The 113466-nt window shown below is 69.9% G+C and carries 98 protein-coding genes, 1 tRNA gene and 4 pseudogenes; 40 read left to right on the top strand and 63 right to left on the bottom strand.

All coding sequences use genetic code 11. From position 1 onward, the window contains the following. Positions 1 to 487: 487 nt before the first annotated feature. The gene (locus ACFY1E_RS20635) at positions 488 to 1717 is read left to right on the top strand and encodes a PP2C family protein-serine/threonine phosphatase (protein WP_389078601.1); all 1230 of its coding nucleotides are present in this window, start codon (positions 488 to 490) and stop codon (positions 1715 to 1717) included. Between the two features lie 110 nt (positions 1718 to 1827). Here ACFY1E_RS20635 and ACFY1E_RS20640 read toward each other — a convergent pair. Together ACFY1E_RS20640 and ACFY1E_RS20645 are read right to left on the bottom strand one after the other, a co-directional pair. Continuing rightward, a tRNA-Pro gene (locus tag ACFY1E_RS20640) sits at positions 1828 to 1901 on the bottom strand. Between the two features lie 110 nt (positions 1902 to 2011). Beyond that, the gene (locus ACFY1E_RS20645) at positions 2012 to 3460 is read right to left on the bottom strand and encodes an MFS transporter (protein ID WP_389077882.1); all 1449 of its coding nucleotides are present in this window, start codon (positions 3458 to 3460) and stop codon (positions 2012 to 2014) included. A 237-nt stretch (positions 3461 to 3697) separates the two neighbouring features. Here ACFY1E_RS20645 and ACFY1E_RS20650 point away from each other — a divergent pair, with 237 nt between their 5' ends. Further along, positions 3698 to 4270 carry a TetR/AcrR family transcriptional regulator gene (locus ACFY1E_RS20650; protein WP_389077885.1) on the top strand — a complete coding sequence of 191 codons (573 nt, stop codon included), beginning with the start codon at positions 3698 to 3700 and terminating at the stop codon, positions 4268 to 4270. Between the two features lie 137 nt (positions 4271 to 4407). Here the strand turns inward: ACFY1E_RS20650 and ACFY1E_RS20655 are convergent, their stop codons facing one another. From ACFY1E_RS20655 to ACFY1E_RS20670, 4 genes and pseudogenes are all read right to left on the bottom strand, one after another. Further along, positions 4408 to 5478, bottom strand: a complete 1071-nt coding sequence (locus ACFY1E_RS20655) for a DUF4037 domain-containing protein (protein WP_389078603.1) — start codon at positions 5476 to 5478, stop codon at positions 4408 to 4410. Positions 5479 to 5685: 207 nt separating this feature from the next. Next, a pseudogene (locus ACFY1E_RS20660) lies at positions 5686 to 5844 on the bottom strand (nitroreductase family deazaflavin-dependent oxidoreductase); the annotation flags it as partial. Positions 5845 to 5951: 107 nt separating this feature from the next. Then, positions 5952 to 6953, bottom strand: coding sequence for an ABC transporter permease (locus ACFY1E_RS20665; protein ID WP_389077887.1), 1002 nt, complete (start codon positions 6951 to 6953; stop codon positions 5952 to 5954). Between the two features lie 52 nt (positions 6954 to 7005). Beyond that, positions 7006 to 7965, bottom strand: coding sequence for a substrate-binding domain-containing protein (locus ACFY1E_RS20670; RefSeq protein WP_389078606.1), 960 nt, complete (start codon positions 7963 to 7965; stop codon positions 7006 to 7008). A gap of 345 nt (positions 7966 to 8310) precedes the next feature. Between ACFY1E_RS20670 and ACFY1E_RS20675 the strand changes: the two genes are divergently transcribed. Next, complete coding sequence (locus tag ACFY1E_RS20675; protein WP_389077889.1) at positions 8311 to 9072, top strand: ATP-binding cassette domain-containing protein; 762 nt, start codon at positions 8311 to 8313, stop codon at positions 9070 to 9072. Between the two features lie 77 nt (positions 9073 to 9149). Further along, the gene (locus ACFY1E_RS20680) at positions 9150 to 9584 is read left to right on the top strand and encodes a VOC family protein (RefSeq protein WP_389077892.1); all 435 of its coding nucleotides are present in this window, start codon (positions 9150 to 9152) and stop codon (positions 9582 to 9584) included. A 32-nt stretch (positions 9585 to 9616) separates the two neighbouring features. Here the strand turns inward: ACFY1E_RS20680 and ACFY1E_RS20685 are convergent, their stop codons facing one another. The 14 genes from ACFY1E_RS20685 to ACFY1E_RS20750 form a co-directional block, all read right to left on the bottom strand. Continuing rightward, the gene (locus ACFY1E_RS20685; RefSeq protein WP_389077893.1) at positions 9617 to 9832 is read right to left on the bottom strand and encodes a hypothetical protein; all 216 of its coding nucleotides are present in this window, start codon (positions 9830 to 9832) and stop codon (positions 9617 to 9619) included. 321 nt (positions 9833 to 10153) lie between these two features. Next, positions 10154 to 10900, bottom strand: a complete 747-nt coding sequence (locus ACFY1E_RS20690) for a PP2C family protein-serine/threonine phosphatase (protein ID WP_389077895.1) — start codon at positions 10898 to 10900, stop codon at positions 10154 to 10156. A gap of 145 nt (positions 10901 to 11045) precedes the next feature. Then, positions 11046 to 11696, bottom strand: coding sequence for a LuxR C-terminal-related transcriptional regulator (locus tag ACFY1E_RS20695; protein ID WP_389077897.1), 651 nt, complete (start codon positions 11694 to 11696; stop codon positions 11046 to 11048). A gap of 32 nt (positions 11697 to 11728) precedes the next feature. Further along, a complete protein-coding gene (locus ACFY1E_RS20700; RefSeq protein WP_389077900.1) occupies positions 11729 to 13066 on the bottom strand; it encodes a sensor histidine kinase in 1338 nt (445 codons plus the stop codon). Positions 13067 to 13186: 120 nt separating this feature from the next. After that, a complete protein-coding gene (locus ACFY1E_RS20705; RefSeq protein WP_389077901.1) occupies positions 13187 to 13972 on the bottom strand; it encodes an alpha/beta fold hydrolase in 786 nt (261 codons plus the stop codon). A 311-nt stretch (positions 13973 to 14283) separates the two neighbouring features. Then, a complete protein-coding gene (locus ACFY1E_RS20710; RefSeq protein ID WP_389077904.1) occupies positions 14284 to 15234 on the bottom strand; it encodes a catechol 2,3-dioxygenase in 951 nt (316 codons plus the stop codon). Continuing rightward, positions 15231 to 16343 (bottom strand): 4-oxalomesaconate tautomerase, encoded by a 1113-nt coding sequence (locus ACFY1E_RS20715; RefSeq protein WP_389077906.1) that lies wholly within the window; start codon positions 16341 to 16343, stop codon positions 15231 to 15233. The genes ACFY1E_RS20710 and ACFY1E_RS20715 overlap by 4 nt, the downstream gene beginning before the upstream one ends. Further along, positions 16340 to 17044, bottom strand: coding sequence for a 4-carboxy-4-hydroxy-2-oxoadipate aldolase/oxaloacetate decarboxylase (locus ACFY1E_RS20720; RefSeq protein WP_389077909.1), 705 nt, complete (start codon positions 17042 to 17044; stop codon positions 16340 to 16342). The genes ACFY1E_RS20715 and ACFY1E_RS20720 overlap by 4 nt, the downstream gene beginning before the upstream one ends. Beyond that, positions 17041 to 17790 (bottom strand): PIG-L deacetylase family protein, encoded by a 750-nt coding sequence (locus ACFY1E_RS20725; RefSeq protein ID WP_389077911.1) that lies wholly within the window; start codon positions 17788 to 17790, stop codon positions 17041 to 17043. Before ACFY1E_RS20725 ends, ACFY1E_RS20720 begins: the two co-directional genes overlap by 4 nt. A 71-nt stretch (positions 17791 to 17861) precedes the next feature. Next, positions 17862 to 18512, bottom strand: coding sequence for a GntR family transcriptional regulator (locus ACFY1E_RS20730; RefSeq protein WP_389077913.1), 651 nt, complete (start codon positions 18510 to 18512; stop codon positions 17862 to 17864). Between the two features lie 173 nt (positions 18513 to 18685). Beyond that, on the bottom strand, positions 18686 to 19768 hold the full coding sequence (locus tag ACFY1E_RS20735) for a maleylacetate reductase (RefSeq protein ID WP_389077915.1): 1083 nt from the start codon (positions 19766 to 19768) through the stop codon (positions 18686 to 18688). Next, on the bottom strand, positions 19765 to 20631 hold the full coding sequence (locus tag ACFY1E_RS20740; RefSeq protein WP_389077917.1) for a dioxygenase: 867 nt from the start codon (positions 20629 to 20631) through the stop codon (positions 19765 to 19767). The genes ACFY1E_RS20735 and ACFY1E_RS20740 overlap by 4 nt, the downstream gene beginning before the upstream one ends. Before the next feature lie 29 nt (positions 20632 to 20660). Continuing rightward, positions 20661 to 21254: a hypothetical protein gene (locus ACFY1E_RS20745; protein ID WP_389077920.1), complete on the bottom strand. Its 594-nt coding sequence runs from the start codon at positions 21252 to 21254 to the stop codon at positions 20661 to 20663. A 49-nt stretch (positions 21255 to 21303) separates the two neighbouring features. Further along, positions 21304 to 21816, bottom strand: a complete 513-nt coding sequence (locus ACFY1E_RS20750) for a hypothetical protein (protein WP_389077922.1) — start codon at positions 21814 to 21816, stop codon at positions 21304 to 21306. A 504-nt stretch (positions 21817 to 22320) separates the two neighbouring features. Between ACFY1E_RS20750 and ACFY1E_RS20755 the strand changes: the two genes are divergently transcribed. After that, entirely contained in the window at positions 22321 to 22665 is a 345-nt protein-coding gene (locus ACFY1E_RS20755) for a cupin domain-containing protein (RefSeq protein ID WP_389077926.1), read from the top strand. On the opposite strand, the gene ACFY1E_RS20760 is transcribed toward ACFY1E_RS20755, so the two are convergent. After that, positions 22655 to 23659 (bottom strand): LacI family DNA-binding transcriptional regulator, encoded by a 1005-nt coding sequence (locus tag ACFY1E_RS20760; RefSeq protein WP_389077928.1) that lies wholly within the window; start codon positions 23657 to 23659, stop codon positions 22655 to 22657. The genes ACFY1E_RS20755 and ACFY1E_RS20760 overlap by 11 nt on opposite strands. A gap of 122 nt (positions 23660 to 23781) precedes the next feature. On the opposite strand from ACFY1E_RS20760, the gene ACFY1E_RS20765 reads away from it, so the two are divergent. Next, complete coding sequence (locus tag ACFY1E_RS20765) at positions 23782 to 24939, top strand: Gfo/Idh/MocA family protein (protein ID WP_389077931.1); 1158 nt, start codon at positions 23782 to 23784, stop codon at positions 24937 to 24939. Here ACFY1E_RS20765 and ACFY1E_RS20770 read toward each other — a convergent pair. After that, on the bottom strand, positions 24923 to 25537 hold the full coding sequence (locus tag ACFY1E_RS20770) for a poly-gamma-glutamate hydrolase family protein (RefSeq protein WP_389077933.1): 615 nt from the start codon (positions 25535 to 25537) through the stop codon (positions 24923 to 24925). The genes ACFY1E_RS20765 and ACFY1E_RS20770 overlap by 17 nt on opposite strands. Next, positions 25534 to 26577 (bottom strand): LacI family DNA-binding transcriptional regulator, encoded by a 1044-nt coding sequence (locus ACFY1E_RS20775; protein ID WP_389077935.1) that lies wholly within the window; start codon positions 26575 to 26577, stop codon positions 25534 to 25536. Before ACFY1E_RS20775 ends, ACFY1E_RS20770 begins: the two co-directional genes overlap by 4 nt. 116 nt (positions 26578 to 26693) lie before the next feature. On the opposite strand from ACFY1E_RS20775, the gene ACFY1E_RS20780 reads away from it, so the two are divergent. From ACFY1E_RS20780 to ACFY1E_RS20800, 5 genes are all read left to right on the top strand, one after another. Beyond that, the gene (locus ACFY1E_RS20780; protein ID WP_389077937.1) at positions 26694 to 27860 is read left to right on the top strand and encodes a phytanoyl-CoA dioxygenase family protein; all 1167 of its coding nucleotides are present in this window, start codon (positions 26694 to 26696) and stop codon (positions 27858 to 27860) included. A 17-nt stretch (positions 27861 to 27877) separates the two neighbouring features. After that, complete coding sequence (locus tag ACFY1E_RS20785; protein ID WP_389077939.1) at positions 27878 to 28654, top strand: SDR family oxidoreductase; 777 nt, start codon at positions 27878 to 27880, stop codon at positions 28652 to 28654. Positions 28655 to 28763: 109 nt separating this feature from the next. After that, positions 28764 to 29768: a Gfo/Idh/MocA family oxidoreductase gene (locus ACFY1E_RS20790; protein WP_389077942.1), complete on the top strand. Its 1005-nt coding sequence runs from the start codon at positions 28764 to 28766 to the stop codon at positions 29766 to 29768. Positions 29769 to 29928: 160 nt separating this feature from the next. Beyond that, a complete protein-coding gene (locus ACFY1E_RS20795; protein ID WP_389077944.1) occupies positions 29929 to 31290 on the top strand; it encodes an FAD-dependent oxidoreductase in 1362 nt (453 codons plus the stop codon). Beyond that, positions 31287 to 32303 carry a Gfo/Idh/MocA family protein gene (locus ACFY1E_RS20800; protein ID WP_389077946.1) on the top strand — a complete coding sequence of 339 codons (1017 nt, stop codon included), beginning with the start codon at positions 31287 to 31289 and terminating at the stop codon, positions 32301 to 32303. Before ACFY1E_RS20795 ends, ACFY1E_RS20800 begins: the two co-directional genes overlap by 4 nt. Here ACFY1E_RS20800 and ACFY1E_RS20805 read toward each other — a convergent pair. After that, positions 32258 to 33946: a hypothetical protein gene (locus ACFY1E_RS20805; protein WP_389077949.1), complete on the bottom strand. Its 1689-nt coding sequence runs from the start codon at positions 33944 to 33946 to the stop codon at positions 32258 to 32260. The two genes, ACFY1E_RS20800 and ACFY1E_RS20805, sit on opposite strands and share 46 nt — an antisense overlap. Positions 33947 to 33975: 29 nt before the next feature. Here ACFY1E_RS20805 and ACFY1E_RS20810 point away from each other — a divergent pair, with 29 nt between their 5' ends. Continuing rightward, on the top strand, positions 33976 to 34419 hold the full coding sequence (locus ACFY1E_RS20810) for a GNAT family N-acetyltransferase (RefSeq protein WP_389077950.1): 444 nt from the start codon (positions 33976 to 33978) through the stop codon (positions 34417 to 34419). Here ACFY1E_RS20810 and ACFY1E_RS20815 read toward each other — a convergent pair. Genes ACFY1E_RS20815 through ACFY1E_RS20835 form a run of 5 tightly spaced genes read right to left on the bottom strand, consistent with a single transcriptional unit; the run spans position 34400 to position 39380 of the window. Then, the gene (locus ACFY1E_RS20815) at positions 34400 to 35437 is read right to left on the bottom strand and encodes a Gfo/Idh/MocA family protein (RefSeq protein WP_389077953.1); all 1038 of its coding nucleotides are present in this window, start codon (positions 35435 to 35437) and stop codon (positions 34400 to 34402) included. The genes ACFY1E_RS20810 and ACFY1E_RS20815 overlap by 20 nt on opposite strands. Positions 35438 to 35461: 24 nt before the next feature. After that, positions 35462 to 36364: a sugar phosphate isomerase/epimerase family protein gene (locus ACFY1E_RS20820; RefSeq protein ID WP_389077955.1), complete on the bottom strand. Its 903-nt coding sequence runs from the start codon at positions 36362 to 36364 to the stop codon at positions 35462 to 35464. A 1-nt stretch (position 36365) separates the two neighbouring features. Next, on the bottom strand, positions 36366 to 37280 hold the full coding sequence (locus ACFY1E_RS20825) for an ATP-binding cassette domain-containing protein (RefSeq protein ID WP_389077958.1): 915 nt from the start codon (positions 37278 to 37280) through the stop codon (positions 36366 to 36368). 4 nt (positions 37281 to 37284) lie between these two features. Continuing rightward, on the bottom strand, positions 37285 to 38361 hold the full coding sequence (locus tag ACFY1E_RS20830; protein WP_389078608.1) for an ABC transporter permease: 1077 nt from the start codon (positions 38359 to 38361) through the stop codon (positions 37285 to 37287). After that, a complete protein-coding gene (locus ACFY1E_RS20835) occupies positions 38361 to 39380 on the bottom strand; it encodes a sugar ABC transporter substrate-binding protein (protein ID WP_389077960.1) in 1020 nt (339 codons plus the stop codon). Before ACFY1E_RS20835 ends, ACFY1E_RS20830 begins: the two co-directional genes overlap by 1 nt. A 293-nt stretch (positions 39381 to 39673) precedes the next feature. Between ACFY1E_RS20835 and iolC the strand changes: the two genes are divergently transcribed. The 7 genes from iolC (at position 39674) to galE (ending at position 47889) form a co-directional block, all read left to right on the top strand. After that, positions 39674 to 40636, top strand: a complete 963-nt coding sequence (gene iolC / locus ACFY1E_RS20840; RefSeq protein WP_389077962.1) for a 5-dehydro-2-deoxygluconokinase — start codon at positions 39674 to 39676, stop codon at positions 40634 to 40636. Between the two features lie 14 nt (positions 40637 to 40650). After that, positions 40651 to 41541, top strand: coding sequence for a deoxyribose-phosphate aldolase (locus tag ACFY1E_RS20845; protein WP_389077964.1), 891 nt, complete (start codon positions 40651 to 40653; stop codon positions 41539 to 41541). Between the two features lie 16 nt (positions 41542 to 41557). Next, on the top strand, positions 41558 to 42448 hold the full coding sequence (gene iolB / locus ACFY1E_RS20850) for a 5-deoxy-glucuronate isomerase (RefSeq protein ID WP_389077966.1): 891 nt from the start codon (positions 41558 to 41560) through the stop codon (positions 42446 to 42448). Continuing rightward, a complete protein-coding gene (iolD, locus tag ACFY1E_RS20855; RefSeq protein ID WP_389077969.1) occupies positions 42448 to 44334 on the top strand; it encodes a 3D-(3,5/4)-trihydroxycyclohexane-1,2-dione acylhydrolase (decyclizing) in 1887 nt (628 codons plus the stop codon). The genes iolB and iolD overlap by 1 nt, the downstream gene beginning before the upstream one ends. Before the next feature lie 40 nt (positions 44335 to 44374). Then, positions 44375 to 45877, top strand: coding sequence for a CoA-acylating methylmalonate-semialdehyde dehydrogenase (locus ACFY1E_RS20860; protein WP_389077971.1), 1503 nt, complete (start codon positions 44375 to 44377; stop codon positions 45875 to 45877). 32 nt (positions 45878 to 45909) lie between these two features. Continuing rightward, the gene (locus ACFY1E_RS20865; RefSeq protein WP_389077974.1) at positions 45910 to 46692 is read left to right on the top strand and encodes a GntR family transcriptional regulator; all 783 of its coding nucleotides are present in this window, start codon (positions 45910 to 45912) and stop codon (positions 46690 to 46692) included. A 96-nt stretch (positions 46693 to 46788) separates the two neighbouring features. Then, positions 46789 to 47889, top strand: a complete 1101-nt coding sequence (gene galE, locus ACFY1E_RS20870) for a UDP-glucose 4-epimerase GalE (RefSeq protein ID WP_389077976.1) — start codon at positions 46789 to 46791, stop codon at positions 47887 to 47889. On the opposite strand, the gene ACFY1E_RS20875 is transcribed toward galE, so the two are convergent. From ACFY1E_RS20875 to ACFY1E_RS20920, 10 genes are all read right to left on the bottom strand, one after another. After that, positions 47837 to 49660 carry a glycoside hydrolase family 15 protein gene (locus tag ACFY1E_RS20875; protein ID WP_389078611.1) on the bottom strand — a complete coding sequence of 608 codons (1824 nt, stop codon included), beginning with the start codon at positions 49658 to 49660 and terminating at the stop codon, positions 47837 to 47839. The genes galE and ACFY1E_RS20875 overlap by 53 nt on opposite strands. A gap of 133 nt (positions 49661 to 49793) precedes the next feature. Further along, positions 49794 to 50861, bottom strand: a complete 1068-nt coding sequence (locus ACFY1E_RS20880) for a GNAT family N-acetyltransferase (protein WP_389077978.1) — start codon at positions 50859 to 50861, stop codon at positions 49794 to 49796. Positions 50862 to 50871: 10 nt separating this feature from the next. After that, a complete protein-coding gene (locus ACFY1E_RS20885; protein WP_389077980.1) occupies positions 50872 to 52032 on the bottom strand; it encodes a beta-galactosidase in 1161 nt (386 codons plus the stop codon). A gap of 155 nt (positions 52033 to 52187) precedes the next feature. Then, a complete protein-coding gene (locus ACFY1E_RS20890) occupies positions 52188 to 53282 on the bottom strand; it encodes a glycosyltransferase family 4 protein (RefSeq protein WP_389077982.1) in 1095 nt (364 codons plus the stop codon). Next, the gene (locus ACFY1E_RS20895) at positions 53275 to 54807 is read right to left on the bottom strand and encodes an ArnT family glycosyltransferase (protein ID WP_389077984.1); all 1533 of its coding nucleotides are present in this window, start codon (positions 54805 to 54807) and stop codon (positions 53275 to 53277) included. The genes ACFY1E_RS20890 and ACFY1E_RS20895 overlap by 8 nt, the downstream gene beginning before the upstream one ends. Beyond that, positions 54804 to 55634: a PIG-L deacetylase family protein gene (locus tag ACFY1E_RS20900; RefSeq protein WP_389077986.1), complete on the bottom strand. Its 831-nt coding sequence runs from the start codon at positions 55632 to 55634 to the stop codon at positions 54804 to 54806. The genes ACFY1E_RS20895 and ACFY1E_RS20900 overlap by 4 nt, the downstream gene beginning before the upstream one ends. Continuing rightward, entirely contained in the window at positions 55616 to 57427 is a 1812-nt protein-coding gene (locus ACFY1E_RS20905) for a glycosyltransferase (RefSeq protein ID WP_389077989.1), read from the bottom strand. Before ACFY1E_RS20905 ends, ACFY1E_RS20900 begins: the two co-directional genes overlap by 19 nt. Beyond that, the gene (locus ACFY1E_RS20910; RefSeq protein ID WP_389077991.1) at positions 57424 to 59868 is read right to left on the bottom strand and encodes a lipopolysaccharide biosynthesis protein; all 2445 of its coding nucleotides are present in this window, start codon (positions 59866 to 59868) and stop codon (positions 57424 to 57426) included. The genes ACFY1E_RS20905 and ACFY1E_RS20910 overlap by 4 nt, the downstream gene beginning before the upstream one ends. Then, positions 59865 to 61346 (bottom strand): glycosyltransferase family 4 protein, encoded by a 1482-nt coding sequence (locus ACFY1E_RS20915; RefSeq protein WP_389077994.1) that lies wholly within the window; start codon positions 61344 to 61346, stop codon positions 59865 to 59867. Before ACFY1E_RS20915 ends, ACFY1E_RS20910 begins: the two co-directional genes overlap by 4 nt. Before the next feature lie 6 nt (positions 61347 to 61352). Further along, positions 61353 to 62045, bottom strand: coding sequence for a glycosyltransferase (locus ACFY1E_RS20920; RefSeq protein ID WP_389077996.1), 693 nt, complete (start codon positions 62043 to 62045; stop codon positions 61353 to 61355). A gap of 794 nt (positions 62046 to 62839) precedes the next feature. On the opposite strand from ACFY1E_RS20920, the gene ACFY1E_RS20925 reads away from it, so the two are divergent. Then, a complete protein-coding gene (locus ACFY1E_RS20925) occupies positions 62840 to 63565 on the top strand; it encodes a TetR/AcrR family transcriptional regulator (protein ID WP_389077999.1) in 726 nt (241 codons plus the stop codon). A 45-nt stretch (positions 63566 to 63610) separates the two neighbouring features. Then, the gene (locus ACFY1E_RS20930) at positions 63611 to 64612 is read left to right on the top strand and encodes a glycoside hydrolase family 43 protein (protein ID WP_389078612.1); all 1002 of its coding nucleotides are present in this window, start codon (positions 63611 to 63613) and stop codon (positions 64610 to 64612) included. Between the two features lie 27 nt (positions 64613 to 64639). Here the strand turns inward: ACFY1E_RS20930 and ACFY1E_RS20935 are convergent, their stop codons facing one another. The 7 genes from ACFY1E_RS20935 to ACFY1E_RS20965 all read right to left on the bottom strand — a co-directional run bounded on the left by ACFY1E_RS20935 (position 64640) and on the right by ACFY1E_RS20965 (position 74194). Beyond that, positions 64640 to 65938, bottom strand: coding sequence for a phosphatidylserine/phosphatidylglycerophosphate/cardiolipin synthase family protein (locus ACFY1E_RS20935; protein ID WP_389078001.1), 1299 nt, complete (start codon positions 65936 to 65938; stop codon positions 64640 to 64642). A gap of 236 nt (positions 65939 to 66174) precedes the next feature. After that, on the bottom strand, positions 66175 to 68031 hold the full coding sequence (locus ACFY1E_RS20940) for an RICIN domain-containing protein (protein ID WP_389078005.1): 1857 nt from the start codon (positions 68029 to 68031) through the stop codon (positions 66175 to 66177). A 73-nt stretch (positions 68032 to 68104) separates the two neighbouring features. After that, positions 68105 to 69841, bottom strand: a complete 1737-nt coding sequence (locus ACFY1E_RS20945; protein ID WP_389078007.1) for an amylo-alpha-1,6-glucosidase — start codon at positions 69839 to 69841, stop codon at positions 68105 to 68107. Positions 69842 to 69919: 78 nt separating this feature from the next. Beyond that, complete coding sequence (locus ACFY1E_RS20950; RefSeq protein WP_389078010.1) at positions 69920 to 70744, bottom strand: carbohydrate ABC transporter permease; 825 nt, start codon at positions 70742 to 70744, stop codon at positions 69920 to 69922. Continuing rightward, positions 70741 to 71727, bottom strand: a complete 987-nt coding sequence (locus tag ACFY1E_RS20955) for a carbohydrate ABC transporter permease (RefSeq protein WP_389078012.1) — start codon at positions 71725 to 71727, stop codon at positions 70741 to 70743. Before ACFY1E_RS20955 ends, ACFY1E_RS20950 begins: the two co-directional genes overlap by 4 nt. Positions 71728 to 71737: 10 nt before the next feature. Beyond that, positions 71738 to 72985 (bottom strand): extracellular solute-binding protein, encoded by a 1248-nt coding sequence (locus tag ACFY1E_RS20960; RefSeq protein ID WP_389078015.1) that lies wholly within the window; start codon positions 72983 to 72985, stop codon positions 71738 to 71740. Between the two features lie 195 nt (positions 72986 to 73180). Then, on the bottom strand, positions 73181 to 74194 hold the full coding sequence (locus ACFY1E_RS20965; protein ID WP_389078017.1) for a LacI family DNA-binding transcriptional regulator: 1014 nt from the start codon (positions 74192 to 74194) through the stop codon (positions 73181 to 73183). 397 nt (positions 74195 to 74591) lie between these two features. On the opposite strand from ACFY1E_RS20965, the gene ACFY1E_RS20970 reads away from it, so the two are divergent. After that, positions 74592 to 78206 (top strand): LamG-like jellyroll fold domain-containing protein, encoded by a 3615-nt coding sequence (locus tag ACFY1E_RS20970; RefSeq protein WP_389078615.1) that lies wholly within the window; start codon positions 74592 to 74594, stop codon positions 78204 to 78206. Positions 78207 to 78376: 170 nt separating this feature from the next. Here ACFY1E_RS20970 and ACFY1E_RS20975 read toward each other — a convergent pair whose 3' ends face one another. Next, complete coding sequence (locus ACFY1E_RS20975) at positions 78377 to 79363, bottom strand: LacI family DNA-binding transcriptional regulator (RefSeq protein WP_389078020.1); 987 nt, start codon at positions 79361 to 79363, stop codon at positions 78377 to 78379. A gap of 652 nt (positions 79364 to 80015) precedes the next feature. Between ACFY1E_RS20975 and ACFY1E_RS20980 the strand changes: the two genes are divergently transcribed. Beyond that, entirely contained in the window at positions 80016 to 80354 is a 339-nt protein-coding gene (locus ACFY1E_RS20980; RefSeq protein ID WP_389078022.1) for a putative quinol monooxygenase, read from the top strand. A 7-nt stretch (positions 80355 to 80361) separates the two neighbouring features. Here the strand turns inward: ACFY1E_RS20980 and ACFY1E_RS20985 are convergent, their stop codons facing one another. Next, on the bottom strand, positions 80362 to 80979 hold the full coding sequence (locus ACFY1E_RS20985; RefSeq protein WP_389078025.1) for a TetR/AcrR family transcriptional regulator: 618 nt from the start codon (positions 80977 to 80979) through the stop codon (positions 80362 to 80364). Between the two features lie 188 nt (positions 80980 to 81167). Here ACFY1E_RS20985 and ACFY1E_RS20990 point away from each other — a divergent pair, with 188 nt between their 5' ends. Both ACFY1E_RS20990 and ACFY1E_RS20995 read left to right on the top strand, forming a co-directional pair. Next, entirely contained in the window at positions 81168 to 82823 is a 1656-nt protein-coding gene (locus tag ACFY1E_RS20990; RefSeq protein ID WP_389078027.1) for an amidohydrolase, read from the top strand. A gap of 91 nt (positions 82824 to 82914) precedes the next feature. Continuing rightward, complete coding sequence (locus ACFY1E_RS20995) at positions 82915 to 84396, top strand: APC family permease (RefSeq protein WP_389078030.1); 1482 nt, start codon at positions 82915 to 82917, stop codon at positions 84394 to 84396. Positions 84397 to 84498: 102 nt separating this feature from the next. Here the strand turns inward: ACFY1E_RS20995 and ACFY1E_RS21000 are convergent, their stop codons facing one another. The 6 genes from ACFY1E_RS21000 to ACFY1E_RS21025 form a co-directional block, all read right to left on the bottom strand. Next, the gene (locus tag ACFY1E_RS21000; protein WP_389078032.1) at positions 84499 to 84855 is read right to left on the bottom strand and encodes an amphi-Trp domain-containing protein; all 357 of its coding nucleotides are present in this window, start codon (positions 84853 to 84855) and stop codon (positions 84499 to 84501) included. 291 nt (positions 84856 to 85146) lie between these two features. Continuing rightward, positions 85147 to 85737 (bottom strand): SUKH-4 family immunity protein, encoded by a 591-nt coding sequence (locus ACFY1E_RS21005; protein ID WP_389078034.1) that lies wholly within the window; start codon positions 85735 to 85737, stop codon positions 85147 to 85149. Positions 85738 to 85783: 46 nt separating this feature from the next. Further along, positions 85784 to 86575, bottom strand: coding sequence for a nucleic acid/nucleotide deaminase domain-containing protein (locus tag ACFY1E_RS21010; protein WP_389078037.1), 792 nt, complete (start codon positions 86573 to 86575; stop codon positions 85784 to 85786). Next, the gene (locus ACFY1E_RS21015; RefSeq protein WP_389078039.1) at positions 86572 to 87300 is read right to left on the bottom strand and encodes a WXG100 family type VII secretion target; all 729 of its coding nucleotides are present in this window, start codon (positions 87298 to 87300) and stop codon (positions 86572 to 86574) included. Before ACFY1E_RS21015 ends, ACFY1E_RS21010 begins: the two co-directional genes overlap by 4 nt. Positions 87301 to 87426: 126 nt before the next feature. Beyond that, on the bottom strand, positions 87427 to 89238 hold the full coding sequence (locus tag ACFY1E_RS21020; RefSeq protein ID WP_389078042.1) for a WD40 repeat domain-containing protein: 1812 nt from the start codon (positions 89236 to 89238) through the stop codon (positions 87427 to 87429). An 11-nt stretch (positions 89239 to 89249) separates the two neighbouring features. Next, positions 89250 to 90095 carry a nucleic acid/nucleotide deaminase domain-containing protein gene (locus tag ACFY1E_RS21025; RefSeq protein WP_389078044.1) on the bottom strand — a complete coding sequence of 282 codons (846 nt, stop codon included), beginning with the start codon at positions 90093 to 90095 and terminating at the stop codon, positions 89250 to 89252. Positions 90096 to 90422: 327 nt separating this feature from the next. Between ACFY1E_RS21025 and ACFY1E_RS21030 the strand changes: the two genes are divergently transcribed. The 6 genes from ACFY1E_RS21030 to ACFY1E_RS21055 all read left to right on the top strand — a co-directional run bounded on the left by ACFY1E_RS21030 (position 90423) and on the right by ACFY1E_RS21055 (position 96694). Beyond that, the gene (locus ACFY1E_RS21030) at positions 90423 to 91301 is read left to right on the top strand and encodes a DUF1963 domain-containing protein (protein WP_389078046.1); all 879 of its coding nucleotides are present in this window, start codon (positions 90423 to 90425) and stop codon (positions 91299 to 91301) included. Positions 91302 to 91413: 112 nt separating this feature from the next. Beyond that, positions 91414 to 91908 (top strand): MarR family winged helix-turn-helix transcriptional regulator, encoded by a 495-nt coding sequence (locus tag ACFY1E_RS21035; RefSeq protein ID WP_389078617.1) that lies wholly within the window; start codon positions 91414 to 91416, stop codon positions 91906 to 91908. A gap of 133 nt (positions 91909 to 92041) precedes the next feature. After that, the gene (locus ACFY1E_RS21040; protein ID WP_389078049.1) at positions 92042 to 92659 is read left to right on the top strand and encodes a DsbA family protein; all 618 of its coding nucleotides are present in this window, start codon (positions 92042 to 92044) and stop codon (positions 92657 to 92659) included. Between the two features lie 39 nt (positions 92660 to 92698). Further along, positions 92699 to 93505 (top strand): MBL fold metallo-hydrolase, encoded by an 807-nt coding sequence (locus ACFY1E_RS21045; protein ID WP_389078051.1) that lies wholly within the window; start codon positions 92699 to 92701, stop codon positions 93503 to 93505. 2 nt (positions 93506 to 93507) lie between these two features. Further along, positions 93508 to 93918 carry a nuclear transport factor 2 family protein gene (locus tag ACFY1E_RS21050; protein WP_389078054.1) on the top strand — a complete coding sequence of 137 codons (411 nt, stop codon included), beginning with the start codon at positions 93508 to 93510 and terminating at the stop codon, positions 93916 to 93918. A gap of 466 nt (positions 93919 to 94384) precedes the next feature. After that, complete coding sequence (locus ACFY1E_RS21055; protein ID WP_389078057.1) at positions 94385 to 96694, top strand: transglycosylase domain-containing protein; 2310 nt, start codon at positions 94385 to 94387, stop codon at positions 96692 to 96694. Positions 96695 to 96704: 10 nt separating this feature from the next. Here the strand turns inward: ACFY1E_RS21055 and glpK are convergent, their stop codons facing one another. Continuing rightward, positions 96705 to 98219 (bottom strand): glycerol kinase GlpK, encoded by a 1515-nt coding sequence (gene glpK, locus ACFY1E_RS21060; RefSeq protein ID WP_389078059.1) that lies wholly within the window; start codon positions 98217 to 98219, stop codon positions 96705 to 96707. A 42-nt stretch (positions 98220 to 98261) separates the two neighbouring features. Next, positions 98262 to 99029 carry an IclR family transcriptional regulator gene (locus ACFY1E_RS21065; RefSeq protein WP_389078061.1) on the bottom strand — a complete coding sequence of 256 codons (768 nt, stop codon included), beginning with the start codon at positions 99027 to 99029 and terminating at the stop codon, positions 98262 to 98264. 141 nt (positions 99030 to 99170) lie between these two features. Between ACFY1E_RS21065 and ACFY1E_RS21070 the strand changes: the two genes are divergently transcribed. The 3 genes from ACFY1E_RS21070 (at position 99171) to ACFY1E_RS21080 (ending at position 101180) form a co-directional block, all read left to right on the top strand. Next, the gene (locus tag ACFY1E_RS21070; RefSeq protein WP_389078063.1) at positions 99171 to 99599 is read left to right on the top strand and encodes an ATP-binding protein; all 429 of its coding nucleotides are present in this window, start codon (positions 99171 to 99173) and stop codon (positions 99597 to 99599) included. Between the two features lie 160 nt (positions 99600 to 99759). After that, positions 99760 to 100956 (top strand): cytochrome P450, encoded by a 1197-nt coding sequence (locus ACFY1E_RS21075; RefSeq protein WP_389078065.1) that lies wholly within the window; start codon positions 99760 to 99762, stop codon positions 100954 to 100956. A 2-nt stretch (positions 100957 to 100958) separates the two neighbouring features. Further along, the gene (locus tag ACFY1E_RS21080) at positions 100959 to 101180 is read left to right on the top strand and encodes a ferredoxin (RefSeq protein WP_389078068.1); all 222 of its coding nucleotides are present in this window, start codon (positions 100959 to 100961) and stop codon (positions 101178 to 101180) included. A gap of 31 nt (positions 101181 to 101211) precedes the next feature. Here the strand turns inward: ACFY1E_RS21080 and ACFY1E_RS21085 are convergent, their stop codons facing one another. The 3 genes from ACFY1E_RS21085 to ACFY1E_RS21095 all read right to left on the bottom strand — a co-directional run bounded on the left by ACFY1E_RS21085 (position 101212) and on the right by ACFY1E_RS21095 (position 106922). Beyond that, the gene (locus tag ACFY1E_RS21085) at positions 101212 to 101589 is read right to left on the bottom strand and encodes a hypothetical protein (RefSeq protein WP_389078070.1); all 378 of its coding nucleotides are present in this window, start codon (positions 101587 to 101589) and stop codon (positions 101212 to 101214) included. Positions 101590 to 101598: 9 nt separating this feature from the next. Further along, positions 101599 to 103650: a family 43 glycosylhydrolase gene (locus tag ACFY1E_RS21090; RefSeq protein WP_389078073.1), complete on the bottom strand. Its 2052-nt coding sequence runs from the start codon at positions 103648 to 103650 to the stop codon at positions 101599 to 101601. 134 nt (positions 103651 to 103784) lie between these two features. Further along, positions 103785 to 106922: an RICIN domain-containing protein gene (locus tag ACFY1E_RS21095; protein ID WP_389078075.1), complete on the bottom strand. Its 3138-nt coding sequence runs from the start codon at positions 106920 to 106922 to the stop codon at positions 103785 to 103787. Positions 106923 to 107388: 466 nt separating this feature from the next. Here ACFY1E_RS21095 and ACFY1E_RS21100 point away from each other — a divergent pair, with 466 nt between their 5' ends. Further along, positions 107389 to 107784, top strand: coding sequence for a hypothetical protein (locus ACFY1E_RS21100; protein ID WP_389078078.1), 396 nt, complete (start codon positions 107389 to 107391; stop codon positions 107782 to 107784). Positions 107785 to 107997: 213 nt separating this feature from the next. On the opposite strand, the pseudogene ACFY1E_RS21105 reads toward ACFY1E_RS21100, so the two are convergent. Next, positions 107998 to 108180 (bottom strand): annotated as a pseudogene (locus ACFY1E_RS21105) (Ku protein); the annotation flags it as partial. A gap of 6 nt (positions 108181 to 108186) precedes the next feature. Further along, entirely contained in the window at positions 108187 to 109089 is a 903-nt protein-coding gene (locus ACFY1E_RS21110; RefSeq protein ID WP_389078080.1) for a hypothetical protein, read from the bottom strand. Positions 109090 to 109437: 348 nt separating this feature from the next. Between ACFY1E_RS21110 and ACFY1E_RS21115 the strand changes: the two genes are divergently transcribed. From ACFY1E_RS21115 to ACFY1E_RS21130, 4 genes are all read left to right on the top strand, one after another. Further along, positions 109438 to 109929 carry a DUF2975 domain-containing protein gene (locus ACFY1E_RS21115; RefSeq protein WP_389078083.1) on the top strand — a complete coding sequence of 164 codons (492 nt, stop codon included), beginning with the start codon at positions 109438 to 109440 and terminating at the stop codon, positions 109927 to 109929. Continuing rightward, a complete protein-coding gene (locus ACFY1E_RS21120) occupies positions 109929 to 110150 on the top strand; it encodes a helix-turn-helix domain-containing protein (protein WP_389078085.1) in 222 nt (73 codons plus the stop codon). Before ACFY1E_RS21115 ends, ACFY1E_RS21120 begins: the two co-directional genes overlap by 1 nt. Before the next feature lie 100 nt (positions 110151 to 110250). Next, positions 110251 to 110598 carry a hypothetical protein gene (locus tag ACFY1E_RS21125; RefSeq protein WP_389078087.1) on the top strand — a complete coding sequence of 116 codons (348 nt, stop codon included), beginning with the start codon at positions 110251 to 110253 and terminating at the stop codon, positions 110596 to 110598. Between the two features lie 174 nt (positions 110599 to 110772). After that, positions 110773 to 111363 carry a hypothetical protein gene (locus ACFY1E_RS21130; protein WP_389078089.1) on the top strand — a complete coding sequence of 197 codons (591 nt, stop codon included), beginning with the start codon at positions 110773 to 110775 and terminating at the stop codon, positions 111361 to 111363. On the opposite strand, the pseudogene ACFY1E_RS21135 reads toward ACFY1E_RS21130, so the two are convergent. After that, positions 111342 to 111548, bottom strand: a pseudogene (locus ACFY1E_RS21135) (transposase family protein); the annotation flags it as partial. The gene ACFY1E_RS21130 and the pseudogene ACFY1E_RS21135 sit on opposite strands and share 22 nt — an antisense overlap. Before the next feature lie 554 nt (positions 111549 to 112102). On the opposite strand from ACFY1E_RS21135, the gene ACFY1E_RS21140 reads away from it, so the two are divergent. Further along, on the top strand, positions 112103 to 112951 hold the full coding sequence (locus tag ACFY1E_RS21140; protein ID WP_389078091.1) for a hypothetical protein: 849 nt from the start codon (positions 112103 to 112105) through the stop codon (positions 112949 to 112951). A gap of 57 nt (positions 112952 to 113008) precedes the next feature. Here ACFY1E_RS21140 and ACFY1E_RS21145 read toward each other — a convergent pair. Continuing rightward, positions 113009 to 113212, bottom strand: a pseudogene (locus tag ACFY1E_RS21145) (IS5/IS1182 family transposase); the annotation flags it as partial. Positions 113213 to 113466 lie beyond the last annotated feature (254 nt).

A 113466-nucleotide genomic window follows, 5' to 3' on the forward strand; every position in this document is an offset into this window, starting at 1 on the left:
CCGGGGCGGGGGGGGGGCCCCCATACCCCCGCCCCCCCCCGCCGCGCGGCCGCGGGTGGGGGGTTGTATGGGGGGCCCGAGCCGGGGGGAGGCCACGGGCCACGGCCGCCGGGCGCGAGGAATCGCACTCCCCCCGGGTACGACATCCCCGCGCGGGACCGTCCTCGCGGCCCGGGGCGCGCGCCGGAGTGCGCCCCGGCTCGATGCCACCACGAGGACGATGACGAGTTCTGCAACGCCGGGCGGGTAGCCGGATTTCCGGTCCGAAATCCTCAGCCATGGCACCGGCAACACCGGCAGGTCGCATTTCGGCCTGCCCGTCCCGGAAGGTCGACGTCGCAGATATTCACACGCGCAACCACCGCTTCTTCAGTCGCGAGATTTCACGCGCCGCGCCCGTGGCCGGCCGTCCTCACCCGAGCGCACCGGCTCGAGGGAGCCTAGCGTGAGGGTGAGGGGGCGGCCGGAGGTGGTTGCGTTGCCGGAGATGGACTACGCGGCGTTGTTCGCCGGCACACCGAGCCCCTATCTGGTGCTGGGCCCGGACCTGGTCATCGTGGAGGTCAACCAGGCGTACCTGGACGCGACCGGCCGACTGCGTGGAGAACTGCTCGGCAAGCAGATCTTCGAGGCGTTCCCCGACAACCCCGCCGACCCCGAGGCGGACGGCGTGCGCAACCTCAGCGCCTCCCTGCACCGGGTGCTGGGCCAGCGGAAGCCGGACACCATGGCGCTGCAGAAGTACGACATCCCGGTCATGGAGGAGCCCGGAGTGTTCGAGGAGCGCTGGTGGTCCCCGATCAACACGCCGATCCTCGCCCCGGACGGGAGCGTCCAGTGGATCATCCACCGTGTGGAGGACGTCACCGCCTTCGTCCAGGCCCGCGTGGCCGGCAACCAGCCGCCCCTGCAGCAGCTGACCAAGCGTGAGGCGCTGGAGGCGGAGCTGTATGCACGCGCCCGTGAGCTGCAGCGGCTGAACGAGGAACTGCGGCGGGCCCACACCCGCGAACGCCAGGTGGCCGTCACCCTTCAGGAGGCCATGCTCCAGGTGCCCGACCTGGCCCGGCATTCGGACGTCGCGGTGCGCTATCTGCCCGCGACCGGGTCACTGAACGTGTGCGGCGACTGGTACGACATGGTCAACCTCTCCGACAGCCGGTTCGCGGTGGCGGTCGGCGACGTCGTCGGCCACGGCCTGGAGGCGGCCGCCGTGATGGGGATGCTGCGCAGTGCACTCAGTGCCGCGATCCGGGCACTGGAGTCACCGGCCCGGGCCCTGGAGGTGCTCGGCCTGTACGCACGGTCCGTCGACGGCGCCCTGAACACCACCGCCGTGAAGGCACTCGTCGACCCCCGCAGCCAGTTGATCATCTACAGCAACGCGGGACACCCGCCGCCGGTCCTGATGCACCCGGACGGCACCTGTGACCTGCTGGACAAGGCCACCGACCCGCCACTGGGAGCCCGGCCCCAGCACGTGCCCCGCCCACAGGCCGGTCAGCCCTACGAGCCCGGGGCCACCCTGGTGCTGTACACCGACGGTCTGATCGAACGGCGCGACGAGGACATCGAGAAAGGAATGGCCCGCCTGGTCGACGTCCTGCGTCTGCACCGCACCCTCGGCCCGGACCGCCTGGCCGACACCCTCCTGGCCCACCTCGGCGTAGCAGGCGGCGCCCACGACGACATCGCCCTCGTCATCGTCCGGCTGTGACCTTCCACCGCCACGTAACCCCGAACCCGGACCCCGCACAGAACAAGCCGGACCCACGCACAAAAGAAAGGGCCCTCACAGGCTCTCGCCTGCGAAGACCCTTCGCACCGTCGGGACGACAGGATTTGAACCTGCGACCCCTTGACCCCCAGTCAAGTGCGCTACCAAGCTGCGCCACGTCCCGGTGCGCTTCCCGCGGTGAACCACGGGATCGCGCAGGTCAACCTTACCGTACGTGCAGCGGTGTTCTGGCCGGGGCCGGTGGCCGACCCGGCAGTCCGGGTCGGCCCCGGGTCAGCCGCGGGTGCCGGATGCGGCCGCTTCCGGCTCGGCGGGGCTCCGGTCGGCGATCCGGGCCGGAGCGGTGAGGCGGGCCTTGCGGGCCGTCGGGACCAGCAGGGCCGCCAGCGCTGCGGCCAGGCACAACACCGCCAGCAGGGCGAAGCCGTGGGTGTAGCCGGAGGCGTACGGCAGGCCCGAGGGCTGGAGGTGGCCGGTGACCAGGACGCTGGTGACGGCGGCGCCGATGGAGCCGCCGATGGTGCGGATGTTGGCGTTCATGCCGGTCGCGGCGCCGGTCTGGGAGGCCGGGACGCTGCCGACGATCAGGTTGGCCATGGAGGCGAAGGCCAGTCCGATGCCGAGGCCGAACACGCCCGAGACGACGGCGACTTGCCACTGCGCGGAGTGCCAGAGGGCGAGCATGCCCAGGGCGAGGGCGCCGAGCGCGGCACCGGTGGTCAGGAGGGACTTCGCGCCCACCACGGGTTCCAGACGGCCGCTCAGGATGCCGGAGAGGAACATCGCCACCAGCATCGGCAGCATCAGCAGGCCGGAGGCCGTGACGCTCGCGCCGAAGCCGTAGCCCGCGACGGAGGGCGTCTGGACGAAGGCCGGCAGGAAGGACCAGAGCGCGTACATGCCCGCACCGAACAGCAGGGCGGCGGTGTTGGTGGTCCACACGGCGGGCAGCCGCATCACACGCAGGTCGATCAGCGGGGTGCGGGAGCGGGCCTCGGACAGCAACCACAGGACGAACAGGGCGACGGCCGCGGCGAACAGACCGATCACCTTCGCCGAGCCCCAGCCCCACTTGCTCGCCTGGCTCAGCGGCAGCAGCAGGGCCACCAGCCAGGCCGAGAGCAGGCCGGCGCCCAGCCAACTCACCTTGCCTTCGGCCCGGTTGGGGGACTCGGGCACATAGCGCAGCGCGATGAGCACGGTGGCCGCGACGACGGCGACCGGGATCCAGAACAGCCAGCGGTAGTCGAGTGCGGACACGATGGGTCCGGCCGCGACGATGCCGACGCCGCCGCCCGCGGCGATCACCGCTGACAGGTTGCTGATGCTGCCGCTGACCCGGGACGGGGCGAACTCGTCCCGGATGATGCCGAAGGAGAGCGGGAAGAGCGCGCCGCCGACGCCCTGGACGACCCGGGCGACGATCAGGACGCCGATGCTCGGGGCGAGCGCGGCGAGCAGACAGCCGAGCAGCACGACGAACAGGACGGCGACCAGGGTGCGCTTCTTGCCGATCAGGTCGCCGACGCGGCCGAGGATCGGGGTGAAGACCGAGGCGGACAGCAGATAGGCCGTCATCACCCAGGTCGCGGTGGACTGGGAGGTGTGCAGCGCGTGCTGGACGGTCGGCAGGGCCGGCGCGATCAGCGACTGCAGCATGGCGAACACACCGGCGCCGGTCGCGAGGACCGCGAAGGTGAGACGGGTGGACTTGCGGGGCATGAAGGGCCTCTCCGAACGAGCGGGGTGCGGCCGAGGTTCTCGGGCCACGGTCGTGCGGACCCGGAGCGCCGCTGGGCGGGTTCGGGCACGCCGACGGCCGCGGTGAGCGGTCGCGGAAAGGTGGTGGACGTACCGTCCACTGGTAAAGTGGAGGAGTACCTCCACTCTAACGGAGGCACACCTCCGGTTCAAGTACCGGAGGCATTCCTCCGTATCGATCCAGCTCTGGAGGCACCCGTGACGTTCCCCGTCGGCGAGATCGTGGCGTCCCGGCGGCCGCACCGTAAGGACGCCGCCCGCAACTACGACGCCCTGCTGGACGCGGCCCGGGAGGCGTTCGCGGAGCACGGCTCCGATGCCTCCCTGGAGGACATCGCGCGTCGTGCGGGCGTGGGCATCGGCACGCTCTACCGCAATTTCCCGACCCGCCGCGATCTGTTCGAAAGCGTCTACGCGAGCGACGTCAACGAGCTGTGCCGGGTCGCGCAGGAGGTCGCCGGGCTGGAGCCGTGGGAGGCGCTGACGGCCTGGCTGCGCCGGTTCGCGGGATACATGGTGACCAAGCGGGCCGTCCGCGAGGCCCTCAACGACGAGTCCGAGATCTTCCAGGCCTGCCGGGAGTCGATGTACGCGGCGGGCGGGCCGCTGTTCGAACGGGCGCAGGCGGCGGGCGAGGCACGCAAGGACATGGACTTCGTCGACCTGCTGCGGATGGTGGCCGGCATCACGGCCACGGCCTTCGACGACGACGGCCAGCGCGATCGCGTCCTGGCGATCGCCCTGGACGGGGTGCGCACCCCCGTCCGCTGACGCCGGTGCCGCTCCCCCGCTCTGGTGGCGACCGGCGGTGCTCGCTACGCACGGGCATGCCGGCCACAGCGGGTACGCGCGCTGCTCGCACCTCCTCCGGCGCGGCGGACGCTGCCGTTCGTCGGATCGCCCGGCGGTCAGGCGGGGAGGCCCGGTCCGGCGATGTAGCGGATACGACGGTCGGTGTGGTTCCGGTCGGTGACCTCGGTGCTGTCGACGTACTGGTCGATCGCACCGACCGGGGGCAGTGCGCGCAGGGCGGGATCGCCGATGGAGGCGATCAGGGCATCGGTGAAGCGATGGGCGTCCAGCACCAGGAACGGCCTCGTGTGGAAGTGACGGACCTTCACGTCAAGGGGTTCGGTCAGCCCGAGGCTGTTGTGCATGCCCGCGGCCAGCTCGTACGCCGGGGAGAGGTACTGCTCGCGTTCCTGCCAGCTGCGCGCCGCCAACGCGCCCGCCAGGAGCGGGGTGAGTTCCGCGGCGCAGGGCAGTGCGGAGAAGGCGCTGCCCAGCCACTTGCTGTAGGGCGGGTAGACGCGGTGCATCAGGAGGCACAGCTTCATCAGGTCGCGCACCTGCCGGGCGGCGACCACCGCGGAACCCAGGTCGTCGCCGACCTCGCCGCAGCGCCCGACGAACGGTTCTTCCTGGGACAGGCGCATCCACTGGCAGGCCAGCACATAACGCCACACGTCATCGGGATACCAGGCGAGAACGGCACGGTAGGACTCGAGCAGGCCGAGGCCGTCGTGGAAGACCGCGCCGCCGGTCAGTTCCCGTAGCAGTTGCGTCGGAATCATGAGCCACTCACGCACCGACAGTCCCTGAGCCGGGTCGGCGCCGAGCTGCTCGGTGAAGAAGGCCTGCAGATCGTTGGTGTGCACCCAGTGCCGGGGCGGTGTGCCGTCGGGAAAGGAGAACCGAACCGGGTAGCCGTGAAACGCCTCCGGCAGCCGCCGGTCGAGCTCCGCCTCCAGGTGCTGCGCCCGGGCCCGGAAGTCCTCACCGGCGAGGAACACCTCCAGGCGCGGCCCCCAGGCGTGGTCGGTGGAGCGTACGGTGTCGAAACCCTGCACCTCGGAGCCGTAGCCGATCAGCGCCGCCGAGTACGCCACGCCGTGCAGCACGTCGTCCAGGATCGGGGCGACGACCTCCCTGTGGAACAGCTCGGCCAGCTCGAGACCGGGAAGAAAGCGACGCGTCACGCCCGCCACCCTGACAGAACCACATGGTGGCCGGCCAACGGTTATCAGCGGCCTCCCCCCGGCTCGAACCGTACGGGCCCCGCAGCACTTCGTCCCGGAGTTCCGCGTCAGGCTCAGTCCTGCGGTGTGAGCAGGACGATCGGGATTTTCGCGGCCGGTCTTCCGGGCGTTCTCGTCGTACAGCGGGAAAATGCGCGCCGCCCGAGGCCACAGAAGCTCACGTTCGGCCGGGGAGGCGACGCGGGCGCGAGCGGTGAGACGGCGGCCGCCGACCTGCCTGCCGGCGCTCGGGTGCGCCTGGAGGTTCTTGAACACCCAGTCCGACTGCGAGTCGGTGGCGCGGTCGAGGTCATCGGCGACGGCCATGACGGAGGGTCCTCTCTGGAGCGGAAATCCGGCATCCCTGGGACGGAGCCGGCGCAGGGTTCTCGACACGCCCCCGAGCCCGGTCGCCGAACGGTTGCGCGTCGGCGTCAGCGGGCGGATCCCCTGCGCAGGACCTTGTCGACGGCGACCGTGACGACGACGAGCGTCCCGGTGGCGACGTCCTGGTAGAGGCTGTCGATGCCCGCCTGGGTGAGGCCGGAGCGGAGCACGGTGACGATCAGTGTTCCGATGAGCGTTCCGGCGACGCTTCCCCGGCCGCCGAAGAGGCTCGTCCCGCCGATGACGACGGCCGTGATGCTCTCCAGATTCGCCGTCTGGTAGGAGTTCGGGTCGGCGTTGGGGATACGACCGAGGGCCTGCCAGGCGGCGATGCCGTAGAGGAGACCGGCGGTGACGTATACCGACAGGACCGTGCGCTGCACGTTGATGCCGGTCAGGCGGGCGGACTCGGGGGCGTTGCCGACGGCGTAGATGTGCCGGCCCCAGGCCGTCTTGGCGAGGCCGTACCAGAAGAACGCGTACAGGCCCACGAGCAGGAACGTCCCCCAGGTGACGAGAACGCTGCCGACGTGGACGCCGTTGCCCCAGAAGACGAGCAGATCGTCGGTGACCGGATAGCTGCGGGAGTCGGAGTAGAGCCTGGCCACGGCGTAGATGACGGTCAGCGCGCCCAGCGTCACGATGAAGGGAGGCAGGCCCAGGCGGGCCACGAGCAGGCCGTTGACCAGCCCGAGGACGGTCGCCGTGAGCAGGCCGAGCAGCAGCGCGCCCGCGGAGCCGCGCCCCTCGAAGACGAGCTTGGCCATGACGAGCGTGCCGAGGACCGCGATGGCTCCGTTCGCCAGGTCGATGCCCGCGGTGAGAATGATCAGGGTCTGGCCCAGCGCCAACGTGCCGATCACGATGGACTGCTGCAGCACCAGGGCGAGGTTCTCCGGTGTCAGGAAGGTGTCCGTCGCGACCGAGAAGACCAGTACGGCGACGGCCAGGGCCGCGAGGGGGCCGACGGTCGGTGTGCGCAGGGCGTACCGCAGTGCGTCCCGCAGCGCGGTGCCCGGCTCGCCCTCGGTGGCAGCACTGGTGGTCACGGGTGATCTCATGATCCGTTACTGATCCCTTCGCCCGGTCGGCGCCCGGAGGTCACCCCCAGCAGTGCCGGAGTCCCCAGCCGGTGTCGCGGGACGCCAGCCCGTGCACCGGCTTGTCGGTGATGAGTTGTGTGCCCGTGTCCGTGAACCCGGACGGTTTCTTCCCGTGCCTGACGAAGTCGGTGACCGCGGCCACGCCCAGGTCGGCCATCCTGACCGGGAACTGCATGACGGTGGCCGCGTACTTGCCGGCCCTGACGTCGCGCACGCCCGCGCATCCGCCGTCGATGGAGCCGACGGTCACCCTGCCGCTCAGACCGCGTGCCGCGAGGGCCGTGTAGGCGCCGTCGGCCACCGGTTCGTTGATGGTGTAGACCGAGTTCACGTCGCTGGTGCGCTGCAGCAGGTTCTCCATCGCGGTCTGCCCCCGGTTGCGGTCGCCGTTGGTGATCGCCCGTCCGCGGATCGCCGGTGAGTCGTCCTTGATCCCGAAGCCGCTGAGGAAGCCGTCGTGGCGCTGCCGGCTGACCGTGGAACCCTCCGTGCCGTCGAGCATGAACAGCTTGGGGGCCCGGCGGCCGAGCACAGCCCTGACATAGGCGCCCTGAAGGCGTCCGGCCTTGAAGTTGTCGGTCGCGTACGTGGCCGCCGCCGCGTTCTCCGGGTCCGTCGCGGTGTCCAGCGCGATCACCAGGATGCCCTGCCGACGGGCCTCGGCGATGGCACCGAGGATGCCCGTCGTGTTCGACGGGGTGATCATGATGCCCCGCACATGGCGGGCGATGAGGCTCTCCACCGCGTCGACCTGGCCCTCGTTGTCGCCGTCGAACTTGCCGGACAGGGCGATGAGCTCGGCGCCCTTCTTCTTCGCCGCAGCCTGGGCCGCCTCGCGCAGAGCCACGAAGAACGGATTGGTCTCCGTCTTGGTCACCAGACCGATCGTGACCTTCCCCGTCCCCTCGCCGCCCGTGGAGGCCTGGTTTCCGCCGCAGGCCGCGGAGCCGAGCAGCATGGTTCCCACCAGGAGGAGCGTCGGCCCCGCGCGCGAACTCCGTGGCCGACCGCGCCTGCGGACGGTGCAGTGGTGTGCCATCGGTGACACCCTCCTCCGGCCGGGCCCAACGTCGTGGAAGCCCCAGCGATCTACACCGCGTGCCCAGTTTGTTCATACATATCGCACTGTGTCGCTTCAGTCTCCTCTCCAGGCGGGCGCGGCCGGCCACGCCGTTCGGACGGGTTCATGCCTTCTGCATTGCATACGTCTGGAAGGGGACGAAAGATGGTGATCGGAACAGGGCCGGGGTTCCACCGGGGCCGTGCGGCGTCAACGCGGTCGCGCGGAGAAGGCGAGGTGCGCGTGACTGGGCCGCCGCTGCTCGCGCTGCACGGGATCTCCAAGCGGTTCGGCGCCGTCCAAGCCCTCAAGGATGTCGACCTGGAGGTCCACAAGGGCCAGGTCGTCGCCCTTCTGGGTGACAACGGTGCCGGCAAGTCCACCCTGATCAGGGTCATCTCGGGGGTGGATCCCCCTGACAAGGGCGTCATCGAGTGGGAGGGACGGGCCGTCCAGATCAGGACTCCCCGGATCGCCCAGCGCCTGGGCATCGCGACCGTGTACCAGAACCTGGCACTGTGCGACGACCTCGATGTCGCCGCGAACCTCTTCCTGGGCCGGGAGCGGCGGTGCTCCGGCGCCCGGGGCCGCCTGTTCCGGTCGATGGACGACAGCGGGATGCGCAGGGAGGCACGCGGGCAGCTCGACACGCTGGGCATCCGCGTCCCCGACCTGCGTGCTCCGGTCGCTTCACTGTCCGCGGGCCAGCGGCAGACCGTCGCGATCTCCCGCGCGCTCCTCGGCCGGCCGAAGGCCGTGCTCCTGGACGAGCCCACCGCGGCGCTCGGCATCGCACAGGCCAGTCACGTCCTCGACCTCGTCGAGGAGCTCCGCGAGCAGGGCATCGGAGTGATCCTCATCAGTCACAACCTGGGAGACGTCAAGGCGGTCGCGGACGAGGCGGCGGTCCTGCGACTCGGCTGCAACAACGGCTTCTTCCATGTGCCGACCTCCCCGCAGGACCGGATCTTCTCCGCCATCGTCGGCGCCACGAGCAACTCCTGACGCCCTCTCACCCGTACTGCGCCCACCTGCGGACCCGACGGGGATCAAGCAGATGATCACCCTGCTATGGTGCGCCGATGTCATCGGTCAAGCAGTTCCAGGTCACCTTCGACTGTGCAGAACCCGAGCGCGTCGCCCGCTTCTGGTGCGAGGTTCTGGGGTACGTCGTACCGCCGCCGCCCGAGGGGTTCACCACTTGGGACGATTTCGGCCGCTCGCTGCCGCCCGAGCGTCAGGGTGCCTCGTTCGCCTGCATGGATCCCACGGGGGTCGGCCCGCGCATGTACTTCCAGCGCGTCCCCGAGGGCAAGGTCGTCAAGAATCGCGTGCACCTCTGCGTGCGAGCGGGTACCGGCCTCGTGGGCGAGGAGCGCCTCGCCACCCTCGAGGCGGAGTGCGCACGACTGGTCGCGCTCGGTGCGGCGCGCGTGCGTCTGCTGCGCGCCGACGGCGTCAACGAGTCGTGCATCGTGATGCAGGACATCGAGGGCAACGAGTTCTGTCTCGACTGAGTGGCCGCTCGGCGTCTGCCGGGCGGTGGCTGCTAGTCGGTCCCGCTCTGCAGGATGCGGCGGGCCGCTTCGGCCTCTGCTGCCGGCGGTGACAGTTCGTCGAGGGTGTCGAGTTCGTCGTCCGCTTCGAGTTCCTGTTCCCAAGCCGCCGCAAGGCGTTCTTGCTCCTGGCGCGACTTGGCGCCGACGGCCTCGCGCTGCTCGGGGCCCAGGGCTGCCAGGAATCGTCCGACCGGGTCCGTGCGCATACGGTGCTCCTTGCCGCAGGAAGAGATGCCCCCTGTCCCAGCATGACTGAACGTCGCCCCGTCGGCCGCTCGGCATTGCTCAAGCAACAGCCCATCTGTGCCCTGCCACTGGCGGACGCTGTCTGCGGACGTGGCGGCGCGGTAGACGGGGTGCACGACAGCAAGGACCGTGGCCCTCGCCACCCATGTCCGGAAGGGTTGGTCCGGCCGTACAGAGCTTGGCCGGTCCGCCCGGCGACGCCGCCATCAGAGCCGATCAAGGCGGGCGCCTGCCGGCGAGAAGTACGGCCTCAGCCGTGAGGATCACGCTCTGCAGCGGGATCATCCGTCCTCCTCGACCCGTACCACCGCCAGCGTGATGTTGTCGGGCCCGCCCGCCTCGATCGCGGCCTTCCACAGCTCGAAGGCAGCCCGGCCGTCGTCGTGGTCCCTCAGCAGTTCCTCGATGACGTCCGTCGTCAGCGGGTCGGTCAGGCCGTCCGTGCAGACGAGGTAGCGGTCGCCGGGTGAGTGGGGCGCCGTCGTCACATGGGGGCTGACGGCCCGGTAGTCGGGGCTGCCGCCCAGGCACTGGGTGACCAGGGACGTGGTGCGCCGGCCGGGGGCGAGCGGTGGGCTGTCGTCGACGCTCACCTGGCGCAGGCCGTCGCGGGAGGCGGCGAGGACCCGGCTGTCGCCCACGTTGAAGATCAGCAGCGAGCCGGGGCGTACGACGATGCCGGCCACCGTCGTCCCCATGGCGGTGAGCTCGCTGCCCTCCGCCGCGGCCTGGTACACGGCACGGTTGCAGGCGTTCAGGGCGGCGCGGACGGCGTCCTCGTCGTCCAGGGCTGGGCCGACGGAGGCGATCCGGCGGGCGACCAGGGCGCTGGCCACGTCGCCGCCGGGATGGCCGCCGAGCCCGTCGGCGACGGCGACGACCAGGGGCGTTCCGAGGGGGAAGACCAGGGTCTGCGGGCTCTCGGTCACGGTGGCGCACAGGGTCCACGGTCCGACGACGAGGCTGTCCTCGTTCCGCTCGCGCAGCAGCCCGGGATGGCTCACCGCGCTCACTGCGACGTACGGCATGGGGCGTCACCGCCTTCCCGCACCAGACGCACCGGACGCACCGGACGCACCAGGACACACAAGGACGCACCGCCGGAGGGCTCGCTTCCGCTGCAAGTCTAGAAGCGGTTCGGTGTCTCTGCTGGTCAGGAGTCCTCTCCAGGCGTCAGCCCCACGCACCCAAGTAGCGCAGCACCGCCAGGACCCGCCGGTTCGCGTCCTCCGAGGCCGTAAGGCCCAGCTTGCCGAAGACGGCGGCCACGTGTTTCTCCACCGTGCCGGCCGACACCACCAGGGTCTGCGCGATGGCGGCGTTCGACCTGCCCTGCGCCATCAGGGCCAGCACCTCGCGCTCGCGTGCCGTCAGTGTTTCGAGGTCCTCGCCCCGGCGGCCGGCACCGGCGAGCTGGGTGACGACCTCGGGGTCGAGGGCCGTCCCGCCGGCCGCCACCCGGGTCAGGGCGTCGGTGAACTCGGCCACGTTCGCGACCCGGTCCTTGAGCAGATAGCCCACGCCGGCCGAACCCTCGGCCAGCAGCCTCGTCGCGTACTTCGTCTCGATGTACTGGGAGAACAGCAACACCCCGGTCCCGGGATGCTCCCGCCGGATGTCGATGGCGGCGCGCAGGCCCTCGTCCGTGTGGGTGGGCGGCATACGGATGTCGACGACGCCGACGTCCGGCCGGTGTTCGGCGACGGCCGCCCGCAGGCCCTCGGCGTCGCCCACGGAGGCGCACACCTCGTGGCCGCGCTCGGTGAGCATCTGGGCCAGCAACTCCCGCAGTACGGCGGCGTCCTCGGCGATCACGACACGCATACCGGAATGCTCCCTCACCTCTCGGCTCCCCCTCACGCATGCAGCGGCAGTGCGACCGTCACCGCCGTCGGCCCGCCCTCCGGGCTGCTGACGTGCAAGGTGCCGTCGACCGTGCGTACCCGCTGCAGCAGACCCGTCAGACCACTGCCCGCTCCGGGCTCCGCGCCCCCGCGTCCGTCGTCGGTCACACACAGCCGCAGCAGGCCCTCCTCCTGGGAGACGCGCAGGACCGCCCGCCGGGCGCCGCTGTGCTTGATGACGTTGGTGAGCAGTTCGGCGGCGCAGAAGTAGGCGATGGTCTCGATCGCCGGGGTGGGCCGTTGCGGGACGTCGACGGCCAGTTCCACGGGTACGGTGCTGCGGGCCGCCAGCGTGGCGAGTGCGTCGGGCAGGCCGTCGTCCAGTACCGGCGGATGGATGCCACGGGCCAGGTCGCGCAGCTCGCTGAGGGCTTCTGTGGCGTTGGTGTGCGCGGTCTCGATCAGCCGGCGCAGCCGCCCGGGGTCGGCGACCGGTTCGCCCTCCGCGCCCAGCCCCTCCCTCGCCATGTCGAGGCTCATGGCCAGCGCGACGAGCCGTACCTGCGCCCCGTCGTGCAGGTCCCGCTCAAGCCGGCGCAGCAGGGCCGCGGAGTCGTCGACGGCCAGGGCGCGGGTCTCCTCCAAGGTCCTTACCCGCTGGGCGAGTTCGCTGGGTCCCAGCAGGGCACGCACCAGCCGGCGGTCCACGGCGACGATGCCGCGGGTGACCCACGGCGCCGCGAGCAGCGTCGCCGCACCGATCGCGGCGGCGACGAAGGTCCCCGCGAAGGTGGTGCTGTGCGGGGCACCTCCGCCGACCGGGGCGGGCGTGACGGTCGGCATGCCTTCCCCGCCGGGGTGCGGACGCTGCCCGAAGGCGGCCCAGCGCAGCGGAGCGGACAGATCGAGCAGGCCGGTCAGCCACCACCCCACGGCATACAACTGCAAGGCGGCGACGGGCAGTTTGACCAAGGTGTACGCCACCGAGCGCCATCCGGCGGCGTCCCGTAACCGCGCGTCGAGCCGCGCGAACGCCTTGCCCTTGGGCCGTGGCGTCGGCGGCACCGCCACCTGCTCCCCCAGCAGCCCCGCCGCCAGCCGACGATGCACGGCGGCGAAGGCACGCGCGAGCCCGGTCGAGCCGACGACGAGCAGCAGCCCCAGCACGGCACCGACGAGGGAGACGGTGAGCCCGGCCCCGAGGGCAAGCACCACGAGCACTAGTACGAACCCGACAAGGGCAATCGGAAACCCGACCAGACAGTACGCAACCTCGGCCCGGGCCCGAGCCGTGAACGGCGCCCGCAGCGCGGCCCGCAGCCGCGCCGCCCCCGTATGTGTGTCCTGCATGATCCCAGTGTCCCGTCGCCGCTGCCGACCAACAGCCGCGCGTCACGCCCGCCGAGCAGTCGACCGTCCACCCGAACACGGCAGCCACGTAGGAACACAGCAGCCCCCCGGGTCCGGGCTTCAGCGCTTGGCGGTGGCCGCGTCCAGGATGACGTCGGCGATCCGTGCGGGCTGTTCGACCAGCAGGAGGTGTCCGGCGTCGGGCACGGTGACCGTCCGGATCTGCGGGCAGGCCTCCAGCCCACGCCGCTCGACGTCCGTCAGGCCGACCTCGTCGTGGTCGCCGCGCACCACCCAGGCCGGGACGGCGGCCTCGCACAGCCGTGGGACCAGTGCCGGATACCGGTCCAGGTATTCGTAGTAGCGCCGCACGATGCGGCGGCAGGTGGCCGGGTCGTTGTGGGCCATGTCCGCCGCCAGCGCCTCGGCACGGTGTGCGGGCATTTCGCGTTTCATGGCCTTGGGCAGCATCTTCAGCATGGCGGTCCAGGCCGCGATGCCGAGCCCGGGCACCCGCCCGACGGCGTTCATCGCCGCCAGGAACTTCGCCTCGTCGCCGCGCGAGAAGGTCGGAGAGAGCAGCACCAGCGGCCCGCGGAACAGGCCCGCCGCCGCCATCTCGATCACGACGTTCGCGCCGAGGCTGTGCCCGACGGCCACGTCGCAGCCCGCTTCGGTGGCGAAGTCCGCCATCAGCCGGGCGTAGTGCTCCATGGTCACGTCCTCGGGAGCCGTGGTCCCGCCGAATCCGGGCATCGTGACGGCGACCAGCCCCAGTCCGGCCAGCGCCGGTTCGGCCATCACGTCCGCGTAGAACTCGGTCGAGCACAGCCCGCCCGGAATCATCAGCACCCGGTGCGACGCCTGCTCCGGCCCCGCACGCCGGACATCCCACTGCTCGCTCATACTCCGAGCCTGACGCCGGACGCCCGCCCCCGCATCCGCTGCGGCGGCCGGCGCCCGTCCTCCTGCCCCTACACGGGGGTACGGCCGCTGGTCAGTGGGCGGCGACCAGCTCCTGGCCGGTGCTGCTCGGGGTGCCGGACTCCGGGCTGCGCAGTGCCGCGATGCCGATGAAACCGACGGCGGTGGCGCGGGTGTCTGCCGGGCAGCAGACCGCCGAGGCCGACGCCCGCCAGGGTCCGGCCGAGACCGGAAGACCGGGACGCAGCCGGAGACCGCGTAGATCCGCGAGGCAGGCAGGGCGGCAGCACCTCTCAGGCGACCAGCGGTGTCCCGTGCGTGTGGAACGACTCGATGGTCTTGAGTCCCCAGGCCTGCCCCTTCTTGCGCTCCTCCTCGGTCCAGGTGATCAGCGGCCAGTCGGGCGCGAGCACGAGGCGGGTGAGCGGGTTGCACAGCTCGATGCGGTTGCCGCCCGGCTCGTAGACGTACAGGAAGAAGGTCTGCTGGATGGCGTGCTTGTGCGGGCCCGTCTCGATGAACACGCCGGTGTCGATGGCGAGATCGGCGGCGCGCAGGATGTCCTCGCGGGTGTCGGTGGCGAAGGCGATGTGGTGCAGCCGCCCGGTGGAGCCGGTCCAGTCCTCGGTGTAGACGACGTCGTACGACTTGTTCGTGTACGTCAGCCAACGCGCCGCGACCCGGCCGGAGTCGAGCCGGATCTGCTCGGTCGCCCGCGCCCCCAGCACGTGTTGCTGGAACTCGGCGCCGGCGAGCACGTCGGCCGCGAGGAAGTTGATGTGGTCCAGTCGCCGCACCCCGACGCCCCGGTTGGGCTTGGCCTGCGGCTGGTTCTTCAGTGCGGGCCTGAACTCCGTGGGGGCCCGGTAGTGCTCGCTCTCCCAGTACAGGGCGTGCTCGTGGCCGTCCGGGTCGGTCGTCAGGTAGAGCCTGCCGAGGCCGGGTTCGTCCTCGACCCACTTGCCGGAGCCGCCCGCCTCCTCGATCGCCTTGACACGGCGTTGGAGGGCCTCCTCGCTCGAGGTGCGCAGGGCGAGCCGGCCGAGGCCGGGCTGTTCACGGGCGGTGAGAACCAGGCTGTGATGCTCGTAGTCGTCGAAGGTCCGCAGATAGACCGTGTCGCCGTCCCGGCCGTTGACCGTGAGGCCGAGGTAGTCGGTGAAGAAGGCGACGCTGGCGTCCAGGTCCGGGGTGAAGAGCTGGGCGTGGCCGATGTGGGCGATGTCGCCGAGCGGCGGGGTCATCGGTGACCTCCTTCGGGGTGCGGGGGGACGGGTGCCGTCTCGGCGGAGCGTGGGAAGACGGTGCCGTCGAAGATCTTGCGGGCCGTGCGGACGACGGCGGTACGGCGGGCGGCGGGCAGTCCGTCGGGACCGGTGGTGAGGCTGCTTTCGATGTCCAGGAATCCGGTGGGGTGTTCGATACGGATACGGTCGCTGCCGGCATCGAGCTGTGCGAGTTCCGAGGCCACGCCGCCCTCGATGCGCAGGCCCGCGGCCACACTGGCGGCGCCGAGCACACCGATCGACGTATGGCAGCGCACCGGGATGAAGGTGCGGGTGGAGATCGCGCCGCCGTCCCGGGGCGGGGCGAGGAGGGTGAGCTTGGGCACGGTGGTGTCCGAGACATCACCGAGGCCCATCAACCGGCCTGCTTCCAGGCGGATTTCATGCAGCCGGGCGGCGAGCGCGAGGTCCTCCTCCAGGTCCTTGGGCGACTCGTGGCCGGTGACCTTGAGGGACGAGGCCGCGACGAGCACCGTCGGCATGCCGTTGTCCACGCAGGTGACGGGGGTACCGCCGATGTCGTCCCGGACCTTGCCGGTGGGCAGCAACTTCCCTGCTCCGGAGGGGAATTCGATGACCACGGGTGCAGCCGTCCCCGGCACGCCCGAGATCTCGGCGTCTCCCGTGTAGTCGACGCGACCGCCGGGGGTCGGGAAGGTCGCCGTGGCGAAGTCGCCGGTGTTGACCATGCGGATACGGACGGAGGTCTCCTCCTCCCCCGCCGCCACGAGCCCGCGCTCGACGGCGAAGGGGCCGATGCCGGCGAGGATGTTCCCGCAGTTCTGACGGGTACTCACCGTTGGCTGGTCGACGGCGACTTGGAGGAAGAGGTAGTCGACGTCGGCGCGCGGATCGGTCGAGGCGGACACCACGGCCACCTTGCTGGTGAGCGGATGTGCGCCGCCGAGCCCGTCGATCTGCCGTTCGTCGGGGCTGCCCATGATGCGCAGCAACAGCGCGTCGCGCAGTGCGGGTTCCGCGGGAAGGTCGTCGGCGAGGAAGTAGGCGCCCTTGGAGGTACCGCCCCGCATCAGCAGACAGCGGACCTCCTCGGGCCCACCGGTCACGGCCGCTCCCCCACGTACTCCTCGTACGTCCGGTACTCGACGCCGAGCCGCTCGAGGGTCCCCCTCAACCCGTAGCGGTCCAGGCCGAGTTGGCCGCCGAGGAAGGCGGCGCGGGTGGCCGCCTCCTTGGCCTCGCGGGCCTCCGCCTTCTCCGCCGTCTCGCGGGCGCGTTCACGGGGGATGACGACCACCCCGTCGTCGTCGGCGAGAATCACGTCGCCGGGGCGGATCACCTGACCGTCGATGGCGATCGGCACATTGACCGAACCGCCGGTGGCCTTGACCGTGCCCTGCGAGGAGACGGCCCGGGACCAGGCGGCGAAGCCCATCTCACGCAGCTCCTGGGTGTCACGGATGCCCGTGCTGAGGACGACACCGCGCACGCCGCGGTGGGTCAGGGCGGTCGCGAACAGCTCGCCGAACAGGCCGTCCGTACAGGGCGAGGTGGTGGTGACGACCAGGATGTCGCCCTCCCCGCACTGCTCGACGGCCGCGTGGATCATGAGGTTGTCGCCGGGCCAGCCGATCACGGTGACGGCCGTACCCGCGACTCGTACGCCCTGCTGGATCGGGCGGATCTCCGGTCCCAGGAGGCCGGTGCGGCCCATCGCCTCGCTGACCGTGGCCACGCCGAAGCCGGCCAGCGCCTCGACGTCCTTCGCAGCCGCCTTCGGCGGGTTGGTGACGATCACGCCACTCATGCCAGCTCCTTCGCGATCTGCGGGAACGGCCGCATGTACGCCTCGGCCATGGTGGCGTGCGCGAGGCCCAGGTTCGGGCCGGCGTTCCGTTTGAGCTGGACGCCGCGGCGGACGGCGAGGTCGGTGTAGTACGCCCACAGGTGCTGCTGGGCGGCCAGGCACTCCATGGCCTGGCGCTTGGTGTCCCACACCTCGGTGATGTCGAGGAGGACCTCGGGCCTGAAGCCGCTCATCTCGGGCTGGTGCGGCTCGAAGTAGAAGACGGGCGGGGCTCCGATGATGTCTCCTTCGCCCGGGTAGCCGATGGCCTGGGCGAGGATGCGGGCCTGAAGCGCCATGCGGTTGGCGACCGGGTGGTCGCCGTTGTACGGGTCCTCGACCGGGTGGGTGAGGACCACGTCCGGCTGGGTCTCGCGGTAGACGGCGACGAGTCGGTCGGTCAGCTCGGCGGTGGGGATGAGCGGGTAGTCGCCGGCGTCGAAGAAGCGGACCTCGGCGCCGAGGGTGGCGGCGGCGCGCTCGGCCTCGTCCTGGCGTATCGCCTTGATCTCGTCGAGCTTCCTGCCCTCGCGCCACGCCTTGGCGGACTCGCCGCGCTCGCCGAAGGTCAGACAGGCGATGGTGACCTTCTCCCCGCGGGCGGCGGCCAGGGCGATGGCGCCGCCCGCCCGCCACACGAAGTCCCCGGCATGCGCCGTGACGACGAGGGTGGACCGCGGGGAGGCGGGCGCGTTGGCCTGGGTCATGCTGCAATCTCCCAATGTCTTGGTGACAGATGGGCGCCCGCCCCTTCCAGCGGTTCCCGGCCGCGCGGCGGTCAGTCGCGCAGCGCCTCGATCACGCTGGTGAGGTGGGCGCGGACGGCCGTCTCGGCCGCCTGCGGGTCCCTGGACCTGATCGCCTCGATCATCGCCAGGTGCTCGCCCAGGGAGTGCTGCGGACGCCCCGGGCGCAGCGCCAACTGGAAGCGGTGGCGCACCAGTTGGGCGTTGAGCCGCTCCAGGAGGTCCACGGCGGTCCGCTGGCCGGAGAACTCGCGCACCTTGGCGTGCAGTTCCTGGTTGAGCTCGGAATAGGTCACCGGCTCCCCGTCGGCCACGGCTTTGGTCATCGCCGTGCCCAGCTCCGTCAGCTCGGCGAGCTGCTCGTCGCCGGCGGCGACGGCGGCCTTCGCCGCGCACAGCCCTTCGAGGACCATCCGGCACTCGGTGATCGCGACCGCTTCCTCCACGGTCACCACCCGCACCCGCGAGCCGCGGTTGCGGATCCGCTCGACGAGGCCCTGGGCCTCCAGATCGATGAGTGCCGCGCGGATGCTGGCCCGTGTCACACCGAACTGCTCGGCGAGCTCGTTCTCCACCAGCCGCTGTGCCGGTGCCATCTCGCCGTGCAGGATCGCCTGCCGCAACTGCGCGAGTGCATGCTGTTTGGCCTGCTCTCCGGTGCTCGGACGGGCTTCCGTCGGCATCGCTGCCCTCCCTGAGTGGGTGCCCGTCGAACCTAAATCCAGTCAGACAAGATTGTCAACAATTTCGTTCGCCACATTGCGGGCACAGTTCGACTTCCCTTGCGTGAGGGACTGAGGAGGTGCGGGAGCACGTCGCCGTCGTCCCGCTTGGGCGGTGCGGCGGCGCTTCCGCGTCAGGGGGCGGGGAACTCCGGTGCCGCGCCCTCGTACGCCGCCCGCAGCACGGCGAGCGCCCCGTCGGCCGTGACCTCGCGGGGGTTGGCGTAGGCCTGGCCCGCGGTCTGTGCCGCCGCCACGGTCAAGTCGCCTTCTTTCAGGCCGAGTTCGGCAAGCGAGCGGGGTGCGCCGAGGCGCCCGGCCAGCTCCCGCAGGGCGTGCGGGGCGTCGTCCGCGTCGAGGGCGCGGGCGACGGCGGCTGCCGCGTCCGGTGCCGCGGGCGCGTTGTATGCGAGGGCGTACGGCAGGACCACCGTGTGGGTCTCCGCGTGGGGCAGGCCGAAGGTGCCGCCGAGGACGTGGCACAGCTTGTGGTGCAGACCCATCGTGGTGGCGCCGAGGCAGGAGCCGCACAGCCACGCGCCGTACAGGGCGCGGCCGCGGGCCTCCAGCGATGCCGGGTCGGCGGCCACCTCGGGCAGGGCGCCCGCCATGGCCCGTACGCCTTCCTGGGCCATCAGTGCGATCAGGGGCGAGGTGTCGGGGGCGTACAGCGCCTCGACGGCGTGGGCGATCGCGTTGATCCCACTGGTGACGGAGAGCGGCACCGGCAGGGAGAGGGTGAGCTCGGGGTCGTAGACGACGCTGCGGGGCAGGACGACGGGGTCGCGGCCGGTGCGTTTGGCGCCGTGTTCGGTCAGGCCCCAGACAGGGGTCATCTCCGAGCCGGAGTAGGTGGAGGGCACGGCGATCAGTGGCAGGCCGGTGCGCAGGGCGATCGCCTTGCCGAGGCCGATCGAGGAACCGCCACCGACGGCCACGCAGCCGTCCGCGCCCGCCGCACGGGCCGCCTCGACGCCCCGGTCGGCGACCTCGACGGGTACATGCATCCGGGCTCCGTCGTGCAGGCCCACGCAGGCGGGGCCGAGCGAGTCGGCGACCGCGCGTGCCGTCCGGGCGCCGTGACTGCCGCACACCACCAGCAGCCGCCGCAGTCCGAGCGCCGCGGCCTCGCCGGCGGTCGCGGTCGTGGCGGCCCCGGGCCGGAAGACGACCCGCATGGGCCACGACTCGTAGGAGAAGTCGAGGTGGTGCTTCACGAATGCTCCAGTACGAGGTCGAAGCGGGTGTGGCGGAAGGGGTTCGGGACGCCGAACTCCCGCGCCAGAACAGAGTCATCCGTTCGGGTGAACTCCTGGACCAGGCTCGGCTTGACGGCGAACACCGCGTCCGAGTCGAGGTAGTCGCTGCCCGCGACGAAGATGTGCGTGGTCACCGGTGCATGATCTGCGGCCGAGGCGATGAAGTGGATGTGCGCGGGCCGGTAGGGATGGCGGGCCGTCGCGCGCAGCAGGTCGCCGACCGGGCCGTCGGTGGGGATCGGGTACGGGCTCGGCACGCAGGTGCGGAACCAGAAGCGGCCCTCCGCGTCCGCGGTGAACAGCCCGCGGCCGTTGCCCGGTGGCTGTACGTCAGGGCGCTGGACGTCGTAGAAGCCGTTCCCGTCGGCCTGCCAGACGTCGACGACCGCGCCCGGCAGCGTAGTTCCGTCCTCGGACAGGACCCGGCCGCTGACCACGCAGGGTTCGCCGCCGCCCACCAGGTCGATGTTCTCGCCGAGTCGGCGTGCCGGGGACTCGGTCATGTGGAAGGGGCCGAGGACCGTCGACTCGGTGGCTCCGGCGGCGCGGTCGCCGTTGATCGTCTCGACGAGCATCGACAGGCCGAGCACGTCCGACAGGAGGATGAACTCCTGCCGGGTGTCCGTGCACATCTGCCCGGTCGCCGTGAGGAAGCCGATCGCGCGCTCCCACTCCTGCTGCGTCAGCCGGGTCTCGCGGGCGAAGGCGTGGAGGTGGCGGATCAGGCCGGTCAGCAGTTCGCGCAGGCGCGGGTCGGTGGTGGCGTGCAGACTGCGTACCGCCTCGTCCGTGACGGTGGTGTCGGTGGCGTCGGTGGTCATGTCGGCTCCCTTCACCGGTGCGCGGGTGGTCAGCCGAACCAGACGACGAGCCGTACGTGCTCGTCGCCGTGTCTGGCCGCCAGGTCCCGCATGGTGCTCCACACCTGTGCCCAGCATCCCTCGTCCGGCGGGGCTAGCATCCGCGCCGTGAGGATCACGGGGCGGTGCGCCACGCCGGCCAGGCGCACCTCGGCGCCGGGTGGCCACTCCGGGGGCGCCAGCAGCAGGCTTCCGCCGAAGGTCTCGGCGGCCGCCGCGCGCAGGCCCGGGGTCACCCTCACGAGTTCGTCACCGTCCGGCAGGGACCGCACCGCCCAGTTCCAGGCCAGGCCGTGGGCGAGCGGGGCGTCCCAGTCGACGGCCGCCACCTCGGCCCAGGTGGCGTAGGTGTGGTCGTGCTGGAACTTCCCGATGCCCGACTCGCGCACGGCATCGGAGATCCCGTCCGGCAGCCCGCGGGCGGCGAAGAGCGGACGCTCCACGTCCCCCGCCCCGCGCACTCCGAAGAGACACTCCCAGGCGACGTAGTCCCGGGGAGGCTCGAAGTCCAGCAGATCGGCCGTGAAGCGCCAGTGCCCGTCGGGCGAGCGGCTTTCGATGACACCGTCGATGTCCGTACCCACGAGGGATGACCATACGACAGTCCGGGCGGCAATCGGCCCCCGATGGACGTCACTTGATGACGGCGTTCGCGATGACCACGACGACGCCGAGCAGTGCGTCGACCAGGCCGGTGCGCAGGGCGACGGCCCAGGAGCGTCCCGACCATCGCGCGGTGGCCAGTCCCAGGCCGAACAGAAGTGCGATGTTCAGGGTGAACGCCGGATCCTCCACCCCGTCCGCCGGCCACCAGCCCCAGCCCGCCCCTGCGAGGATCGCCACGGTCGGCAGCACCGCCGTGACCAGGGGCCATTCGTCGACGAGGGCGCGCAGGGCGTCCCAGCGGCGGTGCGGTGCGCGTTCGGCGATGTAGTGGGCGTAGCCGTGGGCGAGGGCGGAGGCGAGCGCGGTCACCAGCAGCCAGATGGCGTCGTAGCGGCGGCTGACGCGGGAGCTGTGGCCGTACTGGCTGAGCGCCGCGACCATGGAGCAGGCCAGTACGGCGCCGTAGACGCCGCCGAAGAGGACGGCCTCGCGGGTGTCGTGCTGCCGTTGCCCGGGGGCGGCCGTGGTCGTCTGCGCCATGCCCTCCACGATCACCCGGCACCTGCCGGGCCGCCAGTCGCGCCCCAAGGAAGCCTGCTCCCACCTGGGATGATGCCGTGCGCAGTGCCCGAACACGGGCTCCGCGGCGCCCGGCAGATCACGCCGTGCGTCGTCACCGAAGCCCGCACGCTCCGCTCACTGTGTCGATGTGGGGTTCGGCCGCGGGCCGCAACGGACCGTCGATCCTGTGCAGCTCCGCCGTGTCTGGTCGCGCCCACGCGACGGAGCCCCGAAGGCTCCCCCACCTGACGCGGTAGCGCACATCATGTCCATGCACGAACTGCGGCCGGCCACCCACGACCGACACCGCCGTCGGCCGTCCTGAGCACCCCGCCATGACTGTTCCAGCCCACCGCGGCGGAGCCGCACACGAGCACAGCCCCGCAGCCGGCGGTCGCGGCCGACGAAGTGTCCTCCCACCTGGGGCGATACCCCACACAGTGTCCATGCGCGGTCGGCGGGAGCTCTCGCTAGGGTCGGCCCATGACCCGCAGCTTCGTTCTTCACATCCCCGACGTCGAGCTCGAGCCCGAGCCCCTCGACCCTGAGCAGATCGTCTCCGGGACGCCGGAGGTGAGCGGGAAGGTGGTGTGGGAGTCGGCGGACGGCCGTCAGGTCCGCGGGGTCTGGCAGATCACGCCGGGCGTCGTCACCGACACCGAGGCGGACGAGCTGTTCGTGGTGATCAGCGGGTCGGCCACCATCGAGGTCGAGGGCGGGCCGACGCTGACAGTGGGCCCCGGGGACATGGCCCTCCTGGGCGAGGGCGACCGCACGACGTGGACCGTGCACGAGACGCTGCGGAAGGCGTACGCCATCAATCTGTGAGCGGCGCCGCCGTGCTGCCGCGGATCTCCAACGTCGGTGCGGTCAGGTGCAGTCGGCCCGCTCCCCCGGGGTGTTCGAAGCGGTCCAGGAGGCAGCGGGCGGCACGGCGGCCGACCTCGTGGCTGCCGTTGTCGACCGTGGTCAGCCAGACGTGGCGCAGGCGGGCGATGCTGGTGTTGTCGTAGCCGACGACGGACACGTCCTGCGGGACGCGCAGGCCCAGTTCCTCGGCGGCCGAGAGGGCGCCGACGGAGGCGATGTCGTTGACGGCGAAGAGGGCGGTGGGCCGGTCCGGGCGGCTGAGCAGCCGGACGGTGCTGCGGTAGCCGCCCTCCTCGGTCATGTCACCGGCCTCCACCTGGGCCTGGTCAGCGAGGCCGTGCGCCCGCATCGTCGCCTCGAAGCTGCGGCGGCGCAGTTCGCCGACGGCGCCGTAGCCCGCGATGTGCGCGATACGGCGGTGGCCGAGGCCGATGAGGTGCTCGGTGACCAGGCGGGCGCCCCGCTCGTCGTCGCCCGCCACCACGTCCACGCCCGCCGGGGCCGGTTCACGGGCGCCCGCGACGACGACCGGGATCCGCTCGGCGGCCGTGCCGAGCGCGGCCGGGTCGGGCAGGGTGCCGACGACGACCAGGCCGTCCACCCGTAGGTCGAGGAGCGGGTCGGCGGGGTCCTGGCCGGTGCGGCGATTGAGGCGGGCGTCCGCGAGCAGCATGCGCAGGCCGTTGTCGTGCAGCAGTGAGTTGAGGCCGTCGAGCAGGTCGACGAACCAGGGGTTGCGCAGGTCGTTGAGGAGCACGCCGACCGTGCGGGTGCGCTGCTCGCTGAGGCTGCGCGCGGCGGCGTTGGGCCGGTAGCCGAGCTCCCGTACCGCCCGCAGCACGGCCTCCCGCTTCTCGGGCCGCACCTGCTCGGAGCCGCGCAGCACGAGCGAGACCAGCGACTTGGACACGCCGGCCTGCTCGGCCACGTCGCGGATGGTCGGCTGCTTCATGCTGTGGACCGTTCCATGGGCCGGTGCGGCTTGTCAAAGGGTCCAGGGAGGGTTGACAGGGGCTGAGCGGGGGCTTCAGGGTGGCGTGGACAGATTGTGGACCGGTCCAAAGAGGGGCTGTCATGGTGGATTCGCTCGGTGTCGCCGTCGTCGGGTTCGGCTGGATGGGCCGGGTGCACACCCAGGCGTACGCCCGCGTCCTGCACCACTACCCGCGGCTGGGCCTGCGCCCGCAGCTGATCACGGTCGCCGAGGAGGTGCCCGGGCGGGCCGAGGAGGCCGCCGCGCAGTTCGGGTTCGCCTCGACGACCAGGGACTGGCGTGATGTCGTCGAGGACCCGCGGATCCAGGCGGTCAGCATCACCGCCCCGAACTTCCTGCACCGCGAGATCGGTGTCGCCATGGCGGAGGCCGGCAAGCACATCTGGATCGAGAAGCCGGTCGGCCTGAGCGCGGCGGACGCGCGGGCGGTCGCGGATGCGGTCGCCACGGCAGGGGTCCAGGGCGCCGTCGGCTTCAACTACCGCAACGCGCCCGCCGTCGAGGCCGCCCGCGAACTGATCGCCTCCGGCGCCATCGGCACGGTCACCCATGTCCGCGTCCGCCTCTTCAGCGACTACGCCGCCCACCCTGAATCCGCCCTGACCTGGCGTTACGAGAAGGAGCGCGGCGGCAGTGGTGTCCTGGGCGACCTCGCCTCGCACGGCGCCGACCTGGCCCGCCACCTCCTCGGGGACATCGAGGCGCTGACCGCCGACACGGCCGTGTTCATCCCCCAGCGGGCCCGGCCCACCGGCGCCACCGCCGGCCACACCCGCGCCACCGGCGGCGAACTCGGCCCCGTCGAGAACGAGGACTACGTGGGCTGCCTGCTCCGCTTCGCCTCCGGCGCCCGCGGGGTGCTGGAGGCCTGCCGGGTCTCGGTCGGCGAGCAGAACAACTACGGCTTCGAGGTGCACGGCACCAAGGGGGCGGTCTTCTGGGACTTCCGCCGCATGAACGAGCTGGGCGTCAGCCGCGGCACCAGCTACCAGGACCAGCCGGTCAGCACGGTGTACGTCGGCCCGGGCGACGGCGAGTTCGGGGCGTTCCAGCCGGGCGCGGCGAACGCCATGGGCATGGACGACCTGAAGGTGATCGAGGCCCACCGCTTCCTGCACTCCATCGCGGAGGGCAAGCCGCACGGGGCCACCCTCCCGGACGCCGTGCACAGCGCCGCCGTACTGGAGGCGATGGTGCGGTCGGTCGAGAGCGGCTCCTGGGTCAGTCTCCGGGCATAGCGGAGGCCAGCGACTCCATGCCCTTGCTCAGGGCGTCGACGACGGACCGCGGGGGTGTGTCCGGCACTCCCGGGGCCCATCGCCTGCGCTCGGTCCTGGCCGCGAGCGGGAGTTCCACCTGGACTCCGCCTCGGCGGGTGAGGTTCACGGGGTTCCTGGAGTGCAGGCCGCGCAGCTTCACGGGGATCTCGTCGAGGTCGGTGACGGGGGCGAACTCCGGCCGCAGGGCGTCGAGTCCGCCGGCGACGAGGCGGGCCGCCTGCCGGTTGCCGCCGCCGAGGAAGATGGCCCGTGGGGTCGCGGTCCTGTTGTGGCCGTGCAGGGAGACCGTGAGCGCCACCCGGGACAGGAAGTCCCGCAGCAGCGCGCAGTGGCCGACCGCCATGCGCGGGGAGGGAATGTGCACCGGATCGGGCACGCCCGGCTGGGTGAAGACCAGGCTGGTGGCCCCGCACCGCTCGGCCACCGCCCGCGCCAACTCGGCCGTACCGCCCTCGTTGCTGCCGTGCAGCGCCAGCAGTCCCAGCTCGCCGCCCGTCGTGAGCGTGGCGAGCAGGCGGACGCCCTCGATCTCCACGTATTCGCTGCTCGTCGTCACCCGGCTCCTCGGTTCGTCGCCTGCGGGGGCATGTTGTACGGCGTCACCACCTGGATCGCCGACGGCAGCGTAGGCCCGGCGGGCGGCAGGGCGCCGTGGGCGCGCATCACGGTGTGGCAGGCCTCGCGCATGTCCTGGCGAAGGTCGTGGTGGAGGACGGCGGACAGGCGGTGCTCGCGCAGCAGCCGGGTGTTGTCGTGGTCGAGGTCGTGCGCGACGAACACCGCGCACTCGCGGCCCAGGTCCTCGAAGGCGCGCAGGGTGGCGTTGTTGCCGCCGCCGATCGAGTAGACGGCGCGGATGTCCGGGTCGCGTTCGAGGGCGGCGCGCACCAGGTCGTACTGGGTGGCGTCCAGGCCGTGTCCCTCGGCGATCTCGACCAGGGTGCGGTCCGGGTGGCGGCTGCGCATGGCGCTGCGGAAGCCCATCTCGCGCTCCTCCTCGTTGCGGAAGAAGCCGCTGCTGAGGCTGGTCAGCACATTGCCGGGGCGCTCGCCCAGCCACTGGCCCATGAGGTAGGCGGCGGTCGCGCCGGCCGCACGGTTGTCGATGCCGACGTAGGCGAGGCGGGCGGTGGCGGGCAGGTCCGTGACCAGGGTGACGACGGGGATGCCGGCCTCCGCGAGGCGGCCGACGGCGGCCGTCACCTCGGGGACGTCCGGGGCCTTGAGGATGACGCCCTGCGAGCCGCGGCGGGCGATCCGGTCCAGCGTCCGCGTCAGCTCCGCCACCGGGCCGGTCTCGCGGAAGTGGAAGCGTGAGCGCACCACGGCCGGGTGCAGGGCGGGCAGCTCGGCCTCCAGGGCGGCGCGCACGGCGGTGGAGAACCGCTCCGGCGTCTGCATCACTATGTCGATCATGAAGGTGCGGCCGACCAGCCGGACCTGGGTGCGCTGCCGGTCGAGGTCGGCGATGGCCTGCTGGACCTCCCGTGCGGTGCTCTCGCGGACGCCGCCCCTGCCGTTGAGGACCCGGTCGACGGTGGCCTCGCTCAGGCCCGCCTGACGTGCGATCTCCCGGATCGGGAAGGGATGGCCCACCGTGGGCTCCTCTCGCCGGCTTGAGGGGTTTTTGATGGCCGCCTGCTGGTTGTTCGACGGGTTTGTACTGACAAGAATGACAGGGCTGAGTCGGCCCTGTCACCGAGAGGACACCGATGTCCTTCACCGCCGTACAACACCGTGTCTGGCTCTCCGAGCAGGACTGCGACCTCGACTCCTTCCGCGCGCTCGTCGAGCGGACGGCCGACCCCGCCGACTACCCGCACGCCTTTGCGGTGGAGCGGAACGTCCTGCTGTACGACGCCGAGCGCGTCGGTGCCGCGAAGGACCGCCGGGGCCTCCAGGAGGAGCTCGTCAGGGCCCTCACCGACGGACCGGGAGTGGTGGTCTTCCGGGGCGCCTTTCCCGACCACGCGGTGGTCGACCGGGTCACCGAGGTGTTCGACGCGCTGATCCGCGAGCAGTACGCGGCGGGCACGACGGCCGGCGACCACTTCGCCAAGCCCGGCGCCAACGAGCGGGTGTGGAACGCACTGGAGAAGGCGGCCCTCTACGACCCGGCGGCGTTCGCCGACTACTACGCCAACCCCATCCTCGCCCTGGTCTGCGAGGCCTGGCTGGGCCCCGGCTACCAGGTGACCTCCCAGGTCAACGTGGTCAACCCGGGCGGCCTCGCACAGACCGCGCACCGCGACTACCACCTCGGCTTCCTCTCCGACGAGGTGGCCGCGGCCTATCCTGCGCACGTCCACCGCCTCTCCCCCGTCCTCACCCTGCAGGGCGCGGTCGCGCACTGCGACATGCCGGTGGAGTCGGGGCCGACCCTGTACCTGCCCTTCTCGCAGGCCTACGAGCCGGGCTATCTGGCCTGGCGGCGGCCCGAGTTCCAGGCGTACTTCAAGGAGCACCACGTCCAGCTGCCGCTCGCCAAGGGCGACGCCGCCTTCTTCAACCCGGCGCTGTTCCACGCCGCGGGGACCAACCGCACCACGGATGTGCGGCGCATGGCCAATCTGCTGCAGGTGTCCTCCGCCTTCGGCCGGGCGATGGAGACCGTGGACCGGGAGGCGGTGGCGAACGCGGTCTACCCCGTGCTGCTGCGGCGCAAGGCGGACGGCGCGGACGAGGCCTGGCTGGAGAACGTGATCGCCGCGAGCGCCGAGGCCTACCCCTTCCCCACCAACCTCGACAGCGACCCGCCGGTCGACGGCCTGGCCCCGCCCTCGCAGGCGGACCTGGTACGCGAAGCACTGCGCGAGGGCCGGCCTGCGCGGGTCCTGCGGGACCACCTGCGGGTGGCCGGCGAACGCCGCGCGAGCTGAAAGGACGGCAGAGATCCATGGGACTTCTCGACGACAAGGCCGTCCTCGTCAACGGCGGCAGCCAAGGCGTGGGGGCCGCCATCGCCCGCGCCGCCGTGCGTGAGGGGGCGGTCGTGGCCGTCACCGGCCGGCGCCCGGAACCCGGCGAGGCACTGGTGGCCGAGCTGACGGCGGCCGGCGGCAAGGCGATGTTCGTGCGCGCCGACCTGTCCGACGCCGAGCAGGCGAAGGCCGCGGTGGGCGAGGTGGTCGCCGCATACGGGCGGATCGACTGCCTGGTCAACTCGGCGGGCCTGACCTCCCGCGGCACCCTGCTGGACACCACGCCCGAGCTGTTCGACCAGCACATCGCGATCAACCTCAAGGCGCCGTTCTTCGCGATGCAGGCCGCCGTCGCGGACATGGTCTCCCGCAAGGCGCCCGGCACGATCGTCAACATCATCACGTCCTCGGCGCACGGCGGACAGCCGTTCCTGGCCCCGTACGTCGCCGCCAAGGCCGGTCTGATCGGCCTGACCCGCAACGCCGCGCACGCGCACCGCTGGGACCGGGTGCGGATCAACGGCCTCAACATCGGCTGGACGGTGACCGAGGGCGAGGACGTCACCCAGAAGACCTTCCACGGCGCCGCCGACAACTGGCGCGAGGAGGCCGCCGCCAGGCTGCCGATGGGCAAGCTGGGCCAGCCGGACGAGATCGCGGACTTCGTGGTCTTCCTGCTGTCGGAGCGGTCGGGCGTGGTGACCGGATCGGTGATCGACTGGGACCAGAACGTCCTGGGCGGCCTCGACTGAGTCAGCCCCCGGCGTTCGAGGACGAGCCCGAAGGGCGATCGGGGTCCGGGACGGAGCCCCGGCAACGGACAGCAACCACACACCAAGAAACAGGAAAGCAGCGGAGCTCATGCGTATCGGAATCCTCGGCCTCGGCCGCATCGGCGCCTTCCACGCCGAAACCCTCTCCGGGCTCGACGTGGTCGAGTCGCTCGTGCTGACCGACCCGTTCGCGGACGCCGCCAAGTCCGCGGCGGAGCGGTTCGGCGGCGAGGTCGTGGACTCGCCCCAGGCCCTGCTGGCGGCCGGCGTGGACGGCATCGTGGTCGCGGCCGCGACGGACGCCCACCCCGCGCTGATCCTGGGGGGCGTCGAGGCCGGCATCCCGGTCTTCTGCGAGAAGCCCGTCGCCAGGACGATGGCCGAGGGCGTCGAGGTGCTCAAGGCCGTCGAGGGCACGGACGTACCGATCCAGATCGGCTACAACCGCCGCTTCGACGCCGGTTTCGTCGCCGCGCGCGCCGCCGTGCAGAGCGGCGAGCTGGGCAAGCTGCACACAGTGCGGTCGACCACGCTGGACCCGGCGCCCCCGCCGGCCGCGTACATCGCCGCCTCGGGCGGCATCTTCCGCGACTGCTCGGTCCACGACTTCGACATCATCCGCTGGGTGACGGGCCGCGAGGTCGTCGAGGTGTACGCCGTCGGCGGCAACCGGGGTGCCGAGTACATCAAGGACGCGGGTGACGCCGACACCACAGGCGCCATCCTCACCCTGGACGACGGCACCATCGCGGTGGTCTCCAACTCCCGCCACAACGCGCGGGGTTACGACGTCCGCATGGAGATCCACGGCTTCACGGACTCCATCGCGGTGGGCCTGGAGGACAAGCTGCCGCTGCGCTCCGTGGAGCCCGGCGTGACCTTCCCGGCGGGCACCCCGCACGACTTCTTCATGGACCGCTTCACCGCGGCCTACCGTGCCGAACTCACCGCGTTCACCGAAGTCGTGGCGGGTACCCGCCCCTCGCCCTGCACGATCGCGGACGCCCTGGAAGCGGGCTGGATCGCCGACGCGTGCACGCTGTCGCTGCACGAGCACCGCCCGGTGACCATCGCCGAGGTCCGCACCGCCTGAGCGGCGGCCCAGTCCCTCGTGCTCCGGGCGCCGGCCCGGCCTCCGGCGCCCGGAGCACGAGTGTGCGAATCGCCACGTTGCCCCCTGACGGTCACGACCGCGGGATCTCTCCGTACCACCATGAGATCCACGCACGACGGACCGACGAGGAGCAACGACCATGAGCACCGGCGAGATATCCCGACCGCACACGGACACCCGTCAACCCGCCCTGCCCGGCGGGCAGTTACGCAGCGAGCGGCGTGTGGTGGTCATCGGCGCCGGGCCCGGCGGTCTCGCGGCCGCCCGTGAACTGGAGCGCGCCGGACACCGGGTGACCGTCCTGGAGGAGCAGGAGACGGTGGCCGGGAAGTGCCAGAGCGTGCACGTCGACGGCCGGGCCCACGACCTGGGCGGCCACATCTGCACCAACCAGTACGAGCGGACGGCACAGTTGCTGACGGAACTGGACATGGAGACGGAGCGCACCACCCGCTACCGCGTCCTCGACATCGAGGGGCGCACCGCGTCCCGCCAGACCATGTCGTTCCTGCGCGACGGCGCCTTCCGGCGCTACCGGGCGCTGCGCGAGCGGGAGTTCCCGCGCATCGCCGAACCCGGGCTCGCCCACTCGGCGCGGGCCCTGGCCGCACCGGTCACCCACTGGCTCGCCGAGCACGGCCTCGAGTCCATGGCCGAGTCGTTCGGCACCGGATACACCGCCGCCGGATACGGCTATCTCGACGACCGGACACCCGCCCTGAACTTCGTCAAGTACGCCGAGATGACCGGTCTGCTGTCCCAGGGGCCCGAACTGCTGGGCCACGGAGGCGCGTTCACCGTCACGGGAGGCTTCGGCACGCTGTGGCAGCGGGTCGCCGAGGAGCTGAAGGACGTACGGTGCGCGGTGCGCGTGGTGTCGGTCGAGCGACACGAGGGCGGGGTACGGGTGCACACGGACTCCGGCCCGGTGGAGGCCGACGACCTGGTGCTCGCCGTCCCCCTGGACCGCATCCTGCCGTTCCTGGACGCCACCGCGGAGGAGCGCGACCTCGCCACGAGGATCGTCTCGAACGACTACCACACCACCCTGGCCACCGCCTCCGGTCTGCCCGAGAACGCCTTCTACTTCCTCGACCGCCACACCGCGACCCGCGAGGCGGCCGGCCACTGCGTCTCGTACCACCACCGCTACCCGGGCAGCGACGTGCGGACCTTCTACTCCTACGGCCGCCCCGAGGACGTGACGGCGCTGCTGGGGGCCGACGTGGCGGAACTCGGCGGGCGACTGGAGGAGATACATCTCCACCGCCAGTGGGCGTTCATGCCGCACTTCGGCAGCGACGACCTCGCGGACGGCGCCCTGGACCGGCTGGACGCACTGCAGGGCCGGGACCACACCTACTACGTCGGCGGCCTGCCCGCCTTCGAACTGATCGAATGCACCGTCGCCCACGCGCAGGACCTGGCCCGCCGCCATTTCCCGCCCGTCGGCGGCACACCGGCCCTGCACGAACGGACAGAGAAGGAAGAGACCTCATGAGCGAACCGGTCCGCGAACCCCTGCGCATCGGGGTCCTGGGCGCCGCCCGGATCACCGAACGCGCCCTGATCGACCCGGCCCTCACCGCCGGCCACCGCCTGGTCGCGGTGGCCGCCCGCGACCGCTCCCGCGCCGAGGCCTTCGCCGCCGAGCACGGCGTGGAGCGGGTCGCGGACTCCTACGCGGCCCTGCTCGCCGACCCCGAGGTCGAGGTCGTCTACAACCCGCTCGCCAACGGCCTGCACGGTCCGTGGAACCTGGCCGCCCTCGCGGCCGGCAAGCACGTCCTGAGCGAGAAGCCGTCGGCGAGCAACGCCGAGGAGGCCGCCGAGGTACGGGAGGCGGCGGCCAAGGCCGGCACGGTCTTCATGGAGGCCTTCCACTACCTCTTCCACCCGGTCACCCGCCGCCTGCACGAACTCCTGGAGAGCGGTGAGCTGGGCGAACTGCAGCGGGTGGAGACCATGGTGGCCATCCCGGTACCGGTGGACAGCGACCCGCGCTGGTCCCTGCCGCTGGCCGGCGGCGCCGTGATGGACCTCGGCTGCTACAGCCTGCACGCCGTGCGCATGCTGGCCCCCTGGGCGGGCGGCGCACCGACGCTGATCTCCGCCCGCGGCGGGGAACGCGCGGGCGCCCCCGGCGTCGACGAATGGCTGGACGCCGACCTCACCTTCCCGAACGGCGCCACCGCCTCCGCCCGCTGCCACATGGCGTACGACAAGCTGGAGATGAGCTGCCGGATCATCGGCAGCCACGGCGAGGCCCTGGCCCCGAACTTCGTCCTCCCCCAGATGGACGACCGAATCGTGATCCGCACCCCGGACGGTGAACGCACGGAACACCTCGGCACCCGTTCCTCGTACACCTACCAGCTGGAGGCGTTCGCGGCCCGCGTCCGCGAGAACGCCCCGCTGCCCCTGGACGCGGACGACGCGCTGGCGACGATGACCCTGATCGACGAGAGCTACCGGGCGGCGGGGTTCGAACCGCGGCCGCGGACGCGGGTGTAGACGAACGTCGGATACGGCTGCCCGGTCGCCCGCTCCCATGCCTGCACGATGCTCCCCGACTCGGCGCGGCTCTCGGCGAAGGTCGTGACGCACAGGGCGTGCACCTCCGTGCCGTCCGTGCGCCGGGTGAGGGCGAGCAGGGAACGCAGGACGGCCACCGCCTCGGCGGTACGTCCGGCCTCGAGATGTGCGCGGGCCGCCGTGCTCAGTGTGGTGGCCGACAGGGAGCGGGTCGAGGCCAGTTCGGCGGCGGTGTCCGTCAGTCCCTCCAGGAGGGCCTCCGCCTCCTCGTAGCACGGCACGGCCAGGTCGTGGTCACCGGCGCGGCGCAGGGCCTGGGCGAGGACGCGGAGGCGGCGGGCGGTCAACGTCTGGTACGCCTCCCGGTCGGCCTCGGCCAGCCTCCGGGTGAGCGCGACAGCCTCGCGCCCGGTCCTCACCGCCGACTCCGTTTCGTCGGACTCCTGCTGCCGGATGCTCAAGTCGGCGAGCAGTCGGGCGAGTCGGGGCTCATTCCGCTCGGGATCGCGTTGCGCCGCACGGCGCGCGACGGTCACGGCCCGCTCCCCCTCGGCCCGGGCCGCCCGGTGGTCGCCGCTCCGCCCGAGGCAGCGGGCGATGCCGTCCAGGGTGTCCGCCAGCAGAGGGTCGGCGTCGAGGCGGGTGTAGAGGACCGCCAGCTCCCGCAGGGCCGTCAACTCGTCCTCGTACGCGTTGAGTTCGTCGAGTACGGCGGCCAGGACGTCCAGTACGGCGGCGAGGTGCGGTTCGCCCGACTCGGGATGCCGTGCGACGAGCCGGCGGGCCTGCCCGACTGCTTCCTCGGCGGTGGCGCGCGCGTCTTTCGGCCGGCCCACGGCGCTCTCGCAGCCGGCGAGGTCACCCAGCAGCTGCGCTCGCAGCGCCAGGACGATCTCCGGTGCGGACCACAGCAGCGGACCGTGCACCGCCTCGCGGGCCTCCGGGCCCACCGCCAGGGCCTGCTCGTACCGGCCCAGGGCCCGCAGTCCACCGACCAGTTCGACGAGGACCCGTGGCCGAACCAGCTGGACATGCGCCGACTCCCGTACGGGCATGGCCCGCAGGAGGGTGGCGCACTCCTCGTACACGGCCACGGACTCGCGCGTGCGGTGCAGCCTGCCCAGCACGAATGCGTGCGTGCGCAGGGCACCCGGCAGATTGCCCAGCACCCGGTCCCGGCGCCCCGGGGCCGGGACGCGGCGATACGACTCCACGGCCTCCCGGGCCGATTCCAGGGCCTCCTCGTAGCGACCGAGACCCATCAGTGCCTGCGCCCGCAGATGGACGGCGTGCCCGGACTGCATCACCGACAGGCGTGCGCCCGGCACGGCCTGCGAGGCGTCCGCCGCCGCGCACGCCTCCTCGTGCCGCATCGACAGGAGCAGCCCGTACGCCTGCAGGGCCAGGGCACTGGCCAGCCGGTCGGGGTCGGTGCCCTCCTGGTACAGGGTGACGAGTTCCTGCGCCCGGGCCAGCCGGTACGCCGCCGGCGGGGGCCGCAGCAGCACCCAGCGGGGCATCACGCACCACGACAGTGCCGCGCCGAGCAGCGGACGGCCGACTCCCGGCGCCAGCCGGGCCGCCGCGCGCGGTACCGGCAGCAGCATCCGTACCAGCCCCATCCGCAGCCCCCTCTGCGATGATCGGCGCCATGGCCGTACACATCGCACCCGCCCAAGTCACCGACATCCTGCAGGTCCTCGCCGACCACCCCCGCTACTGGGGCGAGCGCGATCTGCGTGGTCTGCATCTCCTGGCTCTGGTGCAGGAGTTCGGCGAGACCTGTCTGGTCGCCCGGTCCGACGACGGCATTCTCGGGTATCTGATCGGGTTCGTCACGCCCGGCGGCACCGGGTACGTGCATCTGATCGCGACGCGGGACGACGCCCGGGGCAGCGGTCTGGGGCGGGAGCTGTACGGTGCGTTCACCGAGGCCGCGCGGCGGCAGGGGGCGGTCCGGCTGAAGGCCATCACGAGCCTCGGCAACAAGGGGTCGGTGGCCTTCCACCGCAGCCTCGGGTTCGAGGTGAACGTGGAGGCGGACTACAACGGGCCCGGCGAGGACCGGGTGGTGTTCAGCCGGGCTGTCGGGTGACCTCGTACAGCGCCGGTCGGTCCACCAGTTCCACCGGCACCCGGGTGCCTTCCTCCAGCGCCTTCACGCCCGCCTCACAGACCGCGGCGACGGCGTAGCCGTCCCACACGCTCGGGCCGACGACCTCGCCGCGGCGGGTGGCGTCGACCCAGGCCTGGACCTCGCGGTCGTAGGCGTCGGCGAAGCGTTCGAGGTAGTCCTGGATGATGGTGCCGCCCCAGCGGCCCGCCATGTTGGTGACCATGGCGTGGCCGTCGCCGATGCGGGCGGTGCCGCGTTCGCAGACCACCTCGGCCTGGACCTGGTAGCCGAAGCCGCAGTTGACGAAGATCTCGACGTCGACGATCGCGCCGCCGTCGGTCTCGAAGACGACGAACTGCGGGTCCTGCATCTCGTCCGGGGCGTTCGCGGACGGCGTCGGGCGCAGGACGGTGACGGCGGTGATCTCCTGGCCGAGCAGCCAGCGCGTCACGTCCATCTCGTGCACGACGGAGTCGTTGATGAGCATCTCGCTGCGCCAGCCGGGCGGGGAGGCGAGGTTGCGGTGCCGGTTGTGCAGCATCAGCGGGCGCCCCAACTGGCCCGTGTTCAGGAGGTACTTGAGCTTCATGTACTCGGCGTCGTAGCGCCGCATGAAGCCGACCTGGACCCGGCGGCGGCCCAGCTTCTGCTCCGCTTCCAGCACGCGCAGCGCGGAGGCCGCGTCCGGGGTGAGCGGCTTCTCGCACAGCACGGGCAGATCGTGCTCGAACGCCGTCAGCAGGGCCGCCTCGTGGGCGGGCCCCGGGGAGGCGATCAGCACGGCATCGACATCGGCTGCCGACATGGCGGCGGCCGGGTCGGAGTAGGCGGTGCAGCCGTCGATGCGGGCGGCGACGTCCTTGGCGCGTTCCACATCGACGTCCACGACTGCGCTCACCCTGGCCCCGCTGACGACCTCCTGGATACGGCGGACGTGGTCGGCACCCATCTTGCCGGTGCCGACGACCGCGACCTGCAGTGTTCCTTGCCGAGCCATGGTCGTTCGTCCCCCTTCGACGGGTCAGGCGCCGCAGGACCTCAGGAACTTGCGGGTGCGCACCGCGATCGGCAGCGGCTTGTCCGGCTCGCACGGGTACATGTCCTGCTCGACGATGGCGAACAGCTCCACGCCGAGCTTCTGCGCGGCCTCCAGCACCGGCCCCAACTCCGGGACACCGGCGGGCGGTTCGCACATCACGCCCTGCGCCACGGCAGGCCCGAACGGTGTGCCCTTGGCGGTCACGTCGGCGAGGATCTGCGGGTCGACCTGCTTGAGGTGCAGATAGCCGATGCGTTCGCCGTAGGTCTCGATCAGCTTGACGCTGTCGCCGCCGCAGTAGGCGTAGTGCCCGGTGTCCAGGCACAGGTTGACCAGTTCGGAGTCGGTCGAGTCGAGGAAGCGCTCGACGTGGTCCTCGGTGTCGATGTGGGTGTCGGCGTGCGGGTGTACGACGATGTCGAGGCCGTACGCCTCCTTCACCTCGTGCCCGAGCCGCTCCATGCCCTTGGTGAGGTACGCCCACTGCTCGCCGGTCAGCTCCGGCGGCTCCAGGATCTCGGCCGTCTTGTCGTCGCGCCAGAAGGACGGGATGACGACGAGATGCCTGGCGCCCATGGCCTGGGTGAGCGCGGCGACCTGGCTGACGTGCTCCCAGGTGGACTCCCAGACGGCGGGGCCGCGGTGCAGGCCGGTGAAGACCGTGCCCGCCGAGACCTTCAGGTCCCGCTTGGCGATCTCCTCGGTGAGGCGGGCCGGGTCGGTCGGCAGATAGCCGTACGGGCCCAGCTCGATCCACGAGTACCCGGCCTCGGCGACCTCGTCGAGGAAGCGTTCCCAGGGCACCTGCTGGGGGTCGTCCGGGAACCAGACGCCCCAGGAGTCGGGGGCCGATCCGACCCGGATGCGGTCCAGAGCACCTGCCATGTCAGGGGGTTCCTTCCGGGGTCTTCGCCACGGGTGCGGTGAGGTCGGCCTCTTCGGGGAGTTCCTCGACGTCGACGCCGCGTACCTGGGACAGCTCGTGCTTGAGCGCGGCGAGTTCGGCGCCGCCGGCCATGTGGTTGGTCAGCTCCTCCAGGGTGATCCGGCTGCGCTCGGCGGACAGTTCCATGGTGCCCAGGCGCAGCACGCTGAAGTGGTCGCCGACCATGTAGGCGTGGTGCGGGTTGTGGGTGATGAAGATGACGCCCAGGCCCCGGTCGCGGGCGGCGGCGATGTACTTCAGCACCACACCGGACTGCTTGACACCCAGGGCGGCGGTGGGCTCGTCCAGGATCAGGACGCGGGCGCCGAAGTAGACGGCGCGGGCGATGGCCACGCACTGGCGCTGGCCGCCGGAGAGAGTGCCGATGGGCTGTTCCAGATTGTCCAGGATGATGCCCATCTCGCGCAGCTCTTCGTCCGCGGTCTTCTTCATCTTCTCGATGTCGAGGCGGCGCAGGGGCCAGGGACCCTTGGTCATCTCGGAGCCGAGGAAGAAGTTGCGCCACACCGGCATCAGCGGGACGGTCGCCAGGTCCTGGTAGACCGTGGCGATGCCGCGGTCCAGGGCGTCGCGCGGGGTGGTGAAGCGGACCGGGGCGCCGTCGACGAGGAACTCGCCCTCGGTGTGCTGGTGCAGGCCCGAGATGATTTTGATGAGGGTGGACTTGCCGGCGCCGTTGTCGCCGAGCACGCAGGTGACCTGGCCGGGGCGGACCTGCAGGCTGACGCCGTGCAGGGCGCGGATGTTGCCGTAGGACTTGCCCGCGTTGCGCAGTTCGACGATCACCCCGTCGGCCTGCTCGGGGGCGGTGTCGGCGAGGATCGCGCCGTGCGTGCCGGATTCGTTGTTGGTCATGGTGTCACCTCCGGGTCGCGGTGCGCTGGACCCACAGATTGATCAGGACGGCGCCGAGCAGCATCACGCCGAGGAAGGCCTTGAACCAGTCGGGGTTCCAGCCCGCGTAGACGATGCCCTGCTGCACCATGCCGAACATGAACGCGCCGAAGACCGGGCCGATCGCGCTGCCGGCACCGCCGGTCAGCAGGCAGCCGCCGATCACCGCCGCCGAGATGTAGATCAGCTCCTGGCCGACGCCCTCGCCCGACTGCACGGTGTTGAAGGAGAACAGCTGGTGCATGCCGATGAACCAGGCGCCGAAGCCGACCAGCATGAACAGGGAGATCTTGGTGAACGCCACGGGCACACCCACGGCCCGCGCGCTCTCCTTGTTGCCGCCGACCGCGAAGGTCCAGTTGCCGTACTTGGTGCGCAGCAGCACCCAGGTGGCGAGAGCGGCGAAGACCAGCCACCACACGACGGTGATCTTCACCTGGACGCCGCCCAGGCTGAACGACGAGGCGAAGATCTTCTTGGCCTGGTCGAAGCCGTCCATGTTGCTGATGTCGTCGGTGGCCACGTTCGTGGTCACCAGCTTGGTCACCGCGAGGTTGGCGCCCTGCAGGATCAGGAAGGTACCCAGGGTGACCAGGAAGCTGGGCAGTCCGGTCCTGACGACCATCCAGCCGTTGAACGCCCCGACCGCCAGCGACACGATCAGCGCGACCAGCACGCCCACCCACACGTTCAGGGTGAGCTGGTAACTGAGCATGGACGCGGTCAGCGCGGAGGTGATCACCCCGACGCCCGCGGACAGATCGAACTCGCCGCCGATCATCAACAGGGCGACCGGCAGGGCCATGATGCCGATGGTGGAGGACTGGTAGAGGATATTGGCCATCGAGTCGCTGTCGCGCACCGGCGGGGCGGCGATCAGGAAGAACACGTAGACCGCGACCGCGCCGAGGAAGACGCCGACCTCGGGGCGGGCCAACAGACGGGTGACCAGGGGGCGTTGAGCGGTCCGGCCGTCGGTTTCCTTCGGGCCGGAGGCCGGCGGTGTGGTCACCGCCGGCTCGGCGTGCTGGGTCATACTGATCACCGGGTTCCGTTCGCGGCGAACTTGGCGACGCTCGCGACGTTGGACTTGTCGACGAAGGCCGGACCGGTCAGCACCGGCTGCTGACCACCACCGCTGTAGTTGCCGTTGTTCTTGTAGAGCCACAGGGCATCGACCGCCAGGTAGCCCTGGAGGTAAGGCTGCTGGTCGACGGCGAACTCGATGGAGCCCTTGCTGATCGCGCCGGTCAGGTCCTTGTTGAGGTCGAACGTGGCGACCTTGGCCTTGCTGCCGCTCTCGGACACCGCCTGAACGGCGGTCAGAGCGGTCTGGGCGCCGAGCGTGATGACGTGGTCGATCGCGCTGTCCTGCTTGAGCTTGGCGGTGATCGTCGACTTCACGGACGGCTGGTCGGCGCCGTTGACGAACACGGTCTCCAGCTTTCCGGAGAAGGTCTTCTTCACACCGTCACAGCGCTGCGTCAGACCGATGTTGCCCTGCTCGTGGATCACGCAGACGGCCGTCTTGGAGCCGACCTGGTTCAGCCGGTTGCCGAGCGCCTCGCCCGCGACCGTCTCGTCCTGGCCGAAGAACTCCAGCAGGCCCAGCTTCTTCCAGTCGCTCACACCGGAGTTGAGGCCGACCACGGGTATCTTCGACCCTTCCGCCTTGGCCAGAACGCTCTTGAGGGCGTCCGGCTTGGCCAGGGTGACCGCGATGCCGTCGACCTTCTTGTCGATCGCGTTCTGCACCAGGGTGGCCTGGTTGCCCGCGTTCGGGTCGGAGGTGTAGTCGAGCTTGATGTTGTCCTTGGCCGCGGCGGCCTCAGCGCCCTTGCGGACGATGTCCCAGAACGTGTCGCCGGAGGACGCGTGCGTCACGAACGCGACCGTCATCCGAGGCGTGGTGGCCTTGCCGGCCGATGCGTTGGCGCCACCCTCCTCGGACTTCTTGCCCCCGGAGCTGCTGGAGCAGCCGGCGAGGGTCAGGGCAGCCGCCGCGACCACCGCGACAACGGGGGCGATTCTGCGGGAGCGGGGGTGAGAAGAGCGGTCCATCTTTCCTGGCACCTCACTGTGCGTTGCGGGGGAAAGGGAGAGGGGGATCACGAAGATCCAGGGCCCGGGATCTTGGCATGCCCGGGTCGTTTGCCGCAAACGCGGCGGTCGGCCTGGGACGGGATCAAACCCCTGGCCGAGCCCGCTGTCAATACTTTGTTAAGACATCATTTCACGAGCTAGTCCGAATGTAAGTACAAACTATTGACAGCGTCGCCCTCCGAGGCCTACACCTGTGGGGCGGCAGGCCCTCTGGGACCCGCATCCCCAGACCAGCTCGAGGAGCGTCGCGCATGGCCGAGTCAGACCAGTCCTTCGACTTGATCACTATGGGCCGCATCGGAGTCGATCTCTACCCGCTGCAGTCCGGGGTGCCCCTGGCCCGGGTCGAGACCTTCGGCAAGTTCCTCGGCGGTTCGGCCGCCAACGTGGCGGTCGCCGCCGCCCGGCTCGGCCGGAACACCGCGGTGATCACCCGCACCGGGGACGACCCCTTCGGCGCCTATCTGCACGAGGCGCTGAAGGAGTTCGGCGTCGACGACCGCTGGGTCGCGCCCGTCACCGCGTACCCCACACCGGTGACCTTCTGCGAGATCTTCCCTCCGGATGACTTCCCTCTGTATTTCTACCGGCAGCCTAAGGCTCCTGACCTGGAGATACATTCCGAGGAGCTGGACTACTTCGCCATCCGGGCAAGCCGGGTCTTCTGGATCACCGGCACGGGTCTGAGCGAGGAACCCAGCCGCTCCGCCACACTCGCCGCCCTCAAGGCACGCGACAAGGCGGGTACGACGGTCTTCGACCTCGACTGGCGCCCCATGTTCTGGCGCGACCCGGAGGAGGCCCGCCCGTACTACGCGGAGGCACTGCGGCACGTCACGGTCGCGGTCGGCAACCTGGACGAGTGTGAGGTCGCCACCGGCGTCCGCGAGCCGCGGGCCTGCGCCGAGGCGCTGCTGGAGGCGGGCGTGGAACTGGCGGTCGTCAAGCAGGGCCCCAAGGGCGTCCTCGCCGTGCACCGCGACGGCACCAGCGCCGAGGTACCGCCGGTGCCCGTCGAGGTGGCCAACGGCCTCGGCGCGGGCGACGCCTTCGGCGGCTCCCTCGTACACGGCCTGCTGGCCGGCTGGGGGTTGGCCGAAATCATGCGGTACGCCAACGCGGCCGGCGCCCTCGTCGCCTCCCGTCTCGCCTGTTCCTCCGCGATGCCCACCGAGGCCGAGGTCGAGGACCTCCTCGCGCGCGCCACCCTCTGAAACGGAGCTTCCCCTTGTCCCTCAGCATCCCCGACCTCGTCTCGGTCAGGGCCCGCCACCCCGAGGCCGTGGCCGACGCGGCCGCCCGGCGCACGCGCCGCCCGCTCATCGGCGACAGCGGCCGCCTGATGATCGTGGCCGCCGACCACCCGGCGCGCGGCGCCCTCGGCGTCGGCGACCGGCGGCTCGCCATGGCCGGCCGCGCCGAGCTGCTGGAGCGCCTGTGCATCGCGCTGTCGCGGCCGGGCGTGGACGGGGTGCTGGCCACCGCCGACATCCTGGAGGACCTCCTCCTGCTCGGGGTGCTGGAGAACAAGGTCGTCATGGGGTCCATGAACCGCGGGGGCCTCGCGGGCGCCGTCTTCGAGATGGACGACCGCTTCACCGGCCACCGCGCCGAGGACATCGCCCGGCTCCGCTTCGACGCGGGCAAGCTGCTGCTGCGCATCGACTACGACGACCCGGGCTCGCTGACCACGCTGGAGTCCACGGCCCGCGCGATCGACGACATGGCGGCACACCGGCTGCCGCTGTTCGTCGAGCCGTTCATCTCGCGCCGGATAGACGGCCGGGTCAGCAACGACCTGTCCGCCGAGGCCGTCACGAAGTCCATAGCGATCGCCGCGGGCCTGGGCGGCACCTCCGCCTACACCTGGCTGAAGCTGCCCGTCACCGACGACCCGGACGACATGGGCGAGGTGCTGGAGACCTCCACCCTGCCGACCGTGCTGCTCGGCGGCGAGGTGGGCGAGGACCAGGAGCGCGCGTACGAGCGCTGGCGCAAGGCCCTGAGACTGCCGACCGTGCAGGGCATGGTCGTCGGGCGGTCGCTGCTCTACCCGGCGGAGGGCAGTGTGGAGACGGCGGTCGACACGGCCGTAGGACTGCTGTCACGTGGCTCGTGATACGGAGGAGTCCCCTATGACCTACCACCTGCCCGCAGGAAAGGCCCTCGGCGGCCCCTACGTCGTGGACGTCACCCCGGAGAAGGCGGGCTGGGGCTACTCCAGTCTGCGTGTGCTGGAGCTGCCGCCGGGCGGCGCGCACACCTTCGACACCGGCGACAGCGAGTGGATCGTGCTGCCGCTCAGCGGCGGCTGCACGGTCGCGGCGGCCGACGACTTCGGCCACGACACCTTCGAACTCACCGGCCGGGACAGCGTGTTCAGCGCCGTCAGCGACTTCGCCTATGTGCCCAGGGACGCCCGTACGACGGTCACGTCCGCCGGCGGCGGCCGGTTCGCGCTCACCGGCGCCCGCTGCTCCCGGCGGCTGCCCGCCCGCTACGGACCGGCCTCCTCGGTGCCGGTGGAGCTGCGCGGCACCGGGAACTCCTCCCGTCAGGTCAACAACTTCGGAGCTGCGGGCGTCTTCGAGTGCGACAAGCTCATCGCCGTCGAGGTGATCACACCGGGCGGCAACTGGTCGTCGTTCCCGCCGCACAAGCACGACGAGCACCGGCCCGGCGAGGAGTCCGTCCTCGAAGAGGTCTACTACTTCGAGTTCGCCGCCCATGACGGCATCCCCGGCCTCGGCTACCAGCGGGTCTCCCCTTCCGGGCAGGGCCGCAACACGGATGTGCTGGCCGAGGTGCGCGGCGGTGACGTCGTGCTGATCCCCGACGGCTGGCACGGGCCCTCCATGGCCGTGCCCGGCCATCACATGTACTACCTCAACGTCATGGCGGGCCCGGAGCCCGAGCGTGCCTGGCTGATCTGCGACCACCCCGATCACGCCTGGGTCCGCTCCACCTGGCCCGAGCAGCCCGTCGACCCCCGTCTCCCCCTCTACACGGCCCCGGAGAAGTCCTGATGAGCACCACCACGCGCCGCCTGACCGTCGCCCAGGCCCTGGTGCAGTTCCTGTCCGTCCAGTACACGGAGCGCGACGGCGTGCGCCGGCGGCTGATCGCGGGCACCTGGGGGATCTTCGGGCATGGCAACGTTGCCGGGATCGGCCAGGCCCTGATGGAGGCAGGCATCGGCCCAGGCGCCACGATGCCGTACCACCAGGGCCGCAACGAGCAGGCCATGGTGCACGCGGCCGTCGGCTACGCCCGCCAGCTCGACCGCCTGTCCGCACAGGCGGTCACGACGTCCATCGGCCCGGGCGCCACCAACCTGGTCACCGGCGCCGCGCTCGCCACCATCAACCGCCTGCCGGTCCTGCTGCTGCCCGGCGACTACTTCGCCACCCGGGTCGCCGACCCGCTCCTGCAGCAGCTGGAGCACCCGACCGAGGCCGATGTGTCGGTCAACGACACCCTGCGCCCGGTGTCGCGGTACTTCGACCGCGTCACCCGCCCCGAGGCCCTGATCCCCTCCGCGCTCAACGCCATGCGGGTGCTCGCCGACCCGGCCGAGACCGGTGCCGTGACTCTGGCTCTTCCCCAGGACGTGCAGGCGGAGGCGTACGACTGGCCGGAGGAGTTCTTCGCCGAGCGCGTGTGGCATGTACGGCGGCCGGCTCCCGACCCGTACGAGCTCGCGGAGGCGGTGGCGGCGATCCGGGCGGCCGAGCGGCCGCTGATCGTCGCGGGTGGCGGCATCCACCACAGTCAGGCCGAGGAGGCGCTCAAGGCGCTGGTGGACGCCACCGGCATCCCGGTCGCCTCGACCCAGGCCGGCAAGGGCTCGCTGCGGTACGACCACCCCGCCGACCTCGGCGGCATCGGCCACACCGGCACGGCGGTCTGCGACGAGATCGCACGCACGGCCGACCTGGTCATCGGCGTCGGCACCCGCTACACGGACTTCACCACCGCCTCCAACACGCTCTTCCAGCGGCCGGAGGTCCGGTTCGTCAACCTCAACATCGCCGCGTTCGACGCTCACAAGCTGGCGGCGCGGACGGTGGTGTGCGATGCGCGTGCGGGGCTCACAGCGTTGACGGAGGCCCTCGCCGGTCACCGTGTGAACTCGGTTTACGAGGCCGAGTACCGCACCGGCAAGGAACGCTGGGAGCAGGTGGTCGACGCCGCTTTCACCGCCGCCGACGAGAACGCCGTACCCACCCAGACCCAGGTCCTCGGCGCACTGGACGCTGTGGTCGGCGACGACGACGTGGTGATCAACGCAGCCGGCTCGCTCCCCGGCGATCTGCACAAGCTCTGGCGCGCCCGCAGCCCCCGCCAGTACCACCTGGAGTACGGCTACTCCTGCATGGGCTACGAGATCCCGGCCGGCATCGGCGTCCAGCAGGCCGCCCCCGACACCCCGGTCTGGTCCCTGGTCGGCGACGGCACCTACCTGATGATGCCGACCGAGATCGTCACCGCCGTCCAGGAGGGCCTGCCCGTCAACCTGGTCCTCATCCAGAACCACGGCTACGCCTCCATCGGCGGCCTCTCCGAGTCGGTCGGCGGCGAGCGCTTCGGCACCGCCTACCGCTACCGGGCCGCCGACGGCACCTTCTCCGGCGCCCCGCTCCCCGTCGACCTCGCCGCCAACGCGGGCAGCCTCGGCATGGACGTCCTGCGCGCCAAGACCGTCCGCGAACTGCGCGAGGCACTCGCCGCAGCCCGCGCCTCCGACCGCCCGACCTGTGTCTACGTGGAGACCGACACCGCAACCCCGACCGCTCCCCCGGCCGAGGCCTGGTGGGACGTGCCGGTCGCCGAGACCGCCTCCCGCGAGGCCGCCGTACAGGCCCGCGAGGAGTACGACCGACAGGTCGCCGCGCAGCGCCGTCACCTCTGACCTCCCCCCGCACGACCCCTTTGTGAAAGGCCCCCGCACCATGAAGACCATCACCCACTGGATCGACGGAAAGCCCGTCGAGTCCGCCTCCGGCCGCCACGGCGCCGTGTACAACCCGGCGACCGGCGCGCAGGAGAAGCAGGTCGGATTCGCCACCGTCGACGAGGTGGACGCCGCCGTCGCCTCCGCGAAGGCCGCCTTCGAGACCTGGGGTTCCTCCTCGCTGGCCAAGCGCACCGCGATCCTGTTCAAGTACCGCGAGCTCCTCGACGCCCACCGCGACGAGATCGCCGAGCTGATCACCGCCGAGCACGGCAAGGTGCACTCCGACGCGCTCGGCGAGGTCGCGCGCGGCATGGAGATCGTCGAGCTGGCCTGCGGGATCAGCGTGCAGCTGAAGGGCGAGCTGTCGACGCAGGTCTCCAGCCGTGTCGACGTCGCCTCGATCCGCCAGCCACTGGGCGTGGTCGCGGGCATCACGCCGTTCAACTTCCCGGCCATGGTGCCGATGTGGATGTTCCCGCTGGCCATCGCGTGCGGCAACACCTTCGTGCTCAAGCCGAGCGAGAAGGACCCCTCGGCCTCCTTCCGCCTGGCCGAACTGGCCACCGAGGCGGGCCTGCCCGACGGTGTCCTGAACATCGTGCAGGGCGACAAGGTGGCCGTCGACCGCCTGCTGGAGCACCCGGACGTCGAGGCCGTCTCCTTCGTCGGCTCGACGCCGATCGCCAAGTACATCCAGCTCAAGGCGGTCGAGCACGGCAAGCGCGTGCAGGCCCTGGGCGGCGCGAAGAACCACATGTTGGTGCTGCCGGACGCCGACCTGGACTTCGCCGCCGACCAGGCGATCAACGCCGCGTACGGCTCGGCGGGCGAGCGCTGCATGGCCGTCTCTGTCGTGGTCGCGGTCGGCGACACGGGCGACGAACTGGTCGCCAAGATCGCCGAGCGTGCGAAGAACCTGCGGATCGGCCCCGGCAACGACCCGTCCTCCGAGATGGGCCCGCTGATCACCCGCGAGCACCGCGACAAGGTGGCGTCGTACGTGACCTCGGCCGCCGAGCAGGGCGCGGAGGTGGTGGTGGACGGCACCGGTCACACGGTCGAGGGACACCCCGAGTGCGCGGACGGCTTCTTCCTCGGCGTATCGCTGCTGGACAAGGTGCCGCTGACGGCGGACGCGTACCGCGACGAGATCTTCGGTCCCGTCCTGGCCGTGGTCCGTGCGGAGTCGTACGACGAGGCCATCAAGCTGATCAACGACTCCCGCTGGGGCAACGGCACCGCGATCTTCACCCGGGACGGCGGCGCCGCCCGCCGCTTCCAGATGGAGGTCAAGGCGGGCATGGTCGGCGTGAACGTGCCGATCCCGGTGCCCGTCGGCTACCACTCCTTCGGCGGCTGGAAGGACTCCCTCTTCGGCGACCTGCACGTCTACGGCAACGACGGCATCGCCTTCTACACGCAGGGGAAGGTGATCACCACGCGCTGGCCGGACCCTGCCGACGCGGGCATCAACCTCGGTTTCCCCAGCCACTCCTGACGTCTCGTCAGCACCCAGAGGGAGGTACGCCCATGGCGAGGACCGGCGGCAGCACACGAACCGCGACGGCCGCTGTCGACTCACTGGACTTCGCCCTGGACCGGGGCAGTCCGGTGCCGCTGTACTACCAGCTGGCCCAGCAGCTGGAGGCGGCGATCGAGCACGGAGCACTCGCCCCGGGCAACCTCCTCGGCAACGAGATCGACCTCTCGACGCGCCTGGGCCTGTCCAGACCCACCGTCCGCCAGGCCATCCAGTCCCTGGTCGACAAAGGGCTGCTGGTGCGCCGCCGAGGGGTCGGCACTCAGGTGGTGCACAGCCAGGTCAAGCGCCCGCTGGAGCTCAGCAGCCTCTACGACGACCTGGAGTCGGCCGGGCAGGGCCCCACCACGCAGGTGGTGCGCAACGAGCGCGAGCCGGCGTCCCCGGACGTCGCCGCCGCGCTCGGCCTCGCGGAGGGCAGCGAGGTGATCGTCCTGGAGCGGCTGCGCCTCACCCACGGCCAGCCGGTCGCCCTGCTGTGCAACCACCTCCCCGCGACCCTGCTGGAACTCGACTCCGCCCGCCTGGAGTCGACGGGCCTGTACCGGATGATGCGCACCGCCGGCATCACCCTGCACAGCGCCCACCAGACCATCGGCGCCCGCTCCGCCACCGCCGAGGAGGCCGCCCGCCTCGACGAGGAGGAGGGCGCGGCCCTGCTCACCATGCAGCGCACGGCGTACGACGACACCGGGCGACCGGTCGAGTACGGGACGCACATCTACCGGGCCTCGCGGTATGCGTTCGACTTCCAGTTGCTGGTCAGGCCGTGAACCGGTGCTCTTGACTCCCGGGGGTCCTGGAGTGCACTGTCTTAGATATACGCCGTAAACATACGACGTCACTCTCCTCAGGCCCGATGAGGAACCGTGGACAAGTACCGGCGAGCGCGAGCACGCCCGGGGGCCGCGCCCTCCTGGGCTCCGTCCACCGTCCTCGTCACCGGCGGCGCCGGGTTCATCGGCAGCCACGCCTGCGTCGATCTCCTCGACCACGGTTACGAGGTGATCGTGGTCGACGACTATGCGAACAGCTCACCCCATGTCTTCGCGCGGGTGGAGCGGATCGCGGGCCGGTTCGTCGGGGCCGTCTACGAACTGGACATACGGGACCGGCGCGCCCTGTCGGCCGTCTTCGACCGGCATCCCGTGGACGCCGTCATACACTTCGCCGCGCTCAAGTCCGTGAGCGGATCGGTCGAGTCGCCGGTCGAGTACTACGACACCAACGTGGGCGGCACCACCTCGCTGCTGCGCACGATGCAAGAGCACGGAGTCCACCGGCTCGTGTTCTCCTCCTCGTGCTCGGTCTACGGCGACGCGGGCGCACGCCCACTCGACGAATCGACCCCGGCCAGGCCGACCAACCCCTACGCGGCTTCGAAGCGCGCCTGCGAGCAGATCCTCGACGATGTCTGCCGCCACCGCCCCGAGTACACGGTGTTGTGCCTGCGCTACTTCAACCCGGCCGGCGCGCATCCCAGCGGACTGCTCGGCGAGGACCCTCAGGGCGCCCCCGACAACCTCATGCCGCACGTGGCGCAGGTCGCCCTCGGCCACAGCAAGCGGCTGCAGGTGTTCGGCGGTGACTATCCCACCCCGGACGGCACCGCGGTCCGCGACTACATCCACATCATGGACACCGTCGAGGCGCACCGCATAGCGCTCGACCACCTCGCCGACGCCCCTGGCATGCAGGTGTTCAACCTCGGCCTGGGGCAGGGCATTTCGGTCCTGGACGTGGTCGACGCCTTCTCCGAGGCCAGTGCCAAGCCCATTCCGTACGAAGTGGGGCCACGCCGTCCCGGAGACGTCGCCGCACTCGTCGCCGACGCGAGCGCCGTCAGCCGCGCCTGGGGCTGGCGGCCCACCCGAACCCTTGCGGACATCTGCCGGGACGCGTGGCGCTTCCAGCGGCTCAACCCGAACGGGTACGCCGGTGCCGAGCGGCGCCCGGAGCCGAAGCCCTGAGCGCGAACGCCGTCTCCACCAGGGCGATGTGACTGAACGCCTTGGGGGCGTTGCCCAGTTGACGGCCCGCGTCGGGATCCCACTGCTCCGAGAGCAGGCCGAGGTCGTTGCGCACGGCGAGCACGCGCTCGAAGAGGTCCCGGGCCTGTTCGACGTGGCCGGTCGCGGCAAGGGCGTCCGCGTACCAGAGGGAGCAGGACACGAAGGCACCGTCCGATCCGTGCACACCGTCCACTTCATGGACTCCGGCGCCGTCCGACGCGTAGCGCCGCACGAAGCCCCCGAGCTCGAGCCGGCGCATCGCGCGGACGGTGCCGCGCATCCGCCGGTCACGGGCGGGCAGGAAGCCGAACCGTGGCATCAGCAGGACCGAGGCGTCCAGCGCCGGCGAGCCGTAGGACTGCACGAAGCTGCGCTGTCCGGAATCCCAGCCCTCCTGGCAGACCTGGCGGTGCACCTCGTCCCGCATAGCGCGCCATTCACCGGAGGAGCCGTTGCGGCCGAGCAGCTCCCCCATCCGCAGGGCGCGGTCGGCGGCAACCCACGCCATGACCTTGGAGTGCACGAACTGCCGCCGGGGGCCCCGCATTTGCCACAGACCCTGATCCGGTTCGTGCCAGTGCCGCTGCAGATAGCCCATCATCGCCTCCACCAGATGCCACACATGGGCCGGCATCGCGATGCCGGCTCGCAGCGACAGCCAGAAGGTGTCGAGGACCTCGCCGTACACGTCCAGCTGGAACTGGTTCGCCGCGGAGTTGCCGAACCGGACGGGCCGCGAGCCCTCGTAGCCGGCCAGCCACGGCGCCTCGGACTCGGGCAGCAGGCGCTGCCCGCCGACGCCGTACACGGTCTGCAGATCGCACGGGTTGCCGGCGATGGCCCGCACCAGCCAGTCCAGCCAGGCCGTCGCCTCCTCCCGGTAGCCGCTGTGCAGGAGGCAGGACTGGGCGAAGGTGGAGTCGCGCAGCCAGCAGTACCGGTAGTCCCAGTTGCGCTCGCCGCCGATGCAACCGGGCAGGGAGGTGGTGGGGGCCGCCACGATGCCGCCCGTGGGGGCGTAGATGAGCGCCTTCAAGGTGATCAGTGACCGCACCACGGCATCCCGCCACGGCCCTTCGTAGCAGCACTGGGCGGTCCAGGTCCGCCAGTAGTCGGCCGTCTCCTTGAGCAGCGTCTCGGCCGGGACGCTCAGCGGTGTGGGCGGTTCGGGCAGGTGCGAGGGCGACCACACCAGCGTCAGCGCGAGTCGCCGTCCGGCCGGGACGGTGAACTCGTGGACCGTGGCCTCGACACCACCCGGTTCCCGTACGGCCCCGTCGGCACCCAGCCAGACGGCGTCCGGGCCGGCGACCGCCACCGCACACCGGTCGACGGCCCGGACCCAGGGCACGACCCGACCCTGGTGGAAGCGCAGCCGCAGCTCGCTGCGCATGGCCACGGAGCCCGAGAGTCCCTCCACCACCCGGACCAGACAAGGCACCCCCACCCGCGGCGGCATGAAGTCCGTGACCCGCACGACCCCCGTCGGGGTCTCCCACCGCGAGTCCAGGACCAGTGTGTCGGGCCGGTACGACCGGTGCGCGCAGGACCCGCCGCCGACGGGCGCGACCCGCCAGAACCCGTTGTCCGGTGTGCCGAGCAGCGCGGCCAGACACGCCGGGGAGTCGAACCGTGGCAGACACAGCCAGTCGACGGAGCCGTCGCGGCCGATCATGGCGGCGGTCTCCAGGTCGCTTAGGAGGGCGTAGTCCTCGATGAGAGTGTTCATGGGTGACAGCGCCTCGCCGTATGCCACAGTTACGGACACGCTCCAACACCGTATATTTACGATGTATACGTACATTCTAACCGAGTGATGACCGCAGTCAATTCTGTACGCGACAAGAGCCCCGCGCCGACCCTCACCGCAGCCGTTCGGCCACGTTGGCCGCTCTGGCGGCGGCGCGATGCAGCGTCGGATTGGCACGGACCGCCGCGTGAACGGCACTATCGGACGCCATCCGCAGTCGGCACAGCGCCGCCTTGGCGGTGTGCCGCTCCACGTATCCCTCGCTGAGGCTCAGCTCCGCCGTTTTGAGATCGGTCTTGTAGTGCTCCGTGCCCTTGCCCAGGTCGATATAGGCGATGCCGCGAGTCCCCGCGGTCTCGGCGAGTTTGAGACAGAGCAGGATTCCAGGCGAGTACCGGGAGAACCGACTGTGGTAAACGGGGAACCAGCTGGCGAGCACCCGGCGCGAGAGCAATTGGTAGCGCATGGCGACCGGCTCTTCGCCCGCGTACAGCACGGACACGATGCCCGAACAGAATTCGGAGGGCAGCCCGAACAGCTCACGGAGAATCGTCAGGAACCACACCTTGGAGAGCATGTCCAGATGCCCCTTGGCCCGCAGCTGGGCGGACTTCCAGCGGATCAGGGTGTCCAGCAGCTTGGGATCCGCCTCCTCAAAGACCAGACGGAGCGGGCCCACTTCGCGGCCCAGTTTCCGCTCCTTCCTCCGCAACGCCTTCACGAAGCTGTGCCGTAGACGTTCGACGTAGGTCTGGGCCTCGCTATTCAGTTCGATGATGGGCGAGGTGGCTTTGGCGAGGTGAGTGCCCTCGGTCTCGAAGGGGATTTGGCCAGCCGCCAGATGGTCGTACTCCCAGGTCGCGAGACCACACGCCCGCAGCAGTTCCATCGGGTCCCAGCCGAGGCCCGGTTCGTGAATCAAGCCCTGACAGTCGCAGAAGCCGGAGCCGATGGGCTTGCCGAAGCCGAGGGCATGCCGTTCGAAGGGGAAGAACCCGACGGTGCGGGACCCCCGAGTAAGCCGCGCAACCCGGGCGGTCGCGCGTTGGTGGCCCACCACCCGGGCGAACTCGGGAGACATGAAGGGGCTGGCCAATGCCAGATCGGCACACTGCATGGCGTGCCACGAGTCGATGTCTGCTGCGGTCAGCTCATCGGGTCGAAGGACCGTGACGTCCATCGCGCTCACCTCAGTTGTACCGGGAGATCACCGCTGCATAGTCCGCGAGCGACGAACCGCGAGTGCCGTCGTAGAGATTGTTGTCGAAGGCCCACATCAGCCCCTGCAATCCGCAGGTCTGCATCTGCTGGGCCGCGTCGTCCATGACCCCGGGATAGTAGGGACTCACACGGGGCCCGGCGCTTTCCCCGTTCAGGAGGGAGAAGTGGTAGCGCCGGGCAATGCGGCTGACCCACCGCATCGACGACCATTCGGCGTCAACGTTCTGGGGCGGGTTTAGGACGTCCACCTGGCGATCTGTTGGGTCGCAACCGTTGTTCGTCGGCTGCCCCGTGCCGTCCACCAGCGAGGTCGGCACGATCTCCACCTTCTGGTGGTCACGAATCTGGCCCACGGTCTTGAAGAATCCCACACCGAGCGCGATCAGGCGGTTCTCCGCCGGACCGTCCAAATACTGGGCGACAGCGCGCTGGTAGTCCTGAGGGTAATAGCCGCCGCCCGGCACGAGGACCTTCAAGTACCCCTTGTAGCCCAGCGACTTGTAATACCAGACCTGCCAGTTCACAGCATCGGACAGAGCTCCGAGATACCAGTCATACCACTCGCGGACCTGGTCCTCGGTGAACGTCTTTCCCTGGTAGTCACGCTGCCCCGGTCGCCAGCCGGGGAACGGGTTCGCGGGGACAGTTGCCGGACGGCCGGCCGCAGTCTGGCTCTGGGCGTTCTCGTCGAATGCCCAGTAGGAGTTCTCACTCGTGCCACCGGGGCCGCCCTGGGGATAACTGAACTCGCCGGTCTCACTCACACCGACCCGTATGGCCCAGAAGTTGTCCAGCCCGATGTCCTTGGCCACCCGTTCGACATAGCGCTGCGCCTTCTCCCGCACCGTGTGGCTGAAGACCGTGTTGGGCGTGTTCGTGAGGCGGCCTCCGAACTGGTTCACAAAGGCGGCCTCCGGATACTTCTCGAAGAGCCAGCCGGGCGCGTGATTCAGGCCCAGGCCCACCTCGACCAGAAACCCCGCCTGCTGGAACTGGTCCAACTCGCGTTTGACACTGTCAATGTAGTCGGAGGAGTACTCCCCCTCCTGAGTTTCGTACCGGTCCCAGTACATCTGCAGATGGGCGACTTGAATGCCGCTGCTCCTCTCCAGGCTCGCCTTGTCAGCCATGGTCAGCAAGGTTCCGAAGAAGTACCGGCCCTCGTCGGGATGTGGAACTCGACTGCATGCCAGGACGAGGAAAACGGCCGCGAGAACCCCCACGGGCTGCCGGTAGCGTGCGGCCCTGTCGGCCCCACGTCGGGCTCTGACTCGTTGTGCCGGGTTCACCCCAGGACCTCCCTGTACAAACGTTCGTACTGCACTCGGAAACAGCCGGGGCCGAACCGCTCCTCCACCGTGACACGCCCGTGGCGCGCGAGCATCTCCCACTGCTGCGGCTGCTCCAGCAACCGCAGCAGCAGCTCACCCGTCCGTATCGGGTCTCCGACGGGCGCGCGCAGCGGCGCCTCCCCCAGTGCGGCGAACTGCGGTAGATCGCTGAGGATCACCGGGCGTCCCGTGGCCATCGCCTCCAGCACGACGAACGGGATGTCCGCCTTCCCGCCGAGTCGGCGCGGGGGGAACAGCAGGACGTCCGCCGCCGCCAGCAGCGCGGGCATGTCGGAGACCATGCCGTGGACGTCGACCCGAGGGAGCCCCTCCCGGGCCGCCAGTGTTCGCAGCCCCGCTTCCAGCGCGCGCCGGTTCTGCCCAGGCCGGTCCCTCATGGCCAGCACCAGGTGGAACCGCGCCCCGCAGCGGTACGCCTGCGCGGCCGCTGCGATCGCCTCCTGGGCACCGCCTTCCGGATCGTGGTGACCGGCGAACAGGACGACGGGCGTGCCCCGAGCGCGTGCCCGCCACTGCCATCGGGCCAACGTGATCATCGGGGGAATCACCCGCACGTCCCCGAAGCCCGCCGCGCGCAACTGCCCCGCCGTCGCCTCCGAGAGGGCGACGGTGACTCCCAGCGGACGCGCCCGCTCCAGCAGAGCGGGATCCATCACTCCGGGCACTGTGTGGATGACGGGACCTGCGCCGAGAAGCCCCCGCCGCAGCCGGGAGAACAGGGGGTAGGTGCCCCCGATGGTCAGTACCGCATGCACCAGATCCGTGCGGCGGGACAGGACACCTCCGAGGACGGCCGCTTGAAGTCGCTCCGGCAGGTGCGGAGCGCCATCCCGAGACACGATGGGCATCCCCCGGCCGCGGACCTGACCGGTCGGCCCGTGCGGGGGCCACCGGGTGAACCAAAGGAAGTCCCGGTCCGGCATGCTGTCGGCGATCGACGCGGCCAGCCGGGTGTCGGCTCCCGCTCCGCCTTCGTAGGGAGAGCTGGTGAAGAGCAGCACCCGAGTCCGCCCCGAGCCGCTAGCCACCGTGACCACCCGTCGGCGGCACCGGCAGCCGGTACAACGCCACTCTGCCGTACGAACGACCGTGGAAGGAGAAGAGGACCACGCCCCGCCGGGTGAGAAGCCGCATCTGTCGCACGGTGAACGGGGAGTAATGCTGCTCGACCAGTCGCCATGGCACAACGACGTACGCCACCTTGCTCTTCGCCCGGTCCTCCGGCGTCCTCCAGCGGCCCACACGGTAGTGGTCCTCCAGGACCAGGTCCGCCGAACCGCTCGCCGAGGTGACCCGACTACCCGTGCGCACATGCTGCAGCATGTACTGGCGCAGCCGCGCGTAACCGTCGTCGGGCTGCGACCGGCCCGACGCATAAGTGATGGCGGACGACGTCAGGGCCAGCACCAGTACGAGGACAGTCCCGACAGCCCGGATGGAGACGCGCTGACGAGGACGCCCGGTTCGCCGCTCGGACAGACGAAGGGCCGCCAGCACCACGACCACCATCGTCGGTACGAGCAGCAGGTACAGCTCCTGCTCCTCCAACGTGCCCTGGAGGACGGCGTAGGTGAGAGCGAATCCCGCGGACAGATACCAGAGCACCAGGAGACGCCGGGAGGCCCCACCCCAGCGCAGCAGCGCCACCAACGCGAGGGGACCCAGAGCCAGGAGCACATAGCTGCTCCCGAAGTTGCTCAGTCCCTCGGTGACCCGCTGGGAGAGCGCCGGTGCGTTCCGGGAGTTGAAGCCGGTCTCCTGGATCTGGCCAAGCAGCCGCCTGACGCCGTACGTCTTCGCCACCCAGAACTCCTGGAAATGGCCTGTGGCCGCGACGACGCAAACGTAGATCCCGTACGGGACGATGGCGCAACCGGCGGCGAGCAGCGGCAGTGACCGCCGTGACTGCCAGACGAAGACGGCGGCGGCGAGCAGCGGCAGCACAGTGATGAGGGCCGCTACGTCCTTCGTCACGACTGCCAGGCCGAAAAGGAGCCCCGCTGCGGCGGCTCGAGGTCGCGTCCGGGAGCGCGGATCATGGCCTGCCAATGGCAGCAGCACCAGATAACCCAGCACCACCCAGAGCATCATCGACGTCTCGAGGAGGACTCGTCCGTTGATCCTCAGGGCAAACGGGTCAAGGGCGAAGAGCACGCCCACCGTGAGCGACGCCGGGGTGGATCCGCTCACGCGAGCCATCAGCAGCACCAGCACCGCGGCCGTGAGGGCGGCAAGCAGTACGTTGAGCAGACGCATCTCGTACACGCCGGAAATTACGTCCGTGCGCGCGCCGAACAGTCGCTCCCAGCCGCTCTCGAGATAGAAGTAGCCGGGCGGGTGCAGAAAGAACCGCCCGTCGTGAAACCCGGGGAAACCGCCGGAGTGCACGGACTGGCCGATGCGCCAGTAATAGACCTCGTCACCGAACACGTCCGATGCAGGGCCGAACCCGACCAGTCTGACCAGTCCGGTGAGCACGCCCACGGCGCCGGCCAACGCCCAGAGCGGTACCGTGCGAAGCCACGCCGCCGACACGGGCAGTGCTCTGCTCACGACGGCCATGACGGGCCCCCCATCCAGCCGCCGCTTCCCCCTTCGCCGTCGGCGAGCAGATAGATCTCCGGCACCACAGGGATACACCCGCTGGGGAAGAGCGCGCCCACCTGCGAGCGGTACCCCCGCACCAGCTCCGACTTGGCGGCGAGCCCCCGTACCCACTCCAGGTCGACCACAGCGTTCCGCTCGACGAAGTCGGGGTCGGGACGGTGCCGCTGGTTGTAGGGGAAGTCGCTGTAGTAGACCACCGGTTCGCAGCTGAGCTCGGCGGCTGTCCGCACCAACACATGGTCCACGTGTCCGCCCACCCCCGCAGGGGCCAGCAGGACCGTGTGCGGCAGGGACACCAACTCGTCCAGCGAGGCCCGCACATGACCAAGCTCGCTGGCGTCGTACCGGGAGATCCGGCCCATAGCGAGCAGCCGGTACGTGGGATAGACGTGCGCTGCCTCGGGCAGCACTCTACGCACCCCGCCCAAGCGTTCACCGCTCGCCACCGGCTTGCGGCGGAACAGGCCATCGATCAGCCCGAAGTGAAGCCCCTCGATCCCGAGCCGCTCCAGCACTTCTCGGTCCTCGGTGCGCCGGTCCCGGTACAGACGCTCGGCGTCGGGCTGTCCGACCTGCCGCAGGTATCGCCGCCCGGAGAAGGTGTACGGCGGGACACCGGCCTCAGTGAAGAAGGTCGCCACCCGCACTTTCGTGCGCCGGGCCGCATAGGACATCAGCGCTCCGCAGGACAGCACCGCGTCATCCAGATGCGGTGAGAGCACGACAAGTGGTGTGCCCGCGTCGATCGCAGCGGTCAGTGGGTCGGCTGCCATGATCCGGCGTCCTCTCGCTTCTTTTCCCGAGTGCGAGCACGGGGGGATCTGCAGGGCGGACGGGGCGAATCCAGCAACCGGCGGACGAGAGCCAGATACTGGCCGGTCGTCCGTTCCCACGGGAAACGCCGTGCGGTTTGGTACGCCTGGTGCCCCAGCCGTCGTCGTGCCTGCTCATCCGCCGCGAGAGCGCGCAACTGCCGTGCCAGGGCATCAACGTCGAAGGCCGGGACAGCGATGTGCCCGCCGCCACCCATCCAGCGCAGGGTGGGCAGATCGAAGTGCAACACCGGCTTGCCGTACGACATGCTCTCCAGCGCCGCGCACCCAAACGCCTCGCTCCGGGACGGCAGCACCGTGAAGGCGCAGTTCTCCAGGAAGTGGCGCTTGCGGTCGCCCGTAACCTCGCCGATCCAGCGTGCGTCGGTTCCAGCGGCGCCGAGCAGCCTCGTCAGCTCGGCCTCCTCCCCTCGGGTGCCGGCACCGGCCAGCAGTAGCTGCATCGACGGAGAGCCAAGGCAGTAGGCGGCGAGCAGGAGGTCCAGTCCCTTCTCCCGCACATTCATGCGTCCAAGGAAGGCGATGTAATTGCCGTCGCCAACCCCCTCCGTGTCGACAGAGGGCTGCTCGACGCCGTTGTGGATGAGATGTATGGCTGCTGCGGGCGAGTGGCGATGGACAGTCGCGCCATCGGCCTCGTTCAGGACGACGACGTCCTTGTAGAACCGCAGCCCGAAGCGCTCCAACAGGTAGAAGGGAAGGTGATATCTGCGTGACATGGCGGCGCCGCTCAGCGACTGGGCGACTCCCACCACGCGGCTGTGGGAGAACAGCGGAAGGAAACCGGTGGAGAACGGCGGCGTGAAGCTCTCGAGCCACAGGTCGTGCGGCAACCGGCGCGCCGTGAGCGGCAACAGGGCGTGATAGAGCAGCTGCCCGAAGCGTGGTCCGGCCCAGCCGAGGGGCAGCCCGCGATAGCACACACCGTCGCGGGTCTCGCTGCCGCCGTGCGCTGTCACGGTGACGACCGTGACCCGGTGTTCCGCGGCGAGGCGGCGGGCGACCTTGGCCACGAGCAGCGCGCCGCCGCCGTGGTAGTGCGGGTTGCGGATGTCGTCGAAGGTCGAGATCACCACGTGTTTCATGCCGTCGGTCGCCGCCCGGGCCCGCTGGTGCGTCAGCACCCACCGCATGGCCGCCGTCGCGACCGCGACCGGCGAACCGGCGGCGTCCACCATGTGCACGTACGGCAGCCGCGTGGCCCAGCGCCGGTAGCAGTCCCGCAGGTCCGCCAGCGGACCGGTCGCGTACTCGCCGTCGCGCTCGGCGAGCACCTCGGGCTCTGCGTCCAGGAGCAGGGTGACCTGCGGTTCCCGCGACAGTCGTGTGAAGGCGGCTGCCAGGCCCGAGCCGGGCGCGGGGTCGAACTTGACGAGCCCGTCGAGCGGGCCGCGATCGGTCACCACAGCGGTCGGCCGTCCCCGGGCGGAGAGGCGGGCCCGCACACCCGCCGCCGCCAGGCGGACGGCGAGCTCCGCCGCGTCCACCCAGCCATGCAGCCGGCCGGCCCAGGTACCGACACGCGTGACGATCGACCGGTGCTCCCCGGCGGACGCGGTGAACCGGAACCGAACTCTTCGCGGTAGTCGGCGGCAGACGACACAGCCGTAGCAGTACCGGTTCTCCACGGCGTATCCGTGGCTGCGCAGTTCTGTCGTCACTCGTTCGGCCAGGGACGTTTTCCCGGCGCCGTCCGGCCCGGTCACACAGACCAGCAGGGGGCGGCGGTTCATGGGACAAGCATCCTTCGCTTCTTGGCGACGACGAGCGGCACCCGTAGGGCGGCCTCTCGCGCCGCGACCCGTGTGCGTCCATGGCGCAGGAGATGCAGCGAGTGCTCCGCCCCCACACGGAGGGACGCGGCCACCGGAAGCGGCACCGGCAGCCTGGGCGGCGTCCCCCGGTCGAGTCGGCGCATGGCATCGATCGCGACGGCGAGTGCCCGAGACCCCCCGGCGAGCCATCCCTCTCGCGCGGCCTCCCGCCACGCGTCGGCCACTATGTCCGGCAGCAGCAGATCCCGTAGCGCGAACAGCTCGGACAGATCGAGTGAGAGGTTCTGGAACAGGCCGTGCGCCAGCCATATTCGCAGTTCGTCCGCCGGGTGCGGCACCAGCCAAGGCCCCCCGTCGGGCGAGGCCCGATCGAAGAGGCGGTGGGTGGCGATCACCGGTACACCGAACCACGACACGGCACTGTGCAAATGCGCCGCCGGGCCGCGGCGCGGTTCTAGCAGCGCCTTGGTGGAGCGCTCCAGCCAGTAGGTCGAACGGTAGGCATACCAGCCCTCCAGGGCGTCGCAGGCGGCCGCCCAGCACCCATCCGGCACCACCAGATCAAAGTTGCCGTACACATAGTCACCGGTCAGGTCCGCCTTGATCAGCACCGTGGGGATGTCCGCATCGTGCAGGCGATAGGTGACTTCGCACAGGTTCTTGCGGAACAGCTCGTTGGCGGTGTCGACCTCGGTGACAACATCCGCCAACTGCCGCGGATACGCACGCGCGAGCCGTCCCTCCACCTGGTTGGCGCGCGCGATGGACAGCGCACGCCGCAGCGTGGATTCGTCGGTCGGCCGCACTTCTCCTCGCCAGACGGCGTCCACGAGGAGACGGTCGGGTCGCTCGTCCACAGGACCGGAGTGCGCCACCGGGTGATGGTCTTCTGGTTGGTAAGTCATGGCTGTGCCCAGTTGGTTGGTGGTCATGGCAACACACTGTTCGACGACGCGGCCCGGCGGGCGGTGGTGATCCATTTCTGGCGGGCTCTCCGTTGGATCCGGTGCGCCTGAGTGCCAGAGAAACCGCTCCACTGCTCGTACGCCGATGACCGTCGCGGCGATCAGCCATACGAGTGGATACCGGTGCGTCAGCACCAACACCCCTGCGAGCAGCACCGGTTCGACCAGGGGCAAGCGGCGCAGGAACGCCATCCCCTGTCGGCGGATGAGCAGGTGGAGCAGCAGGGCGAGCGCCCCGGCGCTGCCCAGCGCCCCTCCCACGGCGAAGCCTCGTACGCCACCGATCCGCCAGCCGACCAGGAGAGCCGCGACGTAGCCAACCATGCCGACGACTTGGCGGCGTACGCAGCCGTAGTCGTCCACGGCCTGGAAAAAGGTGACGATCAGATTGATGGTGCCGAGCGTGAAACCCGTGACCGCGGTGAACGCCATCAGGGTGCTCATCATGCTGTAGTCGGCGGGGAAGACCGCGTTCAGCACGACGCCGGGCATGGTCGCGGCCGTCGCGGCGAATGGCACGGTGACGATGAGATACATCCGCACGGCGCTGCCGCTGAGTGAGCTGCCTGCCCGCCGCCGGGACAACGCCGGAAAGAAGGCCATGGACACCGCGGCAGCCACGAACAGCGGCACCCGGGAGAGCGTGACGCTCGCCTGGTAGCTCGCCGCGGCAGGCCGGTCGGTGGGCAGCACGGTCACCAGCACGACGTCGATCGCGGCCATCAACGCCACCAGTCCCTGCAGCCGGGCGATTCCGAGCGCATGCCGCCACAGGTCCCGGTTGGCCGACGCACTGCGCCAGGGCCGACCACTGCCCGGGGGCAGAGTCGGCCACCACAGCAGGAACGGCAGGACGCCGATCCCGAAGGCCGCCACCGCACCGGTGGCGCCCAGCCCGAGGGTCAGCACGAGGAAGACGCCACCCGCCGCCTTCATCACCACTTCTGCCATCTCCAGCAGCGACAGCGTCCGTAGGCGCTCCTCGCCCTGGAGCCAGCCCACAGTCACCGTCCGGACATAGATCAACAGCGTGCACAGCGCCAGCACCAGAGTCATGGTGCCTCCGGCGAAGCGGGTTGCGATGGCGGCGACCAGACCGCCGGCGACCAGACCGCCCGCGGTGCTCGTGATGATCGCGAACCGGCCCGCGTCGCCTCGCTCGGCGTCCGTCCGGGCGCGGACCAGTGCCTGCGCCAGCACCCACGGGACCGTCACTGTCGCCACAGTGACCGCGCTCAGCAGCAGCCACTGGCCCGCTACGAACCGGGCGTACGAGCCCACGTCCAGCAGCCGGGTCATGAGCAGGGCGTATCCGTAGTTCACAACGCCCGTGAGGAGGGCGGCCGCGGTGAACCAGCGCGCCCCGTGCACCGCCGTCAGCGTGTCCGGGCCGGCTGCCGACCGCTTGCTCGTGGCCGTACGGAAGGCGGTCATGCGGGATCCCGCCCTATCAGGCCCCCGCCGCGCCACAAGTCGGTCGGCGTGGGCGTCGCCCTCGGCGTGCCCACATCACTCACATCCGGTCGTACGAGCTCTTCTCGCCGGCGCGCCAGCCGGAACGCGGCCTCGACCACGCCCAGCCGTCGCAGCGCCTGGGCAGCGCGGAGCTCGTCGCAACCATGCAGCAGCAGGCGGAAGGAGTCGCCCCGTCGGCTCCACCGATCGGTCTCCCGCAGGACGGTGTTCAGAGCGTGCTCGACGTCGTCGCCGTTCTGGGCGCTGAACTGCGAGATGACAGCAAGATCGCTGGTCCGTCGGCGTGATCTGCGGTGCCGGTGAACGCGCCGGGACTCCTCCAGCACCACCTCGGCGAGGCGCTCGGCGCTGTCGTCCCAGGAGAACCGCGCGCTCCAGGCACGGCAGCGCTCCGCGGTCCGATCGCGGGTGTCTGCGTCGCAGAGCTCCGTGAGAGCAGCAGCGATCCCTTGGGACAGTGGCACTGAGGTGGGTATCAACCAGCCGTTGTAGCCGTGTTGGACGGCGTCGCGCAGGCCGGGGACGTCAAAGGCAAGCGCGGGTGTGCCCATGGAGTTCGCCTCGATGACGGTCAGACCCCACCCTTCGGCGAAGGACGGCACAACCGTGAGCCATGCCGTGCCGAGCAGGGCTCGCTTCTCCTCCTCGCTGACGTGGCCGTGGAACTCGACGGCGGCATCAAGACCGAGCGCGGAGGCCAGGTCGCGCAGGCTGGGCAGCTCGGTGCCGTCGCCTGCCAAGTCGACGCGCAGATCGGGCCACCGCCGTCGCAGCTCAGGAAGGGCCCGCAGCAGAAGGTCTACCCGTTTTTGGGGTGTCATCCGGCTGACGACGGCGACGGTCGGCGTCGCGGCACGGGCAACACGTGCGGCATACGGCCGGGGGCTGCCGTTGGGCACGAGGTAGATCGGGTTGTGAAACCCGAGCTCCACGCGTACGCCCTGCCGCGTGGATGGTGAGACGACGACGACGGCACGCCCGCGGTAGACCCAGCGGCTGATGTGCTTCTCCAGCAATCGGCCTACGGCGTTCATGGGCCACGGAAAGAACAGGTCGAACTGCTTCTGGTGGATGTGGTGGATGACGCAGATGTTCGCGGTCCAGCGTGGTGTGAACAGCGGTGAGAAAAAGGGGATGCCGTTCTGGAAGTCGACGACCGCGTCGTAGATGTGACGGTTCCTCAGGATATGGGCGGCCGCGGCGAGATAGACCCCGAACGTGCCGCCGTCGCGCAGTACGCGCACCCCGTCGACCGACTCGCCCGCCCGGGAGCCGGGGAAGCGCGCAGCGAAGAGGGTCACCCGTGCGCCCGAGTCGGCCAGTCGTCGGGCGATCTCGAAGCAGTACGCCTCTGCGCCCCCGGCCTGCGGGTGGGCCGGGTCACGCCAGTTCAGGAAGAGGACGTTGGTGCGAGCAATGTGCTCGAGAGCAGTCATCGGGAATCACCGCGCGAGAGAGATACGGAGCACGTCCGCCATGGAGCGGATACCGTCGCGTCGGGCCGAGAACGTCGATCCGGGCACGTCCGACCAGGAGACGGGTACCTCGGCGACCGTCCCGCCGGCCTGCACCAGCCGCGCCAGCAGTTCCACGTCGAAGGCGAATCCGTTCACCTGGCAGGTCGCCGCCACGTTCTGTACGAGCGGTCCGTCGAAGAACTTGAAACCGCACTGGGTGTCGGCGATGTCCGGCAGGGAGAGCCGCGCCAGCCTCCGGAACATCCAGCCGCCGCACCGGCGCAGCGCGGTCTCCTGCTCACAGCGGGAGCCGGAGATGTGCCGGGAGGCGATCACCGCCGCGTACCCGTCCCTGAGCAGCGGGAGCACCTTGTCCAGGGTCTCGATGGGCGTCGCGCTGTCTGCGTCGACGAAACCGATGAAACGCGCTGCCGAGGTGACGATGCCCCGTCGGACGGCGGCGCCCTTGCCGTGCTCACTGCAGCCGATCACATGGACCGGAGTCACGGGGTTGTCGAAGCGCTCCGGCACGTCGATCGTGCAGTCCACGCTGTCGTTGTCCACCACGACCACCGCGGACGACCAGGGCTGTCCGGCGAGGTAATCCACCGCCGCCGCGATGGTGGGAGGCAGGCGTCGCTCCTCGTTGACGGCGGGAATGACGACCTCGAGTTCCACTGGGGGGCGTCTGAGGCACGGGGGAATGACGCCGTGTGGCTGGGCCTCACGCTTCGCCGGGCTTGGCGGCACGAGGAATACCACGGGAACTCACCTCCATCGCGGCAGTGGCTGCTGACGCAGGCAGTGAGGGGAATTGAGAGCGACAGCGGGAAGCAAACCGGCTGATTGCGGGGCAACCGGTGAAGCGGGCAACGAAAAGCGCCGCTGCACCAGAAGATTCACTTCCGATGCTGCGGCGCTGACGGGGCAGACCGGCGCGGCGGCGTGGCCGCCTTCTGAACCGCCCTCCGGGCCGTCGCTGCGACGGCCTCCTGCTCGCCGGGCAGCAGTGTGGGTACGCCGACGCCGGGGTGCTGCGGTGCGAAGCGGCGCGCGACGGCGTCCCTGGGTAGCGGCGGTGACACGGTCCGACGCCCGACGCCTGGGATGGGCGCCGACCCAGTCGGGGAAAGTACGCGGAGCAGAGCGGTGCGGACCCTGGAAACGGGCAGGCCAGTCAGCAGCGCGCCTCAGTGGGTGCGGAGTGGGCTTGGAGGCCCAGCTGGGCTCGGCGGAATACACGAGATCCCCTCCGGTTCTGTGGGTCCCGTTCGGGGTTCGACCTGTCCCTCATCCTCACGGGCTTTACGAAAGCCAGTCAAGAGAATATTTACCATTTTGCTGTAATTTGGGCGTTTCGGCTTCGCCGGGCAGCACGCCCAGTGCAAGCGCAAAAGCCAGCCATCACGCCCTCCCGTGTTTACATTGTATACAGGCGGTTTTGCGTCGATACGCAACGAGGAGGCAGGGTGATGGTGAGGCCCCCCGGGCCGAGCCCCGCGCGCCGCGCCAGCGATCGCGGCCGCTACGGCAGGCTCAATCGTGAACGCGTCCTGGGCGCCGCCCTGGCGCTGGTCGATCGCGAAGGGCTCTCCGCGCTGAGCATGCGCCGGCTGGGAGCCGAACTCGGCGTGGAAGCGATGGCGCTCTACCGGTACGCGGCGAGCAAGGACGCCCTCCTCGACGGCCTCGTCGAAGCCCTGTACCTGGAACTCGAGGAACGCCTGACCGCCGAGGCGGAGGCCGTCGCCGATGGACCGTCGTGGCGCGCCGAACTCCACCGCATCGCCCGCGCCACCTACGAGGTCTGCCTCGCCCATCCCCAGGCGGTCCCGCTGCTCACCACCCGGATGCTCGCCGTCCCGCTCGCGCGGCGGCCGCTCGCCGTGCTCAAGGATCATGAGAGGGTCCTCGCGCTGCTCGGGGAGGCCGGGCTCGACGGCGCCGGTGCGGCGGCCGTGTTCCGGGCTTTCACGGCCTGGCTGCTGGGCTATGTGTCCGTGGAGCTGAGGCCGATGGTGGACAACCCCGACGAGCAGGATCCGGCGTTCCGTCTCGGTCTGCACCGCATGCCGCCCCAGGAGCTGCCCGGGTTGCGCAAGGCGGCCCCCGCCCTCACCGAGCCGGGCGGACCGGAGGGCCTTGCCGCGGGCCTTGACGCGCTGCTCGACCGGTTCGGGGAGATCGCCGGAAAGTAGGCCTCCGCCGGAACGTATTCTTCGACGGTGGCTGAGAACGAGCTCATGCAGCTTCCCGACATGCCGTTGCACGATCCGTTCATGGTCGCCGACCGGACGACCCGCACGTACTACCTCTACACCTCCAACGAGCCGTCCGTATCGGGCGTGGACGGCACCGGCACGATGGTCTACCGCAGCCAGGACCTACGGGACTGGACGCGCCCCGTGGTCGTCTTCCGGGCCGGTGAGCAGAGCGGAATCTGGGCGACGGACGGCGGTTGGGCGCCGGAGGTCCATGAACTGGGCGGCCGGTACTACCTGTTCACCACCCTCCACAACGAGGACAGGCCGCTGCCGGTGCCACCCGCCAACCAGTGGGGCACACCGTTCCAGCTCCGCAACTACATGCGCGGCACCATCACCGCCGTGTCCGACTCGCTGCTGGGCCCCTTCACCGCCGTCGACCCCGCACGGCCCACCCCGCCCGAGAACCTGATGACCCTCGACGGCACCCTCCACGTCGACCCGTCCGGTCAGCCCTGGATGGTGTACGCACACGAGTGGCTGCAGACCATCGACGGGACCATGGAGGCGATCCGGCTGGCCCCGGACCTGACGGGAACCGTCGGAGATCCGGTCTTCCTCTTCAAGGGCTCGGACGCGTTCTGGCTCGGCGAGCAGATCCCCGCCGGCGTCCCGGCCCAGCTCCCGCCCTACATCACCGACGGGCCCCAGCTGTACCGCACGCCCGACGGATCGCTGCTCATGCTGTGGTCGACGTACGAGAAGAACCTGGTCGGCAAGGACGGCACCGTCAGCGGCGGCTATGTGCAGACCTACGCCGTCTCCGAGTCCGGCGAGATCACCGGGCCCTGGCGGCAGCAGCGGCCGCTGGTCCGGGACGACAGCGGTCACGGCATGCTGTTCCACACCTTCGACGACCGGCTGATGATGGTCCTTCACCGCCCGTTCGAGAACGCACGCGGGAAGTTGTACGAGATGCTGCTCGTCGGCCATGAGCTACGGGTGCTGCGGCAGCGGACGGATCTCGACGGCGGTGGATGACCGCCGAGAAAGCAGCAGCCGGGCCCGTCAACCGCCGCAGGCCGAGCGGATCTTGTAGAACGTGCTCAGATACTTCGCGTGGTACGACGCACTGACGATTCGCACGATCGCCTCGTCGGCCGAACGCAGCGACGACCCGGCCAGATTGGCACTGCCCGTGTAGACGCGCGGTGTGATGCTGCCGCCGAAGTCGCCGTCGATCAGGATCTCCTTGTTGTGCGGACGGACGTCGATTCCCGGGCCGTTGGGAATGCGGCACCTGCGGTGCTGGATGCCGGCGGCGGTCAGTTTGTTGGTGATCTTGGAGTCGGTCTCGGCGTAGATGATGTCGATCCAGCAGCCCGCGCCGCGCAGTTGGGCCAGCTTGTCGGCGACCTGGATGCGCGAGCCGTAGAAGGCGTGCACCACGATGCGGATGTCGGTCTGGTGCCGTTTCCCGTCCGTGCCGGTGTAGGCGCAGCTGACCTCGTTCAGCGCGTTGACGATGGTGTCGGTGGCCGGATTGTTGTACGAGGCGTCGCCGCGCGGGAAGAAAAAGGCCCGGTAGGTCGAGCCGGTCGGGGTGGAGAAGTACACGTGGTTGTTGCCGCCTGAGAGGTAGCGCCCAGCGCGCTGCTTCTCGTGGTAGGACGCGTAGGCGTCGTACACGGTGGGGTTCACGAAAGTCACGGCGTCGTTGAAGGACTCGACTTTGTACCAGTCGGAGAGGTTCGAGGAGGTCTGGAAGACGACCTTCGAGTAGCTGGTGCCGTCGTCGAAGGGCCCGATCCTGGAGAAGATGAAGTACTTGTTGTGGTTGTAGGCCGGTGCGGGCGGAGCGACACTCAAGCAGCCGCGCACCACGTCGTCCACGCCGTCGTCGTCCTCGAATTTGTCGTCGCAGACGACGATCCAGGAGCGGGCGGCGTCATTGTTTCCGAGGCCGGCTTTGAGGGCCTGGTAGACCGGGTTGTCGTACGCGACGCCTGCGGCGCCCTCGTAGGTCGACTCGTCGACGATGAGCTTGACGTTGACGCCGCGCTCGTCGGCAGCGAGCAGCGCGTCGGCAACCTCCTGGTCCTGGAATTCGTACATCGAACCGCGGATCGTGGCACCGGCGGGCGTCGCGTCGATCAGCCGGACGAGCTGGGTGAAGATCGCCTTCTGCTGTTCCGGCGTGCCCAGCGGGTCGTTGAACACCGGTCCGTTGATGACCGGCTTCGTGAGTGCGGCAGCGGGTGTCGCGCCGCCGACCAGGAGGGCGGCCACCAGGTACAGGACCACGGCGACTGGCGCCAGCACACGGCGGGGGCGAGCCGCCCGCGGGCCCACGGTCGGACGGGTCATCTTCGCCCTTTCCTCGAACGTCGGGAGGAGCACGGAAGTGGCGAGATCAACCCTGTGCATGGAGAGGTCACTTTGTGTGGCAGCGGTCCCGCGAGCCGTTGGTGAGTCCAGGCATTCGGAGCATCGGGGAGTTATACGGATGCTGGGCGCACCCGGCCGCGAAGCCCATCCGCAGTGCACAGCACGGGTGGCCGTCCGGCGGCGGCACCGGACGGCCGCACGTGTGAGAAGCGCCGTCAGCTCTTGCCGAGGAGCCGCCAGATCTGGTTCCTCTTGTTGTTCAGTGCGCTCGCCGGGTCACAGGTCCACTGGTGGATCAGCGCGCCTGCCGTGGTCGAGACCCCGCTGACGTCGACGCACTTGCCGCTGTGCACCGCGACCAGTTGGTAGTCCTTGCTGTTGCCCAGCGCGGTCACCGGGTTCAGGGTGAACATCTGGTTCGTGGTGCCGCTGCAGGTCCACTGGATGACGGCCGCGCCGTCGGCCGTGGAGGCGCCCGAGACGTCCAGGCACTTGCCGCTGTGCTCATTCACGATGGTGTAGGTGTTCGCCCGGCCGGCGACCGGCTTGAAGTCCAGCATCTGCTGGTAGCCGCCCTCGCAGGAGTACTGCTGGTACTGGGTGCCGTCGGCGGTGCTGAGGTTGGTGTCGTCCAGGCACTGACCACTGTGCTGAGCCACCGCGACGGTGGAGACGGTCGTGTTCGACGGCGGCAGCAGCGTGACCGTGTAGCCGTCCGCGGAGTCAGTCCACGGCACGCTCACCGAAGCCGAGTTCCCGTTCACGGTCAGGGTCTGGTCGGAGACCGTCACCGGACCCGTCACCGCGCCGCCGCCGTTGTTCGGTATGCGCTGGACCATCGCGCGGACCCGGCCGTTCTCCACGACCGAGGTGGTGTCGAGACGGTTGAGGCTGACGGTGACATTGCCGGTGTTGCCGTTGCTGCCCAGCAGGATCTTCGCGTTCCGCGCGGAGTTGTCCTTCGTCGCCAGCCCGTCGGTGTTCGTACCGGGCGTGAGGTTCACGATGTTTCCGGTCTGGGAGCCGTAGTACCGGTACAGGAACCACTCGCCGAGCGGCAGGTACTGGCCGGAGCTGTTCTTGGTGAGCAGGTTCGCCTCGAAGTCGTGCAGGTTGGCACCCCACGCCCAGTTGGCGCGCAGGCCGTCCGCTCCGGCGCGCTCCAGACGGGAGATGTACCAGCCGCCGCGGCCGGGATTCTGCTCGTTGCTGGCGCCGTACTCGTTGATCTGGAAGGGCCGGCTGGTCGTCATCGACCGCGCCGACAGCAGGGTCTTGAGGGAGTTGCTGTGCGCGACCGGGTCCCCGGGCAGGTCGTGCCAGCTGTAGATGTCCGGCTCGACCTTGTTCGCCTTCACGTAGTCGAGGTACGTGGTCCACCAGCCGTTGTCCACATTGGGGTGGCCGCAGGTGCTCGCGCCGACGACGACGGCGCCGGGGATGGCGGCCCGGATCTTCTGGTAGGCGCGCTTCCACATCTCCAGGTACTGGGGCATGCCGGAACCCCAGAACCCTGGGCAGTCGGGCTCGTTCCAGACGTCCCACTCGATGTCGGTCATGCCCGCGGCCTTGACGTCGCTCAGAAGGCGGTTGTAGAAGGCGTCGAAGCTGGACCAGTCGCCGTTGTCACCGGGGAAGGTGGGCGTGGTGGTGCCGTCGGCGCCCCAGAGGTCGTGCGGCAGGATGACGAAAGTTCCGCCAAGCGCCTTGGTGCGCTTGTACTGCGCCAGGGTGGAGTTCCACCGGCGGTCGTACTTGCCGGCGACCCAGCCTCCCGGGCTGTCCAGCTGGGCGCCGCCGGCCCGCTCCAGCTTCCACTTGATGTCCTTGTAGAAGTGGTCCTGGGGCAGCGAACCGTTTTCGGTCATCCCGTACAGGGTGCCCGAGGCGTGGTACGTGGGAGCGCCCCCGGCGACGGAGAAGTCGACGGCGACGGTGGTGTCCGCGGCCTGTGACGGGCCGGCGGGCACCAGGGTGGCGGCCAGGGTGGCCAGGAGGACGGCCGCGGACGAGATGGCTCGGCGTCTGGTGCGCGATGCGCGTGCGGGCGGTGCGGAGGAGAGCGACTTCATTGTGCGGCTCCTAACAGGGTGGGGGAAAGGACCGGGGACTGAACGGCCCCCGGAGCTCGCGTAAGGCAGCCGGTCAGCGGCCACCCCGGTGTGCGTGTGCTTCGGCCAGCAGGAGGTAGCTGCTGGCGGTCCAGGTGTAGGCGCGGTCGCGCAGGCCCGTTCCGGTGAGGGCGTCGAAGTTCTCGGCGAAGCCGTGGGTCTCGCACAGGGCGCGGAAGCGGGCGCTGACGTCGTCGGCCAGCCGGTGGTGGCCGGCGCGCCGCAGGCCGTCCTCGACCAGGACGGTGGCGGGGGCCCAGATCGGGCCGCGCCAGTAGCCGTCGGCGAGGTAGTGCGGCGAGGTGGTCAGTTCGGTGGCCAGGCCGTACGGGGTGAGGTGGGCCTTGATGTGGTCGGCCAGCGCGCTGCTGATCTCACCGGGCAGGTGCTCGCCCAGCACGATGGGCATCAGGTCGAGGAGGCTTGCGCTGCTCCAGGTGTCCCCGCCGGCGGCTCCCCGGGCGACGAACCGTTCGCCGGTCCACAGCTGGTCGAGCAGCGCCGTCTGTGTCGCCTCGGCCGCCGCCGTCCATCGGCGCACCGCATCCACCTCACCCAACTCCCCGGCCATATCGGCGAGTTCGTGCAGCTGGAGGACGAGGAAGGCGGCCAGGTCGGCGGTGACGACCACCCGCTCCGGGTCGAACGTGGTGGCGTTGTCCCAGCCGCTGTCGTTGCCGTGCTGGTAGTAGGCCAGTTCGGCCCCCGGGGCTCGTCGTGCGGTGAGCCAGAAGTTCGTCCAGCGCTCCAACCGCGCGTACACCTGGGCCAGTTGGTCCCGGCCAGGAGGCATCGGCAGACGGCGGCGCAAGCGGCCGAAGGCCCAGCCGTGGATGGGCGGCTTGACGAAGTTGTACAGGACCTCGGAGTGGGTGACCGAGTCGGGCAGGGCGCCCGCGGCGTCCTGGTGGTCGAAGGGCAGGTGGAACTGGTCCAGCGCCAGCTCCGGCGAACCGGGCGCCAGGACAAGGGCGTTGAAGCAGTGGTCCCAGCTCCACACCTTGTCCATCCAGTGCTTGGACATCAGCACGGCGGGCCGGGTGACCAGGCCCGTCGGCCGTACGGTCGCCGACCAGAGGACGTAGGCGGCGAGTTCGGCGGCCGGTGTGGCGGCCGAACGCCAGGGGGCCACCGCGTCGACGAAGTCCGCGAAGGCGCCCTGTGCGCTTGCCACGACCTCGTCGAAGGTCGCCGAGGACGTGTACGGCGGGCGGGCGGTGTCGAGTTCCTCGACTGCGATCTCCCAGCTGCCGTCCCCGTCCTCCGCGATGGCCAGGCCGCGGTCGGCACTGCCCAGGGCCTGCGTCCCGGCCGCCTCGGCAAGGGAGCCTGCCAGCACGGTCACGCGGTACCGGCGCCCGGTCTCGTACGACGTGAAGACGTGCGCGCCCGCCGCCGGATCGTGGAAGAAGTACGTCCCGCTGAACGGCGTCAGTGCCTGGGCGGCGGCGAACACCCCGATGTTCAGGCCGCTCCCCCGCAGACGTACGGTGTCCGGCGACTCGTAGGCGAGGTCGACCCGTCCGCTCGCGCCGAACCAGCGGAGCAGGCCCGGAGTCGCCTCGACACGGGTCGCGGCGCGACCGCCGTTCGCCGGGTTCAGAGGGACAAGGCGCAGGACGCCGTGCATACCGTTCTGGTGCGAGACGAGGTGGAGATCCTCGGCGTACGTCTTCTCCGCGATCACGGGCGAGATGTCGAACCAGGATCCGTAGGTACTGAACGGAATGTCCTGGACGGAGAAGGCCGGGCCGGACGGGGCGGCGGTCATGGTGGCGTGACTCGTTTCTGGGGGCAGGGGCAGCAGTCGACCGACAACTAGCTGATTTCTGTGGCGGGTTGGGGGGGCTCAGTCCTTGACGGCGCCTGCGGTCACGCCGGCCGCGACGTACCGCTGGGCGAGAACGAGAATCACCGCGGCGGGCAGCGAGGCGACGACGGCGGTGGCCATGATGGCGTTCCACTGCTGGTTGTTGTTGCCGATGTAGTGGTAGATGCCGAGGGTGATCGGCTCGTGGGCGCCGCCGTTGACCAGGGTGCTGGCGAAGACGAAGTCGGACCAGGACCACAGGAAGGCGAACAGGGACACCGTGACGACGGCGTTGCGGCTCATCGGCAGCACCACGGACCAGAAGGTCCGCAGCGCCATCGCCCCGTCCATCTGCGCGGCCTGGAGCAGTTCGCCGGGGATGCCCGACATGAACGCCGTGAAGATCAGCACCGCGAACGGGACGGCCAGGGTGGAGTCGGCGACGATCAGGCCGGAAACGGACTGGAGCAGCCCGAGCTGGAGGTAGATGGCGTAGAAGCCCATCGCCATGATGATCCCGGGGATCATCTGCGCGGCCAGCAGGACGAAGCCGAGGATGCCGCCGCCGCGCGGGCGCAGCTTGGCCAGCGCGTAGCCGGCGGGTGCGGACAGGAGCACGGTCAGCAGGACGGTGCCCAGGCCGATGACGAGGCTGGTGCCGAGGTAGGGCAACTGCTCGTCCAGGACGGTGCGGTAGCCGGCCAGGGTGCCGTGCAGCGGCAGCAGGTCCGGTGGGCTCTTGCGCATGTCCTGGTCGCGGGTCAGGGACACGTTGAGCATCCAGTACACCGGGAAGAGCATGATCGCGGTCAGTACGACGCCGAGCGTGGTCTTCACCCACGTACGCCTGCGGATGCGGCTCATGACAGGGCCTGCTTTCTCTGCACCCGGACGTAGACCAGGCCGAAGACGAGCGCGGCGACCACGAGCAGATTGCCGACGGCCGCGCCCGGGCCGAAGGCGGGGAGCAGGTTGCCGAAGCCGAGCTGGTAGGACCAGGTGGCGAAGGTGGTGGAGGAGTCGGCCGGGCCGCCCTTGGTCATGATCCAGATGATGTCGAAGACCTTGAGCGTGTAGACCAGCCCCAGCAGCAGGGTGATGGCGGAGACCGGGCGCAGCAGTGGGAAGGTGATGCTCCAGAACCGGCGCCAGGCGCCCGCCCCGTCCAGGGCGGCGGCCTCGTACAGGCCGGCCGGGATGGACTGCAGACCGCTGTGGAGCACGACCAGGTTGAACGGGACGCCGATCCAGATGTTCGCGATGATCACCGAGGTCAGCGACCAGGACGGCGAGGTCAGCCAGTTGACCGGCCCGATGCCGAGGGCGTGCAGGGCGGCGTTGACGATGCCGGAGTCGGTGTTGAGCATCCACGACCAGGTGGACGCCGACACGATCAGCGGCAGCAGCCACGGTACGAGGAACAGGGCGCGCAGGGTCGCGGAGAGCCGGAAGTGCTGGTTGAAGAAGACCGCGAGGGCGAGCCCGATGGCGTATTGGAAGACCAGGCAGACGGCGGTGAAGAGCGCGGTGTGCAGCAGGGCCGGGGTGAAGGTCGGGTTGTCGAAGACGGTGCGGTAGTTGGCGAGACCGGTGAAGGGTGCGTCGCCCTGGACGAAGGAGCGGACGGTGTAGTTGCGCAGGCTCAGGTCGATGTTGCGGTAGAGCGGATAGGCGTAGAAGAGGGCCAGGTAGAGGGTCACCGGGGCGAGGAATCCCCAGGCGGCCCACTGAGTGGAGGCGGGCCGGCGATGCTTGCTGGTGCGGGGCGGGGCGGCGGTGGCCGCCCCGTTCCGGTCGTCCGCGGGCCGGTGGTCCGGCGGACGGTTCGTCTGCTTCAGCTGCTTCATCGGGCTCATGTCACTTGGCCGCGGACTGCGCCGAACTCAGCGCGTCCTTGGGCGACTTGGAGCCGCTGAGGGCGGACTGGACGGCCTTCCACATCTGCTCGGAGATCTTGGGGTACTTGGTGCCCAGGTCGTCGCTGGTGCGGCCCTTGGCGGCCTTGACGGCGTCGACCCACGGCTTCAGCTCGGTGTTCGCGGCCACCTGCTTGGCCTGGACCTCGCTGGTGGGGGCCACGTAGGACAGCGTGGTGTCGGTGTTGTAGAGGTTGTCGCCGCTGGTCAGACAGGTCACCAGCTTCTGGGAGGTGGCATAGCGGCCGCTGTCCTTCTGGACCGGGACGGTGACGAACTCACCGCCGGTCGGAGCCGCCGCGCTGCCGCCGGTGGCCGCGGGGATGGGCAGGACGCCGTAGTCGAAGCCCGCCTTCTTGGCGTTGGCGAGCTGCCAGGTGCCGTTCTCGCTGAAGGCGTAGTCGCCGCTGGCGAACTCCTGCCAGCTGGTGGTCTGGGTGTTGTTGAGGACCGAGTTGGGGGCGTAGCCCTCCTTCAGCCAGTCCTTCCACAGGGAGAGCGCGGACACGGCCTGGGAGGAGTCGAGTTCGGTCAGCTTGGCGCCCGAGCCCCAGAACCAGGGCAGGAACTGGAAGCTGCCCTCCTCCGTGCCGATCGCCGAGAAGGTGATGCCCTTCTTGCCGGCCTTCTTGACCTTCGCAAGGGCCGCCGTCAGCGACGTCCAGTCCTTGATCGAGGCGACGTTCACCCCGGCCGCCTTCAGCACCTTCTTGTTGTAGTAGAGGGCAAGGGTGTTGGCGCCGATCGGCGTGCCGTAGGTCTTGCCACCCGACTGGCCGGCCGCGAGCAGGTTGGGGTCGGCCTTCGAGGTGTCCAGCTTGTTGTCGTCGGTCGTGGTGAGCACACCCGCCTCCGCGAGGGTGGACACCACCGGGTTGTCGACGATGAGGACGTCCGGCGAGTTGCCCTGCTGCGCCGCAAGCAGCGTCTTGTTGCCCAGGTCGCTGGTGTCGAACGCGGTCCGCTTGACCTTCACGCCGGCCTTGGTGCCGCACTGGTCGAGCAGCTTCGCCCAGTCCGAGGTCTTGTCGAACTGCGGGTACGGGTCCCAGATCGTGTACGTGCCGCCGCCGGCGCCCTTGGTGTCGGTGCTGCCCGAGCCGGAGGAGCAGGCGGTGGCGGAGACGGCCACGGCAAGCGCGGTCACGGCCGCGGCGGTCAGACGGCGCTGTCTGGAGGAGCTGTTCATGGCGAGGGTTCCTTTGGTCTGGGCATGCGGGTGCCGAGGGCACGGGTGGGTGCGGGCATGGTTGGTGCAGGCCTGTCCCCTCGTCGCGAGGACAAGCGGGCAGGGCGAGGCAAGCGGGCACGACGGACGGCGCCTGTCGTGCGGTGCGAACGGCCGGTTGAGTGAAGTGAGTTGAGGAGTACTACGCGGGTGCGGTCAGGGCGCGGTGACGGGCCCCGTGCTGCCCCGCAGGGAGATCGGCGGTGCGAGGAGATGGTGGCGGGGCGGGGCGTCGGGGCGGTCGAGCCGTTCCACCAGCAGGTCGACGGCGCGCCGGCCCATCTCCTCGGCCGGTACGTCGGCGGCGGTGAGCTGCGGGTTCACCGTCTCCGCCCAGCGGCCGGCGACGACCCCGGTGACGGAGAAGTCGCGCGGCACATGGCGGCCGGCCTGGGCGAGCCCCCGGTACAGGCCGCCGAGAGCGGCCTCGTTCAAGGTGACCAGGCCGGTGGTGGCCGGGTCGTCGTGCAGGATCTGTTCCAGGCAGGCCTGCCCGGCTGCCGCGTCGTCCCCGCAGCAGTACGTCCGCACGGTCAGCCCGCGTTCGGCCGCGGCCTTGGTGAAGCCGTCCAGGCCGCGGTGCGCGGACTCGTACCCGGCCCGCAGCAGCTGCTCGGGCCGGTTGACGAAGGCGACCCGGCGGTGACCGAGGTCCGCCAGGTGATGGACGCACGCCGCGGCCAGCGCGGTGTGGTCCAGCCCGACCCACCAGCCGCTTTCCGGGTGGGCGGTACGGCCGATGGCGACGGAGGGGAAGTTCAGCTCGGCCAGGTGGTCGACCCGGTCGTCCTCGAGCCTGATCTCCATGAGGATGGCGCCGTCGACCCGCCGCTCCCCCAGCAGCCGCTGGAACGAGCGGTCGCTGTCCACGCCGCTCGGGGAGAGCAGTACGTCGTAGTCATGGGCCGCGGCGGCCTCCACCACGCTGCCGATGAAGTCGAGCTGCATTCCGGTGTAGTGGTTGCCGGCGGGTGGGAAGACGAGGCCGATGGTGCTGGTGCGGCCGTTGGCGAGGGCGCGGGCGCTGGCGTTCGGCCGGTAGCCGAGCTCGTCGATGACCTGCTGGATCTTCCGACGGGTGTCGTCCGAGACCGGGCGCTTGCCACTCAGTGCGTAGGAGACGGTGCTCCGCGAGACACCGGCCCGGCGGGCGATCTCTCCGATGTTCACGGGCGGCTCCTTGCTCGAACCCTGCTTGAACCGGTTCGGCTCCTCGGTGGACAGCGTATGCGCAAGCCGGTCATCGAACCGGTTCGCGTGAAGTGAAGGTAGGAACCTGACCGACGCCTGTCAACACCTCTGACAACACTGCTGCGGCCCGCCAGAAGGTCCGGATTTGTTGGTGCGGGAGGGATTGCTGGCCGGAATTCCCGGTGCTAGCTTCCCCGAACCGGTTCGATGACCGATCGGAGCCGCCAGTTCCGCCATCTGTGGGCGCACTCCCTTGCAGGTGGCGGCCTGGCAATCGAACCGGTTCGACGCATGCCGATACGCCGATACACAAGGATTGAGGACGCAATCCATGCCATCCGCTGACAGATCCGCCCGGCGCCGTGCCCCGGCCGCCATGGTGCTGGCTCTCGGTGCGGGCCTGCTGGCCGCACCGGCCGTCCCCGCGCAGGCAGCCGATACGCCCCAGCCCGCCGCCCACTACACCTTCGACCAGGACGACCTCGCCTCCGGCAAGATCACCGACAGCTCCGGCAACGGGCTGACGGCGACCCTGGTGAACGGCTCCACCGCCCGGTCCGTGGAAGGCTCGGACGGCGGCAAGGCGCTGTCCCTGCCCGGCGGGGCGCCCACCTCGGACGGCGCGTACGTCCGCCTCCCCCGCGAAGTGCTCGGTGACGCAAGCGACCTGACAGTCTCGGCCCGGGTGAAGTGGAGCGGCGACAAGTCGGCCTGGCAGCGGATCTTCGATCTGGGCACCGACACCGGCAAGTACCTGTTCACGACGCCGTACAACGGCAGTGTGCTGCGCACCGCCGTGACCACCGGCGGAGGGGGCGCGGAGGCGCAGGTCTCCGGGTACGCGCCACTGCCCGCCGACGGCTGGCGGACCGTCACCGTCACCCTCGACACCGCCGCCCACCGGGTCACCACCTACCTCGACGGGGTGGCGGTCTCCTCCGCCGCGACGAACGTCAGGGCCAAGGACCTGCTGGACGGGTCGGCCACCGCGGCCGGCTACATCGGCAAGTCCTTCTACCCGGACCCGCTGCTCAAGGGTGCGATCGACGACTTCACGGTCTGGCACTCGGCGCTCACCGCGGAGCAGGTGGCCGGTACGGTCGGGTCGCTTCCCACCCTCGATCAGCTCTCGCAGACCTCCTTCGAGGTCCGTACGACGACCGGGACGGCCCCCTCCCTGCCCGCGGCCGTCCGCTCCTCCTTCTCCGACGGCTACGACCGCGACACCCCGGTCACCTGGGACGCGGTACCGGCGGAGAAGTACGCGCAGCCGGGCACCTTCACGGTGGCCGGAACCGCCGCCGGACGCGCGGTGCAGGCGACCGTCACCGTGGTCCGCGAGGGAGCCCTGACCGTCGACCTCGGCTCGGACACCGGCACGTTCCACGGCGGTGCCTCCGGCACCCTCTACGGCGTGTACGGGCCGGGCGTCCCCACCAACAACCTCATCGAGGGCATGGGCCTGCGCACGGTCTCCACCAAGGCGCAGGACGGCCCGCAGCACCCCGGCGCCGACGCCCTGGACGTGGTCGAGCCGCTGGCCGACTCCACCGACGGCGACGTGTACATCTACATGACGGACATCCACCGCGGCTTCCCGTACGAGTGGCCCGGCGCCACCCCCGAGGAGAAGCTCAGGCTCTACGAGGAGAAGATCGCGGGGCAGGTCGACCAGGTGCTGCAGCTGCCGAGGCAGTACCAGGACAACATCGTCTTCGTGCCGTTCAACGAGCCCGAGGGCAACATGTTCGGCACCGGCGAGTGGAGTTACGACAAGGTCAGCTGGCTGAGCGACCCCAAGGACTACTTCGCCGCCTGGGACTCCGCCTACAGGCTCATCAAGGGCAAGATGCCGGACGCCCGGATCGCGGGCCCCAACACCAGCATCCTGTACGACCAGGTGAAGGGCTTCCTCACGCACACCCTGGCCGCCGGCACGCTCCCGGACGTCATCACCTGGCACGAGCTGAGCCACCCGGAGGCGGTGCGCGAGAGCGTCGCCAAGTACCGGGCCTGGGAGAAGGACCTGTTCAAGGGAACCTCCCGCGAAGGAACCCGACTTCCCGTCAACATCAACGAGTACGCCTTCAACTACCACACCTCCGTCCCGGGCCAGATGATCCAGTGGGTGTCCGCGATCGAGGAGTCCAAGGTGGACGCCGACATCGCGTACTGGAACATCGACGGCAACCTCTCCGACTCCGCGGTGCAGTCGGGCCGCGGCAACGGCCAGTGGTGGCTGCTGCACTCGTACGCCTCGATGAGCGGGCACACCGTGGAGGTGACCCCGCCGTTCCCCGGCCAGAACTACACCATGCAGGGCGTGGCCACGCTCGACGAGAAGAAGAAGCAGGCCCGGCTGATCTTCGGCGGCTCGACCGGCAAGGGACACATCACCTTCGCGGGCATCCCGAAGAAGGTCTTCGGGGACCGGGTCCACGCCTGGGTGCGGGAGATCGACTGGAGCGGGCAGATCGGCGACAACTCCGGCCCGAAGCTGCTGACGGAGACGAACCTGAAGGTCGGTGCCGACGGGACGGCCGTCGTGGACTTCGGCGACGGCACGCTGCCGAAGCTGAAGGAGTCCTCGGCGTACGAGATCGTCCTCAGCCCGGCCGGCAAGGCGAAGGGCACGCAGTCCGCGCCCGTGCGCTGGCAGGGGTCGTACGAGGCGGAGGACGCGGCCCACACCGGGGCCGGCTACTCCAGGAACGGCCCCGAGGGCTCGACGGCCGACGTGTCGAAGTTCTACACCTCCGGCGGCTACGACGTCGGCGGCCTGCGCACCGGGTCGGACGTCACGCTCGACTTCGCCGTGGACGTGCCTGAGGACGGCACGTACGACCTGAGCGTCTTCGCCAACTCCCTCAACACCTTCGACAAAGTGAGGGAGCAGGGCCCCACCAACGTCTTCCTACGGGTGGACGGACAGGCGGACAGCGAGCAGGAGTTGTACCTGCCACTCGGCTACAAGTGGGTCGTGTGGGACCACACCGACACCAAGGTGCATCTCACCAAGGGCAGGCACACCCTGACGCTCGCCGCGAAGAGCCTCGACGGCAAGCGCGCCACCAAGGGCGACGCCATCGTCGACCGCCTCACCCTGTCCCTGCCGGACCCGTCGGCGGCCACCGAGGTCCACGAGGGCGAACTGGCCTGGCTGGGCGGCGGGGCGCGCCCCGTCTACGACCTGCCGAAGGAGGCCGGAACCCCGGCCACGGGCTCGGGCGCGGCCCGGCTCGCGAAGGGCCAGACGGCCACGTTCTGGGTCTACTCCCCCGCCGACCGCGAGGCCACCCTCGACGTCGACACCCTCGGCGCAGCGGACGCACGGCTGTCGGTCAACGGGCACGAGGTCCTGCACATGACCAAGGCCCGGCACAAGGTCGCCGTCTCCCTCTCGGGCGGCATCAACAAGGTGACGCTGACCGGGGGTTCAACCACCACCCTCGTCGACCGGCTGAGGGTCACACCCACCGACGGTGCGCTCAGGACGCGTACGTACGAGGCGCAGGACGCCAAGCTGGCGGGCTCGGCCGCGCTGACCTCGCTGCCCCTGGCGACGGACGGTACGGCGATCACCGGGATCGGCGGCGACCCGGGCAACGGCAACACGGCGACGTTCTCGGTCGCCGCGGACAAGACCGGCCTGTACGCGCTGCGCATCCGCTACTCGAACCCCGAGCAGTCCGAGGCCACCCACTACAACCCGGACCCGCTGGCCCGCCACGCCGACATCACCGTCAACGGCGGCACGATGCAGCGCGTCAGCTTCCCGCACACCTTCCACCAGGACAACTTCTGGGAACTGACCGTCCCGGTCCACCTGGAGAAGGGCCGGAACACCATCACCTTCCGCTCCGAGGAACTGCCCAACTTCGACGGCACGACCTACGCCTCGGACACCTTCCCGGGGGTGCTGCTCCGCTCCCGCTACGCGCCGCTGATCGACCGGATCGTCGTGGCGCCGTATGCGCGGGAGGTGCGATGAGTTAGGCGCAGGGCGCCGCGGGCAGAGGCCCGGTTCCGCCAGGGGCGGCGGAACCGGGGCTTCGGCGTTTCCGAAGGGGCGCCGGTCGGCCGGGGCAGCGGCGCCGGATCGCAGACGGGCCCACGCCTGTGCACCGCCCTCCTCGCTGATGGATCGAGGTCAGAGGCGGCTCACGTCGTGCCGCGGACTTTCAGGCTCGGTGTCAGGACGATGGGGGGCGGCTGTTCACCTGCGAGGAGCTGGTCGACCTGGTGGATGGCCAGTTCGCCCAGCCGTCGCTTGTCGAGGTGGACGGTGGTCAGTGGCGGATCGATCAGATCGACGACGCTCAGCCCGTCGTAGCCGACCAGCGCGCAGTCGTCCGGCACGTGGACTTCGAGCCGGCGGGCGGCCCGGAGCGCGCCGATCGCCACCATGTCGTTGAAGGCGACCACAGCGGTCAGGTCCGGGTGCGCGGCGTACAGCGCCTCGAACCCGGCGGCACCCCCGGCCGGGGACTGCTCGGCCATGACGATCCAGTCCTCGTCGACCGGCAGCGCGTATTCGCCGGCGACTTCGAGGAAGGTCCGGCGCCGGACCAGCGGGGCGCTGAGGCACTCGCAGTCGATCAGGCCGATCCGGCGGTGACCACGGTCGACGAGGTGCTGCAGCCCGGCCCTGATGCCCGTCGCGGTGTCGATGTGGACCAACGCGTGGTGCGAAGAGTCCAGCCCGCGATCGACCAGGACCAGCGGCGTGCCGCCCAGGTACGGCTCGAGCTGCTCATCGGGATGGCTGATGTAGCCGACCAGGGCATCGACCTGCTGGCCGAGTGAGCGGACCAGGGCCAGCTCCCGGGACCGGTCGTTCTCGGTGCTGGCCACGAGCACCTGCCAGTCACGTTCGTCCGCGGCCGCGATCACCCCTGCCACGAACTCCGGGAAGAAGGGGTTGACCACGTCGGGCACGACGAGCCCGACGGATACGACGTCCGGGCGGACCAGCCCCCGGCCGAACCGGCTGGGCCGGTACCGCAACTGCCTGGCGACATCGAGCACCCGTTGCTGGGTTGCCGGGTCGATCTCCCCCTTGCCGTTGATCGCCCGGGAGACGGTCTGATGGGACACGCCCGCCGCCTGGGCGACGTCGCGGAGCGTGACGCGCTTGACGGTTTTCACACCCCGCGCCCGCTGGTCATCCGTTCCCCGCTGTCCGGCCACGCTGCCCACTCACTTCTGTTCCTGTGCCGCCCTGTGCCCAAGTCAATCAGGTTCACCGGGCTGCCGCGCCATCCCCCGTCCGGCGGCTGCCGTTGACGGACTCTCCTCCCCTGGGCAACAATCACGTTACCGGTCACGTTAACGGTAACGGAGCAAGCGAAGGAGAGCGCAGTGGCTTCATCGAGGGGCCCTCTACCGCACGAGCCCCACCCGGTGTTCCGTGGCGTGTTCAGCGGCTGGCACGCAAAGGCCGGCGCCTTTTCGGCACTGCCGGACGCACCTGTCGAGCCGGATGATCCGCAGCCCTGGTGGCGGCGACTGAAGGCTCGGCGGCAGAAGCCGAGCAGCGATGGATCTTCGCTCAGTCGGTACCCGGCGCGGCCCCGGGGCTGCCCTGCTCCCAGCGCGGACGGCCCGAGCTGACCAGAGGGTTCCGTGGTTCGACGCCGCGGTGCAGGTGCTGCTGCCACGGCCCTGTCCGACCGGGACCGTCACAGACCTTCGGTTCGAGTGCCCAGAAGAAGCGCCCGGCAGCGACCATGTACCCGAGGAGCACGGCCGCGCAGAACACGGCCGGTTCAGCCCAGCACACTCTCCGAGGAGCCCTGAGATGATCTTCATCACGGCGAAGTTCCGTGTCCTGCCGGAGCACGCGGACGACTGGCCGGAGATCGCTGCCGAGTTCACCCGGGCGACGCGCGCCGAACCCGGCTGCCTCTGGTTCGACTGGTCCCGCAGCGTCGAGGACCCGGCCGAGTATGTCCTCGTGGAGGCCTTTCGCGACGACGAGGCGGGCGCCGCGCATGTCGGTTCCGAGCACTTCGGGACCGCGCAGAAGACGCTGCCGCCCTACCTCGCCGAGACCCCGCGCATCATCAACGCGACGGTCCCGCAGGACGACTGGTCCCTGCTCGGAGAGATGGCCGTTCCTCGGCCCGCCGACGGGTGAGGGCCGGTCAGTTGTCGCCCAGCAGGTGACCGAAGCCGGTGAGCATGGCCCGTAGGCCGGTGTCGAAGGACTGCTCCGCGCGCGTGTGGTCGGTCGGCGTCCGATCGAGTACGGCACTGAGGTGCGGGGCTGTTTCGCGGGTGACGTCGGAGACCATGACCGGCGGGGAGACCAGGTCGAGGGCCGAGCCGAGGATGAAGCTCTCCAGGGCGGTGACCAGCGGCATGACCTGGGCTTCGGCGAACCCCGCGGAGAGCAGCAGCTCGGCGATCTTCTCGTACATGGCATGCATGAAGGGCTCGGCGAGCGGGGCCACGGCGAGGAGCGGCACCGCGCCGGGATGAGCGGCGAACGCGGCGAGGTAGGAGCGGGCCCAGGCCTCCAGGGCCTGCTCCCAGGGCTGGGACCAGTCCTGCTCGGCGCCGCCGGCGGTCAGCGCCAGCTCCTCGCGCATGAGGGAGATGATCTCGGCGCGGCCCGAGACGTGATGGTAGAGCGCCGAGGGAGCCACTCCGAGGGCGCGGGCCAGGGCGGGGATGGTGAGGGTGCCCTGCTCGTCGGCCAGGCGCAGTGCGGCGGCGCCGATGCGTCGCCGGTCCAGCAGCGGGGTGCGTGGCCGTGGCACGGCGACTCCTCGTCTCATGTGTGCGGGAGGGCGGGCCGCTCGGGCCGCCGTCTCCCAAACATTACCGAATGACTTTCAGTAAAACTCTTCCGCTCCGTTGCGGCGACGCCTACATTACCGGAAACCGAATGTCATTCAGTTAAGGGATTCGGACGTCGTACCAGGTCGCAGGAGGGCACTGCCACGCCATGCATGCAGACATCGTCTTCACCGGGGGAACCGTCCGCACCGGGGACACCGACGCCGGCTGTCATGAGGCCCTCGCCGTCACGGACGGCCGGATCAGTGCACTGGGTCCCCAGGCGCTCGCCCTGCGCGGTCCTCGTACCGCCGTGGTCGACCTGGAGGGCGGGGCGCTGCTGCCGGCGTTCGGCGACGGCCATGTCCATCCGGTGCTCGGCGGGCTCGGACTGCGCGGTGTGCCCGTCCGGGAGTGCGCGTCCGTCGAGGAGATCGTCGACGCCGTACGGCACTGGGCCGAAGCGCACCCCGAGGCGGAGTGGATCACCGGCGACGGCTTCGACCCCTGGCTGGCACCGGACGGGCTGTTCGACGCACGATGGCTGGACGCCGCCGTACCCGACCGCCCGGTGCTGCTGCGCACCTCCGACCACCACACGGCCTGGGTGAACGGCGAGGCCCTACGGCGCGCCGGGTACACCGCCGCCACCGCGGATCCCACGGGCGGTCGGATCGTCCGCCGGGACGGCAGTGACCAACCACTGGGCACACTGCGCGAGTTCGGCGCCCTGAACCCGGTCCTCTCCCTCGTTCCGGCGCCGTCCCACGCAGAGCACGTGGACGCCCTGCGCGAGGCCGCCGCCCGGTTCGCCGCCGCCGGGGTGACCTGGGTGCAGGACGCCCTGGTCACACCCGACCTCGCAGACGTCTGGATCACCGCCGCGACCACCGCACCGGGCCTGCCGGTCCGCGCCGACCTGTGCTTCCTGCTGGAACCCGACGGCTGGCGGGAGCGGATCGAACGCTTCACCGCCGACCGCGAACGGATCGAGAGCGCGGCGCCCGGACTTCTCTCCGCGCGGAGTGTGAAGTTCTTCGCGGACGGAGTGATCGAGGCGGGCACCGCCGCGCTGCTGGAGCCCTACGCCGACTGCCCCCACTCGCACGGTATGGCCACCTGGGCACCCGCCGAGCTCGCCGAGGCCGTCGTCGCCGTGGACGCGCTCGGGTTCCGGCCCCATGTGCACGCCATCGGGGACGGTGCCGTCCGTTCCGCCCTGGACGCCGTCGAGAAGGCCGACCGTGCGAACGGAGCCCGCGACCGACGCCCCGTCATCGCCCACGCCGAGCTGATCGACCCGGTCGACCTGCCCCGTTTCAAGGCCCTCGGCGTGATCGCCAACCTGCAGCCGCTGTGGGCGCAGTGCGACCCCCTGATGACCAGACTGATCCTTCCGCGGATCGGCACGGAACGCGGCCGGCGGCAGTACCAGATCGGCTCCCTGCTCGCCTCCGGTGCCCGCGTCGCGTTCGGCAGCGACTGGCCGGTCACCGCCCACGAACCACTGCGGGGCATCGCCACCGCAGTCACCCGCCAGACCCCCGAGGGAACTCCCGAGGGCGGCTGGCTCCCCGAAGAGCGGATCCACACCGCGACCGCACTTGCCGCCTACTCCGCGGGCTGCGCCCACCAGGCGTTCGAGGAGAAGGACTGGGGCGCGCTGCGCCCCGGTATGCGCGCCGACCTGGTGCATCTGGCCGCCGACCCGGTCACCACCGCACCGGCCGAGCTCGCGCACCTGCCCGTCCTGGGCACCTGGCTCGCCGGCCGCCGCACACACGAAGCCGGCATCTCCACCCCGTCGCGTGCCGCAAGAGGCTAGACGTACGGTCAGTACGCCGACGCCACGGCCGGCCCGCGGGTCAGGGGCACCTGCGCTCATCCCCTCGATCACACCGCCACCGGGAGACCTCATGACCGAGCCCCTCGCCCCCACCGCACCTCAGCAGCCCCCACAGACCGCCGGGACCGACGCGAGCAGCCACCTGCGGCGCGGCACGCTCGGCCTTGCCGACATCGTGTTCTTCGTGGTGGCGGCGGCCGCGCCGCTCACCGTGATGGCCGGTGTCGCACCACTGGCGATCCTCTTCGGCGGCATCGGCGCCCCGGTCGCCTACCTGGCCATCGGTGTCCTGCTGTGCCTGTTCGCGGCGGGCTTCACCGCCATGACGCCGTACATCCGCAACGCGGGCGCCTTCTACTCCTACATCACGCGAGGGCTGGGGCGTCCGGCCGGGCTCGGCGCGGCCCTGCTCGCCGTGTTCTCCTACAACGCCCTGCAGATCGGTGTGTTCGGGGCCTTCGGCTTCTTCGCCGCCGGCACGGCCGACGACCTGCTCGGCGTCGACCTGCCGTGGTGGGTCTACGCCTTCGCGGGCGTGGCCGTCGTCTGGTTCCTCGGCTTCCGTTCCATCTCTCTGGGGGCCAAGGTCCTGGCCGCGCTGCTGATCGCCGAGACCGCGATCCTGGTGCTGCTGGCGGGCGCGATCCTGATGAAGGGCGGAGCGAGCGGGCTGAGCCTGGCCTCCTTCGCGCCTTCCCACGTCTTCGTCTCGCAGATGAGCGCGCCCCTGGGGCTGGCCGTCGCCGCCTTCACCGGCTTCGAGGCCACCGCCATCTACCGGGAGGAAGCTCGCGACCCCGACCGCACCGTGCCCCGCGCCACCTACGTGGCCATCGCCTTCCTCGGCCTCTTCTACACGTTCGTCGTCTGGGTGATCGTGCAGGCGTTCGGCAACGACGGCGCGGTCGGCACGGCGGCCAAGAACCCGGCCGAGATGTTCTTCACCGCCATGACGCAGTACGTCGGCACCTGGGCCACCGACCTCCAGCGCATCCTGATCATCACCAGCCTGCTGGCCTCCCTGCTCGCCTTCCACAACGCCATCACCCGCTACGGCTACGCCCTCGCCACCGAGCACGCCCTGCCCACCCCTCTCGGCCGCATCCACCCCCGCCACGGATCCCCGTGGATCGCGGGCCTCGTGCAGAGCGTCCTGGCGGCAGCGACCGTGGCCGTGTTCGCGGCGATCGGCGCCGACCCGTACAACCAGTTCCTGCTGTGGGTGAACACCCCCGGCGTGGTCGGCATCCTCGTCCTGCAGTTGCTGGCGGCCTGCGCGGTCGTCGCCTTCTTCCGCCGCAACGCCCCGCAGCGCGGCGAGGGACGGCTGCGCACCCTGGTCGCCCCCGGCGCCGCCGCGGTCCTGCTCGCCGCAGCCACCGCTCTGGTCTGCACCCGCCTGAACCTCTTCACCGGCGCCGGCCCGGCCGTCAACTGGTCGCTGGTCGCCCTCACCCCGGCCGTCTTCCTCATCGGCGTCGTCCTCGCCGCCCGGATGCGCCGCACCCGGCCCGACGTCTACGCCGGGCTCGCCACCACCGACGTCGACTGAGCACGCCCGGCCGAGCCCGCCCACGACGGCGCCTGTCTGCGCTCCGGGGACGGTGGACCCGTAAGGGGATGGAGTGGGTCGCGTCGGCCTCGCCAGGAACGGTCAGGCGGACCGCTTCGCGCTGCTTCCCCTGCTGGTCCCCGTGCCGCTCCGGCCGGGCTTGGCGGCAGCGTTCTTCCTCCTCGTGGCCGTCTCTGTGCCTGCGGCCGGTTGCGACGACGCCGTCCGGGCCGGTGCGGTCGGCCACTTGAACTCGATCTCCAGCTCCATCTCCCCGTTGCCGACCTCGAGTTCCACCTCGCTGCGAAGGTCGTCGGGAATCCGCAGGCTCAGCGTCGCGGTACCGAGTTCCAGTTCGGCATCCCCGCCTTCTCTCAGCGCAGCCGCAATTGCAGTCAGCTGGTCGGCCGCCTCAATGCGTGACAGCGAGCTCTTCTGCTCGAACTTGAGATCCTTCATGAGCGTCTCCGATCCCGGACAAACGAGGCATAGCACTAATTCTGCGGCCATACCCGGGATCGGACATCCTCATCGGGAGGGCGAAAAGCCGGCACTCACGCAGCCGGCGCCGAACCGGGCGGAATCCGTCGTCGCCGCTGCCGAGGCAGCCCTCGGCCGGCAGGCTCCGGAGGACCTGGCCACGGGCCACGTCTTACCCGGCCGCCGTGCCTGCCTCGGCAGCCGGCGCCTCGATGGTCGGCTCCGGGGACCCGCACTCGTCCCCGCCTGCAGCGTCGGCGGGCATCCGTCTCAAAGGAAATGGTGTTCGGGATCCACGATGTACGTGAGGATCCCGTGCCAGCGGGAGTCGGGGTTTTCCAGGGCTGCGGGATCCACGGACATCATCGCGCTCCGGACTCGGGCCTGCGCCGCCTCGGGGTCGTACGGCACCTCGATCTCGCTTTCCCATTCCGCGTCGAAGTGCGGGCGTTCCCGTTGGAGGAGGTACAGGAAGTGCACGAAGGAACGGAGCGAGCTGTTCCAGAGGTAGATCTCGGAGTCGTCGGGCAGGCAGTAGACCTTGCCGGTGTCCGGGTCGAGGGCAATGCCGTCATAGGGGATCATGCCCAGCCCGATCCACTTGCCCGCCCCCTCCGGGACGACGGAGTAACGGTCGGCGAGCTTCTCGTCCCAGTCCTCGACGCGCCCGAACCGTTCCGCGATCCCGTCCTCCATGTCGAACCACGGATTGTCCCAGACCGGGATTCCCAGCGTTCCCAGGACTTCCCTGGCGTCGGGGTCGCCGACAGCGGGAAGGTTTTCTTCCGGGGCAACAATCAGTTCGGCCGGATCGAAAACAGTCTCCAGCATCTCACGGGTGAGGGCGGCGGGGCGATTCATACTCTTTCCCTGTCATTCATGGCCGATGCTCGGACGCGTAAATATATCATCTGCTGGCCTGCAGTTCGGGGAGATAGAATTGCATCTCGTCGTTCCCCGCGCCGAAACTGTGCGTCACCTCAGTGTTCGGTAATCTCTCCGCCATCCAGGCACTACAGTTCACCCCGGTATCGCATGGCGCTCTTTCGGTATAGAGCTGGGTTATTCTGTTTTCCTCCCCCTGTCTCAGGAACGGAGTACCAATCATGCGCTCGGAATGCCGGTACCCGTTGCTGCGCGCGACCAGTATGAAATCGCCCTTGCCGTTCGCGCCGTCCACCCTGGCCGCGGCATAGTTGTTGCTTGTGAAGTTCCCCTTCCGGTCCAGGCCGCCGTAGCCCTGGTCCGCGTGCCGGGCCATCTGGGTCGCCACGGAGAGGTCGGTGCTTCCCGCCGCCACCTGCTGCGACGACACCTGCGGCCGCGGAGTGTCCTTGCCCTCCTGGTCCGTTTTGAGCCGGGCATTCCGTTCTCCCAGCCTCGGGCGCCCGATGTTGGCCTCGTCGAGTCCCAGACGCTCCGTGTCCTCGGCCGTAAGCTCGGAATGACCACCGCCGGGATGCAGTCGGCGAATACTTCCGTCGTCGGCCATGTGGTAGACCGGCGTCTCACCCTTGGCGAGCTTCTCGATTTCCGCCGCGTGCTTGGCGTCCGCCTCGAGATAGTTGTGCGAGACTTTCTTCAGACGGGCGTGTGTATCGTGATAGAGGGCCTTGATGGATTTACCGGCGTCCTCGCCGAGCGTTTTACCCAGCTTCTTCGCGCCGTCCTCCAGCGCCGCGGTGATCTTGTTGGTCATTCGAACGTCATCCCGGCAGCCCGAATTCTGAACTCCTCCGCGTGCGCGGCGACCGTGCCGGCGTGTTTCTTCATCAGCTCGGCACGGTTCTGGAGTTCCTCCGGATGGACGGAGAACCCGGTCCCCGCCCCCTGGGCATCGGCCGTCACGCCGAGCGCGGACTCGGCGGTCTTGAACATCAAGCCGCTCGCCGCCCGCCCGACGACCTCGACCAGCGGGTTGACCGCGGCCTCGATGACCGCCCCGATGATGTATTGCTCCAACTGCTGCTCGAGGTAGTCCACGGCCTTTTCCGCCGCCTCCACGATCAGCACCTCGGCGGCCTCCGCCAGTCCGAGGGTGGCAACGGCGGCCGCCTGATCGGCCACGAACGATGCGGCCAGGACCACGAGTTCGGCGATGGCGGCCTCCTTCATGCCGACGATGACGTCGGCAGCCACGTCCAGCGCCGTGGCCACGGCGTGGCAGGCGGTCAGCAGCTCGGACATGTGGCCGTTCGACATCTGCCCCCACTTGGCGAGCAGCGCGTCGTAGGAGGGGCCCTGGTACACGTCGGCCATCTGCTTGATGGTGGCCGTGGAGTCCTGATGCGTCTCGTCCACTTTCGTGGCGAAGTCGCGTACGTGCTGGGCGAACTCCCGTACCTTGTCCTCGTTCACATTCGGCCAGTTGACGCCGATGAACTGAAGCAACGAGACGACTTCTTCGGGTAGTTCAATCGCCAAGTTCCTGCTCCCCCGTCAAGTCCACCAAGACTCAACCAGGTTCGCGCGCGACCTGATCGTTCCATGCCATGACGGGGCAAAGGTTCGACAATGAAAACACTCCCCTCCCACGGGACCAACGCCGTATCAGGCTGCGGGAGGGCGTTGGCTCCACAGCCGCTCGGCGTCGAGACTCAGTGCGTAGGAGCCCTCGCTGCCCCCGATCGTGAGGACGAGCCGGGAATCGGAAGGGGCGGGCTGGTCCGCGACAGCCGGCGGAGGGGTGCAGGCGAGGGAGGAACACGGCAGGAGGAGCGGGAGGGCACGAACCCTGCCGGAAGGCAGATGCCACAGGTGAAGTGAGGCGTCGTTCCAGGCGACGGCGAGGAGAGGCCCGACGGAGGTCTGCTGGGCGGTCATGGCCGTGGCGAGGGCGGGCCGCTGCTCGACGGGGCGGGGCATGGGGTCTGCCGATGTTTTCCAGAGTCGTACCGTGCCGTCCATGGCCGTGCTCATCACCAGCGTCTGCCCGTCGCCTGGCAGGACCAAGCACGTGACCGCCGTGACGGGGGCCGAGTGCAGGACCCGTGAGAGGGGGGCGGTCTCACCGGCCTCCAGGCTCCATACGTGGACACTTCCCTCCTCGTCACCGAGCACGACGACCTTGCCGCAAGGGCTGTGTCCGAGGGCGCTGGGCCGCAGATCCGCATGTGCGAGACCGGCCCGGCCGTGGTGGGCCGCGATGCGGCCGAGGACGCCGCCCGGCTCCTCACCGACGGAGTGAAGAGCGCCGTTGTCGCCGAGCAGAAGCGCGCCGTGCTCGCCGCAGGCCGCCATACCGTCGAGGCGGGGCACACCGGCTGCGGTCCGCGGAACGGAGACGCGGTACGTGCCGGTTCCGGCGTCCAGTTCGAAGAGGCTCCCCAAAGGGTCAGCGGCCAGGATGGTTCCCGGCTTGCCCGGAACGGCCGCCAGGGCACTCACGGCCGTGGCCTGCCGGGCCCAGACGGCCGCCCAGGCGTGGTCTGCGAGGAGGGGCAACAGGTAGCGCGCGAGGAGGGGGCTGGACTCCAGGGCCGCCGCGTGGAGCACGGCCGCACGCTCAGTGGTCTCGTACCGCGCGTCCGAGAGATGCGGCGCCGCCAGCTTCCATGTCTGCCGAAGTCCTCGCGGAGCGGGAAGCCGCTCATCGGCCAGACACGCAGCCAGGGAAACCGTCGACCCGTGGACCAGGAATCCGGGGTCACTGACGAGCCCGACAACGGCGGGCTCAGGTTCGGGCGCGGTCAGTGCCCGGTCCAGGGCATGTTCACGGGCGGTCGCGGACGCCTTGTCCCATTGCACCCGCCCCTCAGGAGTGCGTGGCAGCAGAAAGTCGTCTTGCGCGGTCGCAGCCGCAGTCGCACCGGCGTCCTTGAACGGCTCATCGCCGACGTCGATGGTCGTGACGATCCCGGCGCCTGTCAGGCCGTCGAGGTAAGCGGTGTCGCCGACCTCGACGACGGCGCGGGTCTGCGGCAGCTCCAGAAGAGGTGCGAGAAGGTCACGGAACAGGACCGCCGGATCGGCCGCCGGGCGGTCGGCCGGACCACGACCGGACCGGTGCAGATCCACCACCAGCACGAACAACGGCCTCTGGTCCACAGCGAGCCGCTCGAGCAGCCGCTCCGGCGCGAGCGGCCCGTAGCCGAGTTGGCGCCCGAGTTCCCAGGCGACGGCGTCCGCGAAGAGCCCCTCGGCCAGGACCGTCGCGTGGACCGTGGTCGAGGGATGGCTCGCGGAGCCGGCGAGGAACCAGGCCAGCAACTGGCTCTTGCCGCTGCCTCGCGCGCCGCGCACCAGGCAGAGCCTGGACTTCTCCGGCGGTGCGCAGGCCGCCCACTCGAGCAGGGCCGGCCCGTGGGTGGCGGTGACCCCGTCGGGCGGCGGCCACTGCGTGATGTCCGGGCCCGTGGACACCGGCGAGAGGCTCACTGTTGTGCCGCCGTGCCGTCGTCCGCAGTGCCGGCGTTCTCGCGCAGCAGGCGGAGGCCCTCCGCGCGCGAGTCGGCCGACTCGCCGTAGGAGAAGGTGTGTGTCATCTCTGCGTGCGGGAAGACCTCGGCCAGCCACATCGAGCAGTAGTGGCCCGGCATGAAGCAGGGCTGCAGGTCGGTGTGGATGCGCAGGACCTGCTCCGGACCGACGCCGGCGGCGCGCAGCCGGTCCCACAGCCGCTCTTCGGGGTGGGCGGCGATCGTGCCGGCCTGGGTGACGATCCGTTTGCCGTGCTCGGGGTCGACGTACTCGAAGGCCGCGTAGTTCTCCGCGCTCGCGGTGTCGCGGATGTCGTCCAGGACCCGGGGCCACCAGTCCTCCCGGTCGCCGAAGGCCGACGGGTCGCAGGCCTGCAGGCGTTCCTGAAGAGTCTCGAACGCCGAGGAGGCCACGGCCGGTTGGTCGGTGGTGAGGATGGCGCGCAGGGCGTCACCCAGTTCCAGGAGGCAGGAGGCGAAGGTCTGCGGGGAGGAGTTCACGAAGCGCCGCTCCTCGTCGTAGTCCAACAGCACCGCCCAGACAGCGCCGTGCGGGTCGGCGCACAGTTCGAAACCGCCGTCGCTGCCGAGCCGCGCCCAGGAGGCGCACTCTTCGCGGGCGACACGGCGCCCGGCTGCGGCGGCGTACGCGCCCAGCGCCACCGAGTCGGTGTCGAGCGTGGAGAAGTAGGGGCCGACCCTCCGCGGTACCGAAATCCCGGCGAGGCGCTGCGCGGCCAGGTCACCAGGCCCTTGGTCGCCAGTCGGATCGAAGGTCCGGAAGGTGGTTTCGTCGATCACCGGAGGTTGCTCCTTGGGCTCCGTACGCTGCGGGCTTGTCGGTGTCATCCGCCGGGATCGGCGCGACCGTCAGTATTACTCCAATCGGGGTTCTCATCGAACCAGAGGGCGGAGGAGTGGCTCAACGCGGCGCGGTCGCCGGGCCCCTGTGCCGTCGTGGTTCCGGGTTGGTGCGGTCGTGGCGGCGCCGCCCATTGCGCTCGAACCACGGGACGGGCCTCGTGAACAGAGGCAAGTCGGCTGTGGGACAAGGGTGTCAGACCCGGCGGTTACGCTGCCGTTCGCCGCGGCATCAGCCGTGGCGTGCCGGTCCACCAGGAGTCCGAGATGGCTCGTACCACCCCGCCGCGTCCCGTCGACGTGGAGCTGCTGTTTCCCGAGGTCGCCGCCTACCGCAAGGACACCGTCCGGCTGCATCCACGAGCAGGCGATCCCGGCCCCCGGGACAGCTCGCTGGGCGGTCCGCTCCTGTGGCCGCGGTCCCTGCCATGGCCGCACTGCGACGAGGACCACGGGCAAGTCGGCCCTGAAGCAGGGGTGATGCCCCTGGTACCGGTGCTTCAGCTGTTCGCCACCGAGGTGCCCGAACTGCCGTTCCCGGCCGGCACGGACGTTCTGCAGGTCCTGTGGTGTCCCTTCGACCACGGCGACATGCCTCGGCCGGAGCTGTACTGGAGGGACAGTTCCACGTGTGACGGGGAACTCGCCGCGCACCCCCGGCCGGAGGGCGCCGAGGAGGACTATCTGCCCGTCCCGTGCGTTCTGCACCCGGAACGGGTCGTCGATTACCCGGGCTGGGATCTGCCGGATGAGATCGCCGAGACCCTCAAGGAGCGGTTCGATCGGTTGGAGAAGGAGACCGGTTGGTCGTACTGGCAACACCTGTCGGTCGCCGACGGCGTCAAGGTCGGCGGATACCCCACGTGGACGCAGGAACCGGTCTGGCCCGACTGTGAGGTCTGCGGTCAGCGCATGGACCACCTCCTCACGCTCAACAGCGCGGAATTCGACGGGGCGTCATGGAAAACCTGGCTGCCCCTGGAAGACACACCCGCCACCGGCACCATCTGGGACCTCCCCTACGAGAACCGCCGGCTGATCCAGAGTCCGCCGGGACTGATGTTCGGCGACATGGGCGGCATCTACCTTTTCACCTGCCAACGGTGCCCCGACCGGCCCTACGCCCACACATTCGACTGCTCGTGAAGCGCCTGGCAGCGAGGTGCCGCACCGGCGTCACCCTCTCTCCACATCCGGGGCGCCGGCACGGCATGATCAATGGATGGAAGCCGTGGAAGACCCGACAGGCGGTGGCGACGTGGGTGAGCAGGCGGACATCTCGTCGGCGAGGGACGCTGCGAACGACCCGCTGGTGCTGGCGTTCGGGAGGTTGCAGGGGGCGGCGAACCGGCTGGAGTACATCCTGGGGCGTGCCCTGGAGGAGGAGTGCGGGATCAGCCACCTGATGTTCGAGGTGCTGCTGATCCTGGGGCGGGCGGGTGAGCCGGGCCTGTCGATGCGGGCCATCGCCCAGGAGCAGGTGCTGACCACGGGCGGCGCCACCCGGCTGGTGGACCGGATGGAGGCCGCCGGGCTGGTGGAGCGCGCCGAGGATCCCGGCGACCGGCGCGGCCGGCTGGTGCGCCTCACGGAGTCGGGTGAGCGGACGGCGGTGCGCGCCTCCCGGCTGCACGTGGAGAACATCCGCCGCTACTTCCTGGCTCCCCTGCCGGCCGAGGATCACGAACGGTTCGCCGAGGACCTGCGCATCCTCAGCCACTCGGCCCGGGACGTGTTGCCGCGCCTGCCCTGAGAGACACCTGAGGCGGCAGCGGGGATGTGGCCGGCGTCACACGTGCAGCGAAATATCTGACGAGTCAGTTACTGTTTCCTCAGGCGAGACGCTCGCAGTCGGCGGGCGCACCCTCTCCTTGCCGAGGTCTTCGATGAAGCTGGTCTACGTCTTCGACGCCTATTGCGGCTGGTCGCACGGGTTCTCCGAAACGCTGCTCGAGGTCGTCTCCCGTCACCCCGACCTCCCGCTCGAGGTGGTCTCCGGTGGCCTGTTCACCGGGGCGCGCCGGGTGCCGATCCGAGAGTTCGGTTACGTCCAGGGCGCGAACGCCAAGATCGCCGAGGTGACCGGCGCCGAGTTCGGCGCGGCGTACGAGCGGCTGGTCGCCGACGGTTCGTTCGTGATGGACTCGGAGGCCGCCGCGCGCGGTGTCGCCGCGCTGCGCCAGGCAGCTCCCGCCCGCGCGGCGGAACTGGCCGCCGCCCTGCAGGATGCCTTCTACGTCGACGGCCTCAGCCTCTCCGACCCGTCCACCTACCGGAAGGTCGCCGAGAAGGCCGGGCTGGACGCAGACGCCGTCGTCGCCGCCTTCGAGGGCGCGGCATCGCAGCAGGCCGCCGAGGCCGACTTCCGTCGGGCCGCCGAACTCGGCGTCACCGGCTTCCCCACCCTCCTCGCCGTGGACGAGGCCCGCATCACGCCCTTGGCCTACGGCCGCGCCGACGTCGACGAGATCGATCGGCAGCTCATCGCCCTGCACGCCTCCTGATCGCCTGCCCCCCTTCCCACTCCCCTCAAGGAGCCATCCATGAGCACCCTGTCGTTCAAGGTCCTCGACCTGGACTTCCCCGCAGGCAGCAAGAACAAGACCGCCACCCTCGTCACCGGCGAGAACGAGGCGCTGCTGGTGGACTCCGGCTTCACCCGCGCCGACGGCCACCGCCTGGTCGCCGAGATCCTCGACTCCGGCAAGTCCCTCACCACCGTCTTCATCTCCCACGGCGACCCCGACTTCTACTTCGGCGCCGAGGCCGTCGCCGACGCCTTCCCCGAGGCGAAGTTCGTCGCCACCCCCATCGTCATCGAGCACATCCGGCACTCCTACGAGGGCAAGCTCAAGGCCTGGGCCGCGCTCGGCCCGAACCTGCCCACCCGCCTCGTCGACATCGCGCCCCTGACCGGCGACCTCTCCCTGGAGGGCCACCGCTTCGAGCTCAAGGGCGGTCCGGCCGCCCTGTCCGACCGCCACTACCTGTGGCAGGCCGAGCACCGCGCCCTGCTCGGCGGCGTCCTGCTCTTCCAGCAGGAGCACGTCTGGGTCGCCGACACGCCCACCCCCGGCGACCGCGCCGCCTGGATCGACCTGCTCGACGAAATGGCCGCCCTCGACCCGCAGCTGGTCGTCCCCGGCCACCGCCTGCCGGGCGCGCCCGCCGACGCCTCCGCCATTGCCGCCACCCGCGCGTACCTGCTCGCCTTCGAGGAGGAGCTGGAGAAGGCGGCCGACGGCGCCGCCCTGACGGAGGCGCTGGTCAAGCGCTACCCGGGCAACGGCATGCAGATCGCCGCCCAGATCGGTGCGAAGGTCGCCAAGGGCGAGATGAAGTGGGGCTGACGATGACCGAGTTCGCCTCCTCCACCGCCCCGGCCGACGTCGTACGCCGCCAGTACCTGGCCTCCGCAGCCGGTGATCTGGAGGCCCTGCGCGCCGCCCTGGCCCCCGATGTGGAGTGGACGGAGATGGCCGGCTTCCCGCTGTCCGGCACCTACCGCACCCCCGACGGCGTCACCTCCAACGTCATGGAGAAGCTCGGCGAGGACTGGGACGGCTGGACCGCCCACGACGACACCTACGTCGTCGACGGCGAGAACGTCGTCGTCCTCGCCCGCTACACGGCCGTCAACAAGGCCACCGGCAAGCCGATCGACGTCCGCGTGGCGCACCACTTCGTGGTCCGCGGCGGCCTGATCGTCCGCTTCGAACAGTTCGTGGACACGGCGCTCGTGCTCGAGGCCATGACGCCCTGAGGCCGCCCGAGCCGGCCGTGGCCGCGGTTCAGGCCGTGGCCGCGGTTCAGGCCGTGGCCGCCTCGTACTGCGGGCGGCCGGTGGTGCGGTCGGTCTGGATGGTCAGGCCCTTCGGCGTGGACCGCAGGTCGACCAAGTCGAGGCCCAGGTCCGGCCGGCCGACCCGCTCTGTCGGCGGGCCTGCCCATCGCCTGCGGGCACGAGCGGTGTGCGAAGGCCGGCTCTCGGCAGAGGGCCAACTCCCCCAAGCCGTCCGACTGTTCGCCTGGTCGGACATGGGTCGTGGACCCGTCCCGACCTGCCGGAAAGCCGCCCCCACGAACACCGTCACAGGCATGGTTCGGCCACAAAGGGGAAAATGCTATTCCATTAGTGGTATTTACGGCACTTCGGAGCGGCGCGCCGCGTCCGGTTCGCGCCCCGAGGCGCACCCCCCGACCCTGCCGGCCTGAAGAACGGCGCAGGTATGAACAAGGGGGACAGCGAGTCCGCAGGAAGACCGGTCGCCGCCTGGCGCAGGCAACTTCGCCGTGCGCGGCAGACCCGCCGGCGCGCCCGGCTGCTACGCAAGGCGGCACGCGAGGCGATGCCCTGGTGGCGCAGGGTGTTCCCCACCTGGCGCATGGTGCTCAGCAGCCTGCTCACCATGGTCCTGCTCGCGGTCGCGGCGTTCTTCGCGCTGTACGTGATCGTGCAGGTCCCCGATCCCAACGCCGCGGCGGTGAGCCAGAGCAACGTCTACTACTACGCCGACGGCACCGAGATCGGCCGTACGGGCGCGGTCAACCGAGAATCGCTGCCGCTGTCGGAGATCTCCGTCGCGATGCAGCACGCCGTGGTGGCCGCGGAGGACCGTACGTTCTACTCCAACCAGGGCGTGGACGCCCGCGGCATCCTGCGCGCGGCCTGGAGCACCGTCACCGGCAGAGGGGTGCAGGGCGGTTCCACCATCACCCAGCAGTACGTGCGGAACTACTACCTCACCCGCGAGCAGACCCTCGACCGCAAGGTCAAGGAGGCCATCATCGCGATCAAGGTCAATGAGACGCAGAGCAAGGACTACGTCATGGCCGGGTATCTGAACACCAGTTACTTCGGCCGCAACGCCTATGGCATCCGTGCCGCCGCGCAGGCGTACTACGGCATCCGCGCCTCCCAGCTGAGCGTTCCGCAGAGTGCCTACCTCGCCGCGCTGCTCAAGGCACCCAGCAGTTACGACGTCTCCACCGCGACCCCGGCCCTCAGGGCCGCGGCCGTCGCCCGCTGGAACTACGTCCTGGACGGCATGGTCGACCTCGGCTACCTGGACAAGGACCGGCGCGCCGCCATGGCCTTCCCGACGCCCGAGCCACCTCGGCCCACCCCCGGTGTCGGCGGCCAGGCCGGATACCTCATCGACATCGCCCGCAAGTACCTGGTCGACAACCACATCGTCGACGAGGCCACGCTCGGCTCGGGCGGCTGGCAGATCACCACCACCTTCGTGAAGAAGGACCAGGAGGCGCTGGTCGCCGCGGTGAGGAACGGCCTGCGGGAGCTGCCGGGCACCCGTAAGGCCAGGTCCATCAGGGTCGGCGCGGCATCCGTGGACCCGTCGACGGGACGGATCGTCGCCGCCTACGGCGGACCCGACTACGCCGTCCGTCCCTACAACGACGCCGTCCGGCACGATCTCCAGGTCGGCTCCACCTTCAAGCCGTTCGACCTCGCGGCCGCACTGCAAAACCACGCCACCACTCAGGACGGCCGCGCCATCACTCCCGGGACCCGCTACGACGGCACCAGCCGCCACTGCGTGCAGGGCCTGCCCCGCGATCTGCACTACTGCCCGCCCAACGAGGACGACCGCGACTACGGCCGCATCAGCCTGCGTACGGCGATGATGAAGTCCGTCAACGCCGTGTACGCGCAGGAGGGCGCCGACGCCGGACTCGCCCGTGTCCGCAAGGCCGCCGTCGCAGCCGGACTTCCCGCCGACACGCCCGACATGGGCGCCACACCCGCCCTGACCCTCGGCGTGGCCACGCCCAGTCCGCTCGACATGGCCGGGGCGTACGCGACCTTCGACGACCACGGCCGGCACATGGCCCCCTGGGCGGTGCAGAAGCTCACCCGCGACAACAAGGCGTACGACCTGCCCGGTCACGAGGCCACCCGGGCGTTCTCCCGCGCCACGGCCGACCAGGTCACCTCGGTGCTGAAGGGCGTCGTCAGCCCCGGGGGCACCGGCTATCTGGCCACCGCTCTCGGCCGACCGGCCGCCGGGAAGACCGGTACGACGGACAACAACCTCTCGGCGTGGTTCGTCGGCTACACGCCCGAACTGACCACATCGGTGGCCATGTTCGCCGAGAAGCCCACGGACCACACCCGGATCTCCCTCGGTGACGCCGCCGGCATCAGCCGGGTCAACGGCGGCTCCTACCCGACCCGGATCTGGACGGCGTACATGTCCGCCGCGCTGAAAGGCCGGCCGGTGCACGACTTCCGGCTCGAGCTGCCCGCACAGACCCACAGCCCGCGCACCGAGGCCAGGCCGCACCCCTCGAACCCGCCGACCCACACCGCGCCCCCCACTCAGACGGTTCCCGCCCCTACGACGACCAGGCCCACGCCTTCGCCGAGCACGCCCACCCCGCCGCCGAGCACGCCCCCGGCGACCACGGCTCCCCCCACGCCCACGCCGAGCGGGACCGAACCGCCCACGCCCACGGACCCGCCGTCCACCCCGACAACGCCCCCAAGCGGGACCGGGACCGGTCCGCCACCCTCCTGACACCGGCACATCACGGCCGCTTCGGCGGCTGGATCCACCCCAGGGAGCGCTCCACGGCCCGCTTCCAGCTGGCGTACTCCCACTCCCGACGTCCGGGGTCCATGTCCGGCAGCCACTGGCCGGCCATGTGCCAGTTGCGGCGCAGTACCTGCAGGTCCGGCCAGTAGCCGGACGCGAGCCCCGCCGCGTACGCGGCGCCCAGCGACACCGTCTCGTGGACGAGAGGCCGTACGACGGGAACGTCGAGCACGTCGGCCAGGATCTGCATGAGCAGATGGTCGGAGGTCATCCCGCCGTCCACCTTGAGCTGCTTCAGGGCGAGGGCGGAGTCGGCGTTCATGGCGTCGACGACCTCGCGGGTCTGCCAGCCGGTGGCCTCCAGGACGGCCCGGGCCAGATGCCCCTTGGTGATGTACGAGGTGAGGCCGACGATGACGCCGCGGGCGTCGCTGCGCCAGTGGGGTGCGAAGAGGCCGGAGAAGGCGGGGACGATGTAGCAGCCGCCGTTGTCCTCGACGGTCCGTGCCAGTGTCTCGATCTCGGGGGCGCTGTGGATCAGGCCCAGCCGGTCGCGGAACCACTGGACGAGCGAGCCGGTGACGGCCATCGGGCCTTCCAGGGCGTAGACCGTGGGCTGCTCCGCGATCTTGTAGGCGACGGTGGTGAGCAGCCCGTGCTGGGAGCGCACGAGGTCGGTGCCGGTGTTCATCACCAGGAAGCTGCCGGTCCCGTAGGTGCACTTGGCCTCTCCGGGTGAGAAGCAGGTCTGTCCGAACAGTGCGGCCTGCTGGTCGCCGAGGGCGGCCGTGATGGGTACGCCCGGCAGCAGCGAGCGGGCCTCGCCGTAGCGTTCTGCCGAGGACCGGATCTCCGGGAGCATCGAGCGTGGCACGCCGAAGAAGTCCATCAGGGCTTCGTCCCAGGTCAGCGTGCGGATGTCCATGAGCATGGTGCGGCTGGCGTTGGTGGCGTCGGTGATGTGCAGACCGCCGTCCGTGCCGCCGGTGAGGTTCCAGATCAGCCAGCTCTCGATCGTGCCGAAGAGCACCTCGCCGTCCCGGGCGCGCTGCTCCAGTCCGTCGACGTGGTCGAACAGCCAGCGGATGCGGGGTGCGGAGAAGTAGGTCGATGGGGGCAGGCAGCAGTGTTCGAGGAAGAACTCGTCTCCGGGCTGCTGTCGCAGCTCGTCGACGAGCGGGGCGGTACGGGTGTCCTGCCAGACGATGGCCCTGCCCAGCGGGACCCCGGTCCGCGGGTCCCAGAGCACCGTCGTCTCGCGCTGGTTGGCGATCCCCATGGCCGAGATCTGTCCCGCGTCGATGCCGGCGTTCGACAGGGCCTCGGGTACGACGCGCTGGAGATTGCGCCAGATCTCGACGGCGTCGTGCTCGACCCAGCCCGGCCGCGGGAAGAACTGCTGGTGCTCCCGCTGGGCGACCGACACCAGCCGGCCGCTGTGGTCGAACAGGATGCATCGCGTGGAGGTGGTGCCCTGGTCGATGGACATCACATACCGCTCAACCATGATCGGCCCTCCCTTCCGATGTGTCGCGGAGGTGCTGGGGGCCTACCAGCGGGCCGCGCCCAGGTCTCTGGAGATCGCACGTGCCGCCTCCCGCAGCACGGTGATCAGGGCCGGCTGAGGCCGGCCTTTGGTGTCGCAGATCCGCTCGACGGCGCCGGACACCCCGATCGCACCCACCACCAGACCGCCCTGCCCCCGGATCGGCGCGGCGATTCCGGCTTCGCCCATGCTCATCTCCTGCACCTCGGCGCCCCAGCCGAGCTCCCGTATCTCGGCCAGCGCCCGGTTGATCTCCTCCGGGTGGACCAGGGTGTGCCGGGTGTACGGCTCCGGTGCGTCCTCCAGCAGGGCGTCGAGGGGCGTGGCTCCGAAGGCCAGCAGGACCTTGCCGAGCGAGGAGGCGTGCAGGGGCAGCAGTGCGCCGACGTCCAGCGTCTGGAGGGTGTCGTCCGGCCGGAAGACATGGTGGATGACGAGTACCCGGCCCTCCAGGGGCGTGCCCAGCCGTACGGCCTCGCCGCTGCGGGCGGCCAGGGCGTCGGCCCAGTTGATGGAGCGCGACCGCAGTTCGTTGACGTCGAGATAACTGGTGCCCAGGTGCAGCAGAGCCGCCCCGAGCTGGTACTTTCCGGTCGCCGGGTCCTGCTCCACGAAGTCCACGTGCTGCAGGGTGCGCAGGATTCCGTGGGCGGTGCCCTTGGCCAAGCCCAGCGATGACGCGACCTCGCCCAGCCCCATTCGACGGGATCCGCCGGCGAGCAGGCGCAGGATCGCCGCGGCTCGCTCTATGGACTGGACAGGGCCGGCCATGAAGCGATGGTAGTCCGAGTTTTTCCGTTTTGGGACTGTCGTTCGGTAATGCCGACCCATGTTCATTGACCGGCGGAATTTCCCTCCTTAACGTTCCACAGTCGCACCCGCCCGTCGCACGCGCTTCCCAAAGGAGGAAACATGACAGCAGCGCAGCTCGATGCCGCGCCCCGCGGGGAAGCCGCGCACGTCTTTCCGCTGCCGCACGCTGCGGGAGCGGTCTCGGTCGTACGCCGCCGCATACGCCAGATCCTCACCGACTGGAACCTGGCCGCGGACACCGCCGAGGACGTGCTGCTGGTGGCCTCGGAGCTGCTCACCAACGCCATCGTCCACGCCCTGCCCCCGGCGACACTGAGCCTCTCGCGGAGCGACGTGGACAGGTGCGGAGCCGTACGCGTCGAGGTGACCGACACGGGCCCGGCGGCGGCGGGCCTGCCGACATCCGCCCTCGACCCCGACGAGCACGGCCGGGGCCTCGCCATCGTCACCGCACTGGCGACCCGGTGCGGCGTACACGTGCACCCGGGCGGGACGAGCCGCTGGGCGGAGCTGCAGGTCGTTCCTTAGAGCTTCATTGCAACGCAACGTTGCATTCGACGGCACCGTCATTGCATCAATTTACCGCCGATGACCTGGGAAATTGCCTCGACAGAGATTGACGCAATACCGAATGCAACGTAGCTTTCGGTGAGTCAAAACACGTCATATCTCGAGACGAGGCACAGCCATGAGCGAGTCCCTCCACACCGTGCCGACGCTGCCCACGACGCGTCCGTCCGGCTGCCCCTTCGACCCGCCGGCCGAGTTACTCGACGCCCGCCGGCACGGACCCATCAGCCGCTTCACCCACGTCGGCGGCAGACCCGGCTGGTTGATCACCGGATACGACCTGGTCAGGTCCGTACTGGCCGACCCGCGGTTCAGCTCCCGCAAGGAGCTTCTGAACGTCGGCGACTTCGAGGTTCCTCCGGCGCCGCCCGGCGAGTTCCTCCTCATGGACGAGCCGCAGCACGGGCGCTATCGCAAGCCGCTGGTGGGCAGGTTCACGGTGCGGCGGATGCGCCTGCTCACCGAGCGCATCGAGCAGATCACCGCCGACTGCCTGGACGCCATGGAGAAGGCGGGGCCGCCGACGGATCTGGTGACCGCGTTCGCCAAGCCCATCCCCACCATCGTCATCTGTGAGCTGCTGGGGGTGCCGTACCAGGACCGGGCTTCCTTCCAGGAGCAGATCGACACGTTCATGGGGGGCGAGACCGGCGAAGAGGAACTGATCGCGGCCTACACCGCGACCCAGGAGTACCTCGCCGAACTGGTGGCCGCCAAGCGGGCGAACCCCACCGACGACGTGCTCAGCGAACTCACCGACAGCGATCTGACCGACGAGGAGCTGCGGGGGATCAGCCTCATCCTGCTGGCCGCCGGATTCGACACCACCGCGAACATGCTGTCCCTCGGCACCTTCGCGCTGCTGCAGAACCCGGCGCAACTGGCCGCGCTGCGGGCCGACCCCACGCTCACGGACGGAGCCGTGGAGGAGCTGCTGCGCTATCTGAGCGTCGCCAAGACGTTCATGAGGACGGCCCTCGAGGACGTCGAAGTGGGCGGCCGGATCATCGAGGCCGGCACGACGGTCGTCCTGTCGTACAACACCGCCAACCGCGATCCCGAGCGCTTCGCCGACCCGCACATGCTCGACCTGCAAAGGCAGGACGTCGGCGGGCATTTGGCCTTCAGCCACGGCATCCACCAGTGCCTGGGGCAGCAGTTGGCCCGCGTCGAGATGCGGGTCGCGTTCCGCGCGCTGCTCGACCGCTTCCCCACCCTGCGCCTGGCCGTACCGGCTGAGGACGTCGTCCTGCGCCCGGAGACCGCGGACATCTACGGGGTGAAGAGCCTCCCGGTCACCTGGGACAAGGAGTAGCCATGGCGAAGACGCACCTGCGCATCGACCGTGAGCGCTGCATCGGCGCCGGTATGTGCGCCCTCACCGCCCCCGAGGTCTTCGACCAGGACCCCGACGACGGCCGCGTGCTCCTGCTGCACACCGAGCCGACGACCGCCCACCGCGCGGCCGCACGGATGGCCGCCGGCGTCTGCCCCTCCGGGGCGATCGCCCTGGGTGAGCCGGAAGCCGGCGGCAGCTGATGCCGAGGCGTGCGCGCCCGAACCAGGCGCGTCACGCGAGCCAGCGGGCGGCGGCCTCGTAGGTGGTGGCGGGAGTGCTGTTGAACGCAATGGCCGCATCGGGAGCGTGCCGCCGAATCAGATTGATCACCTGCTCCAGGAGTTCAACCTGATCGTCCGCGTGCCGCAGGCCACCGCCGACGGTGACGCACTCCCACGGGTGGGCTCGCAGCGCATCCCCGACGACCGCTTCCACGTCGACACTTCCGTCGAGTCCGATCAGGCAGGTCGCCACGCCCACCCCGTGCTCGGCGAACTTGGCCAGCCCCGCCTCGATCGCCTTGGCGACCGGCTCGGGATCCCACGGCCCGGGCACCCGGTACGGATCAAGACCGATGACGAGGACGCGGGGTGAGGCGATGGAGTCCATGTCTGCCTACTACCCGGTGACGCGCGGGAAGGTCCATTGCTGGTTGGTGCTGCCCCTGTCGGAGTACTGGATCAGCGCGGCACCGTCGGCCGTGCTGCCTGCGCTGACGTCGAGGACCTTGCCGCTGTTGCGGTTGACCACGACGAACGCGCCCCCGGTCAGCGGGCGCAGTTGCCATTGCTGGCTGGTGCGGCCGTCCGCGGTCGTCTGTACGATCCGCGCGCCGTCCGCGGTCGAGGAGCCTGATACGTCGAGGACCTTGCCGCTGCGCACGCAGGCGATGGTGTGGTAGCCGTCCGCAGTGGACTGGAAGGTCCACTGCTGGTTCGCTGCGCCGTTGCCGGGCCACTGGATCAGGCCGGCGCCGTCCGCGGTCGATCCACCGGAGACGTCGGCGACCTTGCCGCTGCGCACGCTGACGCATTCGTAGGCCCTGGTGGGGGCGATGGTGTACTGCACGGAGTCGACGTCGACGTAGCCGGTGTCGTTGGGGTTGTAGGTGTACAGGCCGATCCGGTCGCCGCGGTATCCGCCCCAGGTGAGCTGGTAGGTGCCGCCGAAGGAGGTGAACGCGCTGCCGTCGAGGCTGTAGGAGAACTGGCTGACGCCGTTGACGTCCCAGGTGGTGCGTAGCCACACGGCGTTCTGCGTGACGACCGGGCCGTTGGTGAGGGTGCCGCCGGCGTTGTGCGCGATCGTGGTGGTGCTCCCGGAGCGGCGGACGCCCAACCCGGCGTAGGTGGCGGCGTAGTGGCACAGTCCGGCGTGCTGGCCGTCGGCGAGGCCGGCCAGTTCGAGGCGGACGGTCACCGTCGCGCCGCCCGCCGTGCGCAGCACCCGCTGGGTGAGGGTGTTGCCGACCTTGGTCAGGTTGTCGGCCGCCAGCGGGGCGAACGCCTTCAGCCTCAGATAGCCGGGGCGTTCGGTCAGCGACCAGTGGTCCGCGCGGGGTTGGTAGTACCACTCCCACTGGGGCTTGAGGCGGGTGTCGGTGAACAGGTCGCTGGTCACCACGGGGGGAAGCGCATCGACCGGCAGACCGGGGGTGCCGCCGGCGGGGACCTGGCCGGTCCACACCATGGTGCCGATGCCGTCCGTGCCGACCTGGCCCAGGATGGGCCAGCCGTCGATCCAGGTCACGGGCAGCAGGGACAGGACGCGTCCCTCCCAGTCACCGTGGCCGTGGTGGGTGACGAAGTACCAGGTGCCGTCCGGGGCCTGTACCAGGCCGCCCTGGTTGGGCTCGCGGTCCACCGAGGTGTTGACGTGTTCGAGCTGTTTGGTCTCGTAGGGGCCGTAGAGGTTGGAGCTGCGGTTCATCATCAGCACCCGGCCCTCGGACTTCACCTCGCTGTACAGGTGGTAGTAGAGACCGTTGATCTTGTACAGCTTGTTGGCCTCGCTGCCCGACGACTGGTGGATGACCGTGGGCGAGCCGACCAGCGACCTGCCGTCCGCGGACAGCTTGAAGAGGTTGATCTTGTAGCCGTCCGAGTAGTGCGAGGTGACCAGGTAGCCCTGTCCGTCGTCGTCCCAGAACGGGCACGGGTCGTCCCAGCCGGAGGTCCGCCACACTGCCGTCAGCGGGTCCCACGGCCCTTCCGGTGACGCGGCCGAGGTCATGAAGAAGCCTTCGTCGGGGGTGTTGAAGTACACCCAGTACCGGCCCGCGTGGAAGCGGATGGCGCCGGCCCACACGCCGCGGCCGTAGCGGTTCATCCGGTCCCAGTTCAACTCCGGTCCGATCTGGGTCACGTCACCGACCGCGCCGCCGAGCGTGCGCCAGTTGACCAGGTCCTTCGAGTGCAGCACAGCAACGCCGGGCGAGTACCCGAACGTGCTGGTGATGCCGTAGTAGTCGGAGCCGACCCGGATGCAGTCCCAGTCGCTGAAGTCGCCCGGGAGGACGGGGTTGACGTAGGTGCCGTCGCCTTGGTCGCCCCACTTGCCTGCCGACAGTACGGCTGCCGCTGCTCTGCCCGGTGACAGCAGGCCCGGCAGCAGGAAGGCCCCGGTACCGACCGCGGCGAGCCGGCCGAGCTGTCTTCTGGTGATGTCCACAAGTCCCGTCCCTTGGTAGGCGTCATCACACGTGAGGGGGTACTGCTCGATTCGAATGCGCGGTGATGGAGGTACGCGGGACGGCGCCGGTCCGGATGGCCGGCTCCGTCCCTCGCACCCCTTTGTCGGGCGGATCAGTCGACGTTGACGACCTTCCACAGCTGGCTGTCGGCGCCCGTGTCCGTGTTCTGGACGAGTTGAGTGCCGCCCGAGGACACGTCGAGCACCTTGTCGCTGTTGACGTTCTTGATCTTGTAGTAGCCGTTTCCGGTGGCGGTCAGGGTCCAGTGCTGGTTCGCGGCATTGCTGTCGGACGACTGGATGACGGACGCGCCGTCCGCGGTCGAAGCACCGCTGATGTCCATGACCAGGGGGGTGTTCCGGCTGACGATCTCGTAACTGCCGTCACCCACCGGGACGAAGCGCCAGTTCTGGTTCCCGGCTCCGGAGTCCGTCCACTGGATGATGTTGGCTCCGGCGGTCAGCGATCCGCCTGACACATCGACAGCCTTGTTGCTGCTCTTGTTGACCACCTTGTAGTTGGCGTTCTTCGCGGGGAACTGGATGGAGGCGAACGCGTCCAGCGCGCAGACGGCGCTGGAGGCGGCGGAGTTCTTCGTCCCCGTGCACACCACCTTGATCGTGTGCGGGCTCGCGGCCAGGTTCGTCTTCTCGAACAGCGGCACCTGCTTCGTCACCGTCGGGGCGTAGGCGTCGATGCCCGCCTGGGCGAGGGTGCCGTCGAGGTAGACGTCCACCTTGCCCATGTTGGGCTGCGTCATGCTGAGATACCGGACGCCCGAGCCGGTGAACGAGAACTCGGCGTAGTTGCCGGCGGTGCTCGTGAACTTCTCGGACCCGTTCATGTCCTTCGTGTCGTTCCAGTTCGACCAGGTGCCGGAGTAGGTCACGCCCGCGGCCTTGTCGTCGACGTGGTTCCAGCGCTGCCGCACCAGTGCCTTCGACGCGGGAGACGCGTTGCCCTGGGCGTCCACGACGTAGAGCCGGTAGTCACCCGCCGTCTGCGGGACGCGGATGCTGGTCGAGGTGCCGCTCGCGCTGGTCATGGTGGGACCGGCGGCGAACGTCGTCGTACCGGCGGGAGCCAGCCACAGGGTCTTGGTCGCATCCTTGGGGCTGCGCACCGGAACGGTCATCACGCCCGTGCCGGCGAACGTGCTCGCGGGCAGCGCGTAGTCCTGCGCAGCCGTGACGGCGGCGGGCAGCAGGTTCTTGTAGGCCTCCTCCAGACCCGCGTTCAGGGCGATGCCGTACGCCTGCGCCGGCCACACGTTGTCCCCGTAGCCCCGCACATCCTGGATCGTGCTGTTCGGGACGTTCCTGTCGAAGATCTTGTTGACGGTGCCGTAGTTGTTGGTGATGGTCAGGTCGTGCTGGCGGCCCCAGGTGCCGGAGTTGATGGTGTACGCCAGGCCGGGGTCGACGTCGAACACGTTGTCGTGGTAGTTGATGAAGGCGGAGCCTTCATCGGGGTGCAGGCCGTACTTGTGGCCGGCCGGGACGCCCTTGATGTAGTTGTTGCTGATCTCCGTTCCCGGCTGGCTGCCCAGCGTGTAGATGGGAGCGGAGTCGCCGAGCACCTGCATCGTGTCGAAGATCTCGTTGTACTTGACGGTGTTGTTCTTCGCCGTGGTGGTCGGATTCCCGGGATTGATCGAGTTCGTCGAACCGTCGAAGTTCCACCAGCCCCAGCCGAGCGTGATGCCCGCCCACGGGGACTTCTCGATCCGGTTGTGCTGCACGGACAGGGAATCGACGAAGTACGCCGACACCGGGCTGGAGCCCTGGAAGAGCACCGCGCTGTCGTAGAGGTAGTTGTCCGCGATCGATATGTTCTTGCAGAGTCCCTCGACGTTCACCGGGTACTTCTCGTTGTTGGTCGAGGTGTAGTCACCGATGTACACGTGCTGGGGGTGTCCCACGGTGAGGGCGGACCCGGCGATGTCGTTCGTGACGTTGCCGGTCAGCTGAGAGTCCGTCACGTCGTTGGCCAGGGTGATGCCGTCGGCGCCGGTGTGCTGCACGGTGTTGCGCTGCAGGACGATCCCGTCGGCGTTCTCGATCTGCACGGCCGCGGGCGGCAGGTCGACGTTGCGGTAGGTGTACGCGTGAAAGTTCTGCCGCGCGTACACGTTCGAGCTGGCGTTGCCCTGCGTCCCCTGCCGGAAGACGGAGCCCGCGACATTGACCAGGTTCCAGTCGGAGTGCTCGACCGTGAGCCCGGAGAACGTGATGTTCCGCGCGTGGTCGGTCCTCGACGTGCCGGCGATCCTGAGGAGGGTGGACACGTTGTTCGGCGCGAAGACGTCCGCCGTGGTCATGTCCTCGGAGCTGGACTTGTAGTAGTAGACCGTGTGCGTGCTCTTGTCGAAGTAGAACTCGCCCGGCTTGTCCAGGAATTCGTACGCGTTCATGAACGTATGGCTGCCGCTGGCTCTGAACGGGCCGTACGGCGGTGCCTGGGCGATGGCCGCACCCGGCTGCTGGAACAGTGCCACGCGGTTGGCGCCGTCCGAACTCGTGGTGATCTGGCGGACGCCCACGATGGCCGTTGTCCAGGTCGTGGCCGACATGATCTCGACGTCGTCCTGGTTGGAGGCGATGGCCGGCAGGTCGGAGAGGCTGTACTTGGCTCCGTCGCACTGCGAACCCGACTCCCAGGCCCAGGGGGCCTGGCCGGCCGTGACGGTGTAAGTCCCGTAGCATCCGGCCGTGTTGATCGTTTTCGAGGCCATCTCGGCGCGCTTGCCGTTGACGTAGAGGGCTCGGAGCTTGTCGTCCCGGTTGAGGGTGGCCTTCCAGATGTTCCCGCTGTGCTGGGTCCAGCCGGACACCTCGACGCCTCCGTCCAGGACCGGCTTCTCGCCCGGGTAGGCGGCGTAGACGATCTGGTGCCCGTTGGTGCCGGAGTCGGCCGAGGTGAAGTTGATCGTGCTGCTCACCGGGTAGGTGCCGCCCCGGAGAAAGACGTTGATGTCCCCCGTCATGTTGTTGTTCACCGTGCGCACGACGTCCCGGGCGTGCTGCAGGGTCTTGAACGGTGCGGAAAGCGTCCCGGCGTTGGCGTCGTCACCGTCGGGGGCGACGTAGTACGTCGCCTGGGTCGCGGCCGAGGCCGGGGTGGGGGCCGTGAGGGAGGTCAGCACGACGGCGGAGACCGCGGTCGCAAGCGCTGCCGCCAGGCTGCGGAAGACGGAGGCGGCCGGGGGTCTGCCCCTCCTGTTGCCTCGGACGGTCGGTAAAGCGTTCATGTGTCGGCTCCTGCGGGAGGTGTCGGTCTGGTTGTGCGGGTCTTCATCGTTGCCCGGTCCCTGAGCGTCCGTCGGGCTCAGGGGCGTCGGCGGACGGCGCAACTTCGCGGGTCGGAATGTGCCGCGCGGTCCGTCCGTCAGACGCGGAGCGGTCGGACGTGCCCGGCCGCAGGTCTGGCGCTGAACACTCTCTTCGGGCCGGACGAAGGCATGTTGACGGTCATGAGTGACTCCACTGGGTTCACAGATGTCCCCGAGCGGGTCGGGGGCGGCGGCTTGGATGGGCCGACGCCGACCGTCCCTGGTAGGCGTCGGCCACTTGAGGCGGCTTGGGTGTCACCGACGTCGAAGAAATTAGCCGTCTTATCAAGGGGTTCGTCAAGGGTGCGTACGGCTTTCTTTTGACCCTAGGGGAAATGGCGTAGCACTCATGCGTAATTACGTATGCTATAAGGCATTTGCGTGCTTGAGAATCCAGAACTCACATTGCGGACCTTGGCAAAATGAGTACGACTTATTTTTTTCCCGCTACGCACTACACCCTGACCCCGCAGAGCACTTCTGGACCGCCACCGCGCCGACAGCGGCCACCCACAACGTCCTGCTCGGCGGACCCGTCGGCACCAGGCTCACCTGCCACATCCTCACCGAACTGCGCCACAAGACCCGGGACACCGAGGCGTTCCGGCTCGAGGAGTTCATCCGCATGGCCCTCGCCGCCCAGGACGACCCCCGCACGGTCGTCACTGGCCCGCAAGCGACGTATTGGGACGCGGAGTTGACGGAGAACAGGCTCCTGCCCGGGCTGGACGCGCACCTTGCCGAGACCCGGTTCGTCGACTGGCTCGCGCAGCAGAAGTAAGCGTCGGTTCCCCGCGCCCCTCGGCGGCGAAGTCGGTTCGTGGGGGAAACCTTCAGGCGGCGGTGGCCTCCTCAAGTGCCTTGAGCAGCTGCTCGCGCGTCATTTTCGATCGGCCGGCGATGTCGGCATCGGAAGCGCGCCGGTAGAGCTCGGTCTTGGACAGGGAGGCCAGGTCGCCGTCCTGCTGCTTGGCCCGTCGGCGCGCGGTCAGCTGATGTCGCGCGTGTCGACCTCCTTGCCGGTGCGCTCGTTGACACGCTTGTTGCGGATCCGGTCGGAGGTGCCGCGCTGCAGCTGGTGGAAGTGGACCGTGTGGTCCTCGGTCGCCGTGAACAGGGCCACCGGGACGGTGACCAGCCCCAGCGTCACCACTCCGCTCCAGACGGGTCGCCCCATCACCTCTCACCTCACCTTTCGCTTCTTGTCCTGGGTGCTCCCCCGCTCCGGCCCGCTCACACGTTCGACCTGGGCGGCAGCGGTTTCGGCGGGGCGGCGGGCCTCCCGCAGCTGCCGGTCGGCGTCGCGGGCCTGCTCACGTGCCTTCCGCGCGGCCGACTCGGCCTGATGGAGTTCGCTCTCCAGCCGCTTGATCTCGTCGGCCAGCTCGGCCAGGCGCTGTTCGAGTTCGTCGGTGCGGGCCTGGGTGTCCTGCGCCTGCCGGTCGGCGGCCGCAGCCTCCTCCTGGCGGGCGGCGAGGTCGCGTTCGGCGTCTTCGGCCTGCTGCCGGGCCTCCTCGAGCCGCCGACGTTGCTCTTCCTCCGCCCTGCTGCGGTCTCTCGCGGGCCGGGCCGGTGCAGCCTCGCGAGGACGCTGGCGCGCTCCGTCGGCGGCCGCCGGAAAGCCGGCGACCTGGTCGAAGGCCTTGACCAGGCGTCCACCGGCCCACTCCCGGGCGGCATCCGGATCGGCGAGTACGGCATGCAGGATGGTCTCGACCTCGCGCTGGACGCCCTCGCCGACCGGGTGTCCGGCCTGGGAGGCCAACTGGCGTGCCTGCCGGGACAGCGCGTTGATCAGGGCATGCTGCTGACGGCTGAGTTCCCGCAGTTGCGCTCCGTCCAGGTCGCGGTGTGCCTGGCGCAGGCCTTCGCCGAGACGCAACAGCGCGTCGGTCTCCTCCGGCTGTTCACGTACGAGGAGGTTGCTCGCCCAGGCCGAGAGGCTGGGGCGGCGCAGCTTGCTGATCTCCCCTGCAAGGGTGCGGTCACCGGCCTTGCGGGCCTCGGACGCACAGGCATCCCGGGCCGCGGTGAAGTCCTCCGGCTTCAGCACGTACAGCTCGCCCGCAACCGTCTCCAGGTCCACCGCGTCCCTCCGTGCTCGACCGCCCCTCGCTGCTCGATGCCAAGGGACGAGTTTCGCGGTTTTCAGGCCTTATGCCGGGTTGCGCCTCGGCATCCTGGGGCTACGGCGTCCCCGAGTGCCGCTGCCGCTGCACCGGCAACGCCGTAACAGACAGGTCAGGACATCGACGAGCTCCTACGTCACGAACCGGACCGCGATCCGCGCCACCGAACGGCACCACCGAACGGCACCACCGACCAGGTGCTCCACTCGTCGACAGTGACGCCGGGGCGGCCTCCACCCCACCCCCCCTTGCTCAACCTATCGATATTCAATAGATTCCCATCGTAACTCGATGGAGGCTGAGTCATGGGAAAGCTGGCAGTGCGTGCGCTGCGCGCAGTGCTCGTGGTGGTGTTCACCGGCACCCTTTTCGTGCAGGCAGGAATGGTGTGGGCGCTCATCGGCAAGAACGACCCGGAGGACGGGTCGCTCCCGCTGACCCCGCTGCGCGTGATCACCATCCTGGGCATGGTGGCGGTCCAGGTCGCCCTGTTCTGCGTATGGCGGCTGGTGGCGATGGTGCGACGCGGAACCGTGTTCTCCCACGCCGCCTTCCGGTACGTGGACGGCGTGATCGGCGCGATCGTGGCCGCCGCCCTTGTGTGGTTCGCGGTCACGGCCATCAATGCGCCGGGGCAGCGGGACGACCCGGGCGTCACCGTCATCATGGGCGGGATCGGCCTGGCCATCCTCGGGGTCGCGCTCATCGTGCTCGTGCTGCGGATGCTGCTCGCCCAGGCCGTCGCGCGCGACGTCGAAGCGGCGCAGCTGCAGGCCGAGTTGGACGAGGTGATCTGATGCCGATCGCCGTCGACATCGATGTGATGCTGGCCAGGCGGAAGATGTCCGTGGGCGAACTCGCGGAACGCGTGGGGATCACGCCCGCCAATTTGGCGGTACTCAAGAACGGCCGCGCCAAGGCGGTGCGCTTCACGACGCTCGCCGCCCTCTGCGAGGTGCTCAAGTGCCAACCGGGCGACCTGCTGCGCTGGGAGGCCGAGGACGCCGCAAGCGGATGAGCTTGCCACTGGCCGGCGTGGAAACGCTTGACACCCACCGGCCCGTGACCGGGCACCTGGACCAGCATGGGTGTCCCCGGTGTCCGAGCGGGAGCCGACTTTGTTGTTTGGGTGGGAGTCGCGATGGGGTGACGACCGACGGCTGGTCGACGAGGGCGGCCTGACGAACGTCGGTGCCGAGATGGCCCCGTCCCACCCGATCTGGCAGGGCATGGACATCATCGCCTCCATCAAGTGGCTGGGGCCGCTGGGGTTCCACACGGCCGCCACGAACGCCACCCTCTGTCCCGGCGCCGACATCCGCGGCGTGCTCGACACGTCGTTCACCGCGTCCCGGCCCACGCCCGGCAAGGTGCCCATGGGGTACGGCTTCTGGTGCAACGCCTGGCCGGAGAACCCTGCGTGGAAGTTCGTCGCGGTACGTGTCGGCAACGACGTTCCGTTCTGAACCGAGTTCCTGCGCGCCCTCGCCGAGATCGACCCCGACATGGCGGTCAACCTCAAGCATGAGGACGGCGCCTACTCCCACATGGAGGGTCTCGGATCTTTTGGTCGGCGGTGGTGAGGCGTTGCCTCAGCGGCATCGGGCTTGATGTCCTCGCGCGCCGGGTATCGCAGGCGCATGCAGGCATGGGGAGAAGCCGTGTGGGCGGGACCCCGGCGGGAGAGTTTTCTGCGGGGCGTGGTGAAGCGGGCGCTGGCGGGAAATGAGCCGCAACCGTGGTGGATGCCGCGGCGTCTGCTGACCGTGGTATCTGCCGATGTCGACGACACTGCCGGTGTCGGGGCGATCTGGATCCTGTGGCGTCCGAAGTCATCACGTATGCGTGAGCACATTGCGCTTCTGGAGTGGTTCGGCGAGCAGTGGAGGTACGTGGGGGGCAGCATTGGCTCCGGAGTCGATCCTGTCGACGTCGATGTGCTCGACGTGAGCAGCGGCGGAGGCGTGCTCAGCCTCACCCGCAGCCTTGACCCTCCGCACTCCATCGCCGCGGCCCCATGGATCAGTTGCGTCAAAGTGCGACTCGGGCGGGATGTGAGTCACGTTCTCATCGGTGTCCGCCGGCTCGAGGTTCCCGAGCAACGCAGTCTCATCGCTGTTTGGGAGTCTCCCCGTATCAGCCGCGGAGTCCGTCCCGTGATCGTGGCCCTGGGACACGACGGCATCGAACTCTCCCGCATGGGACCCCATGACAGCTCGGCGACCGTGTGATCACGGGTGGGGATCAGGGTGCCATCCACGATCAGCACGGTGTCCTTGCGGAACCGCTTGCGTGGTCGCAGGGCGAGTAGCGGCCCGAGATGATCGACGATCCGGGCGGCAGCAGACTTTGACACCCCGAACAGCGGGGCGAGCTGCCGCAGCGTCAGGTTCGTCCGCCAGTACGCGGTTACCAGCCACACCTTCGCGGTGTAGCGCGCTGACCAACTTGCCGAACGAACACCACCGGACGTTCCACGTTCGGTAACTGGCGCTGGTGGCTGCCAGCTGAAATAACACGCTCCAAGCAGGTATCCCGAACCTCCAGAGGAGAGGGCCCGCCCTGATGCCGTGCCCGAGGATGTGCGGCCGCTCGTAACTGCGCAACGTCGCTGTTCTGTCCTGCGACCCGCAGAGTGCCGCGACCCGTGAGTCCGTGAGCGCGCACCAGCCACCCGCTCGCCGTGAACACGGCGAGCCCGGCCGCCGTAAACCATAGAACCGGAGGCTTTCCGGTGCCCTGACGACCCTTGGCCTCCGCCGCTTCCGGCGTGGGTGTTCGAACGGAACGGCGGCTGCTACGCGAGGTGCTGACGATGCAAAGGCTGACACCGAAGCACAGCGAGCGCACTGACGCAAGATCCATGGTATGCACGTCCATCATGCGTCCACGTTGACCTTGTCAGGGTCGAACGGAGATCCACCCCCCCACAAGCACAGGAGTACCCTTTTGACGTCGACGAAGTCTGTGATGAAGAAGCTGCCCGAGGTCACGCTGGCGTTCTGGATCATGAAGATCGCCGCGACGACCCTGGGTGAGACGGCGGGCGACCTGTTCTCCCAGACGCTCAAGTTCGGCTATTTCCTCACGACGATCGCCCTGTTCCTGATCTTCGTTGTGACGCTCGTGGTGCAGCTACGGTCCTCGCGGTACAACCCGTTCTTCTACTGGACCGTGATCCTGTCGACCAGCATGGCCGGCACGACTATGTCCGACTTCATGAACCGCGACGCCAGCGACAAGTACCTCTCAGGCGGCGCCACTTCGCTGGGCTGGGGCCCTCAGGGCCTCGGCCTCGGCTATCCGGAGGGAGCCGCGATCCTCGTCTCCATCCTCCTGGCGATTTTCCTCGCCTGGAAGATCAGCGGGATGACGTTCCAGATCCGCGACATCGTCACCTTCAGGGGCGAGGCCCTGTTCTGGGCGGCGATCCTCGTCTCCAACACCCTTGGTACCTCGATGGGTGACTTCCTGTCCGACAGCTCCGGATTCGGCTACCTGGGCGGCGCGGCGCTGGTGTCCAGCGCCCTGGTCGTGCTGGTCGTCCTGATGAAGGCGCCCGCCGTCCCGAACGTCCTCCTGTTCTGGATCGCATTCGTCCTCACTCGCCCTCTCGGCGCCACCGCTGGCGACTTTCTCACCAAGCCGGTCGCCAAGGGCGGACTGGATCTCGGCACCGCGGGCTCCTCGACCGTGCTGCTCGCGGTCCTGTTCGGCCTGATGGCCTACGCCCACATCCAGGAGCGCAAGGCCGTCACACCGAGCCTTGAGACCGTCGGCCCGGAGGTCGCAGCGGCCCGCCAGGAAGCAAGTCAGTAAGAAGCTGTTATCTTTTCGATCTTGGTAGTCATCCCGGGCCCTGTCGGTCGCGATGCCCCCTTCTGCATGGTCGACGACGGTGGTCTTGAACCCCTGGTCCACCAGGGCCTTGTGCACCGTGTCTGTGTCGGCGGCGACCTTGTCCAGCAAGGTGAGGTCGGCGGCGTTGTCATGCGCGGACGCGCCCAGCACCACCACAGCGATCACCAGAGCAAGAACATCAACTGCCAGGCCGCACTTGCGGCCCAGGACTCCAGTTGCCCTGGTGGCCGCTGACGGAGGGATGCTGAGCCTTCCAGGAGGCGATGACGGGATCGATCAGGGCCCACCGCTCGTCGGACGACAGGACTCTCGCATCAGCCCCGATATGTCTGTGCCACACGTGCCAGCGAACGCGCCAGCGAACGCGCCAGCGACAACAAGCGCGATATCACGTCACATGCCGGCCTCTGATGGGAAGTTGTGGCATCCGCCCGGCCGTGCGTCACGGTTCCCGCAGCAGTGCAGTGAGGTGA

This window comes from Streptomyces sp. NPDC001604 (assembly GCF_042893475.1).
GTDB lineage: Bacteria > Actinomycetota > Actinomycetes > Streptomycetales > Streptomycetaceae > Streptomyces.

Excerpts from the sequence above, each read along its gene's own strand:
- ACFY1E_RS21130 (WP_389078089.1), top strand. The coding sequence starts at position 110,773 with ATGCAGGCATGGGGAGAAGCCGTGTGGGCGGGACCCCGGCGGGAGAGT.
- iolD (WP_389077969.1), top strand. The coding sequence starts at position 42,448 with ATGAGCACCACCACGCGCCGCCTGACCGTCGCCCAGGCCCTGGTGCAG.
- ACFY1E_RS21030 (WP_389078046.1), top strand. The coding sequence starts at position 90,423 with ATGGCTCGTACCACCCCGCCGCGTCCCGTCGACGTGGAGCTGCTGTTT.
- ACFY1E_RS20940 (WP_389078005.1), bottom strand. The coding sequence starts at position 68,031 with ATGAAGTCGCTCTCCTCCGCACCGCCCGCACGCGCATCGCGCACCAGA.
- ACFY1E_RS21065 (WP_389078061.1), bottom strand. The coding sequence starts at position 99,029 with ATGGCCGGCCCTGTCCAGTCCATAGAGCGAGCCGCGGCGATCCTGCGC.
- ACFY1E_RS20990 (WP_389078027.1), top strand. The coding sequence starts at position 81,168 with ATGCATGCAGACATCGTCTTCACCGGGGGAACCGTCCGCACCGGGGAC.
- ACFY1E_RS20795 (WP_389077944.1), top strand. The coding sequence starts at position 29,929 with ATGAGCACCGGCGAGATATCCCGACCGCACACGGACACCCGTCAACCC.
- ACFY1E_RS21040 (WP_389078049.1), top strand. The coding sequence starts at position 92,042 with ATGAAGCTGGTCTACGTCTTCGACGCCTATTGCGGCTGGTCGCACGGG.
- ACFY1E_RS21140 (WP_389078091.1), top strand. The coding sequence starts at position 112,103 with ATGAAGAAGCTGCCCGAGGTCACGCTGGCGTTCTGGATCATGAAGATC.
- ACFY1E_RS21080 (WP_389078068.1), top strand. The coding sequence starts at position 100,959 with ATGGCGAAGACGCACCTGCGCATCGACCGTGAGCGCTGCATCGGCGCC.
- iolB (WP_389077966.1), top strand. The coding sequence starts at position 41,558 with ATGACCTACCACCTGCCCGCAGGAAAGGCCCTCGGCGGCCCCTACGTC.
- ACFY1E_RS20670 (WP_389078606.1), bottom strand. The coding sequence starts at position 7,965 with ATGCTGCTCGGCTCCGCGGCCTGCGGCGGAAACCAGGCCTCCACGGGC.
- ACFY1E_RS20680 (WP_389077892.1), top strand. The coding sequence starts at position 9,150 with ATGTCATCGGTCAAGCAGTTCCAGGTCACCTTCGACTGTGCAGAACCC.
- ACFY1E_RS20905 (WP_389077989.1), bottom strand. The coding sequence starts at position 57,427 with ATGAACCGCCGCCCCCTGCTGGTCTGTGTGACCGGGCCGGACGGCGCC.
- ACFY1E_RS20810 (WP_389077950.1), top strand. The coding sequence starts at position 33,976 with ATGGCCGTACACATCGCACCCGCCCAAGTCACCGACATCCTGCAGGTC.
- ACFY1E_RS20710 (WP_389077904.1), bottom strand. The coding sequence starts at position 15,234 with ATGACCCCGCCGCTCGGCGACATCGCCCACATCGGCCACGCCCAGCTC.
- ACFY1E_RS20765 (WP_389077931.1), top strand. The coding sequence starts at position 23,782 with ATGGTGGATTCGCTCGGTGTCGCCGTCGTCGGGTTCGGCTGGATGGGC.
- ACFY1E_RS20805 (WP_389077949.1), bottom strand. The coding sequence starts at position 33,946 with ATGGGGCTGGTACGGATGCTGCTGCCGGTACCGCGCGCGGCGGCCCGG.
- ACFY1E_RS20900 (WP_389077986.1), bottom strand. The coding sequence starts at position 55,634 with ATGGCAGCCGACCCACTGACCGCTGCGATCGACGCGGGCACACCACTT.
- ACFY1E_RS21115 (WP_389078083.1), top strand. The coding sequence starts at position 109,438 with ATGGGAAAGCTGGCAGTGCGTGCGCTGCGCGCAGTGCTCGTGGTGGTG.
- ACFY1E_RS20755 (WP_389077926.1), top strand. The coding sequence starts at position 22,321 with ATGACCCGCAGCTTCGTTCTTCACATCCCCGACGTCGAGCTCGAGCCC.
- ACFY1E_RS20695 (WP_389077897.1), bottom strand. The coding sequence starts at position 11,696 with ATGCGTGTCGTGATCGCCGAGGACGCCGCCGTACTGCGGGAGTTGCTG.
- ACFY1E_RS20910 (WP_389077991.1), bottom strand. The coding sequence starts at position 59,868 with ATGACCGCCTTCCGTACGGCCACGAGCAAGCGGTCGGCAGCCGGCCCG.
- ACFY1E_RS20705 (WP_389077901.1), bottom strand. The coding sequence starts at position 13,972 with ATGAGCGAGCAGTGGGATGTCCGGCGTGCGGGGCCGGAGCAGGCGTCG.
- ACFY1E_RS20760 (WP_389077928.1), bottom strand. The coding sequence starts at position 23,659 with ATGAAGCAGCCGACCATCCGCGACGTGGCCGAGCAGGCCGGCGTGTCC.
- ACFY1E_RS21120 (WP_389078085.1), top strand. The coding sequence starts at position 109,929 with ATGCCGATCGCCGTCGACATCGATGTGATGCTGGCCAGGCGGAAGATG.
- ACFY1E_RS20860 (WP_389077971.1), top strand. The coding sequence starts at position 44,375 with ATGAAGACCATCACCCACTGGATCGACGGAAAGCCCGTCGAGTCCGCC.
- ACFY1E_RS20730 (WP_389077913.1), bottom strand. The coding sequence starts at position 18,512 with ATGCCGACGGAAGCCCGTCCGAGCACCGGAGAGCAGGCCAAACAGCAT.
- ACFY1E_RS21010 (WP_389078037.1), bottom strand. The coding sequence starts at position 86,575 with ATGACCAACAAGATCACCGCGGCGCTGGAGGACGGCGCGAAGAAGCTG.
- ACFY1E_RS21045 (WP_389078051.1), top strand. The coding sequence starts at position 92,699 with ATGAGCACCCTGTCGTTCAAGGTCCTCGACCTGGACTTCCCCGCAGGC.
- ACFY1E_RS20820 (WP_389077955.1), bottom strand. The coding sequence starts at position 36,364 with ATGGCAGGTGCTCTGGACCGCATCCGGGTCGGATCGGCCCCCGACTCC.
- ACFY1E_RS21075 (WP_389078065.1), top strand. The coding sequence starts at position 99,760 with ATGAGCGAGTCCCTCCACACCGTGCCGACGCTGCCCACGACGCGTCCG.
- ACFY1E_RS20980 (WP_389078022.1), top strand. The coding sequence starts at position 80,016 with ATGATCTTCATCACGGCGAAGTTCCGTGTCCTGCCGGAGCACGCGGAC.
- ACFY1E_RS20835 (WP_389077960.1), bottom strand. The coding sequence starts at position 39,380 with ATGGACCGCTCTTCTCACCCCCGCTCCCGCAGAATCGCCCCCGTTGTC.
- ACFY1E_RS20635 (WP_389078601.1), top strand. The coding sequence starts at position 488 with ATGGACTACGCGGCGTTGTTCGCCGGCACACCGAGCCCCTATCTGGTG.
- ACFY1E_RS20950 (WP_389078010.1), bottom strand. The coding sequence starts at position 70,744 with ATGAGCCGCATCCGCAGGCGTACGTGGGTGAAGACCACGCTCGGCGTC.
- ACFY1E_RS20970 (WP_389078615.1), top strand. The coding sequence starts at position 74,592 with ATGGTGCTGGCTCTCGGTGCGGGCCTGCTGGCCGCACCGGCCGTCCCC.
- ACFY1E_RS21070 (WP_389078063.1), top strand. The coding sequence starts at position 99,171 with ATGACAGCAGCGCAGCTCGATGCCGCGCCCCGCGGGGAAGCCGCGCAC.
- iolC (WP_389077962.1), top strand. The coding sequence starts at position 39,674 with ATGGCCGAGTCAGACCAGTCCTTCGACTTGATCACTATGGGCCGCATC.
- ACFY1E_RS20725 (WP_389077911.1), bottom strand. The coding sequence starts at position 17,790 with ATGACCCAGGCCAACGCGCCCGCCTCCCCGCGGTCCACCCTCGTCGTC.
- glpK (WP_389078059.1), bottom strand. The coding sequence starts at position 98,219 with ATGGTTGAGCGGTATGTGATGTCCATCGACCAGGGCACCACCTCCACG.
- ACFY1E_RS20750 (WP_389077922.1), bottom strand. The coding sequence starts at position 21,816 with ATGGCGCAGACGACCACGGCCGCCCCCGGGCAACGGCAGCACGACACC.
- ACFY1E_RS20960 (WP_389078015.1), bottom strand. The coding sequence starts at position 72,985 with ATGAACAGCTCCTCCAGACAGCGCCGTCTGACCGCCGCGGCCGTGACC.
- ACFY1E_RS21055 (WP_389078057.1), top strand. The coding sequence starts at position 94,385 with ATGAACAAGGGGGACAGCGAGTCCGCAGGAAGACCGGTCGCCGCCTGG.
- ACFY1E_RS20945 (WP_389078007.1), bottom strand. The coding sequence starts at position 69,841 with ATGACCGCCGCCCCGTCCGGCCCGGCCTTCTCCGTCCAGGACATTCCG.
- ACFY1E_RS20685 (WP_389077893.1), bottom strand. The coding sequence starts at position 9,832 with ATGCGCACGGACCCGGTCGGACGATTCCTGGCAGCCCTGGGCCCCGAG.
- ACFY1E_RS20790 (WP_389077942.1), top strand. The coding sequence starts at position 28,764 with ATGCGTATCGGAATCCTCGGCCTCGGCCGCATCGGCGCCTTCCACGCC.
- ACFY1E_RS20915 (WP_389077994.1), bottom strand. The coding sequence starts at position 61,346 with ATGACTGCTCTCGAGCACATTGCTCGCACCAACGTCCTCTTCCTGAAC.
- ACFY1E_RS20720 (WP_389077909.1), bottom strand. The coding sequence starts at position 17,044 with ATGAGTGGCGTGATCGTCACCAACCCGCCGAAGGCGGCTGCGAAGGAC.
- ACFY1E_RS20740 (WP_389077917.1), bottom strand. The coding sequence starts at position 20,631 with ATGACCACCGACGCCACCGACACCACCGTCACGGACGAGGCGGTACGC.
- ACFY1E_RS20925 (WP_389077999.1), top strand. The coding sequence starts at position 62,840 with ATGGTGAGGCCCCCCGGGCCGAGCCCCGCGCGCCGCGCCAGCGATCGC.
- ACFY1E_RS20700 (WP_389077900.1), bottom strand. The coding sequence starts at position 13,066 with ATGCAGGACACACATACGGGGGCGGCGCGGCTGCGGGCCGCGCTGCGG.
- ACFY1E_RS20815 (WP_389077953.1), bottom strand. The coding sequence starts at position 35,437 with ATGGCTCGGCAAGGAACACTGCAGGTCGCGGTCGTCGGCACCGGCAAG.
- ACFY1E_RS20955 (WP_389078012.1), bottom strand. The coding sequence starts at position 71,727 with ATGAAGCAGCTGAAGCAGACGAACCGTCCGCCGGACCACCGGCCCGCG.
- ACFY1E_RS20995 (WP_389078030.1), top strand. The coding sequence starts at position 82,915 with ATGACCGAGCCCCTCGCCCCCACCGCACCTCAGCAGCCCCCACAGACC.
- ACFY1E_RS20935 (WP_389078001.1), bottom strand. The coding sequence starts at position 65,938 with ATGACCCGTCCGACCGTGGGCCCGCGGGCGGCTCGCCCCCGCCGTGTG.
- ACFY1E_RS20865 (WP_389077974.1), top strand. The coding sequence starts at position 45,910 with ATGGCGAGGACCGGCGGCAGCACACGAACCGCGACGGCCGCTGTCGAC.
- ACFY1E_RS21000 (WP_389078032.1), bottom strand. The coding sequence starts at position 84,855 with ATGAAGGATCTCAAGTTCGAGCAGAAGAGCTCGCTGTCACGCATTGAG.
- ACFY1E_RS21085 (WP_389078070.1), bottom strand. The coding sequence starts at position 101,589 with ATGGACTCCATCGCCTCACCCCGCGTCCTCGTCATCGGTCTTGATCCG.
- ACFY1E_RS20930 (WP_389078612.1), top strand. The coding sequence starts at position 63,611 with ATGCAGCTTCCCGACATGCCGTTGCACGATCCGTTCATGGTCGCCGAC.
- ACFY1E_RS20645 (WP_389077882.1), bottom strand. The coding sequence starts at position 3,460 with ATGCCCCGCAAGTCCACCCGTCTCACCTTCGCGGTCCTCGCGACCGGC.
- ACFY1E_RS20880 (WP_389077978.1), bottom strand. The coding sequence starts at position 50,861 with ATGGACGTCACGGTCCTTCGACCCGATGAGCTGACCGCAGCAGACATC.
- ACFY1E_RS20780 (WP_389077937.1), top strand. The coding sequence starts at position 26,694 with ATGTCCTTCACCGCCGTACAACACCGTGTCTGGCTCTCCGAGCAGGAC.
- ACFY1E_RS20800 (WP_389077946.1), top strand. The coding sequence starts at position 31,287 with ATGAGCGAACCGGTCCGCGAACCCCTGCGCATCGGGGTCCTGGGCGCC.
- ACFY1E_RS20885 (WP_389077980.1), bottom strand. The coding sequence starts at position 52,032 with ATGGCTGACAAGGCGAGCCTGGAGAGGAGCAGCGGCATTCAAGTCGCC.
- ACFY1E_RS20785 (WP_389077939.1), top strand. The coding sequence starts at position 27,878 with ATGGGACTTCTCGACGACAAGGCCGTCCTCGTCAACGGCGGCAGCCAA.
- ACFY1E_RS21095 (WP_389078075.1), bottom strand. The coding sequence starts at position 106,922 with ATGAACGCTTTACCGACCGTCCGAGGCAACAGGAGGGGCAGACCCCCG.
- ACFY1E_RS20875 (WP_389078611.1), bottom strand. The coding sequence starts at position 49,660 with ATGAACACTCTCATCGAGGACTACGCCCTCCTAAGCGACCTGGAGACC.
- ACFY1E_RS20690 (WP_389077895.1), bottom strand. The coding sequence starts at position 10,900 with ATGCCGTACGTCGCAGTGAGCGCGGTGAGCCATCCCGGGCTGCTGCGC.
- ACFY1E_RS20825 (WP_389077958.1), bottom strand. The coding sequence starts at position 37,280 with ATGACCAACAACGAATCCGGCACGCACGGCGCGATCCTCGCCGACACC.
- ACFY1E_RS21005 (WP_389078034.1), bottom strand. The coding sequence starts at position 85,737 with ATGAATCGCCCCGCCGCCCTCACCCGTGAGATGCTGGAGACTGTTTTC.
- ACFY1E_RS21050 (WP_389078054.1), top strand. The coding sequence starts at position 93,508 with ATGACCGAGTTCGCCTCCTCCACCGCCCCGGCCGACGTCGTACGCCGC.